This window comes from Bacteroides cellulosilyticus (assembly GCF_020091405.1).
Lineage (GTDB): Bacteria > Bacteroidota > Bacteroidia > Bacteroidales > Bacteroidaceae > Bacteroides.
The window spans coordinates 4,961,723-5,077,065 of record NZ_CP081903.1; the positions used below are offsets into that span (position 1 = coordinate 4,961,723).

87 protein-coding genes, 3 tRNA genes and 2 pseudogenes (2 of these 92 running past the window's edge) are annotated in these 115,343 nt (G+C 42.2%); 52 read left to right on the forward strand and 40 right to left on the reverse strand.

Annotation, left to right across the window (positions count from 1 at the left end; translation table 11 throughout):
- Both K6V21_RS18720 and K6V21_RS18725 read right to left on the reverse strand, forming a co-directional pair.
- A protein-coding gene (locus K6V21_RS18720) for a sensor histidine kinase (protein WP_224319520.1) crosses the window boundary here: on the reverse strand, positions 1-799 show its 5' portion. It extends 569 nt beyond the left edge of the window; the window shows 799 of its 1,368 coding nt (coding positions 1-799); it begins with the start codon at positions 797-799; its stop codon lies beyond the left edge, outside the window.
- Positions 796-2,148, reverse strand: a complete 1,353-nt coding sequence (locus K6V21_RS18725) for a sigma-54-dependent transcriptional regulator (RefSeq protein WP_224319521.1) — start codon at positions 2,146-2,148, stop codon at positions 796-798. Before K6V21_RS18725 ends, K6V21_RS18720 begins: the two co-directional genes overlap by 4 nt.
- 231 nt (positions 2,149-2,379) lie before the next feature.
- Between K6V21_RS18725 and K6V21_RS18730 the strand changes: the two are divergent.
- From K6V21_RS18730 to K6V21_RS18745, 4 genes and pseudogenes are all read left to right on the forward strand, one after another.
- Positions 2,380-2,733: pseudogene (locus K6V21_RS18730) on the forward strand (UDP-2,3-diacylglucosamine diphosphatase); the annotation flags it as partial.
- A 38-nt stretch (positions 2,734-2,771) separates the two neighbouring features.
- Entirely contained in the window at positions 2,772-3,887 is a 1,116-nt protein-coding gene (locus tag K6V21_RS18735) for a glycosyltransferase family protein (protein WP_217713127.1), read from the forward strand.
- A complete protein-coding gene (locus K6V21_RS18740) occupies positions 3,880-5,973 on the forward strand; it encodes an RNA degradosome polyphosphate kinase (RefSeq protein ID WP_217713126.1) in 2,094 nt (697 codons plus the stop codon). The genes K6V21_RS18735 and K6V21_RS18740 overlap by 8 nt, the downstream gene beginning before the upstream one ends.
- A 28-nt stretch (positions 5,974-6,001) precedes the next feature.
- Positions 6,002-6,913, forward strand: coding sequence for a Ppx/GppA family phosphatase (locus tag K6V21_RS18745; protein WP_224319522.1), 912 nt, complete (start codon positions 6,002-6,004; stop codon positions 6,911-6,913).
- Here K6V21_RS18745 and K6V21_RS18750 read toward each other — a convergent pair.
- Positions 6,910-11,577 (reverse strand): translocation/assembly module TamB, encoded by a 4,668-nt coding sequence (locus K6V21_RS18750; RefSeq protein ID WP_224319523.1) that lies wholly within the window; start codon positions 11,575-11,577, stop codon positions 6,910-6,912. The two genes, K6V21_RS18745 and K6V21_RS18750, sit on opposite strands and share 4 nt — an antisense overlap.
- A 32-nt stretch (positions 11,578-11,609) precedes the next feature.
- Here K6V21_RS18750 and tsaD point away from each other — a divergent pair, with 32 nt between their 5' ends.
- The 19 genes from tsaD to K6V21_RS18845 all read left to right on the forward strand — a co-directional run bounded on the left by tsaD (position 11,610) and on the right by K6V21_RS18845 (position 28,695).
- Entirely contained in the window at positions 11,610-12,632 is a 1,023-nt protein-coding gene (tsaD, locus tag K6V21_RS18755; protein WP_217713124.1) for a tRNA (adenosine(37)-N6)-threonylcarbamoyltransferase complex transferase subunit TsaD, read from the forward strand.
- Between the two features lie 173 nt (positions 12,633-12,805).
- Positions 12,806-13,273, forward strand: a complete 468-nt coding sequence (locus K6V21_RS18760) for a CinA family protein (protein WP_224319524.1) — start codon at positions 12,806-12,808, stop codon at positions 13,271-13,273.
- A 121-nt stretch (positions 13,274-13,394) separates the two neighbouring features.
- On the forward strand, positions 13,395-13,655 hold the full coding sequence (rpmB, locus tag K6V21_RS18765; RefSeq protein WP_007214256.1) for a 50S ribosomal protein L28: 261 nt from the start codon (positions 13,395-13,397) through the stop codon (positions 13,653-13,655).
- 21 nt (positions 13,656-13,676) lie between these two features.
- Positions 13,677-13,865 (forward strand): 50S ribosomal protein L33, encoded by a 189-nt coding sequence (rpmG, locus tag K6V21_RS18770; protein WP_002560155.1) that lies wholly within the window; start codon positions 13,677-13,679, stop codon positions 13,863-13,865.
- Between the two features lie 13 nt (positions 13,866-13,878).
- Positions 13,879-14,037, forward strand: a complete 159-nt coding sequence (locus K6V21_RS18775; RefSeq protein WP_007214255.1) for a DUF4295 domain-containing protein — start codon at positions 13,879-13,881, stop codon at positions 14,035-14,037.
- Between the two features lie 139 nt (positions 14,038-14,176).
- Positions 14,177-15,136, forward strand: coding sequence for a signal recognition particle-docking protein FtsY (gene ftsY / locus K6V21_RS18780; RefSeq protein ID WP_007218572.1), 960 nt, complete (start codon positions 14,177-14,179; stop codon positions 15,134-15,136).
- The gene (gene rimO, locus K6V21_RS18785) at positions 15,133-16,431 is read left to right on the forward strand and encodes a 30S ribosomal protein S12 methylthiotransferase RimO (protein ID WP_224319525.1); all 1,299 of its coding nucleotides are present in this window, start codon (positions 15,133-15,135) and stop codon (positions 16,429-16,431) included. The genes ftsY and rimO overlap by 4 nt, the downstream gene beginning before the upstream one ends.
- Before the next feature lie 77 nt (positions 16,432-16,508).
- Positions 16,509-16,781, forward strand: coding sequence for an HU family DNA-binding protein (locus K6V21_RS18790; protein ID WP_007218570.1), 273 nt, complete (start codon positions 16,509-16,511; stop codon positions 16,779-16,781).
- Positions 16,782-16,812: 31 nt separating this feature from the next.
- On the forward strand, positions 16,813-18,114 hold the full coding sequence (locus K6V21_RS18795) for an HU family DNA-binding protein (protein ID WP_224319526.1): 1,302 nt from the start codon (positions 16,813-16,815) through the stop codon (positions 18,112-18,114).
- 263 nt (positions 18,115-18,377) lie between these two features.
- Positions 18,378-19,373 (forward strand): AAA family ATPase, encoded by a 996-nt coding sequence (locus K6V21_RS18800; RefSeq protein WP_224319527.1) that lies wholly within the window; start codon positions 18,378-18,380, stop codon positions 19,371-19,373.
- 129 nt (positions 19,374-19,502) lie between these two features.
- Entirely contained in the window at positions 19,503-20,372 is an 870-nt protein-coding gene (locus K6V21_RS18805; protein WP_007214248.1) for a DUF58 domain-containing protein, read from the forward strand.
- A gap of 8 nt (positions 20,373-20,380) precedes the next feature.
- Positions 20,381-21,460 carry a hypothetical protein gene (locus tag K6V21_RS18810; RefSeq protein WP_217713119.1) on the forward strand — a complete coding sequence of 360 codons (1,080 nt, stop codon included), beginning with the start codon at positions 20,381-20,383 and terminating at the stop codon, positions 21,458-21,460.
- A gap of 58 nt (positions 21,461-21,518) precedes the next feature.
- A complete protein-coding gene (locus tag K6V21_RS18815) occupies positions 21,519-22,502 on the forward strand; it encodes a vWA domain-containing protein (RefSeq protein ID WP_007214246.1) in 984 nt (327 codons plus the stop codon).
- A 42-nt stretch (positions 22,503-22,544) separates the two neighbouring features.
- Positions 22,545-23,591 (forward strand): VWA domain-containing protein, encoded by a 1,047-nt coding sequence (locus K6V21_RS18820; RefSeq protein ID WP_224319528.1) that lies wholly within the window; start codon positions 22,545-22,547, stop codon positions 23,589-23,591.
- Positions 23,575-24,291 (forward strand): tetratricopeptide repeat protein, encoded by a 717-nt coding sequence (locus K6V21_RS18825; RefSeq protein ID WP_007214244.1) that lies wholly within the window; start codon positions 23,575-23,577, stop codon positions 24,289-24,291. Before K6V21_RS18820 ends, K6V21_RS18825 begins: the two co-directional genes overlap by 17 nt.
- Before the next feature lie 22 nt (positions 24,292-24,313).
- Positions 24,314-26,158 (forward strand): BatD family protein, encoded by a 1,845-nt coding sequence (locus tag K6V21_RS18830; protein ID WP_224319529.1) that lies wholly within the window; start codon positions 24,314-24,316, stop codon positions 26,156-26,158.
- A 12-nt stretch (positions 26,159-26,170) separates the two neighbouring features.
- Positions 26,171-27,010, forward strand: coding sequence for a tetratricopeptide repeat protein (locus tag K6V21_RS18835; protein WP_224319530.1), 840 nt, complete (start codon positions 26,171-26,173; stop codon positions 27,008-27,010).
- Positions 27,011-27,208: 198 nt separating this feature from the next.
- Positions 27,209-27,481 (forward strand): hypothetical protein, encoded by a 273-nt coding sequence (locus K6V21_RS18840; protein ID WP_007218563.1) that lies wholly within the window; start codon positions 27,209-27,211, stop codon positions 27,479-27,481.
- A gap of 83 nt (positions 27,482-27,564) precedes the next feature.
- Positions 27,565-28,695, forward strand: coding sequence for a universal stress protein (locus tag K6V21_RS18845; RefSeq protein WP_217713116.1), 1,131 nt, complete (start codon positions 27,565-27,567; stop codon positions 28,693-28,695).
- Positions 28,696-29,002: 307 nt separating this feature from the next.
- Here K6V21_RS18845 and K6V21_RS18850 read toward each other — a convergent pair whose 3' ends face one another.
- Together K6V21_RS18850 and gyrA are read right to left on the reverse strand one after the other, a co-directional pair.
- Positions 29,003-30,262, reverse strand: coding sequence for a tetratricopeptide repeat protein (locus tag K6V21_RS18850; protein ID WP_007214239.1), 1,260 nt, complete (start codon positions 30,260-30,262; stop codon positions 29,003-29,005).
- On the reverse strand, positions 30,246-32,813 hold the full coding sequence (gene gyrA / locus K6V21_RS18855; RefSeq protein ID WP_217713115.1) for a DNA gyrase subunit A: 2,568 nt from the start codon (positions 32,811-32,813) through the stop codon (positions 30,246-30,248). The genes K6V21_RS18850 and gyrA overlap by 17 nt, the downstream gene beginning before the upstream one ends.
- 333 nt (positions 32,814-33,146) lie before the next feature.
- Between gyrA and K6V21_RS18860 the strand changes: the two genes are divergently transcribed.
- The 7 genes and pseudogenes from K6V21_RS18860 to K6V21_RS18885 all read left to right on the forward strand — a co-directional run bounded on the left by K6V21_RS18860 (position 33,147) and on the right by K6V21_RS18885 (position 41,239).
- Complete coding sequence (locus K6V21_RS18860) at positions 33,147-35,669, forward strand: ATP-dependent Clp protease ATP-binding subunit (RefSeq protein ID WP_224319531.1); 2,523 nt, start codon at positions 33,147-33,149, stop codon at positions 35,667-35,669.
- 125 nt (positions 35,670-35,794) lie between these two features.
- Entirely contained in the window at positions 35,795-37,840 is a 2,046-nt protein-coding gene (gene htpG / locus K6V21_RS18865) for a molecular chaperone HtpG (RefSeq protein ID WP_224319532.1), read from the forward strand.
- A 187-nt stretch (positions 37,841-38,027) separates the two neighbouring features.
- The gene (locus K6V21_RS18870) at positions 38,028-40,319 is read left to right on the forward strand and encodes a patatin-like phospholipase family protein (protein ID WP_217713112.1); all 2,292 of its coding nucleotides are present in this window, start codon (positions 38,028-38,030) and stop codon (positions 40,317-40,319) included.
- Positions 40,320-40,394: 75 nt separating this feature from the next.
- Positions 40,395-40,468, forward strand: a tRNA-Arg gene (locus K6V21_RS18875).
- Positions 40,469-40,485: 17 nt separating this feature from the next.
- Positions 40,486-40,559 (forward strand) — tRNA-Arg (locus tag K6V21_RS18880).
- Between the two features lie 85 nt (positions 40,560-40,644).
- Positions 40,645-40,836 (forward strand): annotated as a pseudogene (locus K6V21_RS26785) (transposase family protein); the annotation flags it as partial.
- A 181-nt stretch (positions 40,837-41,017) separates the two neighbouring features.
- Positions 41,018-41,239, forward strand: a complete 222-nt coding sequence (locus K6V21_RS18885) for a hypothetical protein (protein ID WP_254882866.1) — start codon at positions 41,018-41,020, stop codon at positions 41,237-41,239.
- 178 nt (positions 41,240-41,417) lie between these two features.
- Here K6V21_RS18885 and dapA read toward each other — a convergent pair whose 3' ends face one another.
- Entirely contained in the window at positions 41,418-42,311 is an 894-nt protein-coding gene (gene dapA / locus K6V21_RS18890) for a 4-hydroxy-tetrahydrodipicolinate synthase (RefSeq protein ID WP_217713111.1), read from the reverse strand.
- Between the two features lie 104 nt (positions 42,312-42,415).
- Positions 42,416-44,413, reverse strand: coding sequence for an NAD-dependent DNA ligase LigA (gene ligA / locus K6V21_RS18895; RefSeq protein WP_224319533.1), 1,998 nt, complete (start codon positions 44,411-44,413; stop codon positions 42,416-42,418).
- Positions 44,414-44,492: 79 nt separating this feature from the next.
- Here ligA and trmD point away from each other — a divergent pair, with 79 nt between their 5' ends.
- Complete coding sequence (gene trmD / locus K6V21_RS18900; RefSeq protein ID WP_217713109.1) at positions 44,493-45,173, forward strand: tRNA (guanosine(37)-N1)-methyltransferase TrmD; 681 nt, start codon at positions 44,493-44,495, stop codon at positions 45,171-45,173.
- 89 nt (positions 45,174-45,262) lie between these two features.
- Here the strand turns inward: trmD and K6V21_RS18905 are convergent, their stop codons facing one another.
- From K6V21_RS18905 to K6V21_RS18925, 5 genes are all read right to left on the reverse strand, one after another.
- Positions 45,263-46,174, reverse strand: a complete 912-nt coding sequence (locus tag K6V21_RS18905; RefSeq protein WP_217713108.1) for a dihydroorotate dehydrogenase — start codon at positions 46,172-46,174, stop codon at positions 45,263-45,265.
- Positions 46,162-46,938: a dihydroorotate dehydrogenase electron transfer subunit gene (locus K6V21_RS18910; protein WP_224319534.1), complete on the reverse strand. Its 777-nt coding sequence runs from the start codon at positions 46,936-46,938 to the stop codon at positions 46,162-46,164. Before K6V21_RS18910 ends, K6V21_RS18905 begins: the two co-directional genes overlap by 13 nt.
- Positions 46,939-47,090: 152 nt before the next feature.
- Positions 47,091-47,561 carry a helix-turn-helix domain-containing protein gene (locus tag K6V21_RS18915; RefSeq protein WP_217713106.1) on the reverse strand — a complete coding sequence of 157 codons (471 nt, stop codon included), beginning with the start codon at positions 47,559-47,561 and terminating at the stop codon, positions 47,091-47,093.
- A gap of 1,252 nt (positions 47,562-48,813) precedes the next feature.
- Entirely contained in the window at positions 48,814-49,833 is a 1,020-nt protein-coding gene (gene holA / locus K6V21_RS18920) for a DNA polymerase III subunit delta (RefSeq protein WP_022210439.1), read from the reverse strand.
- 8 nt (positions 49,834-49,841) lie between these two features.
- The gene (locus K6V21_RS18925; protein WP_007214225.1) at positions 49,842-50,618 is read right to left on the reverse strand and encodes an AMP nucleosidase; all 777 of its coding nucleotides are present in this window, start codon (positions 50,616-50,618) and stop codon (positions 49,842-49,844) included.
- A gap of 95 nt (positions 50,619-50,713) precedes the next feature.
- Here K6V21_RS18925 and K6V21_RS18930 point away from each other — a divergent pair, with 95 nt between their 5' ends.
- From K6V21_RS18930 to K6V21_RS18940, 3 genes are read left to right on the forward strand one after another with little or no spacing between them, the layout of a single operon-like run.
- Positions 50,714-51,814 carry a sensor histidine kinase gene (locus K6V21_RS18930; protein WP_224319535.1) on the forward strand — a complete coding sequence of 367 codons (1,101 nt, stop codon included), beginning with the start codon at positions 50,714-50,716 and terminating at the stop codon, positions 51,812-51,814.
- Positions 51,811-53,799, forward strand: coding sequence for a sensor histidine kinase (locus K6V21_RS18935; RefSeq protein ID WP_224319536.1), 1,989 nt, complete (start codon positions 51,811-51,813; stop codon positions 53,797-53,799). Before K6V21_RS18930 ends, K6V21_RS18935 begins: the two co-directional genes overlap by 4 nt.
- Positions 53,800-53,803: 4 nt before the next feature.
- A complete protein-coding gene (locus K6V21_RS18940) occupies positions 53,804-54,253 on the forward strand; it encodes a type I restriction enzyme HsdR N-terminal domain-containing protein (protein ID WP_217713103.1) in 450 nt (149 codons plus the stop codon).
- Between the two features lie 65 nt (positions 54,254-54,318).
- Here K6V21_RS18940 and K6V21_RS18945 read toward each other — a convergent pair whose 3' ends face one another.
- The 5 genes from K6V21_RS18945 to K6V21_RS18965 all read right to left on the reverse strand — a co-directional run bounded on the left by K6V21_RS18945 (position 54,319) and on the right by K6V21_RS18965 (position 62,703).
- Complete coding sequence (locus K6V21_RS18945) at positions 54,319-57,453, reverse strand: efflux RND transporter permease subunit (protein ID WP_217713102.1); 3,135 nt, start codon at positions 57,451-57,453, stop codon at positions 54,319-54,321.
- A gap of 38 nt (positions 57,454-57,491) precedes the next feature.
- A complete protein-coding gene (locus tag K6V21_RS18950; RefSeq protein WP_224319537.1) occupies positions 57,492-58,610 on the reverse strand; it encodes an efflux RND transporter periplasmic adaptor subunit in 1,119 nt (372 codons plus the stop codon).
- 27 nt (positions 58,611-58,637) lie between these two features.
- On the reverse strand, positions 58,638-60,110 hold the full coding sequence (locus K6V21_RS18955; protein WP_224319538.1) for an efflux transporter outer membrane subunit: 1,473 nt from the start codon (positions 60,108-60,110) through the stop codon (positions 58,638-58,640).
- 674 nt (positions 60,111-60,784) lie between these two features.
- Positions 60,785-61,603 (reverse strand): zinc ribbon domain-containing protein, encoded by an 819-nt coding sequence (locus tag K6V21_RS18960; RefSeq protein WP_217713099.1) that lies wholly within the window; start codon positions 61,601-61,603, stop codon positions 60,785-60,787.
- A 5-nt stretch (positions 61,604-61,608) separates the two neighbouring features.
- On the reverse strand, positions 61,609-62,703 hold the full coding sequence (locus K6V21_RS18965; RefSeq protein ID WP_217713098.1) for a Nif3-like dinuclear metal center hexameric protein: 1,095 nt from the start codon (positions 62,701-62,703) through the stop codon (positions 61,609-61,611).
- Positions 62,704-62,810: 107 nt separating this feature from the next.
- Between K6V21_RS18965 and K6V21_RS18970 the strand changes: the two genes are divergently transcribed.
- Positions 62,811-63,218: a DUF4891 domain-containing protein gene (locus K6V21_RS18970; protein WP_217713097.1), complete on the forward strand. Its 408-nt coding sequence runs from the start codon at positions 62,811-62,813 to the stop codon at positions 63,216-63,218.
- On the opposite strand, the gene K6V21_RS18975 is transcribed toward K6V21_RS18970, so the two are convergent.
- The gene (locus K6V21_RS18975; protein ID WP_224319539.1) at positions 63,215-64,024 is read right to left on the reverse strand and encodes an ABC transporter permease; all 810 of its coding nucleotides are present in this window, start codon (positions 64,022-64,024) and stop codon (positions 63,215-63,217) included. The genes K6V21_RS18970 and K6V21_RS18975 overlap by 4 nt on opposite strands.
- A 16-nt stretch (positions 64,025-64,040) precedes the next feature.
- A complete protein-coding gene (locus K6V21_RS18980) occupies positions 64,041-64,661 on the reverse strand; it encodes an ATP-binding cassette domain-containing protein (RefSeq protein WP_217713219.1) in 621 nt (206 codons plus the stop codon).
- 185 nt (positions 64,662-64,846) lie between these two features.
- Between K6V21_RS18980 and K6V21_RS18985 the strand changes: the two genes are divergently transcribed.
- From K6V21_RS18985 to K6V21_RS19000, 4 genes are all read left to right on the forward strand, one after another.
- Positions 64,847-65,389 (forward strand): ferredoxin domain-containing protein, encoded by a 543-nt coding sequence (locus K6V21_RS18985; RefSeq protein ID WP_022391572.1) that lies wholly within the window; start codon positions 64,847-64,849, stop codon positions 65,387-65,389.
- Entirely contained in the window at positions 65,386-66,426 is a 1,041-nt protein-coding gene (locus K6V21_RS18990; protein ID WP_224319540.1) for an agmatine deiminase family protein, read from the forward strand. Before K6V21_RS18985 ends, K6V21_RS18990 begins: the two co-directional genes overlap by 4 nt.
- A 52-nt stretch (positions 66,427-66,478) precedes the next feature.
- On the forward strand, positions 66,479-68,596 hold the full coding sequence (locus K6V21_RS18995) for a DUF262 domain-containing protein (protein WP_217713094.1): 2,118 nt from the start codon (positions 66,479-66,481) through the stop codon (positions 68,594-68,596).
- 196 nt (positions 68,597-68,792) lie between these two features.
- A complete protein-coding gene (locus K6V21_RS19000; RefSeq protein WP_117706299.1) occupies positions 68,793-69,677 on the forward strand; it encodes a carbon-nitrogen hydrolase in 885 nt (294 codons plus the stop codon).
- A gap of 55 nt (positions 69,678-69,732) precedes the next feature.
- On the opposite strand, the gene K6V21_RS19005 is transcribed toward K6V21_RS19000, so the two are convergent.
- The 3 genes from K6V21_RS19005 to K6V21_RS19015 all read right to left on the reverse strand — a co-directional run bounded on the left by K6V21_RS19005 (position 69,733) and on the right by K6V21_RS19015 (position 73,035).
- Positions 69,733-70,122: a GtrA family protein gene (locus K6V21_RS19005; protein ID WP_007214210.1), complete on the reverse strand. Its 390-nt coding sequence runs from the start codon at positions 70,120-70,122 to the stop codon at positions 69,733-69,735.
- A 17-nt stretch (positions 70,123-70,139) separates the two neighbouring features.
- A complete protein-coding gene (gene aspS, locus K6V21_RS19010) occupies positions 70,140-71,897 on the reverse strand; it encodes an aspartate--tRNA ligase (protein WP_044272013.1) in 1,758 nt (585 codons plus the stop codon).
- A 106-nt stretch (positions 71,898-72,003) separates the two neighbouring features.
- Positions 72,004-73,035 carry a diacylglycerol/lipid kinase family protein gene (locus K6V21_RS19015; protein ID WP_061438087.1) on the reverse strand — a complete coding sequence of 344 codons (1,032 nt, stop codon included), beginning with the start codon at positions 73,033-73,035 and terminating at the stop codon, positions 72,004-72,006.
- Between the two features lie 210 nt (positions 73,036-73,245).
- Here K6V21_RS19015 and spt point away from each other — a divergent pair, with 210 nt between their 5' ends.
- From spt to K6V21_RS19030, 3 genes are all read left to right on the forward strand, one after another.
- Positions 73,246-74,433 carry a serine palmitoyltransferase gene (gene spt, locus K6V21_RS19020; RefSeq protein WP_007214203.1) on the forward strand — a complete coding sequence of 396 codons (1,188 nt, stop codon included), beginning with the start codon at positions 73,246-73,248 and terminating at the stop codon, positions 74,431-74,433.
- A 115-nt stretch (positions 74,434-74,548) separates the two neighbouring features.
- The gene (locus tag K6V21_RS19025) at positions 74,549-75,112 is read left to right on the forward strand and encodes a Crp/Fnr family transcriptional regulator (protein ID WP_224319541.1); all 564 of its coding nucleotides are present in this window, start codon (positions 74,549-74,551) and stop codon (positions 75,110-75,112) included.
- A gap of 96 nt (positions 75,113-75,208) precedes the next feature.
- Entirely contained in the window at positions 75,209-76,360 is a 1,152-nt protein-coding gene (locus K6V21_RS19030; protein ID WP_224319542.1) for an acyltransferase family protein, read from the forward strand.
- A gap of 369 nt (positions 76,361-76,729) precedes the next feature.
- On the opposite strand, the gene K6V21_RS19035 is transcribed toward K6V21_RS19030, so the two are convergent.
- From K6V21_RS19035 to K6V21_RS19050, 4 genes are all read right to left on the reverse strand, one after another.
- Positions 76,730-77,875, reverse strand: a complete 1,146-nt coding sequence (locus tag K6V21_RS19035; RefSeq protein WP_224319543.1) for an OprO/OprP family phosphate-selective porin — start codon at positions 77,873-77,875, stop codon at positions 76,730-76,732.
- Positions 77,875-78,963 (reverse strand): 2-aminoethylphosphonate--pyruvate transaminase, encoded by a 1,089-nt coding sequence (locus K6V21_RS19040; RefSeq protein ID WP_217713088.1) that lies wholly within the window; start codon positions 78,961-78,963, stop codon positions 77,875-77,877. The genes K6V21_RS19035 and K6V21_RS19040 overlap by 1 nt, the downstream gene beginning before the upstream one ends.
- 22 nt (positions 78,964-78,985) lie before the next feature.
- Positions 78,986-79,783 carry a phosphonoacetaldehyde hydrolase gene (gene phnX, locus K6V21_RS19045; RefSeq protein WP_224319544.1) on the reverse strand — a complete coding sequence of 266 codons (798 nt, stop codon included), beginning with the start codon at positions 79,781-79,783 and terminating at the stop codon, positions 78,986-78,988.
- A gap of 135 nt (positions 79,784-79,918) precedes the next feature.
- A complete protein-coding gene (locus K6V21_RS19050) occupies positions 79,919-81,274 on the reverse strand; it encodes a DUF5690 family protein (protein ID WP_224319545.1) in 1,356 nt (451 codons plus the stop codon).
- 186 nt (positions 81,275-81,460) lie between these two features.
- On the opposite strand from K6V21_RS19050, the gene K6V21_RS19055 reads away from it, so the two are divergent.
- The 4 genes from K6V21_RS19055 (at position 81,461) to K6V21_RS19070 (ending at position 84,789) form a co-directional block, all read left to right on the forward strand.
- Positions 81,461-82,342, forward strand: coding sequence for a hypothetical protein (locus K6V21_RS19055; protein WP_224319546.1), 882 nt, complete (start codon positions 81,461-81,463; stop codon positions 82,340-82,342).
- Between the two features lie 130 nt (positions 82,343-82,472).
- Positions 82,473-83,159 carry a hypothetical protein gene (locus tag K6V21_RS19060; RefSeq protein WP_195425638.1) on the forward strand — a complete coding sequence of 229 codons (687 nt, stop codon included), beginning with the start codon at positions 82,473-82,475 and terminating at the stop codon, positions 83,157-83,159.
- A gap of 42 nt (positions 83,160-83,201) precedes the next feature.
- Positions 83,202-84,206 carry an aminodeoxychorismate synthase component I gene (locus K6V21_RS19065; RefSeq protein ID WP_224319547.1) on the forward strand — a complete coding sequence of 335 codons (1,005 nt, stop codon included), beginning with the start codon at positions 83,202-83,204 and terminating at the stop codon, positions 84,204-84,206.
- Positions 84,190-84,789, forward strand: coding sequence for an aminotransferase class IV family protein (locus K6V21_RS19070; protein ID WP_195652151.1), 600 nt, complete (start codon positions 84,190-84,192; stop codon positions 84,787-84,789). The genes K6V21_RS19065 and K6V21_RS19070 overlap by 17 nt, the downstream gene beginning before the upstream one ends.
- On the opposite strand, the gene K6V21_RS19075 is transcribed toward K6V21_RS19070, so the two are convergent.
- From K6V21_RS19075 to K6V21_RS19130, 12 genes are all read right to left on the reverse strand, one after another.
- A complete protein-coding gene (locus tag K6V21_RS19075) occupies positions 84,776-87,094 on the reverse strand; it encodes an ABC transporter permease (RefSeq protein ID WP_224319548.1) in 2,319 nt (772 codons plus the stop codon). The two genes, K6V21_RS19070 and K6V21_RS19075, sit on opposite strands and share 14 nt — an antisense overlap.
- 176 nt (positions 87,095-87,270) lie before the next feature.
- The gene (locus K6V21_RS19080; RefSeq protein ID WP_009127366.1) at positions 87,271-87,945 is read right to left on the reverse strand and encodes an ABC transporter ATP-binding protein; all 675 of its coding nucleotides are present in this window, start codon (positions 87,943-87,945) and stop codon (positions 87,271-87,273) included.
- A gap of 30 nt (positions 87,946-87,975) precedes the next feature.
- On the reverse strand, positions 87,976-90,261 hold the full coding sequence (locus tag K6V21_RS19085) for an ABC transporter permease (protein ID WP_224319549.1): 2,286 nt from the start codon (positions 90,259-90,261) through the stop codon (positions 87,976-87,978).
- Positions 90,262-90,266: 5 nt separating this feature from the next.
- Positions 90,267-92,663, reverse strand: coding sequence for an ABC transporter permease (locus K6V21_RS19090; protein ID WP_224319550.1), 2,397 nt, complete (start codon positions 92,661-92,663; stop codon positions 90,267-90,269).
- A gap of 18 nt (positions 92,664-92,681) precedes the next feature.
- A complete protein-coding gene (locus K6V21_RS19095; protein ID WP_224319551.1) occupies positions 92,682-95,003 on the reverse strand; it encodes an ABC transporter permease in 2,322 nt (773 codons plus the stop codon).
- A gap of 16 nt (positions 95,004-95,019) precedes the next feature.
- Positions 95,020-97,338, reverse strand: a complete 2,319-nt coding sequence (locus tag K6V21_RS19100; protein WP_224322066.1) for an ABC transporter permease — start codon at positions 97,336-97,338, stop codon at positions 95,020-95,022.
- A gap of 1,021 nt (positions 97,339-98,359) precedes the next feature.
- On the reverse strand, positions 98,360-98,788 hold the full coding sequence (locus K6V21_RS19105; RefSeq protein WP_224319552.1) for an ABC transporter permease: 429 nt from the start codon (positions 98,786-98,788) through the stop codon (positions 98,360-98,362).
- Between the two features lie 194 nt (positions 98,789-98,982).
- On the reverse strand, positions 98,983-100,338 hold the full coding sequence (locus tag K6V21_RS19110; protein ID WP_224319553.1) for an ABC transporter permease: 1,356 nt from the start codon (positions 100,336-100,338) through the stop codon (positions 98,983-98,985).
- Between the two features lie 88 nt (positions 100,339-100,426).
- Positions 100,427-102,829: an ABC transporter permease gene (locus tag K6V21_RS19115; RefSeq protein ID WP_224319554.1), complete on the reverse strand. Its 2,403-nt coding sequence runs from the start codon at positions 102,827-102,829 to the stop codon at positions 100,427-100,429.
- 38 nt (positions 102,830-102,867) lie between these two features.
- Positions 102,868-105,231 (reverse strand): ABC transporter permease, encoded by a 2,364-nt coding sequence (locus tag K6V21_RS19120; RefSeq protein ID WP_217713077.1) that lies wholly within the window; start codon positions 105,229-105,231, stop codon positions 102,868-102,870.
- Positions 105,232-105,300: 69 nt separating this feature from the next.
- The gene (locus tag K6V21_RS19125; protein WP_224319555.1) at positions 105,301-106,551 is read right to left on the reverse strand and encodes an efflux RND transporter periplasmic adaptor subunit; all 1,251 of its coding nucleotides are present in this window, start codon (positions 106,549-106,551) and stop codon (positions 105,301-105,303) included.
- 49 nt (positions 106,552-106,600) lie between these two features.
- On the reverse strand, positions 106,601-108,094 hold the full coding sequence (locus tag K6V21_RS19130; protein WP_224319556.1) for a TolC family protein: 1,494 nt from the start codon (positions 108,092-108,094) through the stop codon (positions 106,601-106,603).
- A gap of 218 nt (positions 108,095-108,312) precedes the next feature.
- Between K6V21_RS19130 and K6V21_RS19135 the strand changes: the two genes are divergently transcribed.
- The 5 genes from K6V21_RS19135 (at position 108,313) to K6V21_RS19155 (ending at position 114,022) form a co-directional block, all read left to right on the forward strand.
- Positions 108,313-109,683: a sigma-54-dependent transcriptional regulator gene (locus tag K6V21_RS19135; protein ID WP_224319557.1), complete on the forward strand. Its 1,371-nt coding sequence runs from the start codon at positions 108,313-108,315 to the stop codon at positions 109,681-109,683.
- Positions 109,684-109,696: 13 nt separating this feature from the next.
- A complete protein-coding gene (locus K6V21_RS19140) occupies positions 109,697-111,001 on the forward strand; it encodes a sensor histidine kinase (protein ID WP_224319558.1) in 1,305 nt (434 codons plus the stop codon).
- 177 nt (positions 111,002-111,178) lie between these two features.
- Complete coding sequence (locus tag K6V21_RS19145; protein WP_224319559.1) at positions 111,179-112,327, forward strand: NEW3 domain-containing protein; 1,149 nt, start codon at positions 111,179-111,181, stop codon at positions 112,325-112,327.
- A gap of 2 nt (positions 112,328-112,329) precedes the next feature.
- On the forward strand, positions 112,330-113,079 hold the full coding sequence (locus K6V21_RS19150; protein ID WP_224319560.1) for an ABC transporter ATP-binding protein: 750 nt from the start codon (positions 112,330-112,332) through the stop codon (positions 113,077-113,079).
- Entirely contained in the window at positions 113,066-114,022 is a 957-nt protein-coding gene (locus K6V21_RS19155) for an ABC transporter permease (RefSeq protein ID WP_224319561.1), read from the forward strand. Before K6V21_RS19150 ends, K6V21_RS19155 begins: the two co-directional genes overlap by 14 nt.
- Before the next feature lie 82 nt (positions 114,023-114,104).
- On the opposite strand, the gene K6V21_RS19160 is transcribed toward K6V21_RS19155, so the two are convergent.
- Complete coding sequence (locus K6V21_RS19160; RefSeq protein WP_022210405.1) at positions 114,105-114,464, reverse strand: lipocalin family protein; 360 nt, start codon at positions 114,462-114,464, stop codon at positions 114,105-114,107.
- A gap of 397 nt (positions 114,465-114,861) precedes the next feature.
- Here K6V21_RS19160 and K6V21_RS19165 point away from each other — a divergent pair.
- A tRNA-Pro gene (locus tag K6V21_RS19165) sits at positions 114,862-114,936 on the forward strand.
- A gap of 81 nt (positions 114,937-115,017) precedes the next feature.
- Here the strand turns inward: K6V21_RS19165 and K6V21_RS19170 are convergent.
- A protein-coding gene (locus tag K6V21_RS19170) for a tRNA1(Val) (adenine(37)-N6)-methyltransferase (protein WP_217714041.1) crosses the window boundary here: on the reverse strand, positions 115,018-115,343 show its 3' end. The gene runs 382 nt beyond the window's last position; 326 of the gene's 708 nt are visible here — the last part of the coding sequence; the start codon falls outside the window, past its right edge; its stop codon occupies positions 115,018-115,020.

The window sequence follows — 115,343 nt, forward strand, 5'->3', positions numbered from 1 at the left end:
TGGATTCACTTTTCGTTTTTAATTCTTCGCTTCCTTGTATCAGTGTCAGCAATGTGTCGCTCAGTGAAGTGATGGGAGTGACGGAATTCATAATTTCATGTGTCAGTACACGGGTCAGGCGTATCCAAGAGTCGATTTCCTTTTCGTCCAGTTCGTTATTGATATCATTCAGGGCAAGGATGCGGAAATGCTCTTGACGGATGGTTATGTCGGAGACGCGGATGGAGAGATTGACTGTGCCGCGTTCGTTGGACAGACGGGTTTGCAACTTATCTCCGGGGCGGCAATGGGTGAAAAGTTCCATAAGGTTTACATCAATACGGCTAAGTTGGCTGACATGGGTGAAGACTTCCAGCCCTAACAGGCGGAGGGCTTCATTATTTTTTTGGTAAACAGCACCTGTATCGTTCAGTACTAGGATACCGGTATTGATGCAGTCGAGAATGAGTTCGTAATACTTTTCCTGTTGTGCCGTTTCACTTTTTACATTATATAATATAGAAGCAACGCGGTTCAGGGCCTGGTTTACAATACGGTTGTCCGGAATATCTTCGTGTTCGGAGAAATGGATGGATGCATCGTTGTTTTCAATGGCATCGAGCAGAAACAGGACTTTCTGCGTATGCCGACGATACAGTTTCCATTGCCAGCACAGACTCGTCAACAGCAGCAAGGAAGAGATGACGATCCATAGAAGGTCTTTATAAATAATGGATACCGTAACAGCTCCCGCCAGCAGGAGAGAGATGACGATACGGAAAAGGTAGCGGTCGGTGATGTATCGGTAGTAATGTTTCATAATCCGAACTTTTTCATTTTGTTATAGAGAGTCTGCCGGGTGATGCCGAGTTGTGCGGCAACAGCGGATAGATTGCCGTTACAGGTATCCAGAGCTTTCTGTATCATTTTCCGTTCCATTTCTTCAAGGGTGGCTGCTTCTGTACCGGCATTGCTTCCGGTGCGTGAGGTTTCGGGACGCTTAGGCAACTGAAACAGTTCCGCCGGCAGTTCGTTACCGTCGCAGATAATGACTGCTTTCTCTATGGCATGCTCCAGTTCGCGGATATTTCCGTACCAGGTGTGTGTGTGCAATTTGGTACAGGCAGCATCGGAAAGCCGTAATAATGCTTTGTCATATTGCTTGCAGAAGCGCGTTATAAAGCGTTCGGCAAGAGGAAGAATGTCTTCCGGCCGTTCGCGCAAAGGCGGAATTTCAAGATGGATAGTATTGATGCGGTAAAGCAAGTCTTCACGGAATTCATTGCGTTGTACCATCTCGTTCAGGTTGCGGTTGGTGGCACAAATCAGACGGATGTCGACAGCAATAGGCTGGTTGCTGCCTACACGGACAATATTGCGGCGTTGCAATACGGTCAGTAGTTTGGCTTGCAGGTGATAGGGTAAATTGCCGATTTCATCGAGAAACAGTGTGCTATGGTCTGCAGTTTCGAACTTACCGGGACGGTCAGCGTATGCATCTGTGAAAGAGCCTTTTGTATGCCCGAAAAGCTCGCTTTCAAAGAGGCTTTCGGTGATGGCTCCCATGTCTACAGCAACCATTTCCTTCGTACGGCGGGAAGAAAGTGCATGAATTTCACGTGCCAGCATCTCTTTTCCCGTACCGTTTTCTCCGGTGATAAGGATATTTGCATTGGTTATGGCGACTTTCTCCACCAGTGAGCGCAGTTGCTGCATGATGGGACTTTCTCCCCAATACATGGCAGGGGTTACGGGCGAGGCATTTTTTCCGTTATTCTTATTATAAATGGCTTGGGCTGCATTCAGTAAGGTTTCCACCAGCTTTTGATTATCCCATGGCTTGACAATAAAGTCTGTAGCCCCTTCTTTAATGCCACGCACGGCAAGATCAATATCTCCATAAGCAGTGAAAAGAACCACAGGCAAGGAGGGACGAAGGCGTTTGATCTCCTGCAACCAGAATAATCCTTCGTTTCCGGTATTGATGCCTGATGTAAAGTTCATGTCAAGTAACACCACCGATGGAGTTTCTTCACGCAACACAGAGGTAAGTGTGACAGGTGAAGTGAGCGTGATGATCTTTTCGAAATGGGGTTTCAACAGCAGTTGCACGGCGGTGAGCACACCGCGGTTATCATCGACAATGAGGATATTTCCAGGCTTTTTCATACGAGAGTTTCTTTTGAGGGAGTAAAGATAATGCAAATTGAAGGTATAACTTTCATGCTTGCATGAAAAAGTTATGCTGAGATGCAGCTTATCTTCTGTAAAGATAAGGAAGTTCAGCGAAAAAAATGAAAGATACTTGTCATATTTTCTACATACCGGTGTAATACGAATAACTGACCTTTGCCTGCAACTAAAAATACAGACACTATGAGATTACGTACTTTTTATTCTACCATTGTGTTATGGCTGAACCGTATTTATAATGTGTATCGTGCCCGGCATGGACAACCTTATTATTCTTTGTCACAAGCGATTAAACAAAAAGTAAAATCCGCTGTTTCTTATATTTCCGATTTTGAGAAGGAACTGGTGAAGTTTGCCCGTACACGTAAATGCGACGGTATCATTTGCAGGCACATTCATCATCCGGCAAATACTTATTATGATGATATACATTATCTTAACTCCGGTGACTGGGTGGAAACTCTTTCAGCACTCGTAGAGGATGAGGGCGAAAATTGGGAAGTGTTACGGTACGAGGATATGCTGATGAAAGAAAAGCCTGAAGAGCGCCTCTGTAGTTAAAATCGTGAGTTGTAAATTACTAAATTATAAATATAAAGATGAAAGTTCTTTTTATTGTTCAAGGAGAAGGCCGCGGTCATCTGACGCAAGCCATCACGCTGGAAGAAATACTACGGCGCAACGGGCACGAGGTAGTAGAAGTATTGGTGGGGAAGAGCAATACCCGTCGCCTGCCGGGTTTCTTCAACCGCAGCATACAGGCACCTGTGAAACGCTTTCTCAGTCCGAACTTTCTGCCTACACCTGCCAATAAGCGGGTCAGCATGTCTCGTAGTATCGCATATAATCTGATGCAGGTTCCTGCTTATCTGCGTAGCATTTGTTATATTCACCGGCGTATCCATGAAACTGATGCGGACCTCGTAATCAACTTTTATGAGTTACTGACGGGCTTGACTTATCTTTTTTTCCGCCCCTCTGTACCGCAGATCAGCGTCGGTCATCAATATCTTTTCCTGCATCATGACTTTGAGTTTCCCCAAAAGAATCCTATGAGCCTGCTGATGCTCCGTTTTTTTACACGACTCACGTGTATCGGAGCCAAAGAGAAGCTGGCTCTCTCATTCCGTCCGATGGAAACGGACGAAGAAGCGCATATACGCGTGGTACCGCCTTTACTGCGGCGCGAAGTGCTTTGTTGTGAAGCTGCTTCCGGAGAGTATGTACACGGTTATATGGTTAATGCCGGATTTGGAGAAAGTATCTCCCAGTGGCATGAGCAGCACCCTGAAGTGCCTTTGCACTTCTTCTGGGACAAACCGGATGAGCCGGAAGTGTGCCGGATGGATGAAACATTGTCATTTCATCAGTTGGATGACGAAAAATTCCTTCGCTATATGTCGGGTTGCCGGGCGTATGCCACTACGGCAGGCTTTGAATCCGTTTGTGAGGCTATGTATCTGGGTAAGCCTTTGTTGATGGTGCCAGCGCACATCGAACAGGATTGTAACGCTTATGATGCGGCACGAGGCGGAGCAGGTATTATTTCCGATAATTTTGAGGTAGACCGTTTGTTGGAGTTCGCCCGGAGTGAGTATCAACCCGAAGAGAATTTCCGTAGCTGGGTGCGTAGTTGTGAGTGGCGGTTGCTGAACTGTATAGAAACAGCGGAAGGAATAGGCTTTATAAATGATTATAAATTGATATATGAATAAGAAAATAGCCTCTGCTCCACATATAGATCGTGATTTAAGCTGGATGTATTTCAACCGTCGCATCTTGCAGGAAGCGATGAAAACGGACGTTCCTTTACTTGAGCGACTTTCCTTTCTTGGAATTTATTCGAATAATCTGGATGAATTTTTCCGTGTACGTATGGCAACCCTCAGTCGCATAGCCGAGTGTGAGGATAGAAGTTTGCGCTCGGAAAGCGAACATGCCAAGCAGCTTATCAAGCAAATCAACAAACTGAATAACAGGTATGCCCAAGAGTATGAACGGGCTATCCACGAAGTGACCGACCGCTTGCGTGAAGAGAACATCTTTCTTTTAAAGGAAACTGAGCTGGACGAAGAACAACAAATTTTTGTCAGTGACTTCTTCCGCCGCCAGCTCAGCGGTTTTGTCAGTCCCGTTTGGCTTTCTGCCGTGAAACAACTGACGGAAGCAACGGATGAGAATATCTATCTTGCCATAAAAATGCAAGTTTCCGAAGCCCGAAAGGTATCCGCTGCACGGAAATTACCGTCTCGTACCGATTATGCTCTGATAGAGCTTCCGGTTCCTGTTTGCGGACGTTTTATTCGTCTGCCCGATCGTGAAGAACGCAGTTATCTGATGTATCTGGATGATGTGATCCGTTTTTGCCTGCCGATGATTTTCTCCGGTATGGAATACGATTGCTTCGAGGCGTATGCTTTCAAGTTTACAAAAGATGCTGAAATGGAGATAGATAATGACCTGCGCAATGGCACGCTTCAGAAGATTTCGAAGGCGGTAAAGAGCCGTAAGAAAGGAGATGCCCTGCGGGTTATCTACGATGCGGAGATGCCAAAGGATTTACTAAAGAGGGTGATGAATCGCCTGAATCTGGATAAGTTGGATACTGTGCTTGGCGGAGGGCGATATCATAATCATAAAGACCTGATGGCTTTTCCCGATTGCGGGCGTTGCGATTTGAAATATCCGCGCTGGCTTCCTATATTGAAGCCGGAACTGAAAGAGAATGTGAGTTTGCTGCGTCTTATTCAGAAGCAGGACAGATATATCCATGTACCTTTCCATAGTTTTGATTACTATATCCGTGTGCTTCAGGAGGCGGCTCTTAGTAAGGATGTCAAGAGTATAAAGACGACTCTTTACCGTCTGGCAAAAGACTCTAAAGTGGTGAAAGCGCTGATTTGTGCTGCACGGAACGGTAAGAAGGTGACTGTAGTAATCGAACTCCTGGCACGTTTTGATGAAGCATCCAATATCGATTGGTCCAAAAAAATGCAGGATGCAGGCATTCATGTGATTTTTGGGGTGGAAGGGCTGAAAGTCCATTCCAAAATAACCCATATCGGAATGAAGACGGGAAGCGATATTGCTTGTATCAGTACAGGGAACTTCCATGAGGGAAATGCACGCATGTATACGGATTATATGCTGATGACGGCATCCCGTTCCGTAGTACGTGATGTAAATTCTGTGTTCACTTTTATAGAGAAGCCTTATTCGCCCGTTCATTTCAAAGAACTACTGGTATCTCCCAATGAAATGAAACTACGCTTTATCCGCCTGATTAATGATGAAATAATGAACCGGCAATCAGGGCGTCCGGCGTATATCCGCGTGAAAGTGAACCATATAACGGATTCTGCTATTGTCAAGAAGCTATATGAAGCTTCGGCTGTCGGAGTACCTGTAGATATGTTAGTGCGTGGAAATTGTTCGCTGGTAACGGGGATTCCCGGAATAAGTGATACTATCCATATCAGTGGTATTATTGACCGGTATCTGGAACATTCACGCATCTTCATCTTTGCTGCCGGTGGTGAGAATAAGACATTTATTGGTTCGGCGGACTGGATGCCCCGCAATCTCGATAATCGTATAGAAGTGATAGCTCCTGTCTACGATGCCCGGATCAAAGAAGACTTGTGGAAGGTAATAGATTTCGGCTTACATGATACTTGCCAGGGAAGTGTTGTAGATGGGACAGGGGAGAATCGTCCCTGGATGGGAGAAGATGGAAGCGGTGCGTCGTTCCGTTCACAAGAAGAATTATATAAATATTATCTTGCAGTAAATGAATTATAGTTTATCTGCATAATTTTAATAAATAGATATGCCAACTACTCATACTTGCTATGCCGCCATTGATATCGGCTCTAATGCCGTGCGGCTTTTAATTAAGAAAGTAAAAGAAGACGAGACTGTATTGAACAAGCGTCTCTCAAAAGTTTTGTTGCTTCGTGTGCCATTACGGCTTGGTTTCGATGTGTTTTCTTTAGGCGAAGTGTCCGAAACGAAGGCTGTAAAGCTACGCCGGTTAATGAAAGCTTTCCGCCAACTGATGAAGATTTATGATGTGACGGATTACCGTGCTTGCGCCACTTCGGCCATGCGGGATGCCCGTAATGGGAAATCCATTATCAAGAAGATATTGAAAGATACCGGTATCTCTATTGAAGTCATTGACGGTCAGGAAGAAGCTAGAATGATCTACAACAACCATATCGAGTGTATGGCCGACCGTACAGGTAATTATATTTATGTAGATGTCGGTGGTGGCAGTACTGAGATCAATCTGCTAGTTGACGGAGAACTGCAACATTCCCTATCTTACAACATTGGTACGGTACGTATGCTTAGTGGCGCGGTCCGCGAGGAGGTGTGGGGACAAATGCATGATGATCTGGAGCGATTGACTGAAGGTTTGGGAGAGGTGAATATCATCGGTTCCGGTGGCAATATCAATAAGCTCTATCGATTGGCGGAGAAGAAAGATAAGAAGAAGCTGCGTTTACCCGTCACTTCGCTGCAAACTCTGTATGATAAACTGGTGCCTTTGACACCTGAACAGCGTATGGATACATTTAGTTTGAAAGCTGACCGTGCAGATGTTATAGTTCCTGCTGCCGAAATCTTTCTGACTATTGCCAAGGTGGTACATTCCGAATATATACATGTTCCGGTGATTGGATTGGCGGATGGTATTATAGATAGTTTGTATGAAAATAAAGAAGGGGAAAATTAACTTCCCCCTCTCTTTTCTTTTGCTTTTGCTGCCGCCTGGGTAGCAGTGGTTTCAGTTTCTTCGGTTTGTTCTTCGGTGTTCTTTTCCGCTTCCTTTTGTTCCATTTCCCGTCTCAGTCTTTTCAACCTCCATTTATTCCAGAACATAAGCTCTTTCCATCGGTTGAAGTCCTTCTTGAAAATGATACCGATGCCTTGCGTTGTCAGATTGGTCCTTGTGTAATAGCGGTCGTTCGTCTCATTATACGCTTTCAGTCGGATATCTCCGCTACGGTTCACAAGCCATTCTGCTTCAAAGTCACCTACAAAGTTTGTATTTGCCATCGGATTGTCGCGGTATCCGAAGTTACCATTGATAAGCAGACGATTGTTCAGTAATTGCCCCGATAGCATTCCTTCGAATTCCATATCCGTCCAGCCTTTTTCTCCAGTGCTGAGGTTGGTACCTATATTCCAGTTGTTACTATTAATAATGTTGGAAAGTGCATTATTTAGTTGTCCCGAAAGGGTGGATGAAAGCACAGAAGTCATCATATTCGAGTTTTGTGTGGCATCTACATTCTCGGGTGTATAGAATTTGCCGATACCTAACAGATAGAGAATCTGCATATTCATTTGTTCGTCCGTTGAAATGTAGTTACGGATAAGGGCTTGCACTTCATCCCGTTCATTAGGCACTTCCAGACTTAATTTGATGTCAGGAGAAGTTAGTTGTCCCGTCAGGTTCATGATACAGTTTACACGGATACTCGTTGGAATTCCGTAGTTGCTTACATTCGGTACCAAGTCATTCAAGGATGCGGAATTCACCATATAACTTGCTTGGATATCCATGGTGGCATCCAACGGAGGACCGTTGAAACTGATAGTACTTCCATCTTTGATGGTAAAGTCCTTGCGTATTACCTCTTGCAGGCTGAATTTATAAACTCCCTGACTGATACGATAATTACCGAACATCTTCACATCGTCAGCCTTGTTATAAAATTCCGTGCGGATATTTCCGGATCCTCGTCCACTGATGTAATCACCGGCGATGGGATCCATCACTATCTTCATGCTTGCATCCGGTGTCGCTTCTACAAGCAGGTTCAGGCGGATATCCGTGTCACTTTCTTCCTCCTGCTGTATCTCCTGTTGCGCCAGTTCATAGTCGGAAATCAGATTGATAGAATCCAGCACAGCCCGGCGCGGTGTCTTGTCCACGAATTTGATGAATTGGTTGCTGGCGGCTGAAGATACATTATCCTTTATATATACGAAGTTGGTATTCCGGTTGGTCGTCATGGCTACATCGATATTGACTCCATCCCTTGCGTTACCTGCTATCAGGGCATTCCCCGTTCCGTATACCGTTCCATAAAAAGGAAAATCCAGTGACTCCTTCGTATTCATTACCAGCATGTTGTTCACTCCAAACTGGAAATGGTATTCCAGGTTCTTGAAGTGCTCATAATGCAGATAACCGTCTACATGTCCTTGATTGCCTTGTGTATCGAATATCCGGTTATCTTGGAAAGTCAGCCCATTCGGTTCTATACGAATACTGTCTTTTATAAAGAAAGTGGTATTCAGTACGTCTACCTTCATGGAAGCATTGCCAAGTACGCGCCCTTCCATGGTGAGCCCTTTGAATTTGCCATAGAAATGTACGTGACCGCTGGCACGTCCGTTAAATTCAGGTGTGATACTGCTCATGTAGTGTTCTATGAACTTTAGATTGGTGTTGTCAGCTTCAATCTGTAAGTCAAGCGCACTTTTAGGTTTTATGGGATATATGTAGCCATATACATGACTTTTGGCTGTATCTTTTTCATGGATATGGGCATCGAGATAGATGCCTTCTACTTCATGATGCCATTCTCCGTGAATGTTGGCATCGCCCAATAAACCGTCATTTAGTCCAAGGCCCCGGATGAAAAGGTCAGTATACATAACAGGCTTCTCCAATACTCCGCTGGCATAGGCAGGACCAGTAGCTTCTCCTTTAAAATTCACTCCAAGGTCGGCAATATCAAATACGTAGCCTATATTGATATCTTTTAAATCCAGGCGTACCGTATCCTGAGGTTGTTTTGAGATAGTTCCGTTGATGCGCAGGTATCGGTCTTTATGGCTGAAATAAAAATCGTCTATATATATCTTTCCGGAGTCGATTACCACTTTTGACGGATGTATTTCCCATAAAGTGTCATTCAGGATAATATCCGTTTTTTGAACATCGACGACAGTTTTCAAAGCCGGAATACTCTTGTTTGAGCGGGAACGCTTTTTGCTCTGATCCTCAGCTTGTGTGCGGATGAAATGTGTAGCAGCAGCTAATTTGCCACTATATGTGACAGCGCTACTGTTTCCCCAATTCAAAGAGGTCTGAATAAGGTCATCTTTGGCTTGTGCATCTAACGATACGTTGATGGAACCTTCCGGTTTGCGATTGCTGAATCGTACACGTGCATGAAATTTATCACCGGGATTCTCACACAAGATCATACCCGATTCAAGGAACTTGTCTCCATAGCGCAGACGCGGGAAATATCCTTCTACTCGCAGGCGCTGTGCTTTGTCATTAAAGTATCCTTTTAGGGTAGAATGTGTATAGACCTTAACCGGAATATTAAAAATGGTGGAGAATAAATCCGTATTAAAGATATTTATGTCGAAATGGAAGTTATTCTCACTTTCTATAGGGGTTTTGTCCGGCAATATTAGAGCAGGAATATATCTTCGCATGATGTTCAGTACACTGGCGGGCAGTGTACGATAGGAATAATCTCCTTCAATACTTGCATTCAGGAAATTAGAGGCTATTTTTAATTGTTTATGCGATTCGTCTTCCCGGGTGGCGGTTATTTTTAAGTTGTCCAGAAAATAGTTTCTATCGGGTGCTGTGAATTGCAGGCTGTCAATATTGATCTCTCCATTCATTTCATCGATGGAACCACCGGTGAAATCAGCCGTTAACTGAATAGAAACTGCCGTATCTTCATATTTAGGTGTCAGGTGAAGCTCGTGGGGGCGTACATTACGGATATCGGCATGGAAATTAAAAGTCGGTACACGGCTGGCTGTATTAATGCTACCATTTAGCAGAACAGAACCGTTTTCGTCATCCAATGCTACCTTTCCGTTGAAACCGCCTTGTTTATATTCTCCGTCGAGTGTGATGTTCTCATAGTTATAATCACTATAGTCGATGGAAGCGATTAATCCCTTCATTATTATGGAAGGATATTGCTTTTCGTAGTGGCTGCCTTCGACTTTGAGATTGAATGTGACCTTTCCTAACTGGTCGTTTGCCAGCATATTGCCTAATTCAAACTCTTCTGTCTTTACTGCACCCGAATAAGAAAAATAACCTTTTTCTTTATTTGAACTTAATTTTAAGTCGGTCTTGATAGAACCTATATCGGTACGCACCAGACCATAAGTTACAATATCTGTGAAATATCCCGAGACTTCCCCATTAAACGAGATGGTGCCTAAGCGTTGCAGTACCGGAGGAACACCTTCGTAGTTCTTACTTAAATTGCGAACGAAAAATGCAATGCCTTCCGGATCAGCATATAAACTGGAAAGGTTGCCGAATACGAATGCATCCTGAGGATGCGACAGGTCTTGCAAAGAAACATCTCCCCTTAAATGAAAATGTTGGTTTCCTGTAATCGACAAATGAGGACAATTCAACTGATTGATAGTACCGTTAGCTTCCAAAGCCACTTGCAAATTTTCCTTGAAAGGGGAAAAGGCCGGAACAAAGGGGGCGAGGTCACAAAGAGTAATGTCCGAAGGCAATATCCGCAAGGAAAAGCGTACATCATTGGTAAAGTTTCTAAAAGCTCCCAAACTGTCATACTCCATACGGATGGTATCCATTGCAAGCGAAGTATTCGGCAAATCAATCGCGAAGTTCTCAATGCTCATCTTCTGATTGTTTGCTACAATCTTGAGACTTAGTTTTTTTAACTCAAAACCGGAATTTTCTTCTTCAATGCTCAGGCGCTTCACTGCTGCATTGACAGAGTCATTTTGGAGCGCTTTCAACGAGATATTGGCGATGATGTTTCGTAGCTGTATATGCTGTGCATTGAATTTTCCGGGCGTCTCTTCTGCCGACAATACGTTATAAGACATCTTACCGCGTCGTATCAGTAACGAGTTGATACGTATGTCCAGATTACTTTCCTTTTTGATGGTATCTTTAGAGGCAAATGCATCGAGTACGAACTGGAAGTTAGGTATGTCTTCCGGTGTCTTTTTTTCCAGGTTGATGTTGAAGCCGAATAACTGTACGTTACTGATCGATACTTTGCCCTTGAACAAGGGAAGTATATCGAATTTTGCAGAAAGGCGGGATACTTTTAGCATTTCCTTGCCTGACTGGTCGTTTAACAATAAATCGTCAATAATAATGCGGTTCAGTAGTCCCATATTGATCCGCCCGATGGTTAGTTGTGTACCCAGTACATTAGCCAGTTCGTTCGCAACGAGCACAGATATTTGTCGCTGAACGTAAGGAATGTTCAACAACAATATAGTCCCGATATACAAACTAAGTATAATACCGAGCACCCAGCGAACTGTCTTCTTTAACTTTCTGATAGGCGGTTTGTTTGAATTAGCCAACAAAAATATGAAATAATACGTTATCAATCCTACTTTTATCACTACTTTTGCAGCGTTTAAACGTAAATAACGATATGAGTACAATAATTTTAGGAATAGAAAGCTCTTGTGACGACACCTCTGCTGCCGTCATCAAAGATGGGTATCTGCTATCGAATGTCGTTTCCAGTCAGGCGGTGCACGAGGCCTATGGCGGTGTGGTTCCCGAATTAGCTTCACGTGCACATCAGCAAAACATCGTTCCAGTGGTTCATGAAGCATTAAAACGTGCCGGAGTAACTAAAGAAGAATTGAGTGCGGTGGCGTTTACAAGAGGACCGGGATTGATGGGTTCTTTGTTGGTAGGCGTGTCGTTTGCCAAAGGCTTTGCCCGTTCCTTAGGTGTCCCAATGATTGATGTTAATCACTTGACTGGTCATGTGTTAGCTCATTTTATTAAAGCAGAAGGTGAGGATGCTATTCAGCCTGAATTTCCTTTCCTTTGCTTGCTTGTATCAGGGGGAAATTCACAGATTATCCTGGTGAAGGCATACAATGACATGGAGATTTTGGGTCAGACAATTGATGATGCTGCAGGGGAAGCTATTGATAAGTGTTCGAAAGTGATGGGGCTTGGGTATCCCGGTGGTCCGATTATCGATAAACTGGCTCGCCAGGGCAATCCGAAGGCTTTTACTTTCAGTAAACCTCATATTCCCGGATTAGATTATAGTTTCAGTGGTTTGAAAACCTCATTTTTGTATTCTTTACGTGATTGGATGAAGGAAGATCCTGATTTCATCGAACATCATAAGGTTGATCTGGCTGCTTCACTCGAAGCTACTGTTGTAGATATTCTGATGGACAAACTTCGTAAGGCTGCAAAGGAATATAAGATTAAGCAAGTAGCCGTGGCTGGTGGGGTTTCTGCTAATAACGGCCTGCGTAATGCTTTCCGTGAACATGCTGAAAAGTATGGATGGAAGATATTTATCCCTAAATTCAGCTATACAACAGATAATGCTGCCATGATTGCCATTACCGGTTATTTTAAATATCAGGATAAGGATTTCTGTTCGATAGATGCGCCGGCTTATTCGCGTGTCACATTGAAGTGAAAGGAGTTTTAGAACATTTCTTTGTCCGCACCGCACTCGGTTCGTGTCTGGGCCGTACCTGCTCCGTATCTGCTCCAAAGCTATAGATACGGAGCAAATACGGTCCGGATACGGGCCTGGTAATATCAGCAGGAAAAATAGAACAAAAATATAAATTATATATAATAAGGTATATGAAACTGGAAGAAGAGGTCGGGGAATTACTAAAATCGAAGAATTTATCCCTTTCCACCGCAGAAAGTTGTACAGGAGGAGGTGTTGCTGCTTTAGTGACTTCTGTTCCGGGAAGTTCGGAATACTTCAATGGGGGAATTGTGGCTTATTCCAATGAGGTAAAGATATCTCTGCTTCATGTTTCTGCTGAAACATTGGAAAGGCATGGAGCCGTCAGTCAGGAAACAGTGATTGAAATGGTGAAAGGTGCGATGAAAGCATTGAAAACGGATTGTGCTGTTGCCACATCCGGGATCGCCGGCCCGGGAGGAGGTACATCTGAAAAACCTGTCGGAACAGTGTGGATTGCGGCTGCCTATAAAAATGAAATTGTAACTTTCAAACAAAAGGGGGATGACGGAAGAGCCAGGAATGTGCAAAATGCTATCCAGAATGCTTTAAAGATGCTCCATATATGCTTAAAATGAAGAAAAAATGCTATCAGACAGTGAATTATTTTATGAAAAACTTGTTTGGTATCGATAAAAGTACTTACTTTGCGCTCTGTTTGAAATAAGTATAGATAAAAACTATAAAAATAAGATAGAAATGTCGAAGATTTGTCAAATTACCGGAAAGAAAGCCATGATTGGCAACAATGTTTCACACTCAAAGAGAAGAACTAAGAGAACCTTTGATTTGAACTTGTTTAACAAGAAGTTCTACTATGTAGAGCAAGATTGCTGGATCAGCCTTAGCATTTGTGCTAACGGTCTGCGTATTATTAATAAGAAAGGACTGGACGCTGCTTTGAACGATGCAGTAGCAAAAGGTTATTGTGATTGGAAAAGCATTAAAGTAATTGGCTAAAAGTAGAGGAGAATACTGATTATGGCAAAGAAAGCAAAAGGTAACAGAGTACAGGTGATTCTGGAATGCACAGAACACAAAGATAGTGGTATGCCGGGAACCTCTCGTTATATCACTACAAAAAACAGAAAGAATACAACTGAAAGATTGGAATTGAAGAAATACAACCCGATCCTGAAGAGAGTAACAGTACATAAAGAAATTAAATAATAAGGTATAACCCATGGCAAAGAAAACTGTAGCAAGTTTGCACGAAGGTTCTAAAGAAGGTCGTGCTTATACAAAGGTTATCAAGATGGTTAAGTCACCCAAAACTGGTGCTTACACTTTTGATGAACAGATGGTATTGAACGAAAAAGTGCAAGACTTTTTCAAGAAATAAGATAGTCCGTCGAAAGACGTTTGAATATAAAATCCTCTTATCGTATTCCGATAAGGGGATTTTTTTTGTACTTTATCCCTGTACTTTCATTACTTTGTTATATCTTTGTGGCATAATGTATTGTATTAATAGATAGAATATGGGATTTTTTAGTTTTTTCTCAAAAGATAAAAAGGAAACATTAGATAAAGGATTATCTAAGACAAAGGAAAGTGTGTTCGGAAAAATTGCCCGTGCTGTGGCAGGAAAGTCGAAAGTGGATGATGAAGTGCTTGATAATCTGGAAGAGGTGTTGATAACATCGGATGTAGGCGTGGAAACGACATTGAATATTATTCAACGTATAGAGAAACGCGCTGCGTTAGAGAAATATATGAATGCGCAAGAATTGAACACCATTTTGCGCGATGAAATCGCTGCCTTATTGACGGAAAATAATTCAGATGATGTGGATGACTTTGAAGCTCCGATTGAGAAGAAACCTTACGTTATTATGGTAGTGGGAGTGAATGGAGTCGGTAAAACGACTACTATTGGTAAATTGGCTTATCAATTTAAAAAAGCTGGTAAAAGTGTTTATCTGGGTGCTGCGGATACTTTCCGTGCGGCAGCTGTCGAACAATTGGATATTTGGGGAAGTCGTGTAGGAGTACCTGTAATCAAACAGAAAATGGGCGCTGATCCAGCTTCTGTGGCTTATGATACTTTGAATTCTGCTGTTGCTAATAATGCCGATGTGGTAATCATTGATACTGCCGGACGTCTTCATAATAAAGTTGGCTTGATGAACGAGTTGACTAAGATTAAGAATGTAATGAAGAAAGTGGTTCCTGATGCTCCTAATGAAGTTTTGCTGGTTTTGGACGGTTCCACCGGACAAAATGCATTTGAGCAGGCTAAACAGTTCACATTGGCTACGGAAGTGACTGCGATGGCTATTACTAAATTAGATGGCACTGCGAAAGGGGGAGTTGTTATTGGCATTTCCGATCAGTTCAAAATACCGGTAAAATACATTGGTCTGGGTGAGGGTATGGAAGATCTGCAGGTGTTCCGTAAGAAAGAATTTGTTGATTCATTGTTTGGAGAGAATGCATGAAGCGGAAAACCATTGATATTATAACGTTAGGATGTTCTAAAAACCTAGTGGACTCGGAACATTTGATGCGGCAATTGGAAGAAGCCGGATATCATGTGACTCATGATACGGAAAAGCCTGAGGGAGAAATTGCAGTGATCAATACTTGTGGTTTCATCGGTGATGCAAAGGAAGAGTCCATCAATATGATTTTGAAATTTGCACAGGCAAAGGAAGAAGGGGATTTAGAAAAATTATATGTAATGGGATGTCTTTCGGAGCGTTATCTGAAAGAATTAGCTATCGAAATTCCACAAGTAGATAAATTTTATGGTAAATTTAACTGGGCGGAGTTGCTGCAGGATCTTGGTAAGGCATATCACGAAGAGCTTCATATAGAACGTACACTTACCACTCCTAAGCACTACGCATATCTGAAAATATCAGAAGGTTGTGATCGGAAGTGTTCGTATTGTGCTATTCCTATTATTACAGGAAGACATGTCTCACGTCCGATGGAAGAGGTCTTGGATGAAGTTCGTTATCTGGTAAGTAAGGGAGTGAAAGAGTTTCAGGTTATTGCTCAGGAATTGACATATTATGGAGTGGATTTATATAAGAAGCAAATGCTCCCCGAATTAATAGAACGTATTTCTGAAGTCCCTGGTGTGGAATGGATTCGGCTGCATTATGCTTATCCGGCACATTTTCCTATGGATTTATTCCGGGTCATGCGTGAGCGTCCTAATGTGTGCAAGTATATGGATATAGCCCTTCAGCATATCAGTAATCCGATGCTGGAGAAGATGCGGCGACATGTGACTCAGGAAGAAACCTATCATCTGATAGAGCAATTCCGTAAAGAAGTACCGGGTATTCATCTGCGCACTACTTTGATGGTAGGATATCCGGGAGAAACGGAAGCTGATTTTGAGGAATTAAAAGAGTTTGTTCGTAAGGCTCGTTTCGATAGAATGGGGGCTTTTACTTATTCCGAAGAAGAAGGTACTTATGCTGCTGCACACTATGAAGATGAAATTCCTCAGGAAGTGAAACAAGCACGCCTGGATGAGTTGATGTCAATTCAGCAAGGGATTTCGGCAGAACAGAGTGCAGCAAAGGTCGGTCAATGCCTTAAAGTAATTATCGATCGTTTGGAAGGAGATTATTATATTGGCCGTACGGAATTTGACTCCCCAGAAGTAGATCCGGAAGTTCTGATAGAACAGGGTAAACAGAAATTGCTTATTGGTAACTTTTACCAGGTAGAGATTATAAATTCCGATGATTTCGACCTTTTTGGACGAGTTATTTAAATAATTTTCCTGAAGAATTTGTGTATGTGCGGAAGTTTTGCTAATATAGCACCGAACTTTATAAAAATAGCTGGATTTTGAATAATAAAGAATTTACTTCAGAATTGTCACGAAGATTGGGTTATACCATAAAGGATACATCCGAATTGATTGCATCTTTGCTGTCGGATATGACGCAACAGTTGCAAGAAGGAAATGCCATTTCTGTACAAAGTTTCGGTACGTTCGAGGTAAAGAAGAAAGCGGAGCGTATCACTATCAATCCTACAACCAAATTACGCATGTTGGTTCCACCTAAATTAGTATTAACATACAGACCCAGCACGGCTCTGAAAGATAAGTTTAAGTAATCCTCTTTTACTCAAGTAATCTTCCATAAATATGAATGAGAAGCTGAATATACAGAATTTAATAGAATTGCTCGCAGAAAAACATGGCATGGATAAGGCGGATGCCGAGAGCTTTGTGAAAGAGTTTTTTCAGTTGATTGAAGAATCGCTGGAGAATGATAAGTATGTAAAGATTAGAGGCTTGGGCACATTTAAACTGATTGATGTAGAGAGCCGTGAGAGCGTAAATATAAATACAGGAGAACGATTTGAAATACAGGGGCATACAAAAGTTTCATTTGCTCCGGAACCTGCCTTGAAGGACTTGATAAACAAGCCTTTTTCTCACTTTGAGACTGTGGTATTGAATGATGAAACCGTGTTAGAAGATGCACCGGTGGAGGATAATTCCGAAGAGGAGGAAAAAGAAGAGGTGTTTGTGGAAGTGGTAGAAGTGCCAACTGAGGTCATTGAGGAAACTGCTGAAATTGTTAAAGAAGAATCTGTAGTAGTAGCTGAGGAACATATTCAGGTAGTTGAAGAAGTAATAGAAACTACAGAACAACCTGTTCGAGAAAAAGAAATTCAGGTTGATCAGACGGAACCCGTCATTCAGATTGAAGAGTCAGAACAGTTTGTAGAGGCACCTGTCGTTCTATCTGGAGAAGTGAAACAGCCTGTAACGGAGGTAATTACTCCGGTGGATGAGTGTGTAGAAGAACCTCTGACAGAACAAAAGGATCAAGAAGATTTGGTGCCTACTTATGAAGTTCCTGAACCTCCATCACCTCCTGTGAATAAAGCAGATAGTTCTACGATGAAGTTTTTCATTGGAATCGTAGTACTTGTTGTATTATTATGTGTAGGTGCTGTTACTTTTATGTATTATCCGGATTTATTTGACAGAATATCTCCACCGCCAACAGAGAAAGTTGCTGATGAAAAGGTGGAGAAGCCGGCCGCTCCGGTCGCTCTGACGGATAGTATTGTTCGGAAAGATACCGCAACTGTGGTTGCGAAGAAAGATACTGTGGCAGAAGTTGTTACTCCTAAAGTTGTTGAAGAACCGAAGCCGGTTGCAAAACAGGAGACTCCTGCTACTGCTCCTAAAAAAGAGACAAAGAAAGCAGCTGCAACTCCTTTTGAGCCAGACTCTGTAAATTATAAGATTGTAGGTACGAAAGCTACCTATACTATCCAGGAAGGAGAAACTCTGACAAAGGTTGCACTTCGCTTTTACGGAACTAAGGCCCTGTGGCCCTATATTGTGAAGTATAATTCGGGTGTTATAAAGAATCCCGATCATGTGCCGTATGGTACTGTAATCAAGATACCGGAGCTCGAAAAGAAATAAAAGAAAATATTGCACCCCTGCAAGTTGATAATACTTCACTTGCAGGGGTGATTTGCTATTTATTCTTGTCTGCGAATTTGAAATTCTTTTCAGAAACTATTGTTAACTACTAAACTCTATGAAAGTAGTTTAATCTAATTGTTTTTTAATAAAAATTAGTTGGTATGGTTAATTTATTCCTGTACTTTTGGGAGCGAAAAAATAATTACCAGTAGCATACTGGAGAAATCAATGGAATTTAAACAATAAAAATAATAGTATTTATGGCTGAAACAATTGATATCCGCGAACTGAACGAGCGGATTGAAAGACAAAGTTCTTTTGTTACCAATCTTACTGCTGGTATGGACCAGATCATCGTAGGACAAAAACATCTGGTAGAGTCATTGTTAATCGGTTTGCTGTCCGATGGACACGTATTATTAGAAGGTGTGCCCGGTTTGGCAAAGACATTGGCGATTAAGACGCTTGCCTCGCTGATCGATGCACAATACAGTCGTGTACAGTTTACTCCCGATTTGCTGCCTGCTGACGTTATCGGTACAATGGTTTACAGTCAGAAAGACGAAACATTTCAAGTAAAGAAAGGACCTATTTTTGCCAATTTTGTTCTGGCAGATGAAATTAACCGTGCTCCGGCCAAGGTGCAGAGTGCTTTGCTGGAAGCTATGCAGGAACGCCAGGTAACTATCGGTAAGGAAACTTTTCCTCTACCCGAACCTTTCCTTGTACTTGCTACACAGAATCCTATTGAGCAGGAAGGTACTTATCCGTTGCCTGAAGCCCAAGTGGACCGTTTCATGCTGAAAGTGGTTATTGACTATCCGAAGATGGAAGAAGAAAAACTGATTATCCGCCAGAATATCAATGGCGATAAATTCGATGTGAAGCCTATTCTGAAAGCTCAGGAGATTATTGAAGCACGTAAAGTTGTTCGTCAGGTATATCTGGATGAGAAGATTGAACGCTACATTGTTGATATTGTATTTGCTACCCGTTATCCGGAGAAATATGATCTGAAGGAACTGAAAGATATGATTGGTTTCGGTGGTTCTCCCCGTGCCTCTATCAATCTGGCACTGGCTGCCCGTACTTATGCTTTCATCAAACGTCGTGGTTATGTGATTCCTGAAGATGTTCGTGCTGTGGCTCATGACGTATTGCGTCATCGTATCGGATTGACTTACGAAGCAGAGGCCAGCAACCTGACTTCTGACGAGATCATCAGCAAAATACTGAATAAGGTTGAAGTACCTTAATTAAGTAAGCATTTTTAAAAAGGTCTCCCGAGACCTGTTAATAAATGATGTGAACGTTTTTAAAGAATCTTGCCAACGTTTTTAAAAAACGTTGCCGGTATTTATTAACGGAATTATTTAACGATATAGATGGAAACAAGTGAACTGTTAAAAAAAGTCCGTCAGATTGAAATCAAGACGCGCGGATTATCCAACAATATCTTTGCCGGTCAGTATCATTCGGCCTTCAAGGGTAGGGGTATGGCATTTTCCGAGGTGCGCGAATATCAGTTTGGCGATGACATACGCGACATTGACTGGAACGTGACCGCTCGCTTCAATAAGCCTTACGTGAAGGTGTTCGAAGAAGAGCGCGAGCTGACCGTTATGTTGCTGGTGGATGTTTCCGGTAGTTTGGAATTCGGTACGGTGAAGCAGATGAAAAAGGATATGGTGACGGAAATAGCTGCAACATTGGCTTTTTCGGCTATACAAAACAACGATAAAATCGGGGTTATCTTTTTCTCTGACCGGATAGAGAAATTCATTCCGCCTAAGAAAGGGCGTAAGCATATCTTATATATTATTCGCGAACTGATTGACTTTAAAGCGGAGAGTCGGAGGACTGATATCCGGCTGGGACTAGAATATCTGACAAACGTAATGAAGCGTCGTTGTACAGCCTTCCTGTTATCCGATTTCATTGATCAGGGGAACTTTAAGAATGCAATGACTATCGCCAACCGGAAACATGATATGGTGGCTATCCAGGTGTATGACCGCAGGGTAGAGGAACTGCCGGCTATCGGTTTGATGAAGATAAAGGATGCTGAGACCGGACATGAGCAGTGGATTGATACTTCGTCGCGTGCTGTTCGTCGTGCTCATCACGACTGGTGGGTGAATAAACAGGTGGAACTGAACGAAACATTCACTAAAAGTAATGTCGATAATGTGTCGGTACGCACCGATCAGGACTATGTCAAAGCATTGATGAATTTGTTTGCGAAACGAAATTAATCGGAAAAATGAAAAGATATCTATTTCTGATAACCCTATTGGGGATGTTGACTGGCAAGGCAGTGGCTCAGTCGGTAACAGTGGATGCTACCATTGACTCTCTGCAAATTTATATCGGTGACCAGGCGAAGATTAAACTTCAGGTAGCCTTAGATGCCGATAAGCGGGCTATTTTCCCTGTTTATATGGATACACTGGTAAGTGGTGTGGAGATTATAGATGTTGCAAAGCCGGATACGCAGTATATAAATGATGATAAGCGAATGTTGATTACGCAGGAGTATACTGTTACATCATTCGACTCGGCATTGTACTATCTGCCACCGATGGAAGTATTGGTGGATAATAAGGCATATCGTTCGAAGGCATTGGCACTGAAGGTATATTCGATGAATGTGCCATTGGATCCTGAGAATCCGGAACAGTTTTTTGGTCCGAAGACAGTAATGCAACCTCCTTTTGTGTGGGAAGACTGGTATGGGATTATCACCTGTGGCATATTGCTTATTCCGATTGCATTATTACTTATCTATCTGATCATGCGTATCTGTGACAATAAACCTATCATCCGTAAGGTAAAGGTTGAACCGAAGTTACCTCCGCATCAACAGGCTATGAAAGAGATAGAGCGCATAAAGGGTGAGAAAGTATGGCAAAAGGGACAACCAAAGGAATATTATACCGAATTGACAGAGACTTTGCGTACGTATATTAAAGAGCGCTTTGGTTTCAATGCTTTGGAAATGACCTCTTCGGAGATTATAGAAAGAATGCTCGAAATGCAAGATAAAGAAGCTATTGCAGATTTACGCTCTCTTTTTGAGACTGCCGATTTGGTGAAGTTCGCTAAACATAATCCGTTGATGAACGAAAATGATGCGAATCTGATCAATGCCATCGAATTTATCAATGAAACCAAGGAGAAGGAAGTGGAGAATGCAAAACCGCAACCCACTGAAATTACCATCATTGAGAAACGTTCATTGCGTACTAAAATATTGTTGGGCATAGGCATCGTAATATTGTCGGTTGCCTTGATTGGTTCGTTCGTTTATATTGGAATGCAGTTATACAATTATTTTGCATGATAGCAGAATTTAAGGGTAACTCCAATCTTAAATTGTAAATTGTTAAATAGTAAATACAATGGTTTTTGCCAATATTGAATATTTGTTTTTGCTGCTGTTGCTTATACCTTATATAGTATGGTATATCATGAAGCGGAGGAATAATGAAGCTACACTTCAGATTTCGGATGCTCGTGTATATGCTCATACGCCGAAGAGTTATAAGAACTATTTGTTGCATGTGCCTTTTATGTTGCGGATTATTGCCTTGGCATTGATTATCGTAGTGTTGGCGCGTCCTCAAACTACTAATAGCTGGCAAAACAGTGAAATTGAAGGTATAGATATTATGATGGCCATCGACGTATCTACCAGTATGCTGGCAGAGGACTTGAAACCGAATCGTCTGGAAGCTGCTAAAGATGTGGCTGCGGAGTTTATCAATGGTCGGCCCAATGATAATATCGGTATAACTTTATTTGCCGGTGAAAGTTTTACGCAATGTCCGTTGACGGTGGATCATGCAGTGCTTTTGAATCTGTTTCAAGGCATTAAGTGTGGTATTATTGAAGATGGAACAGCAGTCGGTATGGGTATTGCTAATGCAGTTACTCGCTTGAAAGATAGTAAAGCGAAGTCTAAAGTAATCATTCTATTGACGGATGGTACAAATAATAAAGGAGATATATCTCCGCTGACTGCGGCAGAAATAGCTAAGAGTTTTGGTATCCGGGTTTATACAATTGGTGTAGGTACAAACGGAATGGCTCCGTATCCTTATCCGGTGGGTAACACTGTGCAGTATGTCAATATGCCAGTGGAGATTGATGAAAAGACACTGACGCAGATTGCGGCTACCACAGAAGGTAATTATTTCCGTGCCACCAGTAATTCTAAGCTGAAAGAGGTATATGAAGAGATCGATAAGTTGGAGAAAACCAAGTTGAATGTGAAGGAATACAGCAAGCGCCAGGAAGAATACCGTTGGTTTGCTTTGGCGGCGTTCTTGTGCGTGTTACTTGAAGTATTGCTTCGTAATTCTATCTTGAAGAAGATACCTTAAAACAATGCATTAATTGTAAATTACTAAATTGTACATAGAAAGATGTTTCGATTTGAAGAACCTACATATTTATACCTGTTGCTCCTGTTGCCTTTCTTGGTGGCTTTCTACCTGTACTCCAATTATCGGAGACGGAAAGCGATCCGCAAGTTTGGCGATCCGGTGCTAATGGCACAGTTGATGCCGGATGTATCTAAATATCGTCCGGATGTGAAGTTTTGGCTGGTGTTTGCTGCAATCGGACTGTTTGCCGTATTGCTGGCACGTCCGCAGTTTGGCTCTAAGCTGGAGACTGTGAAACGTCAGGGGGTAGAGGTAATGATTGCTTTGGATATTTCTAACTCTATGTTGGCACAAGATGTACAACCCAGTCGTCTAGAGAAAGCCAAGAGATTGGTAGCACAGTTGGTTGACAAAATGGAGAATGATAAGGTAGGTATGATTGTGTTTGCCGGTGATGCCTTTACACAGTTGCCTATTACAAGCGATTATATTTCTGCCAAGATGTTTTTGGAATCTATTAATCCGTCGTTGATATCCAAGCAGGGTACGGCTATCGGTGCAGCTATTAATCTGGCTACCCGCAGTTTTACACCCCAGGAAGGAGTAGGGCGTGCCGTCATCGTTATTACTGACGGTGAAAACCATGAAGGCGGAGCTGTGGAGGCTGCCAAGGCTGCTGCAGAAAAAGGTATTCAAGTCAGTGTTCTGGGGGTGGGTATGCCTGATGGTGCACCTATTCCCGTAGAAGGAACCAATGACTTCCGCCGTGACCGTGACGGAAATGTGGTTGTAACCCGCTTGAATGAGCAGATGTGTCAGGAAATAGCTCAGGCAGGAGATGGGATTTATGTGCGTGTAGACAATTCAAATGCTGCGCAAAAGGCAATTGCTCAAGAGATTAATAAAATGGCGAAAGCGGATGTGGAAACACAGGTTTATACAGAGTTCAACGAACAATTCCAGGCTGTTGCATGGATTATATTGTTACTGTTGTTGGCTGAAATGCTGATTTTGGAACGTAAAAACCCGTTATTCCGTAATATCCATCTGTTTAAAAAGGAAGAAAGGTATGATGATGAGAAATAGAACTATCGGAATTATCTTGCTGCTACTGACGGCTATTTCAGTTTCTGCACAGAAAGCGGAACGCGACTATATTCGTAAGGGAAACCGTGCTTATAAAGATAGTACGTATGTAAATGCTGAAGTGAATTATCGGAAAGCTATTGATGTGAATCCGAAGTCAGCGATATCCATGTATAATCTGGGTAATACGCTTATGCAACAGAATAAGTTGCAGGAGGCTATGGAACAGTTTGTTGCTGCCACTAAAATGGAGAAAGATAAGGGTAATCTTGCTCAAATCTATCATAATATGGGAGTAATATTCCACTCCGGTAAGGATTATGCCAAAGCTGTGGAAGCATACAAAGAGTCGCTACGTAATAATCCGAAAGATAACGAGACGCGTTATAACTTGGCTTTGGCTCAGAAAATGCTGAAAGATCAGGAACAGAATCAGCAGAATCAAGATCAAAACCAAGATCAGAATCAGGACAAAAAGGAGCAGGAAAAAGAACAAGATAAAGACAAACAAGACCAAAATCAACAAGATCAGCAGAATCAGGATCAACAGCAGCAACCTCCTCAGCCACAAGAAAATCAGATGTCAAAGGAAAATGCTGAACAACTTTTGAAGTCGGTGATGCAGGATGAGAAAGATGTACAGGATAAGGTGAAGAAACAGCAAGTTATCCAGGGTGGTCGTTTGGAAAAAGATTGGTAAATAATAAAAGATACGATAATATATGAGAAAATTAATTTTCTTATGGATAGCACTGGTAGTAGTCAGTCTGCAAGCTTTGGCTAATGACAAGGTGTCATTTACCGCGTCAGCTCCTGATGCTGTAGCGGTGGGTGACCAGTTCAGACTGGCATATACAGTGACTACACAGAAGGTGAGAGATTTCCGTGCTCCCTCTATTAAGGGATTTGACGTACTGATGGGACCCAGTCGCTCTCAGCAAAGTAGTATGCAAATAGTTAATGGGGTATCGACCTCAACCAGCAGTATTACTTTCACTTATATACTGATGGCTACTTCTGAAGGTAGTTTCACAATTCCGGGAGCTACTATTACGGCTGATGGTAATCAGATGGTTTCTAATTCTGTGCAAATCAAGGTTTTACCAGCGGATCAGGCTGGAGCAGCTTCTTCAGGCGGAGGTAATAGTAGCCAGCAGGGTAATACCAGCCGTGCTTCTTCAGGAACTTCTGTTTCCAATCAGGACCTCTTTATTTTGCCTACTATTAGTAAGACCAATGTGTATGAACAAGAAGCATTCTTGCTGACTTATAAAATTTATACTCTGGTTGACCTTCGCGGTTTTGACAATGTTAAACTTCCTGATTTTAAGGGATTTCATTCACAAGAAGTAGAACTTCCGGGTGATAGAAAATGGAGCTTGGAACATTATAAGGGACGGAATTATCAAACTACCGTTTACCGGCAATTTGTGCTGTTTCCGCAGCAGTCTGGTAATTTGACTATTGATCCGGCACGTTTTGATGCTTCTATTGCTAAAGCTACTCATGTATCTGATCCGTTTGAAGCTTTCTTTAATGGTGGCAGTAACTACATTGAAGTCAAAAAGACATTGATGACACCGAAACTAACTGTAGATGTAAAACCCTTACCAGGCGATAAACCTGCTGATTTTTCCGGTGGAGTGGGAGAGTTTAGCATTTCTTCTTCCATTAATAGTACTAATGTAAAGACAAACGATGCTGTAACTATTAAACTCGTTATTTCCGGTACAGGCAATTTGAAGTTAATAGGTGATCCTGAGGTGAAATTCCCAGATGACTTCGAGGTATATGACCCTAAAGTTGATAATAAATTCAGGCTGACAAGTGCAGGACTTTCGGGTAGTAAGGTTATTGAATATCTGGCTATTCCACGCAATGCCGGAACATTTAAAATACCAGCGGTGAAATTCAGCTATTTTGATATCAAATCCCGTACTTATAAGTTATTGACTACCGAAGAGTATGAATTGCATGTAGAGAAAGGTGAAGGAAATGCAGCGCAAACTATTGCTAACTTTACGAATAAAGAGGATTTGAAAGTCTTGAATGAGGATATTCGCTTCATCAAGCAAAATGATGTAACGCTTTCTCAAAAGGGAGACTTCTTCTTTGACTCTATGTTGTACTGGTTGCTCTATTTAGTACCTGGTGTTGCGTTTATCATTTTCTTTATCATTTACCGTAAGCAGATAGCAGCTAACGCTAACGTTGCGAAAATGCGTACGAAAAAGGCAAATAAGGTTGCTGTTAAACGTATGAAGTTAGCTGGTAAGTTGTTAGCTGAGAATAAAAAAGATGTTTTCTATGACGAAGTATTGAAGGCTCTTTGGGGATATATAAGCGATAAATTGAATATTCCGGTTTCTCGACTTTCAAAAGATAATATTGAAGAGGAACTTCGTAAATATGGAGTGGAGGATACTTTGATTAAAGAATTCCTGGCTGCATTGAATGATTGTGAGTTTGCCCGTTTTGCTCCTGGCGATGATAACCAGGCTATGGATAAAGTCTATTCGGCTTCATTAGCAGTAATAAGTAAAATGGAGAATTCGATTAAACATTAATTAGGAGGCTATATGATGAAAAAAATACTGTTTTTTACTTTTGTTGGCCTGTTAATGGCATTGACCTCTTTTGGACAGACTGCATCGGATACATTACAACAAGCGAATGATTCGGTAACAATAGGTTCACACACTGAATTTTCAGCTGCTGCGCAAGAGAATAGTGTGACAAAAGCAGAAGGAGATAGCGCATATATGAAGAATGATTATGCCTCTGCTATTCAGATATATGAAGCTCTGCTGAAAGAAGGAGAAGCGGCTGAGGTATACTATAACTTAGGAAATAGCTACTATAAGGCTGGTGATATAGCAAAAGCCATTTTAAATTATGAGCGTGCACTTTTAATACAGCCAGGCAATGCTGATATTCGGGCTAATTTGGAGATTGCTCGTGCAAAAACAATTGATAAAGTGATTCCCGTACCCGAGGTTTTCTTTGTATCCTGGACGAAATCGTTGATTAATTGTTTGAGTGTGGATGCTTGGGCAAAGGTAGGCGTTGTTTGTTTCTTTTTGTTGCTTGCATCTCTTTATTTCTTCTTCTTTTCCAAGCAAATCGTGTGGAAGAAAATAGGATTTATTGCAGGGATAGTATTTCTGGTGTTAGTTATATTAGCGAATGTCTTTGCTTTTCAACAGAAAAATGAGCTATTGAATCGTAACAATGCTATCGTACTAACTCCAAGTGTAACAGTACGTAGTACTCCAAGTGAAAGTGGCACCAGTTTGTTTATATTGCATGAGGGACGGAAGGTCGAAATTAAAGATAACTCCATGCGTGAATGGAAAGAAATCCGCTTAGAGGATGGTAAAGTAGGATGGGTACCTGCGTCATCTGTTGAAGTTATCTGATAGATATAATTCTTTCATAATAAGATAGTTAATAATAAAAAGAAGCCTGTTGAAAGGAAAAATATAAATCTCCTTTTGACAGGCTTCTTTATTTTTGTAAAAAAGACACTGAAATAGTTTGTTTTATCTTTTTTTTTCCTTAAGTTTATAGCGTGATAAGTGAAACTCACAGAGTTATTAACCATTAAATTTATAAATATGAGAACAATAACATTTAATGAACTTCGCAGAATTAAAGATTCATTACCTACTGGTAGTATGCATAGAATAGCCGATGAGCTCGGATTGAACGTCGATACAGTTAGAAACTTTTTTGGCGGTCACAATTTCAAAGAGGGTAAGAGTGTTGGGATACATTTAGAGCCTGGTCCGGATGGTGGTTTGGTTATGTTGGATGATACTACCGTCCTTGATAGAGCTCTAAAAATTCTAGATGAAATGAATGCCAGTGCTGAGCCTGTTCGAGCTTAAGAAAAGAAAGTTATAAATGAATCCCAATTGATAGACAAACAATTGGGATTTCTTATTTGTTTATAAAGTAAAAACTGTTGATTATGGAAGACAAGTTAGTAACCTTAGCTATTCTGACTTATGCAAAAGCTCAGATATTGAAGAATGTGCTTGAGAATGAAGGTATTGAAACCTATATTCATAATGTAAATCAAATACAACCTGTAGTGTCTTCAGGTGTGCGCTTACGTATAAAAGAAAGCGATCTACCGCGTGCATTGAAGATAACTGAGAGCTCGGCTTGGCTTTCTGAAGAGGTAGTGGGAGGGAAGTCACCCAAAGTAGAAAAGGAGAGTAACAAGGTCTTAATTCCTGTAGACTTTTCTAATTATTCAATGAAGGCATGTGAGTTTGGTTTTAATTTTGCTCAGAATATGGGAGCGGAAGTTGTGCTGCTTCATGTTTACTTTACACCAATCTATACCACATCATTACCTTATGGAGATGTTTTTAATTATCAGCTTACAGATGATGAAAATGTAAAAAACATATTACAAAAAGTTCATGCAGACTTAAACTCTTTATCTGACAAGGTAAAAGCAAAAGTAGCTTCAGGAGAGTTTCCGAATGTAAAATATAATTGTGTGTTGCGTGAAGGTATTCCAGAAGAGGAAATTCTTCGTTATTCGAAGGAATATCGGCCACGTATTGTTATTATGGGGACTCGTGGTAAAAATCAGAAAGATATAGATTTAATTGGTAGTGTAACTGCTGAGGTAATTGAGCGAAACCGTGTACCAGTTTTAGCCATTCCCGAGAATACTCCATTTAAACAGTTGGCAGAAGCTAAACGTATTGCATTTATCACCAATTTTGATCAACGGGATTTAATCGCATTTGATTCTTTGATTGCTGCTTTAAAGCCATTTCATTTCTCTGTATCTTTGATTCATCTGTCAGATGTTAAGGACACTTGGAATGAAATTAAATTAGGTGGTATTAAGGAATACTTTCAAAAGCAGTATCCGGACCTGGAAATTCATTATGATGTTGTGATGAATGATGATTTCTTGAACAGCTTAGATAATTACATAAAAACTAATCATATTGATATAATTACGTTGACTACTTATAAACGGAATATATTCTCTCGCTTATTTAATCCAGGTATTGCTCGGAAGATGATTTTTCATTCTGATACACCGTTGTTAGTTATTTATGGACGCCCAAGCTAAAGTAAATAGCGCAAGCATTTCGAATTATTATTATCAATATCATGATTATGTTTAATATATAATACTAGTTGCAAAATTAAAGCCAACTTCTTGGGGCTACCCATATCTTGCGATCCTGCCCTGCCCCCGGTGTGTTGGGATTGACGGAGTGACGCATAGCCCTTATTGCAGGTTAAACGTACCCAGCCCTCACTTATACGGCATGTGTACTTAATCATATAAAATAAACCCTAAAAGTTTTTTGTCTAACTTTTAGGGTTCACTTCAAAAAATCTATTTTGAGACAGCTGTTTTTTAAGTTTATACTTTACATCAGCTTTTCAATTTCTTCAAATTCTGGTCCCATATCTAAATTATAATATACTCTGTAAAGACCATTCAACCATAAATCCTTTTGGTCAGGTTTTAATTCTCTTGCTTTTTCATAGCAAGGTTTTGCATTTTCATAGAAAGCTTTCAAAGTAATCTGATCTTCTTTATATTTAGGATCATTAACGTCAGTAGTAGCTTTTTCTGAGAAGTCTTGAGCTTGGAGACAGTAGATCAGTCCTAAATTGGAATAAGCTTCTGCATAAGTAGGATCTACTTCAATTGTCTTTTTGTAGTATTCAATAGCCTTATCATAATCCTTCATATTATGGTAAAGATATCCTTTTACGTACAGATAGAATGTATTATTGGGGTCTTTAGCTAACATTTCATCAGCGAATTGCATAGCTTCATCGTATTTATTGTTATTGCTATAATAATCAATTAAATGACCGAAGAAGAATGAATGTTGAGGGTATTTTTGCAAACCTTCTTTCAATGAAGCAATCCACTTAACAGTATCACCTTGTGCTTTTAAAGCTGTAGAGATGAACTCCATAGCATACTGACCTACTTCTTTGTCGTTCTGTGCATAAGGAGCATATTTCAGAACACTGGGATAATCCTCCATCTTTGCTGCTGCCAAGCTTGCATAATAAGCAATCTGAGCTAAGAGTGTATCTGTCTGCAAGAAATTTTCCTTTTCAAACATCGGATTCTGAGCAATTTCAATATAAGTTCCAAAGAAATCTAATGCTTCTTTGTTCTTCTCTAAGTTATAATATTGAATACCGCCATTGATCAAGTTTGGGCGTTCTGCTACAATAGCAGCAGCATTGGGTTTTCTGTACTTGTTCTTGATTTTTCCCTTTTCATTTGGAACCTGTGCGAGTTCATCGCACTTAAGGTAGTATTTGCACATATTCAATGCGCTATTATATACCTTAAGAGTATCATAAGGTTTTCTTAAATAGGCATTTTCCATCTGTTTTTCATTAATCCTTTTCTGAATAAAACCTGCTACATCCCAAGTATCGGCATTATCCTTTGTTTCAGGATTAGTCAAGGCTTGATTGATGAGCTGCTCGGCCTTATTAAAGTCCGGATTCACTTCATTTGCAATGCTTTTAGCTTCTTTCACAGTCTTTTCTTGAGCGAAAGTGAAGCCTGCAGCGAGCAATAAAATCACTGAAAATAATACTCTTTTCATGATAGTTGTAAAATTAAAATTAATATTATGTCTATTCTTCATCTTCATTATTGACTTTATTATCAGAGTTATAGTTTTCCTCCTCTCCTTCTACCTCATTTATAGTGGGAATCGGAGAATTTTCATCATCAACAGGAATCTCATCTTCCATGCTTTCTGATGTAACTTTACATACTGAACCGATCTCATCGTTTCTCTTTTCAAGATTGATCAGACGAACACCCTGGGTAGCACGACCCATAATACGGACATCAGCAACTTTCAGACGAATGGTGATACCAGATTTATTGATAATCATCAGGTCATTATCATCTGTTACAGACTTGATTGTTACCAATTTACCTGTTTTATCGGTGATATTCATCGTCTTAACACCCTTGCCACCACGATTAGTCTTACGGTAGTCTTCGATATCAGAACGTTTACCATAACCTTGTTCAGAAACGACCATAATGGTTTCTGCTTCAAGATCTTTAATACAAATCATTCCTACGACTTCATCTTGTCCGTCTTCGTCAAGCGTCATACCACGTACACCGGTTGCAGTACGTCCCATAACGCGTACAGCACTTTCGTGGAAGCGAATAGCACGTCCATTACGGTTGGCAATGATGATTTCATTGTCACCATTAGTCATACGTACTTCAATAACGCGGTCGTCCTCACGGATAGTAATAGCGTTTACACCATTCTGGCGAGGGCGGGAATACTGTTCAAGTAATGTCTTCTTAATAACACCATTCTTGGTACAGAATAAGACATAATGACTGTTAATGAAGTCTGTGTCAGAAAGGTTCTTCACACGCAGATATGCATTTACAGCATCATCAGAATCAATATTCAGCAGGTTCTGAATAGCACGTCCCTTGGAATTCTTGGTACCTTCAGGGATTTCATATACTTTAAGCCAATAACACTTACCCTTTTGAGTAAAGAACATCATGGTATTGTGCATGGTTGCCGGATATATGTGTTCAATGAAGTCTGCATCGCGGGTATCTGTACCCTTGGAGCCTACTCCACCACGGTTTTGAGCACGGAACTCACTCAATGGAGTACGTTTAATATAGCCCATATGAGAAATGGTGATAATCATTTCGTCATCTGCATAGAAATCCTCCGGATTGAATTCTTCGGATGAATAAACAATCTCAGAACGACGTTCATCTCCGTATTTTGCTTTTACTTCAATTAATTCATCAGTAATAACTTTGCGGCAAAGTTCGTCATTCGACAGAATTTCTTCGTAATAAGCAATCAGCTTCATTACTTCTTCATATTCAGCGTGGAGCTGATCTTGCATCAGTCCGGTCAATTGGCGCAGACGCATTTCTACGATGGCACGAGACTGAATTTCTGTTAATTGGAAGCGTTCTATCAAGCCGGCAATAGCATCATTAGGTGTCTTTGCGGCACGGATGATACGGATTACTTCATCGATATTATCTGATGCTATGATTAAGCCTTCCAATATATGAGCGCGTTCTTTAGCCTTACGTAAGTCATATTGAGTACGACGGATAACCACCTCATGGCGATGTTCTACGAAGTACTTAATCATGTCTTTCAGATTCAGCAAACGGGGACGTCCGTGTACCAATGCTACGTTGTTCACACTAAAAGAAGTCTGTAACAACGTCATTTTATAGAGCTTATTCAAGACTACGCTGGCGTTGGCATCACGTTTGATATCAATCACGATACGCATACCTTCACGGTCAGACTCGTCATTGGCATTAGAGATACCTTCTATCTTCTTATCATTGGCTAAATCTGCGATATTCTTGATCAGTTCCGCCTTATTGACACCATACGGGATTTCCGTGATGACAATTTTGTCATGTGTAGAACTGGTTTCAATTTCTGCTCTTGCACGCATGATAACGCGACCGCGACCGGTAAGATATGCCTCGCGTACGCCACTCATACCATATATATATCCTCCTGTTGGGAAATCAGGAGCTTTCACATAGTTCATCAACTCCTCTATCTCAATATCGTTGTTCTCGATGTATGCAATGCAAGCATCAATAACCTCTGAAAGGTTGTGGGTCGGCATATTGGTTGCCATACCTACAGCAATACCAGATGCACCGTTTACCAAAAGATTTGGGATACGGGTAGGCATAACGGTAGGTTCCTGCAAAGAATCGTCGAAGTTGCTCTGCATATCAACGGTTTCTTTGTCGAGGTCTTGCATCATATCTTCACCGATCTTGCGCAAGCGACACTCGGTGTAACGCATAGCTGCTGCGCTATCGCCGTCTACCGAACCATAGTTACCCTGGCCATCTACCACCATGTAACGCATTGCCCAAGGCTGTGCCATACGAACTAATGCACCGTAAACGGAAGAGTCACCATGCGGGTGATACTTACCCAATACTTCACCTACAACTCTGGCTGATTTTTTATAAGGTTTATCAGACGTATTTCCCAGTCCCATCATTCCGAAGAGAATTCTACGGTGGACAGGCTTAAAACCATCTCTAACATCCGGAAGGGCACGCGAAACGATGACCGACATGGAGTAGTCAATGTACGATGACTTCATTTCCTCCTCGATGTTAATCTTTATAATTCTGTCTTGTTCAAGCATTTAAAAAGATTATTAATTATACATACTTTGGTTCATGAAAAACCACGCTAAAGTACTGCTTTTTTACGATATACAAAAGTTTTCGCCCATAAACTTTATTTCAGAACCATTCTCTCACCTACTTTGTTCTTATAATATATAAATAAGGTATTAATAAGGAGCTTTTTCCCAAGAATGAAAGTACTTTAGTATGATACTGGTGAACGGATATTAAACTGTGGCACGGGTTTTGTATATAAATAATAAATAAAACGATAGAATACGTACTGGAAATTATAAATGCGTATCTTTGTATTAAGTAACACCTTAGAATAAGGAAGGAGAATATTAAGTATGAATAATCAGTTTTCACAAAGAGTTTCTGACATTATCACTTACAGCAAGGAAGAAGCTAACCGGCTGAAGAATAGATATATCGGTCCGGAGCATCTTCTACTCGGCATGTTGCGAGACGGCGGAGGGAAAGCTATAGAAATATTGCAGAAACTGGATATAGACCTAAACAGAGTTAAGAAACGTCTGGAAGGTTTTTTAAAAGAGATTGAAGATGATAACTTGTTGCCCGATGCAGACATTCCATTGTCTCCTATGGCAGCTAAGATATTGAAAATGTGTATACTCGAGGCTCGTCTGCTGAAGAGTGCCACTGCTGATACTGAACATGTATTGCTGGCTATCTTGAAAGACGGTAATAATTTGGCCGCTACGGTATTGGAAGAAAATAATATAGATTATAAGTCAGTGTTCGAACAGCTTTCTATGAAAGCCAGCCCTAACGCAGGTATGGGATTTACGGAAGATGATGACGAGGAAGAAGATGAAATGAACATGTCTTCACGTTCTTCTCAAAGTGGTAGTTCACAGTCTTCTACGCAAACAGCGTCTAAGAAACCATCCAATGATACTCCGGTATTGGATAACTTTGGTATGGATATGACCCGGGCTGCGGAAGAAGGTAGGCTGGATCCTGTGGTAGGTCGTGAACGTGAAATCGAGCGGTTGGCTCAGATATTGAGCCGTCGTAAGAAGAATAATCCGGTATTGATAGGTGAACCTGGTGTAGGTAAATCAGCTATCGTAGAGGGATTAGCATTACGTATTGTTCAGAAGAAAGTATCCCGTATTTTGTTTGATAAACGTGTGGTAATGCTTGATATGGCTTCTGTAGTAGCTGGAACCAAGTATCGCGGCCAGTTTGAGGAACGTATTCGTTCTATCATTAATGAGTTACAGAAGAATCCGAACGTAATTCTGTTTATTGACGAGATTCACACGATTGTGGGGGCCGGAGCAGCTGCCGGTTCTATGGATGCTGCCAATATGCTGAAACCTGCATTAGCACGTGGTGAAATACAATGTATAGGCGCCACTACCCTTGATGAATACCGGAAGAATATAGAAAAAGACGGTGCTTTGGAACGCCGTTTCCAGAAAGTGATTGTTGAACCGACCACTGCCGAGGAAACGCTCCAGATATTGAAGAATATCAAAGAGAAGTACGAAGACCATCATAATGTGACTTATACGGATGAAGCGCTGGAAGCATGTGTCAAGTTGACAGACCGCTACATTACTGACCGTAATTTCCCGGATAAGGCTATTGATGCTTTGGACGAAGCCGGTTCGCGCGTCCATCTGACAAACATTACTGTTCCAAAAGAGATTGAAGAACAGGAGAAACTGATCGAAGAAGCCCGTCAACAAAAGGCGGATGCGGTGAAATCGCAGAATTTCGAACTTGCTGCCAGTTTCCGTGATCATGAGAAAGAGTTTTCTGTTCGTTTGGAAGAGATGAAGGCTGAATGGGAAGCTCGCTTAAAAGATGACCGTCAGATAGTTGGTGAGGAAGAAATTGCGAATGTGGTTTCTATGATGTCCGGTGTGCCTGTACAGCGTATGGCGCAGGCTGAAGGCATCAAGTTGGCGGGTATGAAAGAAGAGCTGCAAGCTAAAGTCATAGCTCAGGACCCGGCTATTGAAAAGGTGACGAAAGCTATTCTGCGTAGTCGTGTAGGATTGAAAGATCCTAACCGTCCTATCGGAACATTCTTGTTCCTGGGGCCTACGGGTGTAGGTAAAACTCACTTGGCGAAACAGTTGGCGAAATATATGTTTGGTTCTGCCGATGCGCTGATACGTGTGGATATGAGTGAATATATGGAGAAGTTTACCGTTTCTCGCCTTGTTGGTGCACCTCCGGGATATGTAGGATATGAAGAAGGCGGACAGTTGACAGAGAAAGTGCGTCGTAAACCTTACTCTATCGTATTGTTGGACGAGATTGAGAAAGCCCACCCGGATGTATTCAACATCTTGTTACAACTGATGGATGAAGGTCGTCTGACTGACAGTTATGGCAGAACTGTAGACTTCAAGAATACAGTGGTTATCATGACTTCAAATATCGGTACACGTCAATTGAAAGACTTCGGTCGTGGTGTAGGTTTTGCTGCCCAGAATCGTACGGATGATAAAGAATATTCACGTGGCGTGATACAAAAGGCTTTGAATAAGTCGTTTGCCCCTGAGTTTCTGAACCGTGTCGACGAGATTATTACTTTCGACCAGCTTTCGCTGGATGCTATCGAAAAGATTATCGATATCGAGTTGAAAGGCTTGTATGAGCGCATGGAATCTCTTGGATATAAGCTTGTTATTGATGCTAAAGCCAAGACGTTCATGGCATCTAAAGGATATGATGTGCAGTTTGGTGCCCGTCCTTTGAAGCGTGCCATCCAGACTTATCTGGAAGATGGACTTTCGGAATTGATTATTTCTTCCGAATTGCAGACAGGTGATACGATTTCTGTCTCTTTGAACGAAGGAAAAGGAGAACTGGACATCAAGAAAGCATGAAAATGAAGTCTTCTTAGAAGATGATAAACAGTCAAAATGTCAGTCCTTATGGGCTGGCATTTTTTTTGCATTACACTTGCCAAACGATTAAATATATAAACTTAAAAATATAAATCATAAGTAGTATGCAAAAAGGAAATATTGGGGTAACAACCGAAAACATTTTCCCCGTTATCAAAAAGTTCTTGTATAGCGATCATGAAATTTTTCTCCGCGAGTTAGTTTCTAATGCCGTAGATGCTACGCAGAAGTTGAAAACCTTAGCCTCTATTGGCGAGTTTAAAGGTGAGGTTGGCGATTTGACCGTACATGTGTCTTTAGGAAAAGATACAATTACTGTTTCAGACCGTGGTATTGGTTTGACAGCCGAAGAAATCGACAAATATATCAACCAAATTGCTTTTTCAGGTGCCAACGATTTCCTGGAGAAGTATAAGAATGATGCTAATGCAATTATCGGTCACTTCGGTTTAGGCTTTTATTCAGCTTTCATGGTGGCTAAGAAAGTGGAAATTATCACGAAATCCCATAAAGAAGGTGCTCAAGCAGTGAAATGGAGTTGCGATGGCAGTCCGGAGTTCACCATTGAGAACATTGATAAAGCTGACCGTGGTACAGATATAGTACTTTATATTGACGATGAAAGTAAAGAATTCCTGGAAGAGGCCCGTATTTCTTCTCTGCTAAAGAAATATTGTAGTTTCCTTCCCATACCTATTGCTTTTGGTAAGAAGAAAGACTGGAAAGATGGAAAACAGGTTGAAACAGACGAAGATAACATCATCAATGACAGCAATCCGTTGTGGACATTGAAACCCAGCGAACTGAAGGATGAAGATTATAAGAAGTTCTATCGTGACCTGTATCCAATGTCTGATGAACCTTTGTTCTGGATACATCTAAACGTAGATTATCCGTTCCATCTGACAGGTATCCTCTACTTCCCGAAAGTAAAGAGCAATATCGAACTGAATAAGAATAAGATACAGCTTTATAGCAACCAGGTATACGTTACGGATTCAGTAGAAGGTATCGTACCTGACTTTCTGACACTGTTGCATGGTGTGCTCGATTCTCCGGATATTCCGTTGAATGTATCCCGTTCTTATCTGCAGAGCGACTCTAACGTGAAGAAGATTTCGACATATATCACAAAGAAAGTATCTGATCGTCTGCAATCTATCTTTAAAAATGATCGCAAACAGTTCGAGGAAAAGTGGAATGACCTGAAGATTTTCATCAATTATGGAATGCTTACCCAGGAAGACTTCTATGACAGAGTAAAAGATTTTTCCCTTTTCACCGATACGGATGGTAAATGCTATACATTTGAAGAGTATCAGAAGCTGATCAAAGATAATCAAACTGATAAAGATGGCAATTTGATCTATCTGTATGCTAATCATAAAGATGAGCAATTCAGCTATATTGAGGCTGCTAAGAATAAGGGATACAATGTATTGCTGATGGATGGTCAACTGGACATTGCTGTAGTAAGCATGTTGGAGCAAAAGTTTGAGAAATCTCGCTTTACCCGTGTAGATAGTGATGTTATCGATAATCTGATTATCAAAGAAGATAAGAAAGGTGAAACTCTGGAAACAGGCAAACAAGAAGCTCTTTCTGCTGTGTTCAAGAGCCAGTTGCCTAAGCTGGAAAAGGTTGAGTTTAATATCACAGCGCAGGCTTTGGGTGAAAACTCTTCTCCTGTGATGATTACTCAAAGCGAATATATGCGCCGTATGAAAGAAATGGCTAATATTCAGGCGGGTATGAGTTTCTATGGAGAAATGCCCGATATGTTCAACCTGGTGCTGAATTCAGATCATAAATTGGTGAAAGAAGTTCTTGCAGACGAAGAAAAAGAATGCGACTCTGTTGTAGCTCCTATTCAACAAGAAATGAATGACGTAGACAAACGTCGTAATGAGCTGAAGGATAAACAAAAAGGTAAGAAAGACGAAGAAATTTCTACTGCTGAAAAGGACGAAGTGAACGGATTGGATCAGAAGTGGGAAGAACTGAAAACAAAGAAGGACGAAGTATTCGCTGGATATGCAGCTAAAAATAAAGTTGTCCGCCAATTGATTGACCTGGCATTGCTGCAAAATGGCATGCTGAAAGGTGAAGCTTTGAATAACTTTGTGAAGAGAAGCATCGAGCTAATCTAAATACGCCCTTTATTCACAATCTATATGCCGGGAGCATTGCAACTTTTATAAGAGTTGTAATGCTCCTTTTTTCGTATATTTTGTGTGGGAACGCTTGTTTTTTAGCGTTGGATACGTTCAATTTCGAAACAATTGCATATATTTGAGCTTTAATAATAATATATTTTTCAGCTCGGAACTTTGAAGTATGAAAAGAATTCTTTTGCTTTTATCGTTTTGTTTCTTGTTGCTGCCCATGTTGCATGCCCAAAAAGTTGGACTTGTATTGAGTGGTGGTGGTGCGAAAGGTATGACGCATATCGGCATCATTCGGGCTTTGGAAGAAAACAATATCCCTATCGATTATATTACCGGTACATCCATGGGAGCCATTATCGGTTCGTTGTATGCCATGGGATACTCTCCCGATGATATGGAGACTTTGCTGCGTTCAGAAGACTTTAAACGCTGGTATTCTGGAAAAGTAGAGCCTAAATACGCCTATTATTTTAAGAAAAGTATCCCCACGCCGGAATTTTTTAATATCCGCTTTGATTTTAAGGACTCCTTGAATGTCAAACCGCAATTGCCAACCAGTATGGTTAACCCCATCCAGATGAATTTGGTATTTGTGGAGCTGTTTGCCCGTGCTACGGCTGCTTGTGACGGTGATTTTGATAGGCTGTTTGTTCCTTTCCGCTGTATTGCTTCTGATGTATACAATAAACGGCAAATAGTGTTAGGGAAAGGTGACCTGGGAGATGCTGTCCGTGCTTCCATGAGTTTTCCGTTTGTTTTTAAGCCTATTGAGATAGATAGCGTGCTGGCTTATGATGGTGGTATTTACAATAACTTTCCAACGGATGTAATGCGGGATGATTTTCATCCGGATATTATTATTGGTAGTGTGGTGGCCGCTAATCCATCCAAGCCTAAAGAAAATGACCTTATGAGTCAGATTGAGAACATGGTGATGCAGAAGACGGACTATTCTATTCCGGATTCTGTCGGTATCCTCATGACATTCAAGTATGATGATGTGAACTTACTTGATTTTGACCGTCTTCAGGAACTCCATGATATAGGTTACAATCGCACTCTTAGCCTGATGGATTCTATAAAGGGGCGTATTCATCGTAGGGTGAATGCAGATAATGTGCGTTTACGCCGTCTGGTTTATCGCAGTAATCTGCCGCAGCTCTATTTCCAGAAAATTTATATTGATGGAGCTAACCCCCAGCAACAGGCTTATATTCAGAAGGAATTTCACGATGAAGAAGATGAACCATTTACCTACGAAGATTTGAAGCGTGGATATTTCCGTTTACTTGCGGATAACATGATATCGGAAATCATTCCGAAGGCGGTATTTAATGAGGAAACCGATATGTACGATTTGCATCTGAAAGTAAAGATGGAGGATAATTTCTCTGTCCGCTTGGGTGGTAGTGTATCTACGACGAGTTCCAATCAGATATATCTGGGACTGGGCTATCAGAACTTAAATTATTATGCCAAAGAGTTTACGTTTGATGGCCAATTGGGTAAAGTTTATAATAATGCCCAACTGATGGCGCGTATAGATTTGCCTACTCATATTCCTACTTCATATCGGCTTATTGCGTCTATTAGTACTTTTGATTATTACAAGAAAGAGAAACTGTTCTCTAAAAACGATAAACCTTCCTTTAATTCAAAGGATGAACGATTTTTGAAGTTGATTATCGCTTTACCATTCTTAGCGAATAAACGGGCTGAATTTGGCTTTGGTATTGGAAAATTGCAAGATAACTATTTTCAATCCAGTGTGATAAACTTTGAAGAAGACCGTTCGGACAGGAGTTTATACAGGCTTATAGGCGGTTCTATTAGTTTTTATGGAAGTACACTGAATTCTCGTCAATACGCTACAAAAGGATATAACGAGAAATTAATAGCTCAGATTTTTACGGGAAAAGAAAGATATAAGCCTGGAAATCCGGCAGAACAGCCTGTTACACAGGAACGGCAATCATGGTTACAGATTTCTTATATGAAAGAAGCATATCATAGTATGGCGCCTAAATTTGTTTTGGGGTGGATGGCGGAAGCGTTGTATTCATCAAGGAACTTCTCGGAGAATTTTACGGCAACAATGATGCAGGCTGCAGAGTTTTCACCGACTCCGCATAGTAAGTTGATGTATAATGAGGCTTTCCGTGCCAATCAGTTTTTGGCTGCCGGTATCAAGCCTATGTTTATTTTCAATGATATGTTTCATCTGAGAGGAGAATTTTATGGATTTATGCCTATTTTTCCTATCGAGAAGAATACGCAAAACAAAGCATTTTATGGAAAAGCTTTCTCAAAGGTAGAATATATGGGAGAAATTTCTGTTATTTGCCAATTACCTTTTGGAGCGATCTCTGCTTATGTAAATCATTATAGCTCACCGAGAAGGGAGTGGAATGTGGGGCTGAGTATCGGCTGGCAACTGTTTAATTACCGTTTCATCGAATAATTTTCTTCAAAAAAAGTTTGTAGAATACTTGCAGTTTCGGAAAAAGTCCGTATCTTTGCACCCGTTAAACAAAAAGGCCGCGTAGCTCAACTGAATAGAGTAGCTGACTACGGATCAGCCGGTTACAGGTTTGAATCCTGTCGCGGTCACATCTTTTTAACAACAAGGTCGCGTAGCTCAACTGAATAGAGTAGCTGACTACGGATCAGCCGGTTACAGGTTTGAATCCTGTCGCGATCACGAAAAACCTCTGCAAAGTAATTTGCAGAGGTTTTTTGTTTACATCGTAGGGTAACAGTTATATCGGGTCAGTCCGAAAACGATATATGGTTTTACTGATGAGAAAGTGATTCAGGACTTTCCTCTGCGTGGCAAACCTGTTTATCTCCACGTAAGACGTCGTCGCTGGTATGACAAAGCTACCGGGGAAACGTTTTCCTATACCTACGATGATCTTACGGTCGAAGGGACGAAACTCACTCCTGAGTTCGTTGCTTTTTTAAAAGAAGAAGATTGAAACTACTGCGGCTAGCATAAGCTCCATTGCAGATGCTTATGGGGTAAAGGGGAAACAGTTAACTTCACAGTACAAGGAGTTTATCAGCGCATACAGACAGTGGGACCAGTTAGATCATGCCACAGAATATGTCCTGTTCAAACAGAACATAGGTCCTAGCCTTTGTATTGACGAGACTTCTTTGAGCTGCGGAGAATTATATACTGTTGTCACTAACCGTGCGGGACGTGGTGGCAAAGGTACGCTTGTGGCCATGATACGTGGCACGAAGTCTGAAGACGTCATAAAGGTGCTTGAAATGATTCATGTCTCCAAGCGCAAGACAGTCAAAGAGGTCACTTTAGATCTTTCGCCGACCATGATGCGAATGGCGATACCCGTAAGCAGCTGCTGGAAGGGCTAAACATGTACTTGTCAAGCATTTTAGTAAATGGACTGAATCCCAAAGAATACGTGCGGAAATCATATAATTTCTTTCCTGAGATGAATAAATCTGTCTCATGAGACGAAAAAAAACATTCCCTGAGATGAAATAATCTATCTCAGGGGATGTTTTACAAAGAAGTATCTTCGTTTTTTTCTTAGCACTTAATGTTTAACTCATCCAAAATCTTCCGCATGGCTTCAAAAGTAGTAATCCTAGTAGGCACAAGCGGAAGGCGGAGTTTATTCTCAATCATTCCCATAACGTTCAACATTGCTTTTACGCCTGCCGGATTGCCATCCACAAAAAGAAGCTTGAATAACTCGGCAAATTTATGGTGGATAGTCAATGCATTTGCATAATCTCCTTGCAATGCCAGTCTTACCATGCGGCTAAATTCGCGTGGAAATGCATTTCCGATGACTGATATGATTCCAACAGCTCCCAAAGTAATCAAGGGGAAGGTAATACCATCATCCCCCGAAATAACGTCAAAATTGGCCGGTTTATTCTTGATGATATCATCCATTTGAGTGATGTCACCGGAAGCTTCCTTGACAGCAATAACATTTTTGAAGTCACGGGCAATGCGCAGCGTGGTTTCTGCTTTCATATTTACACCGGTACGACCGGGAACATTATAGAGTACAATTGGGAGCTCTGTAGCCTCTGCAATTGCTTTATAATGTTGATAAATACCTTCCTGAGAAGGTTTATTATAATAGGGAACAACAGACAGAATGGCATCTATTCCGGTAAAATCGTCGTTTTGAAGCGTATCCACAATGGCGCGCGTATTATTTCCACCAACACCGAGCAGGATAGGTATCCGACCATTTACGCGTTCGATGACCATTTTCTTGATTTTCTTTTTTTCTTCTTCCGTCAGTGTCGGAGTTTCTGCCGTGGTGCCCAGCACACACAAAAAATCAGTATTGTTTTGAAGTTGATAGTCCACCAAACGTATCAATGCATCGTAATCAACGCTTTCATCCTCTTTAAAAGGAGTAATCAGCGCTACCCCCATTCCTTTCAATTTAGTCTGTATCATGAGTGAAATTTAAGTAATCTCTAATTAAATGACTCGCAAAAGTACGAATATTTTCGATTTCTACAGCAAATATAAGCTATAAAAAAGATTTCACTGGAAAAATGTTACGAAATGAGCGCTAAAAACTCATCTTCGCTCATTATCTGTACACCTAGCTTTTGCGCTTTTTCCAATTTGGCGGGTCCCATATTTTCGCCTGCCAGGATAAAACTGGTCTTGGCAGAAATGCTACCTACATTTTTTCCTCCATTCTTCTCTATCAAATCTTTATATTCGTCTCTGGAGTGATGGGTGAACACACCACTGATTACAATAGACTGTCCGGCAAGCTTATTAGTATAGCCGCTCAGATCTTCTTCCTTCCGGTTAAACTGTAATCCGGCAACTTTCAGTCGCTCTATTAATTCTCTATTCAGAGGATTAGCGAAGTAGGAAATGATGCTTTGCGCTATTTTCTCACCGATTTCATCGATATTTATCAATCTTTCAAGATCTGCATTTTCCAGTTCTTCTATGTCAGTGAAGGACTTAGCTATTTTCTTTGCTACAGTTTCACCGACAAAGCGGATACCCAGGGCGAACAACGCTCGCTCAAAAGGTACTTCCTTACTTTGAGCAATACCCTTGATGATATTTTCCGCCGACTTATCTCCCATACGGTCCAGATTCCTGATATCGTCTACAATCAGCTTGTACAGATCTGCCGTATCCTTAATGAGTCCTAACCGGTAGAACATATCTACAGTTTCCGGGCCTAATCCGTCAATGTTCATAGCCTTCCGGCTGATGAAATGCTCGATCTTTCCTTTTATCTGAGGTGGACAAGCCGTTTCGTTGGGGCAATAATGCGCAGCTTCTCCCTCGTAACGGATTAATTTGCTGCCACATTCAGGGCAATGAGTGATGAACTTCACTTTTTCACCTACCATCATACTTCGGGCATTTTTATCTACTCCGGTAATTTTGGGTATGATTTCGCCACCTTTTTCTACATAAACCATATCGCCGACATGCAAGTCGAGCCCTTCGATGATATCCGCATTATGCAGAGAGGCGCGTTTCACGATAGTACCCGATAATTGTACCGGATCCAGGTTGGCAACAGGGGTTACTGCTCCGGTTCTTCCCACCTGGTAAGTCACCTTGTTTAAGCGGGTCAATGCACGCTCTGCCTGAAACTTGTATGCGATGGCCCAACGAGGAGATTTTGCGGTGAAACCGAGGTTTTTCTGCTGTTTCAGGCTATTAACTTTCAAAACAATGCCATCCGTGGCTACAGGTAAATTTTTCCGTTCCGTATCCCAATAATGGATGTAATCAAACACTTCCTGCAGGCTGTGACACTTCTTCATATGGTCGGAGATTTTGAATCCCCATTGTGCAGCTTTCTGCAGGTTTTCATAATGTCCGTCGCAAGGAAGTTCTTCGCCTAATAAATAATAAAGGTAGGCATCCAGTTTGCGGGAAGCAACTATAGCAGAGTTTTGTAATTTCAAAGTGCCTGATGCGGCATTACGCGGATTAGCGAAAAGAGGTTCTTCGCGTGCCTCTTTTTCGCGGTTTAGTTCCTCAAAGACTTCCCACGGCATTAGTATTTCCCCTCTGATCTCAAATAATTGGGGATAATCACCATGCAAAACAAGGGGGATAGTACGGATTGTCTTCACATTATCCGTTACATCATCGCCTTTTTCACCGTCGCCACGGGTTACGGCACGTATTAATTTACCGTTTTCGTATGTTAGTGAGATGGAAGTACCGTCATATTTAAGTTCGGCACAAATTTCAAAATCTTCGTTCAGGGCTTTTTGAGTGCGATCATAAAAGTCAGATACCTCACCTTCGGAATAGGTATTACCCAACGAAAGCATTGGATATTTGTGTGTCACTTGCGTGAAATTCTTATTCAAATCGCTTCCTACTCGCATGGTTGGTGAATTTTCGTCCTGATATTCAGGATGTTCTCGCTCCATCTCCTGCAATTCCCGCATCATGTCGTCGAACTCTTTGTCGGAGATTTCGGGAGCATTCAACACGTAATAATTGTAGTTGTGCCGATGCAGTTCGGCACGGAGTTGATCTATCTTTTCTTTTGCAGTCATAGCTATTTCAGATTGTTTGAACGCAAAAATACAGGTTTCTCCTCTAATATTTGTACTTTTGCAGAAAATTAAAATTAATATGCGCATTGATATAATAACAGTTCTACCGGAGATGATTGAAGGCTTTTTCAATTGCTCCATAATGAAACGTGCTCAGAATAAAGGGCTTGCAGAAATACATATTCATAATTTACGTGATTATACTGAAGATAAATATCGACGGGTGGATGATTATCCTTTTGGCGGTTTTGCCGGAATGGTGATGAAAATAGAGCCTATAGAGCGCTGTATCAATGCCTTGAAGGCAGAACGGGAGTATGATGAAATCATTTTTACGACTCCTGATGGTGAGCAGTTCAATCAGCCAATGGCCAATACACTTTCACTTACCCAGAACCTCATTATCCTTTGCGGACATTTTAAAGGTATCGATTATCGTATTCGCGAGCATCTGATCACTAAAGAAATCAGTATTGGAGACTATGTGCTGACCGGTGGAGAACTGGCGGCAGCAGTGATGGCGGATGCTATTGTCCGCATCATCCCCGGTGTTATTTCCGATGAGCAATCAGCGTTATCCGACTCATTCCAGGATAATCTTTTGGCTGCTCCGGTCTATACAAGACCTGCCGATTACAATGGTTGGAAAGTTCCGGAAATTTTATTGTCCGGGCATGAGGCTAAGATTAAGGAATGGGAGTTGCAACAGTCTTTGGAACGGACGCGCAGACTCCGCCCGGATTTGCTGGGAGAGGAATAAAACAGTTGTATAAAAATGGAAAAAGGACATTCGTAATGAATGTCCTTTTTTATGTAAAAGAGGTGCGAATGATATTCACTTGTTATTGGTTATACCTCAAGCGCACCGATAATTTCTTTCACGGACTTGTATCCATGTCTATCGAGATAGTCATTTATACCTTCCGCTACTTTAATTGTAACTGCCGGATCGATGAAATTTGCCGTACCGATTTGGATGGCTGAAGCTCCGGCAAGCATAAATTCCACTGCGTCTTTCCAGTTCATGATACCTCCTAAACCGATGACAGGTATTTTTACCGACTGAGCTACTTGCCATACCATGCGGAGTGCGATTGGTTTTACTGCTGCGCCGGACATACCACCTGTTACTGTAGAGAGTATAGGGCGCCTGCGTTCCGCGTCTATAGCCATTCCAAGCAGTGTATTAATTAATGAAACGCTGTCTGCACCGCCATTTTCTACTGCACGGGCTATTTCAGCGATGCTTGTCACGTTGGGAGACAGCTTTACGATAAGTGTCTTTTTGTAAGCTGCACGCACAGCTTTCACCACTTCTTCGGCTCCTTTTGCAGTGACGCCAAAAGCCATTCCACCTTGCTTTACATTGGGACAAGAGATGTTCAATTCAATGGCAGGAATTTTGTCAAGTTCATTAATGGCTTCCGCTGTTTTTACATAATCTTCTATGGCAGAACCCGAAACATTTACAATCATATTGGTTTCGATGTCCTTAATACGCGGATATATCTGTTCAACAAAGTAATTTACTCCCTTATTTTGCAGTCCCACAGCGTTTAACATACCTGACGGAGTCTCTGCCATACGCGGATATGGGTTACCTTCACGTTTGTGAAGAGTCGTGCCCTTTACAATTATACCACCTATTCGCGTAATATCAATGAAATCGGCAAACTCTTCACCATACCCAAATGTGCCGGAAGCCGTCATCACCGGATTCTTCATTTGTAATTCTCCAATATTTACACTTAAATCTGCCATAATAGTTTGTTTATATTAAAAACCGGACCTTCTTTACATACACATAAATGTCCTTCCGTTGTATTTTCCACACAACAGAGGCAAGCGCCTATACCACACGCCATTGTATTTTCCAATGATACTTCACAAGCTATATCTTTACTTTTGGCATATTTAGCCACCGCCATCATCATAGGCTTAGGACCACAAGTGTAAATCTGCTCGAATTGCACCTTATTCAATATGGAATGTTGTGTCACATATCCCTTTTCGCCATGACTACCGTCCTCGGTAGTCGTATATACATCACCATAAGCTGCAAACTGCTCCAGTTGCAACAAGTCCTTATCGCTTCTTGCTCCCAGAAGGAACGTCGGTTTACTGCCGTTTTTAGCTAATTGCTCGCCCAGATAAAGCATGGGAGCTATACCAACACCTCCACCTACTAACAGAAGCTTATCAGAAGCCTTTTCAAGCATTGTGAAGCCATTTCCCAAAGGAAGTACCACGTTGACCGTATCTCCGGCTTTTGCTTCGCCTAATTGCCTGGTTCCGTCTCCAATCAGTTGGATCAGAAACCACACTTCATTGCGTTGCCTATCTACATAATTAATGGAAATGGGGCGGCGCAAGAAAGTAGTTGGAGATCCGTCCACACGTATTTCTGCAAATTGTCCCGGAAGCATATCCGGAAGCGGAGACAGAGACGTCAGTTTCAACAGCACATAATTAGCGTGCAGTCGGACATTCTCAGTCACTGTCAAATCTAAAATGTATTTTTTCATTATCCTATATAAAAGAGGTGAATTTTATCTTTAGGGTACAAAGATAATGCAAATCGAATGCAGAACTTTCATGCTTGCATGAAAAAGTTCTGCATTCGATGCTTATCTTATCCAAAGATATGGGAAATTGTGCAAATAGTCGTTTATGAGCCTTACTTTTCGGGTTTAAACGTCTCGTACGTATTATCGTCGAAGAAAATTCTTATTTCAGTGATTTTTCTGGGAGGCCTTTCTTTATAGATAATCTCTTGTTTTACAATCTCTTTAGTGGCATTTACAGGCGTTTCTAATGCGATTTCCTTGCGATTTTCGGCCGGACCTGTCTCTTTGGACGGATTTACGGAATTCTCAGCGAATAATGGATAGTCGAATCCACTCTCGATAGAAGAGTCAGAATCGGAAGACGTATTACTCATTTCACCTTGTCCAGTAAGTAACCATTCCAAATTTATATCATTATATCTTTGATGTAGGCGAAGAATAACTTCTGTACTTGGATACTTATTACGCGGACCTAAAATATGTGAGATGGTAGCTTGAGCTACACCAATACTTTCGGCAAATGCGCCTGCGGTTAATTTTTCCCGATCCATGATCATTTTGAACCTATCTTTTATGCTCATAATTGTTGCGACATAGGTGATATTTACAATTGTATTAATTTTCTTTTAAATTACAAAAGTAAAAAAATGAAGTTACAAAAGCAAATTTAAAATGTGAATTCTTTCATATTACAATTGTATGTCAATTATTTCAAATGTTATTTATACAAATGTGATGATATATATTACCTAGATTTTTAACCCATATTTTTACTTTAATAAAACTATATATATTATTGGTTATTATGTGTATAAATTGAAGTTTTCTCCGTGATATATTCCATATTACAATTGTTTTCTCATTGATTTCTCTTTCTATAAACTCTTAGATCATATAAATTGTTATATGTATACTGATTATTAATATTTTAATTGTGATTTTATTCCTCGTTAACCCCTCTCCTATTACTTTTGTTATTTCATCATTATCTCATTAAAAACAGCTTTATTACAATTGTATATTATGCCTTTTGATTACGTTTGTTATATATATAATTGTTATATATCCAATTGTAAATATAGTGATATTACGTTTTTAATATTTCATAGTTGAAATAACAACTATTTCCTTTTCTAATTGCATTTATTCTTGATGATAGATTCGATATTGCAGAAAGAATTTGTTACACTAAAATAAGGAGAGTTCAATTGATATGTTCTAAAGTCTTCGTAATTGTAAATCCTTGCTTTATTTCTGTATAAATGATCGTGAACTTGGAATTTCTTAATTCTCAGGAGCTTATTTTAAACATATTTGATTGTAATACAGTGCATTATGCCCTATTTTTTAGTTCTAAAATTCTCTCATTCTAGAAAAATAATCTCTTTTTAAGTGAGAAATGACATAATGATAGTGAAAATAGCATTTTCTTCTCTATTACTGCTGATATAGTTAAAAGTATAATCTCTTCTAAAATAAGAAATAGATGATCTATTTCCATTGATCTGCTGACCACTTTCTAAATATAATTTTCCTTTTTCTAAGAAAAAGTATATTGTTTTCCTATAAAAATATGCCTGCTTTACTCGGGACAGGAGATTATATTATATAAAAACACATGGTCTATTTACATTAAACAGACCATGTGTTTATATCAGATAAATGGTCTGTTCATTGTATATAGACCATCTGTTTCAGCGAATATGTTGTATGTATTTCAGATACCCTTCCACACTCTATTACCTATGAACAGTACGTTTGAGAACAGTGGAAGGGGGTGAAGGAAAAGCTAAATTTCTTGTTTAATGAAGAGTGTATAGAAGAAAAAAGCTGTTAATGCAGAATCTTGAAGACCAGTTCGCGAAGAATATCCCCGTCACTTAAAGATGGATTTCCCACTCCTTTAGATTTTGCATCTGCATATCGTATTTCTCCGATAATTTGCATGGTCTTTACTCCATTATATCGGCGCATAGCTGCGAGATAGTCTTTGGCCTGCCAGGGGGTACGCAGTCCCAACATGTTGGCTATGCCTTGCTCCGATTTTTCAGGGGCATAATAGGCCAACATTAAGTTAGAAAAGAATCCAAAAAGTAAAGATAAAGTCATTTGAATTGGATTTGTCTTTGGATTTTCTTCAAAATATTTTATTATCTTATTAGCTTTCAGGACATCCTTTTCAACGAGGGCACTGCGTAATTCGAAGTTGTTATAATCCTTACTGATACCAATGTTCTTTTCTATCTGTTCGGGGGTAACGCGTGTATGACCTTTTGGAAGTGTAATGATCAGCTTTTCCAATTCTCCCGTGAGGCGACTGAGGTCGGCGCCAACGAAATCGGCCAGCATGGCAGTGGCTTTAGGTTCCACGTCAATACCTTTGCGTTTCATATAAGAAGTGATGAATGCAGGCAGTTGCGCATCCTTCACTTTTTTAGATTCAAACAGGACACCAGTCTTTTCGATTTCGGCAGCCAGCTTCTTCCTTCGATCTAGTACGCCATGTTTATGGCATATTACTAATATGGTAGAAAGCAGCGGTTTTTGGAGGTAATAAGAAAGCTCCTCCATATTACGGATATTCTGCGCTTCCTTTACCACCACCACCTGATGCTCGGACATCATCGGATAACGCTTGGCGGCATTAATAACGGTAGCTATATCCACATCTGCCCCGTAGACAACGGTCAGGTTGAACTCCTTTTCCGTTTCGGTCAGAATATTGTCTGTTATATAGTCGGCAATGAGGTCGATGTAATAGGGTTCCTCGCCCATGAGATAATAGACGGGACGGTATTGCTTCGCTCTCAGTTCCTTTAAGATGTCATCACACGTGATTTCCTGTTTTGCCATATTCGTTTTTACCAGTCGAATTTCAGATGTTTTACGGTTTTCTTCTCGTCGATAATCATACGCAGGGATGCGATGCCGATTTCAACGTGCTCGGTTACGTAATTTTGGGTAACCAGATTATCGCTTTTATCGGTTTTTACTCCTTCAGGAATCATTGGTTGGTCAGAAACCAGTAAGATGGCTCCGGTAGGGATGTGATTGGCAAAACCGCAGCTGAAGAGAGTCGCTGTTTCCATATCAACGGCCATGGCACGGGTTTTCTTCAGATATTCCTTGAATTCCTCATCATGCTCCCAAATACGGCGGTTGGTAGTGTATACGGTACCTGTCCAATAGTCGCGGGCATGGTCGCGAATGGATGAAGAAACGGCACGCTGCAACATAAATGCCGGCAGTGCCGGTACTTCGGGTGGGAAGTAGTCATTAGAAGTTCCTTCGCCACGGATGGCAGCAATGGGAAGGATGAGATCCCCTATTCTGTTTTTCTTATCAATACCACCGCACTTGCCCAAAAACAGGCAGGCTTTGGGCTGTATAGCACTTAGTAAATCCATGATAATTGCAGCGTTAGGGCTTCCCATACCAAAGTTGATGATGGTCATGCCTTCTGCTGAAGCAGACGTCATATTAGCGTCCTTACCAAGAACGGGCACGTTGAACTTCTCCGCAAAAATATCCACATACTTGTTGAAGTTAGTCAACAGAATATACTCTCCAAAGTCCTCAAGCTTACGTTTTGTGTAACGAGGCAGCCAGTTAGCTACGATTTCTTGCTTTGTTTTCATAAGATTTCATTAAATTTGTTCCCTAATACTTTAAGGAGCGATTATTTAACTCACAAAAGTACAATAAAAAAGTAGAATCAGGAAATTAAAACAGGATGAAACAGCATTTATTACTATTGCTATTTGGTTTGTTAAGTAGTGTTGTATGGGCACAGGAACAAGCACAGTGGCAGAATAATGACAGCCTGCGTTGGGAAGTTGCGGCCAGGGAACTGCAAGCGGGACATTATGAGAAAGCATGTAGTCTCTATATGGATGTGAATAGCCACATAATAGCTACTTATCAGGACATCAATTCTCGCAAAGTCGAAGATTTGCGAAACAAATACTCCATAGATGAAGTACAGTTGCAGAGAAATCTTCAGCAGAGTCGTTTGCTGCGTCTGATGTGGATTGCAGGAATCATTCTTATAGCCGTATTTATAGGCTGCGTTTTCTACATAAGAAAGCAAAACAGGCTATTGTCGCGTTCGCGTGAAGAACTGAATCGTGCGAAGACTTTGGCTGAAGAGTCTATCCGTAACAAAAGTCTGTTCCTTTCCAATATGAGCCATGAAATTAAAACGCCGTTGAATGCTCTTTCCGGATTTGCGGAGGTGCTCACGATGCCCGGTATTGATGAAGGGACGCGTGAACAGTGCAATGATATTATCCAGTTGAATTCGGAATTATTGTTGAAGCTGATTAATGATGTGATAGATATTTCGTGTCTGGATGTGGCGAATATGAAGTTCAATATCAAACATTGTGATGCTGTGTCTCTTTGCCGGAATGTGGTGAAGACCTTGAGTGCCATTAAGCAGACTGATGCGGAAATGATGTTTGAGACTGAACTAACTTCGTTGGAATTGCAGACCGATGCAGAACGCTTGCAACAGTTATTGATTAATTTGTTGGTGAATGCTACCAAATTCACGAAGGAAGGCAGTATCACATTGAAGCTGGAGCAGACAGATGATAATAAAGCGCAGTTTTCAGTGACCGATACCGGCTGTGGCATTCCTTTAGAGAAGCAGTCACGCATCTTCGGACGTTTTGAAAAGCTGAACGAGAAGGCGCAAGGAACGGGGCTTGGCTTGTCCATCTGCCAGTTGATAATCAAGCGTTTGAATGGTGACATCCGGATAGATTCAAGCTATACCGGAGGTTCCCGCTTTGTATTTATGCACCCTATAGTACAGGAGGTGCGGTCATGAAAAAGATAGGATTTATCATACTTTGCCTGTTGATGCCGGTGTTGATGCTGAAAGCGGAAGATACGCTGTCCGCCCGTGAGAAACTGGAAACAGAACAGCTCCTCTCCGCCCGGGATAAACAGTTGCGTGACAGCATTTTCTTTATCTATCACTCCATGTCGGGAGATACCGCAAGGCGTGTGAAGTTCATGCGTGACATGTTGCAGAAGAATATTGGTGAGAAATGGTCGGTAGAATTGCTCGATTCAGCATTAGTATTGGCTGTCGACAGCCAATATAGAGAAGAAGAAGTTGGTATTCGTTATGATTACTATCGTCATTATAAGTACCAGGTCGATACGGCACGGATGAACCAAGCGTTCAATACCTTGCGAACCGTCAGCCGGAAATATAAGATTTATGATCTTTATTTCACGGCATGGGGAGATATTCTTCAGTTCAGCACAGTGCGGGGAGATACGGAATATGTTCTTCTGGAGGCAGGACGTATGGAAGAAGAGGCCCGGAAATTGAATAATGTAACGGGCATTTACAACTCTGTGCTGACTACTGCCAGAGCTTTGAGAGCTTCTAAACAAGAGGATGAAGCAGTTAAGAGATACCGGGAAGCGTTGGAAATCCCCTATCTGCCTAAAGTGGATAAGGCAACGGTCTATAACGAAGTGGCCACTATTTATCAACTAAGAGGAGAATATGACAACATGCTTTCCGAGCTGAATATGGAGCGTGACATGATGGAGCAAGTATTGAAAGAATCACCTGAAAAGGCGGACAGTTATAGAGACAAAATGTTGGATATGGAACTATCGTACTGTGCCGTCTATCTGGATAATGCCGATCTTGGCAACCTGTTGAAGCATCTGCAACAAGCCCGGAAGTATTATTCATCAAACACTTTGTTCTCTTATAAGATAAAATACCGCATCATGTGGGGTGGATATTATTGCTTGAATGGAGACTGGGATAAGAGTTTCAATGAGTATGATACTGCTCTGGCTTCATTTGACGGCACGCAGCCATTGTATAAAATGTCGGTGTTTATCATAAAAGGAAACGCCCTTGAGATTGCGGGACGCTATAGGGAAGCTGCTGAGAACTACCTCCGTGGCGCAATCGAAATGGACTCCCTGAACCGGGATGTATTGCGTCTGCACGAAGAAGCGCATCAGGCTAACTACCTCATTCGCCAGGCTTTACTGGAACAGGCAGTGGCGGAGAGACATTATAATCTGCTGTTGGTGGGGTTGATTGTGTTGGTGATTGCACTCTTGGTAACATTGCTGGTTCGTGGCTTGCATGTGAATCGGATGCTGCTCAGTTCGGAAAAAGAAACGCGTGAAGCGTTGGAAACGGTGGAAGCTGCTAATAAAATGAAAGAGGTTTTCTTGCGCAATATCACCTACCAGATACGCGAACCGCTGAATATGGTGGTCGGTTTCTCCGAGGTGCTTTCTACTGAGAAAGGGTTGTCGCAGGAACAGATGGAGGAATACGCTGCTTTGGTGAAGAAGAGTGCCGGGCAGTTGTCTCAACTGATATTTGACGTGCTGGACCTTTCCCGTCTGGAATCCGGTATGATGAAGTTTAGTGTTGCGGAGTGTGATGCGGTGCAATTATGCCGCGATGCCAAGATGATGGTGGAGATGCAGGAAGGGAATGCGGTGCACTTACAATTCGATACAGAACTGGAGGTGTTAATGATACAAGCGGATAGCGGACGTTTCATGAAGCTGCTGTCGTCTGTGCTTTCTGCTTCTGAGGAGTACCAGGGGATAGCTTGGGTGGATTACACTTTAACCCGTGAAGATGAGTTCATGAAACTTGTCGTACATGGCAGCCCACTGCTGAAGGCAACGGAAGAAGAACAGCAACTCTGTCAGATACAGCATGACATCAACCGGCTTTATCTGGAAACTTTCAAGGGAAGTTATCAGATTGAGGTGGAAAATGGTAAGAAAGTAATTGTAATCACTTATCCTATATAATATAATGTTGTCACTAAACCTCCCTGTATTCGATGCCAAAGTGGTGAACCGTGAAGGAAAACCTGTCATTTTCGACGTGATACGCCGCCGTTATGTGGCGCTTACGCCCGAAGAATGGGTGCGCCAGCATTTTGTGCATTTCCTCTTGAATCATAAAGGATACCCGCAGGCATTGATGGCAAATGAAGTGCAGGTGCAGCTGAATGGTACAAAGAAGCGTTGCGACACTGTGCTTTACCGTCGCGACCTGACGGCAAGGATGATTGTGGAGTACAAAGCTCCGGATATAGAAATCACCCAAGCGGTGTTCAATCAGATTACGCGCTATAATATGGTGCTGAAAGTGGATTATCTGGTTGTGAGCAATGGGCTTCAACATTATTGCTGTCGCATGGATTACGAAAAAAATAGTTATACTTTCCTGCCAGATATACCTGATTATCAACTACTATAAGGTTAGCATTATCATGGCTGAAATGAGGTTGTGCCAGCGTTTTGACACAACCTCATCCTGAATTACTACTCTTTTTTCCTGCTGAATCGCTCCTGCAACTTCTGCATTAGCTCATAGAAATTCGGAATGTAGACTGTGGCAAGCAACGTATTCAGTGCCATACCGAATACTACTGCGGCTCCCAGTGCGATACGACTCTCCGCTCCCGCTCCTGAGGCAAAAAGCAATGGCATCACACCGAGTACAAACGCCAGCGATGTCATCAGGATAGGTCGCAAACGGATATGACCTGCTTGGAATGCTGCATCACGGATGGAGTTTCCCTCTGCGCGGAAATCGCGGGCGAACTCTACAATTAGAATACCATTCTTTGCGGACAGTGCCACAAGCAGGATAATACCGATTTGTGTATAGATGCTGACCGGTGTTCCCATTACCAGGCACCCGATCATTGCTCCCAGCAGTGCCACCGGCAGTCCCATAACCGCAGATACCGGACTCGTCCAACTCTCATATTGTGCTGCCAGTACCAGGAATGCAACCAGTAAGGCCATCAACAGTACAGTACTTGTGGTGGTTCCTGCCTGTGTTTCCTGATAGGCAACCGAAGTCCATTCGTAGCCAAATTCATCTCCTAATTGTTCGCGGAAGAGCTCTTCCATTTGCTGAATCGCTTCTCCCGAACTGCTTCCCGGCATCACGTTGCAGGTGATGGATGCGGTGGAGTACATATTGTACCGGTTTATCTGGTCCATCCCCAGTTGCTCTTCCACTTTGGTGAAAGCTGAGAACGGCACCATCTCTCCTGCCGCATTCGGTACGCTCAGTTTCAATACATCATCAATAACCCGCTGTGCATGGTCTCGCGCACCAAGTTTCACTTGATAAATACGTCCGAATTCCACGAAATCATTCACGTAGGCAGCTCCCATATAGTACCCCAATGTGGTGAAAACACTGTTTAACGGAATGCCCATCAACTGTACCTTATCACGGTCGACATTCAAGAAATACTGCGGCACGTTAGCTTGGTATTGGCTGCTGACACTGGCCAATGCAGACTTTGTGTGATATGTTTCCATCAGTGCCTCTACAGCGCGTTGCATCTCTGTCGCACCCAGATTTTTCCGATCTTCCAATTGCAACTGCAATCCTCCTGTGGCACCCAGTCCGGGAATGGCCGGGGGAACCATGGCGAACACTTCCGCCTCCTGTATGCCGTATGCCTGCGCATTGAAACGGTTGACGATAGCCTGTGCGGTGTGTTCTTTGCCTTTGCGTTCATCCCAGTTTTTTAGAATCACGAAATAGGTTCCGGAGTTGCTCTGTTCCCCTCCGCCCATCACGGAGAAGCCGGATATGCCGATGTAGTTTTTCACTTCGGGATAGCTGTTGAGGATTTCATTGATTTCCCGTCCTACGGTTTCCGTCCGTTCCAAACTTGAGGCGGGCGGCAACTGCACAACAGCGAGGAAATATCCGTCATCTTCTTCGGGGATAAATGTACTGGGCCACTTGATGAACAGAATAACTGCCAGAGCCGTAAACACTGCATAAGACAAAAGTGCGGCGCCCGGACGTCGGAGTAACCAGCCTACGGTCCTGTCGTATACTCCCTGTGTCTTGTCGTACACAAAGTTGAATCCCCGGAAAAGTGGAGATTTGGCAGGTTTGGTAGGTTGCAATATCAGAGCACACAGTGCCGGAGTCAGTGTCAGCGAGTTTATGCCACTCAATACGGTACTGGCGGCAATAGTCAGTGCAAATTGCTTGTAAAGTTGTCCCGAAATGCCGCTGATGAGCATTGTGGGGATGAATACGGCAAGCAACACCAGCACCACACCCACAATCGGGCCGGTAATCTCTCCCATCGCCTTGATGACTGCCTCCTGGGCACTGTATTGCCCGGTATCGAGCAATCGGCTCGAATTTTCTACCACCACAATGGCATCGTCCACCACAATGGCTACGGCAAGTATCAGTCCGAAAAGCGTCAGCGTGTTGATGGAGAATCCGAAGAGTGCCATCACTGCCAGAGTACCGATGAGTGATACGGGAATGGTGATACACGGAATGATGACTGCTCGCCAGTTTTGCAGGAAGAGGAAAATAACGAGTACCACAAGTAAGGTCGTTTCCAGGAAAGTCACCAGCACTTCGTCCACCGAAGCATGAATGACATCTGTCGTATCCAGCGTCACACTATAATCTATACCTTGCGGAAAGGATTGCGACAGTTCCTGCATCTTGGCACGCACCCCTTTGGAGACATCCAGTGAGTTGGAACCGGGCTGCTGGTAGATGGCAATGGCGGCAGTTGGCTGTCCGTTCAGGCGTGAAACGACGTTGTAGGATGCCGAGCCGAGGTCGATGTGCGCCACATCTCTCAAGCGAAGCACCCGTCCGCCTGTTTCGGTGCGCAGAATGATATTGCCGAACTCTTCGGGAGAAGAAAGTCGCCCTTTCACCGTAAGAGTGTATTGATAGGCGGGCGAACCACTGTTGCCGGAGGTTCCGGTTGCCGGCAGAGGTTGCCCGACGGTTCCGGCGCTGACTTCCACATTTTGCGCCTGTATGGCTTGGTACACATCGGATGCGGAAAGGTTACGGATACGCAGTGCTGCCGGGTCCAGCCAGATACGCATGGAGTAGTCGCCTGCTCCCATTACATTGACGGCGCCTACACCGGGCACGCGTGTCAACTGGTCGGCCAGGTTCAGTGTGGCATAATTACTGAGGTAAAGTCCGTCGTACTCCTTATTATCTGACGTCATTGTGAGGAACATGACGATGTTCGATGACTGTTTCTGCACCGTCACTCCCTGTACTACCACCGGTGTCGGCAAGGAAGCCTGCGCCACACTGACACGGTTCTGCACCTGTACGGTCGCCATGTCGATATCTGTTCCAACAGCGAAGGTGATGGTCAGCGAATAAGCACCGGATGAAGAAGAATTGGATGACATATAAAGCATGCCGTCTACACCGTTTACCTGCTGTTCGATAGGAATACCTACGGTTTGTGCCACCGTCTGAGCATTGGCTCCCGGATATACGGCGCTGACCTGTACGGTTGGCGGAGTAATTTCTGGATACTGCGCGATAGGCAGTATGCCCAGAGTGACCAATCCTGCCACTACAATCAGTAGCGCCAACACAGTAGCGAAAATGGGGCGGTTTATGAAGAATTTTGAAAACATGAATGTTAGGGTTTAGTTGTTAACTATTTAGTTGTTAATTATTTGCTGATAGGTTTAACCCTCATCCCTTCCCGCACTTTCATCAGCGCTTTAGTCACGTAACGTTCTTTAGGAGAGAGTCCGCCGGTCACTTGCCGGAGAGTGTCATCTATCAGTTGTCCCACCTCGATGTGGCGATAACGAACCATATCGGAGTCATTCACTATGTACACGTATTTTCCTAATTGGTCGGTGCCGATGGAGGCTTCTGAAACGAGTACCGCCTGACTTTCTTTGCCGTATGGCAAAGTGATGCTGACATAGAGTCCGCTTTTCAATAATCCTTTTGGGTTATCCAGCCGGGCACGCAGGTTTAAGGTTCCGGTGTTCAGGTCTACATTGGGTGCAAAGTAATCTAATGTAGCGGGATAAGGCTGTATACCGTTCTCACCAAGGTTGACGGTGACTTGTCCCGGTAGTGTGTCCTTTTGTTGGGATTCTCCTTGTTGCATCAGCATGGCAAGCCATTGATTGTCAGCAATATTAAAGTAGGTATACAACTGGTCATCCTTATAGATCGTGGCAAGCGTGACGGGTTGCACACTGCCACCTACATAACTGCCCACATCGACTTGATTCCGGCTGACAGTTCCGTCAAACGGCGCCCGGACTGTGCAGTAACCCAGATTCGTGCGTGCCGTATTCAGCGCAGCTTCGGCATTGCTGACTGCCGCTTGCGAAGTGGCGACATTCGATTTTGACTGTAACACCTGTATCTGGCTTACAGCATCGCTTTTCACAGCTTCCAGCATACGGGCATAGTTGTTCTGGGCATATTCCAGATTGGCTCGGGCGGTGTTCAGTTCCGCTTCCGCCTGTTCCACATTGTCCTGGTAAATAGTGGGTTCGATGACAAACAACACCTGCCCTTTCCGGACTCTGCTTCCCGGAGCATAGGCGATAGTTTGCAGGGTCCCGTTCACCCGTGCCACCAGGTCAACGGTCTTTTCCGAACTCAGATAGCCCGGATACTCTTTAGTCAGTGTGATGTCTTTCACCACCGGACTGGCTACGCTTATCTCCGGAACGGGCATCGCTCCGCGCGCTGCTTCTTTTTTGTCCCCACACCCCGTCAGCAACGGAATCAGCGTGAGGATGATGTACATTTTATTTTTCATATATGGTTATGGTTTAGGAATTATTACTCAGTTCTCTTTATATCCTCCTCCCAGTGCCTGGTACAATGACACCAGATACAGCAGTGAACTACCCTCCGCCTGCGTCAACTGGTTTTCGTACGTCAGTAGCGAACGGAGTGCATCCAGTACATTCTGGAAAGGGCTAAGTCCCTGTTTATAAAGCTCCAGAGAGAGTTTCAGCGTCTCTTGTCCCTGATTTCGTACTTCCCGGAGGGCGACAATCTGCTTGATGGAATTCCGGTAATTATTCATCGCATTATCCGTTTCCTGTACGGCGGTGAGCACGGTTTCGTTGAAGTTATGCACCGCTTCATCCAGTTGCGCACGTGCCTGTTTGGTAGCATTCACCAGCTTTGTTCCGCTGAACAGTGTCCAACTGAGGGTTGGGGCAATTTCAAACGTCATGCTTTTCCGCCTGGTCAGGTCTTTCAGATCCCGGGCGGCATATCCTACAGATCCTTTCAGGAATACTTGTGGCAGCCAGTCGCTTTTGCTGGCTCCCAATAGTGCAGCTTGTGCGTTAACCAGTCTCTCAGCCTGACGCACATCCGGACGACGGAGCAATAAATCAGCGGGTAATCCTACTCCGACGGGTTCCATGTAGTCGGGCAACTTTCCGATTCTTTCCAATGTAGGGCGTATTTCCTGCGGATAGGTTCCCAGCAGAATAGCCAGTGAGTTGATGTATTGGCTGATTCCGGATTCCAGTTGCGGAACAGATGCTTTAGTGCTGAAATACACCGACTTAGCCTGTGCTACATCTAGTTTCGATACAAGTCCCGTGTTGTAGCGTACTTCGGTGATGTTGAGCACTTCCTCCTGCGTTCGGCAGTTATGCATTACCACTTGCAGTTCCTGCTGTAGCTCCCGCAAGTTGATGTAGGCCGAAGCGACTTGTGCACATAGGGATATCTGTACGGAGATGTACTCTTCACGGCTGGCTTGGAATGTTTCCCGTTGTGCCTTCACCCGTTGCCGGATGCTTCCGAATATATCCAGTTCCCAACTGGCATTGAGCGACGCATCATAATAATGCGTGATGGATTGGGGCAATTCGGTAGTGTTGCCACTGCTTTGCTGGCGGAGCCATCCGCCATTTAAAGTAATAGAAGGGAAAAAATAACTGCGCTCCATCCGTAGGCTGGCACGTGCCTGTTCCATGCGGTCTATAGCTGCAAGTACGGAATAGTTTTCGCCGGATGCCACGCTGATAAGCGAGTCCAGCACCGGGTCGTTGAATGCTTTCCACCACTGGTCGTCTACCGGTAATATTTGTCCGCTGAATAAGTTGTCATTCGCGGATGCCATGGTAGAATTAGCGGTTCCTGCGGAAGTAGGGACCGTTTTAGAGTTCGGAACCACCGTATTCCCCCAGCCTCGGGGCAACGGTTTTTCCAGATAACGGTTGCCATTCTGTGCCGTGACGGCGGAACATAGGCACGATAAGAGCAGCACGCTGCCCCAAGCTTTAATCTTCATAGGTTTAGGTTGTTTTTGTGATACAGGCTTCATAACAACCTGGAACTCTATTTGTTTAGAGAAGATTAGGGAGGTATAATGGGATTCTGGCAGATGAATGTGGGTTGGTGTGGGTGATCTATAATTGAAGAAATGAATTAAAGATTGCTGATAAACTTTTGATAGATTATTGGTAATCAATAGATTGTATTTACCGAGTATTTACTACAGAGTGTAAAAGCATTTACTTCAGGATGTAACGACCTTTACCGCCTATTGTAACGACTTTTACCTCCTATTGTAACGACCTTTACCTCGGCATGTAAATGGAGTTACCGTGCGGGGTTAACAAAGTTACCATTTGGGGTAAACAGAATTTTCATGAAGGGAAACGATTGTGTACTTGTATAGTGTGTCTTTTCCTAATTTAGCTAGACGCTTTTTCTGTTTATAAACGATATCAGTAGACGGTTCTTTAGAATATTGTACTGATCCAGTAGTCACTTCTTCCGAAGTCATGCTGATATAGTATACACAGCAAAGTTCTTTTTTACCAATAGGAGAAAAATAATTTAGTAATAGGCTAATAATAAATTGGAAAATAAATTATCATTTATTTGTATATTGAAAACATAAAAAGCCCCTGCAAATAAAAACTTACAGGGGCAGACATTTCTTTTTGAGTAACTTATGGATTATTCCGCAGTCTTTCTTCTTCTCGTTGTCTTTTCCTTTACCTCTTCCTTGTGTTCGAGGGTTACACCAGCCAATTCCGGGTCAATCATGATACGTCCGCAATATTCGCAAACGATGATTTTCTTACGAGAACGGATATCCAATTGTCTCTGGGGCGGGATTTTGTTGAAGCAACCACCACAAGCGTCACGTTGTACATATACAATACCCAATCCGTTGCGAGAGTTCTTACGAATACGCTTGAAAGATTGGAGCAAGCGCGGTTCGATCTTAGTTTCAAGTTCTTTGGCTTTGTCTCTCAGCTTTTCTTCTTCTTGCTTAGTTTCAGAAATGATTTCGTCCAGTTCGTTCTTCTTAACGTCCAGGTCTTTCTGTCTTTCATCCAACGCTTCTGTGCTCTTTGCAGCTTCAGCAGATTTCTCCTGTTCCTGTGCAGCAAACTCTTTGATTCTCTTATCGCAAAGCTCCATTTCCAGAGTCTGGAATTCGATTTCTTTGCTCAGGAAGTCGTACTCACGGTTGTTGCGTACATTCTCCTGTTGTTCCTTGTATTTTGCGATAGAAGCTTTTGAAGTTTCAATCTCCACTCTCTTGGTAGCGATAGCCGATTTCAGTTCGGCTACTTCTGCCTTAATTCTGTCGATACGAGTGCTCAGACCGGCGATTTCATCTTCCAAGTCCTGTACTTCCAGCGGAAGTTCACCTCTTAAAGTCTTGATTTCATCAATCTTAGACAACATAGTCTGCAACTGGAACAGGGCTTTCAACTTCTGTTCCACGGTCAATTCCTGAGGATCTTTTTTTGCTTCTTTAGCCATTTTACTTATAAATATTTTATGGGGTTGGTATTCACTTTACACTGTTGCAGCGCAAGGTTAGGAAACAACTCCCGGATTATTGTATAGAATATTTCTTTTGTATATTGTTCGCTTTCGTAATGTCCTATCTCTGCCAACAGAATATCCATATCGTGTCCGAAGTAATCGTGATACTTGATTTCTCCGGTGATGAACACGTCTGCGCCGTTGCGTATGGCAAGCGGCATCAGGAATGCTCCGGCTCCTCCACACAGTGCCACGGTCTGTATTTCACGCCCGGTCAGCTTGTTATGCTTCAGACAGCCCACTTCAAAGGTCTTCTTGATGCGTTTCAGGAACTCCAACTCCGTTTCCGGTGTTTCCAGTTCTCCGATAACTCCTGCCCCAGCCTGTGTCCAGCTATTCTGCAAAGGATATAAGTCGAATGCAGGTTCCTCATACGGATGGGCACTCAGTAGAGCTTTGATAACTTCCGATTTCTTGTAGGCAGGTAATACGGTTTCTACCCGCACTTCCTTTTCCGTATGCAACTCTCCGATGCTTCCACAGAACGGGTGGCTACCCTCCTGAGCGCGGAAAGTTCCCTCTCCTTCTACATTGTAGCTGCATGCGTCGTAGTTTCCTATGCAACCGCATCCGGCTGCAAACAAAGCTTTACGAACATCTTCCGCCTGTGCTGTGGGTACAAAAGTCACCAATTTTACCAAAGCATTCTCTTTGGCTTCCAGCACGCGTACATCACTCAATCCTATTTTCTCGGCAATCTTGAAGTTCACACCTCCCGGAGCATTGTCCAGATTGGTATGTGCTGAGTAGATCACGATATCATTCTTGATTGCTTTCATGATACAACGCTCTACATAGTCCCTGCCCGTGATGGATTTATACCCTTTGAATATCAGCGGATGATGGGATATGACAAGATTGTACCCTAACGCAATCGCCTCGTCCAGCACGGCTTCAGTGACGTCAAGACACAACAAAGCCCCTGTTGCTTCCGCTTCTGTCAATCCGATTTGCAGGCCGGCATTATCAAATCCGTCTTGCAATGGCAGAGGCGCGAACCGTTCAAGGGCGCTTACTATCTCCTTAATTCTCATTATGTGAATAGAAAATTTCGGTGCAAATATAGTAAAAATGCACTGAATAACTGTTTGTTTTACTCTTTTTTTATATATTTGTTCGGATAATTGTAAAACTCTATACCATGAAAGCATTACTTTTCCCGTTTTTCGCTTTATTATGCATTCTTTTCTCGTGCCAACCCTCACCCAAAGCCCAGGATGGCGGTGAAGAGGATGCACAAGAGGAATTTGTGGATACTACTCCGAAGGCTACGGCTATCTTTTGGATAGATAAAAATAAGAAACTACCCAGTTATATGTCTGGTAAACCGGTTCCTATACGTACCTTAAAGGCTCAAGTTGAAATAGATACGGTAGGAAGTGTTGAGGTACTTTCTTATGTGAAGTCGCAGACAAAATCTGTAGAAAGGCATGTCAATTGGTGTCTTGAGACGTTTAAAGTAAAGAAAGTACTGATGGATAGTGCTTATATTAAGCCGGGTATACAGTATGTACAGCTTCGTTACACTCCGTCCAAAATGAAAGATTAACGTTTTTTCTTCTTTTCCTTTTTCTCTACCATAACTTCCAACAATTTTCCGTTGGCATCGAACGACTTACGCGATGCCAGCGAGATGGTAATCATCAGCGAAAGCATGGATGCCGTGAAGGTTATCACCATAATCATCATCTGATATTTGATGGCGACATTCGGGCTACTACCTCCCAGGATTTGTCCGATCATTGTGCCGGGCAGTGCCACCAGGCCCATAACGGCAATGTTGGCAATCAACGGGCTAAAGGATTTAATGATAGCCTGTTTGATGAAAGGCGCCTGCGCTTCCGCCCTTGTTGCGCCATTGCCAAGCAGGTAGCGATACAATTGCTGTTCCCGTTTCAATCCGCTGTAATAGGCATTCAGCGCAACGACATTACTGGATAACATGTTTCCCATCAAGATACCGAATATCGGAATAAAATACTGGGCACTGAACACATTTTCCAGCCGTAATACGATGGCAATGAAGTACATGCCGATGCAAACAACGCTACATAAAAAGCCGATGGAGATAGGAATGAACAGTATTTTCCGTTTCAGTTGGGTGCGTGCCAAGGCAGTTTGTGCGGCAACGAATATCATAATAATCACCCACAGAAAGTTGATCCACGGGTTATTCCAAAGAAACAAGTATTTCAGGTAGATGCCGATAAAGAAAAGTTGCACAATCATCCGTGCGATACCAATCACGGTAACCCACAATAGCCCTGTCCTGAACTTCCACAAGTAGAACAGCGGAATAAGCAACAGCAGTAATCCGATGGCTAAACTGGTATATGATATGTCGATAGTTCCCACTTTATTAATCTCTTAGTTATAGCGTTATCATCTGATTGCATCCTTGCGCAAATCCCTGGTCGTGGGAGACGGCGAGGATGGCACTTCCCTCCCTCATTCGTTTCCGGAAGAAAGCAAGTACTCTATCCGTAGAGTCCGAATCCAATGCAGAAGTCGGTTCATCCACGATCAGCAGCGGCTTTTGCATCAGGGTGGCTACGGCAATCATGATACGTTGCCGCTGTCCTCCGGAGATCTCATTCACACGTTTATCGTACAATTCCTCTTCCAGGCCCAATTCATCGAAGCAGGCAAATAGTTTGTCCAGTGAAAAGGGGGTATTCCGGTTAGCTTTCAGATTGAAAGGGAGCTGTACCATTTCCTTCACCCATTCCGATGGAAGCGCCAGTTCTTGCGGTATCCATGCCACTTGCCTGCGAATTTGGTCGATAGTTCCTTTTTCTAGTAAAATGCCGTTAACGGTGATACTCCCTGCTTTGAGGGGTACAAATCCTAAAACTGCATTCAGCAAGGAGGTTTTTCCCCGCCCCGATTGTCCGGAAATGCAGGCGATTTCCCCTTCGTGCAGTTGTAAGCAAAAACCGGAAAAAAGTGTATCAGCTCCGAAAGCGATGCATGCGTTGTCTATTTGAAGTATAGTCCTGGTCTCCATTTGAAAGCAAATATAGAAAGGAATTCTGAGAAAACGACGGATTATTGGCTGAAATCAGTATCTTTAAATAAGATAAGCTGCATTTCGGCATAACTTTTTCATGCAAGCATGAAAGTTCTGCACTCAATTTGCATTATCTTTGCTATCAGTTTTTAATAAAAGTGAGAATTATGATACAGAACGAACGTGCAAGCCGCCACGAACATGTGTTGGACGTGGCAAGGCAGATGATGACTGCTGCCCGTACCGCTCCGAAGGGAAAAGGTGTAGATATAATTGAAATAGCTATGGTCACCGGAGATGATTTAAAAGTATTGTCGGACAAGATGGTTGCCATGGTAGAAGAACACGGAATGAAGTTCTTTTTGCGGGATGCCGCCAACATTTTGCAGGCTGAATGTGTAATTATAATAGGTACGCGCGAGCAGGTGCAAGGATTGAACTGCGGCCATTGTGGTTATCCCACTTGTGCGGGACGCCCTGAAGGTGTGCCTTGTGCCGTGAATTCGGTCGATGTAGGTATAGCTATCGGTTCGGCTTGTGCCACGGCGGCCGATTTGCGTGTGGATACCCGTGTGATGTTCTCTGCCGGACTTGCTGCGCAGCAATTGGAGTGGTTGCCGGGATGCAGATCCGTGTATGCTATTCCGGTCAGTGCTTCGACCAAGAATCCGTTCTTTGACCGCAAGCCGAAAGAAGAAAAGAAAGAATGATAAATATGAGTGATACGTTCAATGCTGTTTTACCTGCCGAATGGGCGCCGCAAAGCGGAATACAGCTGACTTGGCCCCATGCCGGAACTGACTGGGCGCATATGCTTACGGAAGTACAAGCCTGCTTTGCCGCTATCGCACGCGAAATAGCCCAACGGGAATTGCTTCTGATCGTAACTCCCGAACCGGAGGAGGTCAAAAAGCAGATTTCAGCTACCGTCAATATGCAGAATGTCCGTTTCATGGAGTGTGAAACGAATGATACCTGGGCGCGTGATCATGGTGCAATTACCATGCTGGATGCAGAAGGTGCTTTGCTTCTTGATTTCATGTTCAATGGCTGGGGGCTGAAATTCGCTTCAGATAAAGACAATCTGATTACCCGTCAGGCTGTGGAAGCCGGTTTCCTGAATGGGCGGTATGTTAATCGTTTGGGGTTTGTCTTGGAAGGCGGTTCCATTGAGAGCGATGGTTTGGGAACATTGCTCACCACGTCCGAGTGTTTGCTTTCTCCCAATCGTAACGGACAGATGAGCCGCGATGAAATCGAAGAATATCTTTGTTCTGTATTTCATCTGAAACAGGTACTTTGGCTCGATCATGGGTATTTGGCAGGAGATGATACGGATAGTCATGTCGATACGCTCGCTCGTCTTTGCTCACCGGATACTATTGCCTATGTGCAATGCACCGATACGCAGGATGAACATTACGAAGCCCTACATCAAATGGAAGAGCAACTGAAAACCTTCCGTACTTTGAATGGAAAACCCTATCGTCTGTTGGCATTGCCTATGGTGGACAAGATTGATGAAGAGGGCGAACGCCTCCCCGCGACGTATGCCAATTTCTTGATAATGAATGATGCGGTGCTTTATCCTACTTATCGTCAGCCAGAAAATGACCAGCGTGCTAAAGAAGTCTTGCAGGAAGCATTCCCGCATCACGAGATAGTGAGCGTGGATTGCTGTGCATTGATAAAGCAACATGGATCGTTGCATTGCGTGACGATGCAATATCCAGTGGGATTGATGTAAGCGAAAGCTAAGTACCCTAATAATTTAGAATAAGATATAAAAGTACTAACAAATGAGAGACGCAACAAAAATAAACGATTACTTCTATGGCGCAAAGACATTATTTATTATTCCTTTGTACCAGAGGAAATATGCATGGCAACAAAAACACTGCTTGCGACTTTTTGAAGACTTAAAAAAAATTCATCGAGATCATTTGCATAGCCATTTTTTTGGAAGTATTGTTTCAACAAAAGCAAGCGAGACAGAAGATGACTTATTAATTATTGATGGTCAACAACGTATTACGACACTATCCTTATTGATATTGGCAGGTATAAATGCTGTAGTTAATGGAGATATGTTGAAAGGTAACGAAGATTTGGAAGAGGTTAAGAAGAATTACCTCTATGCAATCAGAAGGCGTATAGACCGACAAATAAAACTTCGTCCTATTGAAGATGATATGAAGGCATATGATGCACTTTTTACAAACAACGTTGAAGAATTTATATCTGACTCCGGCGTTACAGCCAACTATCGCCTTTTCTATCAACTTATCAAAGTGAGTGAACTTACCTTTGCTGAGTTGATTGAATCAATAGAACGTCTTACTATCATTGATATCTGTCTAGATTCGAGAGATAATCCTCAGTTAATTTTTGAGTCTCTCAATTCTTGTGGGAAGGATTTGGAAGAAGCTGACAAAGTTAGAAATTACTTGTTGATGTCTTTGACGGCGGAAGAACAAGAAAACTATTATCATACTTATTGGAGTAAGATTGAGAAGTTGACTGATGGAGAACCAACCATGTTTATTCGTGATTATCTTACCGTAAAGAAAAATGAAATTAGCAATATTCAAGAGTTATATTTTGATTTCAAGACTTACGATGAAAGAAGTGGGCTTGAAAGAGAAGCCTTGTTGAGTGATATGCTCAAATTTGCACGTTATTATCGCCAACTTAAAGGTGAGACTGGAAAGCCACGTATAGATAGAAAGTTAAAGCAGATAGTTAATATCGGTACAACAGTACACTTACCGTTTATGTTGGCGTTCTTGAACTATGCGACAGAGAACGACTTTGTGGAGGTTGAAATATATACTGTGCTTGACACAATCGAGAATTATTGGGCAAGACGTATCATTTGTAACTATCCAGCTAATGCTATGCAGAAACTTTTTGCATTGTTGCACTCGGACATTATGAAAATATATAAGCGGCATGAAAATAGAAGAAATGAACTAACAAGTTCTTATTCGCAGATAATGAACTATATTTTGCTAAATAAGCAAGGAACGGCTAAATTTCCATTGGATAATGAAGTAAAAGAATATTTTAGCAAGCGCCAAATTTATAGAATACCAAGTGATTATCGATTTTTCCTTTTTGAGAGAATGGAGAATGAGAATAGTCCGGAAGCAGATGACCAAATTGTTGAAAAAATGAAAGAAGGGCGAATAACCATTGAACATATCATGCCTCAAACATTGACCCCTCAATGGAAACAAGCCTTAGGCGAACAATGGCAGCAAATCTACGATGATTATTTGCATACATTTGCCAATTTGACATTGACCGGATTTAATATTGCTTATAGCAATCATTCATTTCAAGACAAGAAAGATGGATATATTGACAGAAAGGGGAATAAAGTAAATGGATATAAGGATTCTGCTTTCTGTTTGTCTAATTTTCTTAAACAATGTACCCAATGGACATTAACAGAGATAAAGGAAAGAGAGAAATTGCTTCTTTCCAACTTCATGAGATTATGGCCTATGATTACAAGTAATTATGTACCATTGGAAAAAGAGTATGAATTGGTATCTTTTGACGATGATGAATATGAACTGACCGGCCGGACTATCATTGGCTTTAGATATAGGGATGAACGCCATCCTGTCTATACTTGGAAAAATATGCTCATTCAGGTATGCACCCTTATATATAACGAAAATCCATCTGCTATGGCATATTTAGCAACCAAAAATTACTGGATATATGAAGCAGATGGCAAAGAAAGAACCAAAATTGCGGAAGGATGTTATGTACTTAGTTCATCAAGTACCAACACTAAACGCTCTATTCTTAATTTCCTTTTTAAGAGTTGTGAAATACCTTCTGGTGTGCTCGAATTAGAGTTAACCCCACTTGCGGACAAACTAGTAGAGGGAATAGAAGAATAGTAAGAAATGAATCCCATGGGAGTATCTACTTATAAGACTGCTTCGGATATGCCAGAACGATTAAGAAATGCACTACCCGATATAGAGGAACTTAAAAAGTTATTATAAAATGCTCTCTCTTATATGATACTAAAACTGATCTCTTTGTCAAGTTGTCTCTCCAAAAAATGAAAATAAACAAAAAACGAATATGAGTATGAGAAAAATAAAAGTCGGAATTATTCAGCAAGCCAATACAGCAGATCTTCGTACGAACCTGATGAACCTGGCTAAAAGCATAGAAGCCTGTGCTGCGCATGGTGCGCAACTGGTTGTATTACAGGAACTGCACAACTCCCTGTATTTCTGTCAGACTGAAAACACGCAACTGTTTGATCTGGCGGAAACCATTCCCGGTCCTTCCACCGGATTTTATTCCGAACTGGCCGCTGCCAATAAAATCGTATTGGTAACCTCCCTGTTTGAGAAACGTGCCCCGGGACTCTATCATAACACCGCCGTTGTTTTTGATCGTGACGGAAGCATTGCCGGAAAATATCGCAAGATGCATATCCCCGACGATCCGGCCTATTATGAAAAGTTCTACTTCACCCCTGGAGATATAGGTTTCGAACCTATCCAAACCTCTCTCGGAAAGCTGGGTGTACTTGTTTGCTGGGATCAGTGGTACCCCGAAGCTGCCCGCCTGATGGCATTGAAAGGTGCCGAATTATTAATCTACCCCACCGCCATCGGTTGGGAAAGCAGTGACGCCGATGATGAAAAGGCACGCCAGCTCAACGCCTGGATTATCTCCCAGCGTGCCCATGCCGTAGCCAACGGACTTCCTGTTATCTCCGTTAACCGTGTCGGTCACGAACCCGATCCGTCCATGCAGACAAATGGCATCCAATTCTGGGGAAATAGTTTTGTAGCAGGTCCGCAAGGAGAATTCCTTGCACAAGCCGGAAACGACCGTCCGGAAAATATAGTAGTGGAAATAGATATGGAACGCTCGGAAAATGTACGCCGTTGGTGGCCTTTCCTGCGCGACCGTCGTATCGATGAATACGGTGGATTGACGAAACGCTTCCTCGATTAAAATGCAATTCAATAAAAGTGCGATAAAGCGCAGCAAAACGCAGTTTGATAAAGTGTTAACGGAATGTGATTCTCCTGTTCATTATAAAATTCACGCCTCCGTAGATAAATAGTCCTAGGAACTGAGCCAGGTATTCATCACAATTCAGTGCTTCGACCAACACTACCAAGAATAGGAATTGCGCCAGATACGCCATTCCGAAAGCGATAGAAAAGAGCAACACCTGCCTCCAGGTGTTGCTCTTCTTTTCTTTATCATCCAAAGGAAATATCCAGTGCTTGCACCAGATAAAATTATGAGTCTGCGCAATGACGTAAGCAGTTATGTTAGAGAGCATATAGTCGATGTCCAGTTCATCCATCATCAGCCAGATGACTGCTGCTATAATCAGGGCATTCAGCGTACCAATTACCGCAAAACGGAAGATGCGTCTCGACTCTCTCACAACAAACTAACCTACTCTTATTCTTTGATATCTACGATCAGATTCAGTTCGTCCAACTGAGACGGGTCAAGTGCTGCGGGAGCATCCAGCATCACGTCGCGTCCACTGTTATTCTTCGGGAATGCGATGCAGTCACGAATACTATCCAATCCAGCAAAGAGAGATACCCAACGATCAAGACCATATGCCAGACCGCCATGAGGAGGTGCACCGTATTTGAATGCATTCATCAGGAAACCAAATTGTTCTTCTGCTTTTTCGGGAGTGAATCCCAGGATTTCGAACATCTTTGCCTGCAACTTCGGATCGTGGATACGGATTGAACCGCCACCAACTTCCACACCATTGATTACCATATCATAAGCATCGGCACGTACTGCTGCCGGATCAGTATCCAGTAAATCAATGTCCTCGTCTTTCGGATGGGTGAACGGATGGTGCATAGCCATCAAGCGGTTTTCTTGCTCGCTCCATTCAAACATCGGGAAGTCTACCACCCACAGGCATGCGAATGTGTTCTTATCACGTAATCCCAGTTGGCTACCCATTTCCAGACGAAGCTCGCAAAGCTGCTTGCGCGTCTTCATGGTGTCGTCGCCGCTCAAAATCAGAATCAAGTCACCCGGTTTGGCGCCGAAAGCTTCTTTCACCTGTTGCAGTACTTCCTGCGTATAAAATTTGTCAACGCTCGATTTTACATTTCCGTCTTCCTCTACACGGGCGTAAACCATACCTTTTGCACCAATCTGCGGTCTCTTCACGAATTCCGTCAGTGCATCCAGTTGTTTGCGGGTGTAGTGTGCGGCACCTTCGGCACAGATACCACCGATGTATTCGGCACTATCAAATACAGAGAAGCCATGACCTTTCAGTATATCCATCAGCTCCACGAATTTCATACCGAAACGCAAGTCGGGTTTGTCGCTACCATAATATTTCATGGCGTCCGCCCATGCCATGCGCTGGAACTGACCTTCCAATTCCACACCGCGGATTTCTTTGAACAGATATTTCGTCATACCTTCAAACAGGTTGATGATGTCGTCCTGTTCCACGAAAGACATTTCACAGTCTATCTGAGTAAATTCCGGCTGACGGTCGGCGCGAAGGTCCTCGTCACGGAAACACTTGGCAATCTGGAAGTAACGGTCGAAACCGGATACCATCAGCAATTGCTTCAAGGTTTGCGGGCTTTGCGGCAAAGCGTAGAACTGTCCAGGATTCATGCGTGAGGGTACCACGAAGTCACGTGCACCTTCCGGAGTAGAGCCTACCAGTACAGGAGTTTCCACTTCGATGAAACCCTGGCTGTCCAGGTAGCGGCGTACCTCAATGGTCATTCTATGGCGGAGTTCCAGATTTCTGCGTACCGACGGACGGCGCAAATCCAGATAACGGTATTTCATGCGGATATCGTCGCCACCATCCGTATTATCTTCGATGGTGAACGGAGGTGTCAGGGCTGCATTCAGCACATTCAGTTCCGATACGATGATTTCAATATCTCCGGTCGGGATATTGGCATTCTTGCTGAAGCGTTCGTTCACCGTTCCTGTAATCTGAATGACGAATTCGCGTCCCAGGCGGTTGGCGTTCTCGCAAAGTGCGGCATCCACCTCTTCGTTGAAAACTAACTGGGTGATACCGTAACGGTCGCGGAGGTCAATGAATGTCATGCCTCCCATTTTGCGGCTGCGCTGCACCCAACCTGCCAGCGTTACTTGCTTATTGACATCGGAGATACGAAGTTCTCCGCAGGTGTGTGATCTAAACATCTTAATTTACGTTTTACGATTTACATTCTACTATACTCGGCTGCATTGCCAGAATGCATGCACGCTATAAATAGCCTGCAAAAATACAGATTTATTTTATAAAAACTCAGATTTTCGTTAACTTCTTAATCTGCTCTTTACTCTTATCCAATATCATCTTATTCTTATGCACAATCTCCTCATTGATCTGCTTCAGACCATTTATATAATCCTGTGCCCGTTGCAATACATTCGAAGAGTCTTTTTCGGCATACCGGGGGATGATTACCTGCAATCCTTCTTTGATTACCTTCACGTCGATGTTTTCCCCCATCATCATCGGATCCCCGTCAAAGTGCACTACCCCCGGTTTGGTACGGTGGATGCGCAGCGTCTGGCAGCGGAAAGTTTTGATGCGGCTATTTTGGTCTATAGTCTTATTAAACAGTTGGAAAGAAAGGGAGGGCACATCCAGCACCGTGAAAGGTTCAAGGATGGTCACGTCCAGTAATCCGTCCGTCAGCATGGCCTGTGGAGCTATGTACGCATTGTTTCCGTATTGCGAAGCGTTGCCGCAGGCTATCAGGAAAGCTTTATACTTTAAGGTACCGTCTTCCGTTTCCAGTTCGTAAGTTTCGGGCTGATACTTCAGGCTCTCCAGCAGAGTCTTCTCTAAATAGGTAAGAGGGCCTCTCCTGCCCGCCTTTGCAAATTTCAGGCTGACAAAAGCATCAAAACCCACACCACAGGTACAGAAGAAAGGCACTTCATTGATTTTTCCGTAATCGATGACGTCTATAATTCCTTCGTTGATGATTTCTATTGCCTTTTTGGGCTCCATTGAAATTTGCAGGTGGCGTGCGAGTCCGTTTCCCGAACCACACGGAATGATGCCCAATGCAGTTTTTGTATGCACCAGCGAACGGGCTATTTCGTTGATCGTACCGTCACCGCCAATAGCTACTACAGCATGCACATTTTCCTTTGCTTTTTGTGCAGCAATTTCAACAGCATGTCCGGCATATTCGGTATAGATTACCTCTTGGGCATACTTTGCCTTATCCAGCTTTTCATCGAGCAAATGGAGGATTTGCTCTTTGCTCTGCGTGCCGGATTTCGGATTTATAATGAATGATATTTTCTTTTTTTCTTCGTCCATGCAAGGGTTGTTTCACTATGCAATTTTATAAATGGCAAAAGTAATACAAATACTTGAATTTTTAACCATAGAGTGGGCTTTAATCCATAGGCAAATATATTTTTTAGTAAAAAAAGAACAGATAAGCACATATTTTGCTATCTTTGCCCCCTGTTTTCAAAAGGCTTGTAATTAAGAGTTAAATATTTCATATTATATAATAAACATTTCATGGGATTACTACAAGACAAATTGGCGAAATACGACCTGCCACAACAATATATGGCAATGGGCGTATACCCCTATTTCCGCACAATTGACAGCCATCAGGATACTGAGGTGTTGATGGATGGTAAAAAAGTCCTGATGTTCGGTTCGAATGCTTATACGGGACTGACTTACGATAAAAGAATAATAGAAGCCGCAAAAGCTGCCACAGATAAATACGGTACAGGTTGTGCAGGTTCCCGTTTATTAAATGGAACTCTTGATATACATGTAGAGTTGGAAAAAGAACTGGCTGAGTTTGTCGGAAAAGACGATGCACTCTGTTTTTCCACCGGATTTACTGTAAATGAGGGTGTCATTCCGCAATTGACGGGACGTAACGATTACATTATCTGTGACGACCGCGTGCACGCTTCCATCGTAGATGGTCGCCGCCTCTCCTTTTCTACTCAATTAAAGTACAAACATAACGATATGGCCGATCTGGAAAAAGAACTCCAGAAATGCGAGCCGGATGCTATCAAACTGATCGTGGTGGATAGTGTTTTCTCTATGGAAGGCGACCTTGCCAACCTCCCCGAAATCGTACGTTTGAAGAAAAAATACAATGCCAGCATCATGGTGGACGAAGCACACGGATTGGGTGTATTCGGAAAACAGGGACGCGGTGTTTGCGATCATTTCGGTGTGACGGATGATATCGACTTGATTATGGGTACGTTCAGCAAGTCACTGGCTTCTATCGGTGGTTTCGTTGCCGGAGATGCTTCGGTAATCAACTGGTTGCGCCACAATGCCCGTTCTTATATATTCCAGGCAAGTAACACGCCTGCAGCTACGGCTGCTGCCCGTGAAGCTCTTCACATCATTATGAACGAACCGGAACGTCAGCAACGTTTGTGGGACATCACCAACTATGCATTGAAGAAATTCCGTGATGCCGGTTTCGAAATCGGTGAAACTGAATCTCCTATCATTCCATTGTATGTGCGTGATGCGGAAAAGACATTTATCGTAACTAAGATGGCGTTTGATGAAGGCATCTTCATTAATCCGGTTATTCCGCCCGCTTGTGCACCGCAAGATACGCTGGTACGCGTAGCATTGATGGCTACTCACACCAAAGAGCAGGTAGACTATGCTGTTGAGAAGTTGACGAAATGTTTCCGTGAACTCGGAGTGATTGAATAAGGATTTTCCTGAAATCAGATAAAATGAAAAGAGACTGTCTTCAAAAGGCAGTCTCTTTTTTTTAGGAATTGATAAAATTATGTAAGTTTGTAGCAGAATACTGAATTCCTATTCAATGAAAAACATCATTAACAAGATCAGGCAAGTTTATTCGGTTTCCGATGAAGCACTTCAGGCATTGCAGGCAGATATGCAGGTAAGATACTATCCCAAAAATACTTATATAGTGCACTCGGGGGTAACGGACCGTCTGGTTTATTTCATTGAAGAGGGAGTTGCCCGTTCCGTGTTCCACCACAACGGACAGGATACCACCACCTGGTTCAGCCAGGAAGGTGACATTACTTTCGGTATGGATTCGTTGTATTACAAACAGCCGTCAGTAGAGAGCATTGAAGCTCTTTCGGATTGCAAAATCTATGTCATCCATATAGACAAGCTGAATCTTCTTTACGAAACGTACATCGATATAGCCAACTGGGGAAGAATCCTGCATCAGAATGTAAATAAGGAGCTTAGCCACATGTTTGTGGAGCGTCTTCAGCTTTCGCCCAAGGAGCGGTACGAACAGTTTAACCGGCGCTATCCCGGATTGATAAACCGGGTGAAGTTGAAGTATGTGGCTGCTTTTCTGGGTATTTCCATTTATACACTCAGCCGGGTGCGTGCCCAAAAATAAGTATTCGCCAGTCTTTTTTGCTTTTGAGCAAAAAAACTTCAGATGGCAAGCTGTATCTTTGCCATCTGAAAATATTAACTTAATACTAAGAAACAAATGTCTAATACCCCCTCAGCAGCATTTTCGGATACCAAGGCGCATTACGATCTTCTGGACGGACTTCGTGGTGTAGCGGCTCTTATGGTAATATGGTATCATATATTCGAAGGCTATGCTTTTGCAAGCGATACCATGATTACAACGTTCAATCATGGATATTTAGCCGTGGATTTTTTCTTTATCCTTTCAGGTTTCGTTATCGGCTATGCCTATGATGATCGTTGGGATAAGAGTCTTACAATGAAAGATTTCTTTAAGCGTCGTTTGATACGTCTTCATCCTATGGTGATAATGGGGGCTGTTCTGGGTGCTATTACATTCTGTATTCAGGGCTCCGTGCAATGGGATGGAACGCATATCGGCATCTCCATGATAATGCTGTCTCTGCTCTGCACGATATTCTTTATTCCCGCAATGCCGGGCGTAGGTTATGAAGTTCGTGGCAACGGTGAGATGTTTCCGTTGAACGGGCCTTGCTGGTCGTTGTTCTTCGAGTATGTAGGTAATATTCTATATGCCTTGTTTATCCGTCGTTTATCCAATAAGGCGCTGACTGTGCTCGTTGTATTGTTAGGAGTGGCATTGGCGCTATTCGCAGTCTTCGATGTTTCCGGTTATGGAAATATAGGTGTGGGCTGGACGTTGGACGGTGTAAATTTTGGTGGCGGATTATTGAGAATGTTGTTCCCGTTTTCTGTGGGTATGCTTATGTCGCGTAACTTCAAGCCTATGAAGGTGAAAGGCGCGTTCTGGATATGTACCATTGTATTGATTGCTTTGTTCTCAGTACCCTATCTGGAAGGTGCGGAGCCGATTTGCACAAATGGTGCTTATGAAGCATTTTGTATTATCGTAGCTTTCCCCGCCCTTGTATGGATAGGAGCATCGGGAACTACGACGGATAAAAAGTCAACTCAGATATGTAAGTTTCTGGGAGATATCTCTTATCCGATTTATGTGATACATTATCCGTTCATGTATCTGTTCTATGCATGGCTGATTAAAAATCAACTCTTTACTTTGGGAGAGACCTGGCAGGTTGCTTTATGTGTTTATGCCTTGAATATAGTGTTGGCTTACCTGTGCTTGAAACTGTATGATGAGCCTATACGAAAATATTTGGCAAAACGGTTTTTAAAGAAGAAGTGATTACGCCCTTTCAGGGTGCAGACACGAGGTTATATACTTATGTAGGGCGATGGGCCCTACGCTATATAATTTCAGGCTTTCAGCCTTCCTTTTATAGGTCGTGCCATATCTAATTCTTCTTTCTTTATTAAAGAAATGTAAAGGTACGTATTATTTTCCATAGCCTTTCATTTTTGTCAGGTTCTGAATAAAATGGGTACGCGGACGACGCGGATAATACGGATGAACGCGGACTTTAATTTATTAATAGTATAGCGCAGCTTTTTAAATCCGCGTTCATCCGTATTATCCGCGTCGTCCGCGTATCTATTGATTCATTTCTGTGCAGTTATGAGTTAAATTATATAATCTTTAAGAAAGGAAATATTATTATAGTATAAACTGAAATCTTGCCTGCAATACACTAAAATTCTTGTCGCTTATCTCCCGGATATGTTTTCCGGGGATTACATAACTGTAGTTTACTTTAACCCCTATATGCTTGTTTATGTAGTAATTCAATCCCAAAGAAAAATCTTTTTGTGCTCCGCCTAATACTTCCGCAGTCCGGTCGTTCATATCTACGATATTGAAACGTCCGCAGAGTTCGAGTGCACGGCCTACAGGACGGGCAGGACATGCCAGAGCTGTATCATAGGCATAAGTATCTCCTATCAGGAGCCATGAACATTGTGCATATCCACCCTGTCCGGTATAGTCGGCAAGAGCATTCCTGCGTTTCACTTGAGTACGGATATATTCGCTTTGAAGGAAGAATTTTCCGTAATAGATCAACAGTTCAGTACCCAGCTTCACTTGATGGCGGGCATTATCCACTTCCGCATAAATCAGGTTACGATTATCGATAGTACTTACTCCGGCAGATTTATAGACAAAGGTATTCCTGTTATCATCATCCGGCAAAGCACCATCGGGAGTGCGATAGATAGCGGCAATACCGAGATGCAATAGCTTTCCAGCTTCATTTACAGGTCGGTAAACAAAACGTCCGTCTATGGCATAACCTTGCGAGGTATTCTTTAAGTTACTGATATCGTTGTCGGTAAACAATCCTCCGCAAGCATAATAATGCGTAGCATTGTAAGTGTAGGCAACTCCCAGACGCCGACTGTTGGTCATGGCAAGCACAGAACCGGGTGACTGATGGAAACGTAGGTCGAAAGTGCTGCAAAGCATATCCATGGTGAAAGGTTCGTAGAATTGCCCTACCTGGATGATATGCTTACCGGAAGTGTAAGTGGCGAAAGCATCTTTGATAGAAACCTTGCTGCCTACATAGCCTATTTCCACTTTCATGTCCCAGCGCTGGTAAGTGGCCTTCATGCCTATGCGCAGATCATTGAATTCCGTACCGTTACCGAAATGATTGTCATTTCTGAGATAAACACCGCCATCCATAAGCATGCGGCCGATTACTTTATACTGTAATTTGTCGGAGAGAGTTTCCTGTGCTGTGGCGGTCAGAGAAGTGACGACCGCCAGCAGGCACAGGGAGGATTTAGAAAGGTAATTCATTAGTAAGAAGTTTGTTGGACTACTTCTATCAGACGTGCGAAATCTTCAGGATGTACATCTCCGATGTTGCCGATGCGGAAAGTATCTGCCTGGGATATCTTGCCCGGATAGATGACGAAACCTTTTTCTTTCAGTTGGGTGTAGAAAGAGTTGAAATCGAAACCTGCTTTCGGATAAAGGAAAGAGGTGATGATGGGCGACTGGAATTCGTCCGGCAGCAAGGTTTTGAAGCCGAGTGCGCGCATTCCTTCTACCAATATGCGGTGGTTTTCGCAATATCTCTTGTGGCGGGCGGCTACTCCCCCCTCTTCTTCCAATTCGGCAAGTGCCTGCTTGAAGGCTCTTACTACATGGGTAGGTGAAGTAAACCTCCATTTGCCATGTCCTTTTTCCATCGTCTCCCATTGGTCGTAAATATCGAGTGAGAGTGAGCGGGAAACACCTTTGCAGTGTAACAGTTCGGATTGGCGAGCTATGATAAAACCGAAGCCGGGAACACCCTGAATGCATTTGTTGGCACTGCTGATCATGAAGTCGATACCTAATTCATACATATCCAAAGGCACACCGCCGAAGCTGCTCATAGCGTCTACAATCAGCTTTTTGTTGTGAAGCTTCACAATGTGAGCAATCTCTTTGAGAGGATTCAGGATACCGGTAGTGGTTTCGCAATGTACTACGGCTACATGGGTGATATCTGAATTGTTGGACAGGTAATCGTCTACATAGTCAACGGAAACCTGTTCGGTTTCTTCGAAAGCAAGCATATCGTAGTTGATGCCGTGATATTCGGCAATGTGGCCCATACGGTCACCATAAGCGCCATTGCTGAGGATAAGTAGTTTGTGCTTGGGAGTGATAACACTGCCGATAACAGCTTCCACGCAATAAGTGCCGCTTCCCTGCAAGAGTACGGAAGTGTATTCATCGGTGGCTGTGGTGGCAAGGGCTACAAGAGATTTGCGGATTTCTTCTACAATGTGTACGTTATAGTCGGCGTCCCATGTGCACCAATCGGTCATCATGGCTTCTTTTACGGTTTCTGACGTGGTTAATGGGCCGGGAGTTAATAATAAATAGGGTTTCATATTGGTTTGATATTTAAAAGGATTAATGATTCGTATTCAGTTTATGATTGATAAGTTCTATGATTTGGGGAAGCTCTTCGATGCTGTCCACCACATAGTGGGCGCCTGCCAGAAGCATACGCTGTCTGACTTCTGCTTTCCGGGCAGTGAGCGTTGCGGGAGACATTTGCTCTACTTCTTCTTGGGTTAGTCCCAGTTCGTTACTGCCGAGTATGACGCCGACGGTCCAGACTTTAGCATTGATACCCTCTTTGATGTCGGCAATGGTATCACCGTACTTCAGAACACAGTCTGTTGAAGGGATGGCAAGATCGATCATGTTTTGGTAAATCATATAAGGGAAAGGACGTCCGGCAGGCAGGTCGTTGGGAGTGACACACTTGTCGGTGGTGTAACCTTTGCGGGCTGCATTGGGGAGCACTACGTCCATCATGGCTTGGGTGTAGCCGGTGGTGGAACCTATTTTGATGCCTTGTTTTCTCAGTTCATTCAGGGTATCAATGACTCCGGGAATGGGGTCGGTGTAGTTTGCCAGGGAAGCAAAAAGGTATTCCTCGAATTTGGCGCTCATATCTATTACGTCCTGTTCGTTCCAGGGGCGGTGATAGAGTTTCTCAAACTCCTCGCCTACTCCGTCCATCTTGAACAGTTCGCGGATGTGGTCTATCTTGGCCATTCCCATAGGGCGGCGGGCTTGTTCCATCGTGATGTTGATGCCTATTTCATTGAAGGCTTTCAGGAAGGCGGCTACCGGAGCGAAACATCCGTAATCGACTGCAGAGCCTGCCCAGTCCATAATGATACATTCTATTCTTTTCATGTTTACTTGTTATTTTATAATGAGTTGTTATTTACCTGTTTAGATTTTTAAGTGCGGATTACGCACCCGGGAAACTGAATACAACCCGCTAAATTATCATTTATTACAACAAGGTGTTCCATTTTCCTTGTTTTTTTAGCTGGGCATCACAGAAAATGCAGATTGTAGCATTTCCGGTTTCTCTTCTACCGCACGCCCAGTGCGCAGGAGTTCTTCTTTCTTATGTCTCTGCACCAGGTAAACAATAGAACAGCTGAATGCTACGGTACAGATTATTCCTACATAACCGGACATCTGGTTGTAAAAATCGAGCCAATTGATATCTGTATTAAAGAATTCCTTGAACATCAGGACGAGTACGGTACCGGTATATCCGATGAAATCAATCGTCACAATAAAGAATCCTACATTGCCTTTTATCTTGAAACATGCTATGAAGCGGTCGAAAAATATGCTTTGAAAACAAAGGTAGGCAATGTAAAGGCTCAGACTCTGGATGAACAACCAAGTCACGGTGCTGAGTTGAAGCGTATCGTAATTGAGTGATACGAAACTCATGGTAGCCGTTCCGGCAACCACCATACTCAGGAGGATGACCAATACTTTGATATTGCTCTTTACAAAGACCATCATTCCGAAAAGTGCCAGGATGATAAGAGTAACAACACTGTCGATCTGTGCAAACAGCCAGGAAGAATGTCCGCTCATGTCGATAATCTTCACCAGGAAATCTTCTTTAATATCCCGGAGGATAACCAACAGCAGGTTGGCTACGAACAGGAGGATCAATACAGGCATGAAGTTGCGGAACAGTTCTTTGCGTTGTTTTCCGTTGAGAGTGACACGCTGGCTCTTTTCGGCAATGTCCTGTTGGGTGGGTTGCGGCAGGCGATTCAGGGTGTACCCCAGCAAGGCAAGCAATGGCAGGGCAAAGGCGCCGATGAGAGCGGGCATCCAGAACTCTCCTACATGCAGGGTGTTCATAACGAACAGTCCGATAGATTTTGCCACGCCGGAGCTGATGACAATGCTGATACCCAAAAGGCTGGCAAGAATATCGGTGGTGCGTCTGCCCTCGATGAAGCTGAATATCACGCCCCACATGCAACCCAGTGACAAACCGTTGAAGAACATGGCGAAGATATTATAAGGAGCGGGCAAGAGTCCGAAGAGAAACAGGGAGAGTTCCGCTACCAGAATGGAAGCCAGGATGAACTTCATGCGGTGCTCCTTCTTTAATTCGGAGATCAACTTGATACCGACAAACTTGGCGATGAGGTAGCCCAGAATCTGGACGATGGTAACCAGTACTTTATAATCCAATCCGAAGGCATCCAGTCCGTCGAAGGTAGCAGCGGTGAAAGGTTTGCGAAGCGCATATACTAAGGAGTACGAAAGAAGCGCTGCACCTCCTGCCCAAAGTATGAATACAAGATCGGATATTTTCTTGTTTGAAAGTAGTTCCGTTTTAATGTCGGTAATTGTTTTCATTTTATTCTCTTTTGATTTCGAGGGCAAAAGTAGAAGGATGATGTTACAGAAAAAATGAATATTTATTATTAATACATTTAATTATCGGATAGAAAATAAAGTAACGTTAATGTAACATTTATGCAACCGGAATATAACACAAGTGGGTGTTCTTTGCAAATTAAAAACCAAAAACACTTACAAAATATGGAGGAATTATTAGAGATATATAAGCGGATAGAAGATCTGCGTAATAAAGGGGTGAAAATGAAAGATATAGCTGACAAAACGAATATGCCTGCCAGTGTGCTGTCTTCTCTCTATTCAAGTGTGCTGCCCACCTTTGCAAGATCGGTAAAGAAAGGAATGACGGAAGAAGAAGCATTGGACTATGCCCTGTCTCAGGTGAATAATGTTTCGAAGAAACGTTTGCTCGGTAACCTTACTGAAATGAAAGGGCAGTTGCTGGAACTGGAACCCGTGACAACCGGTAACCAGAAGGAAATTCCATTCGTCAGAATGTTGACCGAAGAGATGAATCATTCGGCACAGGAAGTGTATAATTATAGTGGTATATATATAAGTTATAGTCTTTCGTCTTCGAGCGATTGTCTGAAGATGGAACCGTATCTGATTAGTGCCTCCGAAAACAATGACTATGTACAGGTGACTCATATGAGCGCTTACAACACAACGCACCGGGGGATCGGGTTATTAAATAATCATCAGAATGCATATATCATCTTCAACGAAAGGGAGGTTCCGCAGCTTGCATTATTCACCATCTATCTGCAACTGCCCATGTACGACTATCCGTCTATGCTGAAAGGGCTTTACCTGAGTCTGGACTATAACCGGAATCCGATAGCCCGGCGGATTGTTTTCGTGAAATATTCCGATAGCACCAGCATGGATGATTTTATAGAACTGAAAGGCGGACTGCTGACCGAGGAAGAACTGACATCGGAGCAAAAGGTCTATTTTGAATATACATGCCGGGGCGGGGATTATATAAAAACGTGTACGGTGCCCTCCCCTCACCTGAATGGTGACGATCTGGAAAGGGAGAAGAAGATGCTGAAACTGTGATTCTGCTAATAAGAATAGATCGGCGATGTGTCTTTTGTTACAAATTTACAGTTTTTCTTATCATCTTGCTTTGATATTGAAAGTTTTTTAGTATGTTTGCCGCATTATTAATGAAAAACACGTCTTTTCAATGAAAAAGCAAGATTTCCTGTTTATTATTCTGGTGGTGGTAGTCTTTCTACCCTTCTTTTTGAGTGACGCGGTTTATGACTGGTATAAGTCGTTCAATGCTGCACACGGCATGGTGATGAGTTTTCTGAAGTTTGCCATTCTGTCTTCGTTGGGCGAAGTGCTGGGATTACGAATCAGTGCGGGAGTGTACAACCGGAAGGGTTTCGGTATTATTCCGCGCATGGTGGTATGGGGCATACTCGGTATGGGTATCAATGCCGCTATGATTATCTTTTCAAAAGGTGTGCCGCAGTTCATGGAGTATATGGGAATGGCAAATGCTGTCGCAACGTTTACAAGTGAGGCGATGTCTCTCGATAAGGTGCTGGTGGCGCTGGCCATATCGGTAACGATGAACACAATCTTTGCTCCGGTATTCATGACTTTCCATAAAATAACAGATACGCATATCCTGATGTGCGGCGGTTCTATTAAGAGTCTTATCACTCCTATCCCGATGACGAAAATCATCACCGGACTGAACTGGAACGTTCAATGGAACTTCGTTTTTAAGAAGACAATCCCGTTCTTCTGGTATCCTGCACACACCATTACTTTCATGCTTCCGCCGGATATGCGCGTATTGTTTGCGGCATTGCTGGGCATTGTGCTGGGAGTATTGCTGGCAGTGGCGGCACGGAAATAGTTTTTTTATTACCTTTGCTTCCTGCTAAACGAAAATAGATGTATGAAACTATATAGTAAGCAGGAAGCAATCGCACGCATGAATATGCTGGCAGGCTGTTCAAAGTCGTTTGTCTTTCTGATTGATTATTCGCAGGAACAGGTTTATGTGGAAGAGACGGCAGAGGTCTCACCGGAGGAGTTGATATATAACCTGAATGGATTTACGAATGAAGCAGTTGCCGGTTTAACGGATGAATTGCTTCCGGAGAGTTTGCCGGAACAGATAGAATGGATCTCCCAGCCTGTTTCTTTCCGGGAATATAGTCGTGCTTTCGGACATGTGAAAAAGAATATTCTTGCCGGAAACAGCTTTCTTACGAATTTAACTTGCCGGACTCCGGTACAAACCAATCTGACTTTAAAGGATATATATTGCAACTCCCGTGCTTTATATAAAGTATGGGTAAAGAATCGTTTTGTAGTTTTCTCTCCGGAGATTTTTGTTCGGATAAAGAAAGGGATTATCAGCTCTTATCCCATGAAAGGTACGATAGACGCTACCCTGCCCGATGCCGTACAAACCTTGATGAACGACGGGAAAGAAGCGGCGGAACATGCTACGATTGTGGATCTGATCAGGAATGATCTGAGTATTGTGGCATCTCATGTCCGGGTGGAGCGTTATCGCTATATAGATGTGTTGCAGACAAATCGGGGACCGATATTGCAGACCAGTTCGGAGATATGCGGTAAACTTCCAGAAGATTACAAACGGCAGTTAGGTGATATTCTTTTCAGTATGTTGCCTGCCGGTTCTATTACCGGTGCACCCAAAAAGAAGACGATGCAGATTATTCGTGAAGCTGAAGGATATGAACGGGGATTCTATACGGGAATAACCGGATATTTCGATGGAGACAATATGGATAGTGCCGTGATGATACGTTTTGTGGAGCAAGAGGCGGACGGAATGTATTTTAAAAGCGGTGGTGGCATTACTTTCAAGAGTGACGCCCGCAGTGAATATGAAGAAATGAAACAGAAAATATATGTGCCGATTTATTGAAACGATACAAGTACGTGACGGTAAGTTGCAGAACCTTGCCCATCACAACCGTAGGATGAATGAAACGAGACAGGCGGTTTTCGGAATGGCGGATCAACTGGATATTCTGGATTATACAGGGGATTGTCCTGAAAGCGGTTTTTATAAATGCCGGGTAGTTTATGGCAGAGAAGTATGTGAAGTGGCATTTTCCGCTTATACAATGAGGACTGTACGTTCACTCCGGTTGGTCGGTTCGGATACGATTGATTATCGCTACAAAAGTACGGACCGGAAGGAACTGGAAGCATTGTATGCCCTGCGCGGCAATCAGGATGATGTATTGATTGTCAGAAACAATCTTTTGACGGATACTTCCATTGCTAATGTGGCGTTAGAAAAAGAGGGAGTCTGGTATACGCCGAGGACTCCCTTATTGAAAGGCACAAAACGTGCATTGCTGTTGGAACAGGGGGTACTGACGGAATGTGATATTCCGTCAGATGAGATTTCCTCCTATTCACATATCGCTTTATTTAATGCGATGATTGATTTTCAGTCTCTGGTTCTGGAGATTAACCGGGATACGGTTATTCGTATTTGATACTATCTACCGGATTATTTCTTGCTGCCCGATAACTGTTCAGGCATACTGTGAGCAGGGTGATGCAGACAGTGAAGAACAAAGGAAGCAGGAAATGAAGAATACCAATGTGTACATGGTAAGCAAATTGTTGCAGCCAATAATTCATCAGATAGCAGGCCAGGGGTACAATGAGTATAAACGCTATGCCTATGTAGTACAGGAACGGGCGATTGACAAGCCATAATATTTGCCCGAATGATGCACCGTGAATCTTCCGAATTCCTATTTCGCGTATACGTTGCTGGATAGCATAATGGGTGATGCCGAACAACGTGAGGAATAAACTGATTGATGCATACATCAGCAGGATGCGGGAAAAGTCGGTGACTTCCTGATTATTGGAGATCAGTACCTGATAAGGGGCTTCATAATTGAATGGAGTACCGGGGTATTTCTTCTCCCATAATCCGCGAAGATGATTGATAACTGCTGTGCGATCTTGTTCGTCAAACCGTAAGGTCAATGTGGTATAGTTATCTTGTGGCATTTCGTGCAGAATCATTCTCAGTGGAAACACATTGTTTGTGAGCGAATATTTCTTGAAATCTTTCATGACACCGATAATAGTACCTTTCTCACTCTTTTCGGGCACGTATTTAGAGATCGGTTGTCCCACCGGGTCTTCTCCTTCGGGCACAAGATAGCGAATGAAGGACTCGTTGATGATGACCGGCACAGAGGTACGGAGTAATAAATGGAATGTTTGTTTGGCATCCAGCAAGTCGAAATCGTATATATCCAGGAAGTCCGGACAGTTTTCATAAAGTTCAAGCATCAGAAGGTCATTCTTCTCACCATTTTGGCGGGGAACGGCCATACTCATGGTATAAAGACCCGATTGGGACGGTACAACGGCCTTCACTCCGGAGATGGATTTAATGTCTTCTATCCAAGCAGATAAAGGGGATTGCCGGGAGTCACCGATTCCAAACTCAACGATTCCTTTGTAGCGGCTTCCCTCCTGCTCTATCAGGTCCATTTGGCTACGGATTATCATAAAAGCACTTAGCAGTCCGATGGAAATCATGAATTGTAAGGTAACCAGTGCTGCTACAATGCGCTGTTTCTTACGCCCTGTAAAGAAGCTGCGGTAACGGCTTTCGGACAAGGTCTGTATCTTCCGGCTCATGTATTCTGCCGGAACAACGGATAGAATGATGACAAACAGCAAGATAACAGGGAATACCTGAGCGGAGAAAAGATAGGAGAACGACAGATGTGCGGATATGGTTGCATTGAATACAGCTAACAGGTCGCTCATCAACAGAATGGATAACAAGAACGCCGTAATCACCATCAGGAAAGTATCGGCAAAGAGTTGCCAACGGATTTGACGGTGGCTTGCACCTAAAAGGCTTTCAATGTGCAAGGTGCGTATTTGCTTCAATAAGCGTGAAAAACTGAGGTTGATATAGTTGAAGCAACCGATGAACAAGATTAATAAAGCAGATAGCAGTCCGACGCTTAACAGGGCCTTTTGCCGATGCTCGATACACTGGTTGCTATCTTGTGTGATAGTGGTAAAATAGGATTCCTGTAAAGTCTGGGTACGATAATACCCTTTGCCTAATAAAGTAGGAAGCTCGGTTGTCTCGAAGCGTTGGCGAAAGGCGTTGAGATCTGTTCCTTTTTTGAGAAGTATCGAACAGGTGGTTCCTTCGGGACTGTTTAGATGCGTGAGCAAGTCTGCCTGCAACATGCTTTGCGGTGGCAGGCGGAAGACGGCGGCGATACGGTAGGCACTTTCACCGGATTGTGGGATATCCAGCAGCTTGCCGAGACAGTCGGTGGTACCGAAACAACGTTCGGCCAGAGCTTGGCTGATGGCAATGGTTCCCGGGTGAGTCAATGCTTCTTCTACTTTTCCTGCAAGGGTTTCGATGGGGATAAACTTGGGCAATGTGCTGTCTGCCGATAGCAGGTTCAGTTCGGAATATTCTTGGTCGTCCACACGGATTTTTGTGTGAGTGATGGCTTGCGTGCGTAGTGAAGCTTCTATCTCAGGGAATTGTGAGATAATTTCGGGGACAGATTCATGATATACGAATGTTCCCTGCATTTCTTGTTGTGCAAATGGTAGTGTTTGTGTCAGCCGGAGGATGCGGTCACGGTTGGGGTTGTTATACTCGATGTTGTATTCGTATAGGACGAAGGCTGTCAGTAGATTGGTACAGGCGATACCGATAACCAAGCTGACAAGAGAAATAGTGACGAACAATTTATTTCGCCACCAGCTACGCAGGACAAACTTCAGAATGTACATGTTTTTTGATGATAATGTTAGTAGGGTACTTCGGGGTTGTCAAGGTACTACTTTGAGGAGGTCAATGCAGTACTTTGACGTCCCCGAAGTACTACATTGACCTCCTCAAAGTGACTCCTTTTGAAACCTTCTGATGTACAGATAGTTACGGAAAGAGATGTAACTGTCTGTTTTATTTACAAACTCACTTCCGTCACTACCTGTCCGTCGAACAGATTAATGATACGTCCTGCAAAACCGGCATCGTGCTGTGAGTGGGTTACCATGACGATGGTCGTTCCTTCTTTGTTCAGTTCATTCAGCAGTTCCATCACTTCCTTACCGTTCTTAGAGTCCAGATTACCGGTAGGCTCATCGGCAAGGATCAGCTTTGGATTGGCTACTACGGCACGGGCAATGGCTACACGTTGCTGTTGGCCACCGGAGAGTTGTTGCGGAAAGTGTTTGCTCCGGTGTGTAATGGCCATGCGTTCCATTGCTGTCTCTACGCGGCGTTTGCGTTCGGCTGCCGGGATGCCCATGTAGAGCAACGGCAGTTCGATGTTTTCGTATACGTTCAGTTCATCAATCAGGTTGAAGCTTTGGAACACGAAACCGATGACACCTTTACGCAGGCTGGTGCGTTGTGCTTCGGTGTATTTGGATACTTCCTTTCCATTGAGGTAGTATTCTCCGCCCGAAGGGTTATCGAGCAAGCCGAGGATATTCAGCAATGTAGATTTACCGCAACCGGAAGGTCCCATAATTGCGACGAACTCGCCTTCTTTCACTTCGATGTTCACATTGTTCAAAGCCCATGTCTGCACTTCTTCTGTCTTGAAGATTTTTTGCAGGTTTACTGTTTTAATCATAATGCTGATAATTTTAATTAGTAATATTGTTTATTCATTCTTTATTATCTCGGCCGGATTGATATGCATGATCCGGTAAATTTTGTATGCGGTGGTGAGGAATATCATGAAGGCTACGCTGAAGAATAACAGAATCCCCCAATCCCAACCCTGTATACATTTCACTGTACCTTCGCCTATTGATAGCAGCATCAGTCGTACCAAAGGATAAGCAACCGCAAAAGCCAGCAGGAAAATCACCAGATAAGCTTTGCCGAATATACCGGCAATGATCCGTGGGGTAGCTCCGTTGATTTTACGAATGGCTATTTCCTTCTGTCGGCTGACTGTGTCCATGGAGATGGCCGAATAGATGCTCAGTACAACCAATAATATACTTACAACAGCCAGGATTGTCATCGCCACTTGTGTCATATACATCGATCCCATCATCGTTTGTTTATTATCAGATAGGGAGCGGATTTCAAGAGGCAAGGTTGTGGGTACGTAGTTACGACAAATTTCAGTGATGCGCCGGATACTTTTGGTAGCGTTTGCACTCGGTGCCAGCTTGACATAGAAATACCTGAAATGGTTGCTGGGGAAAAAGACTGAACCAATGGTTACTCTTCCCTGAGTTTCTTTATAGAGTTCTTTGAAAGTACCGATGATGCGGTAACTCTGGCCCTCAATCTCTACTCTGTCTTGCACGTTGTCCTTATCCAGTTGCTGTCTGAAGGCCTCGCTGACATAAACGGTACCTTCTGCATCTCCATTCACTTCTTTTCCTTGCAATGGAATGTTCAGGAATTTGAAGTAACCCGGAGCCCCCTCTGCTATGGCAATCATGACCTCCGATTGGTCAGCTTTCTTATAGGTACGCATAAAATGATTTCCACTTTGCAAATCATCTGCCATGGTTAGTGTCTCTATACACTCCGGCAATGCCTGAATATCAGATAATATAGGGTTTATGTGCTGCCACATACGTTGGGTGTTCACTTTCAGGGAAATGATATTTTCTTCTTCTTCGGATGTAAGCGGATTGTATGCCTGACCGAACACTTCGTGCCACACCATATTGACGCCGAGTGTGCTACCCACAAAGAAAATGGCAATGCCTAACTGCAACCACATCATGACCGAACGGAAGATATGACGGCTGCGGTTATTGCTAATTTGGCTGATTATGCTCACTTGCCGTAAACGACGGATAGGAAACCATATTACGAGCATGCAGATCATCAGAAGTGCAATATATATTTGGAACTGTACGACATAGATAGATGACAAGGGTAAATCAGGCATATCATGGCTTGGAATGTATATTTCCGCAAGATTTATCATGAGTTCCGTTAAAAACAAAGATAACAGAAATGCGGTGGACATCATCCAAAATACTTCAGCAAAAAGGAGCAGGAACAGTCCTTTTATCTCGGACCCCATACACTTGCGAAGCGCCACTTCACGCTGACGATTATAGAACATCTGAATGATGAACTTAAGGAAATTAATCAGCCCTGAAACCAGGATAAGTGAGGCTATGAATAGTATCAGATACTGCACCATTGTCAGTTCTTTGTCCTGCCGCATACTGAACGCGGCGTAAGGGTGTACGGTGTCCTCATTCCGTTGCCACGTTATGGACTGTAGACTATTATTTAGCATTTCCATGGTTGCCTTAGGCGATAGATAACCTTTTACACTCAAGGCGTCATAAGTCATGATTTCATAGGAGAAATAACAATCGATTTTGGGGTCTTGCAGGCCGTTATCTTCCACTACATTCACGACTTTAAAGCTCTGTATTGTATTTTCCGCTATACTTTGTGGGTTAGCAAGGCGTATGGTTGTTCCAATGGGATTTGCAGTGCCGTACGCTTTGCTCGCAAATTTATGGGATAATACCACTTCATCAGGTGCTTCGGGAAGTCGGCTGCCATGTAGCAATTTTCTGTTGTTATAGGAGAAAAAGTTACTGTTAACCCCTCTATAGCCTATCAGAAAAGGTAAGTTACGTTGCTCGTTATCAATGACTTCTATTTCCGTAGAATTGTTAAAGGATTGTATGGTCAGGCATTCTAAACCACTGATAGATTGCTCTTCCAGTCGCTTTATTTCACTGGTTCGAAAAAGAGAATTTTGTTTCTGGTTGACTGTTATTCTTATCCGTCGCTCGCTGTCAGGTAAGTTTTCAAGTTTGGCCCATTCCTGCATGAAAAAGCATACAATGGTATAGCATACGATTCCCACTGCCAGGCAAAGGGCGGAAATGAAACTGTGAGTCTTGTACTTCAGCAGATTTCGTAGAGCAACTTTCAAATAATGTAATATCATTGTTCTTATTCGTTTTTAATCACTTCCGCCGGATTGGTTCTTGCTATTCGCAAGATACGGAAAAGTATTGTAAAGCCTGTAATAAAAGTAACAATCAGGAATATACAGAGCCAGAAAAGCAGACCGCAGTCAAAGAATACCGTATACATTTGTTTCCATAACATCAATACAACATATACAAGCGGGAATGCAACGATGGCACTACACAATAACAAGATAATATAAAGACGGGCAAACAACAGGATAATCTGCGGAACATCCGCCCCATTTACTTTACGGATAGCAACTTCTTTCTGACGTCGTTCTGTATCGAGCGTGATACTGGAGTATACACCTAATAGTGTGATAATAATGCTGATAACAGCAAAGAACAAAATGATGTCCTTCAGATTGTACTCAAGAGCTTGCAAAACATGGATATCATCCAGGAATGTTTTAGCCTGATAAGTTATATTTTCAGGAAGCATCTCACGGTAGGCTTTTTCAATCCATCGGGCTACTTCCTTTTGCCGGCCCGGATGACTCTTTATGTAGCAGTGGCCTATGTAGACTGAAGAATCATAAGGCAGGAAAGCATATCCACTACTTCGGTTATATACATTGGCCTGAAAAGGTGCGGATATTCCACAGATTGTGTAATCGGTATTACCGCTATACAAGTTCATACCGATTACATCTTTCTTCTGCATCTCCTGCCAGACATTGTCTACCACAATATCTTTTTCCGTTTGAGGAAGTCTTCCTTGTTCTATGGGAATATTCATGAAAGAGAAGAAATTGGCGGGTACAGCCATGACACTAATATCAATCCAGGAGTTCTCATTTCCCTTTTCGGTCGTTAATCCATTGCCCGACATCCCTTGCATATAACCGACATCTGATAACAGAATTTCTTTCACTCCGGCATGTTGTTTAAAACGCTCTATCAACGCCAACTTTTCCTCATTCTTCATAAAGGGATAGTCCAGGGGAATACTAAGAATCTCCGATTTTTCTTTTTGACTTAGCGTATGGATTAAACTATTGGTCGTTTTCTCTGCTTGCAGATATAAAGCAGCCGTCAGGGATACAAATACCCAGCAAATAAAGAACTGGATACCCAGCATAAGGTTACGCCCCCATTGCTTACCTCTGCGTTTATTGTTTCCATAAATACCTGTTTGCACGGTAATACGACGAATACGAATGGAAACAGACAAACATATAAGGACGCAGAGTATGATAAGAAGAACGATATATTGCAGAGCATGTATTAAAAGCGTTTCAGAGGTAAAGGTCATTGCAAAGCCCGGCAAAGAGAAATTCATGTGATTCCCCAATAATTCTATGCCTGATAATACCAATATGGAGGATATGGATATGACAATCAATGACTGTGTGAATAGTAAACAGAAGAGTTGTTTCCAGTTGCATCCTATCATTTTCATGATACTGTATTCCTTGGTGCGGTTGAAGAAAGAACCGATAAGGAAATGGAAAAAGTTGATCAGCCCTACTAGTAATATCAGTGTACCTACAGTTCCGGTAACTAACCCCAGATAAGAAGCACCCTGTTTTTTCAGTCTGGCTCCCATACTACTGGCAGTGACAGTGTAAGCTTCGCCATACAAAGTATAAGTATAGTCTCTTTTTGAGAATTGCTTTTCTAAATCGGTGCATGTAGTTTGTGGTGATAACAGTGCGTAGGTATTTGCCCCTGTCATGTTATGCCGTTTGGGACTTTGTAGAAGTCCTTCACTATCGTTTACGGTCAGCATATCTATGTTTTGCATAAAATCTAAACTATTGTTCAGAGGGATATCTTTCATTACTGCTTGAATGGTGTAGACGATACCTCCTGTTTTCGGGGTGCTTTCAGGAGAAGTATTGAGCCTTCTCATGAGAGTCATGTGTTTGCCGATAGCACTTTCTGCATTACCGAATATTTTAATGGCCATAGATTGGCTCAGGATAACGGAGTTAAGAGACTGACTTGCCATTTTCCAATGTCCTGCTACCATTTCCGGAGTGAAGATTTTATTGTAGCAAGTATCTATTTCAATCGTTTCAAGTTCATAAGGTAGCGTCTTTTCCGGAGATAACTCTACATAATAAGGACGTTCACGAGGATAGGTTACGGATGAAATGGCTTCCGTTTCTCCCAAAGCCCATGTGCGCAAATCTTCGGCCAGAGGAACCGGAGAACCGGAAAAATATCTGTCTGCCTTGCCGTCATAGAGGTTTAATTCTGCTATGCGATCATGATTAGCAAAACAATGGTCTGTGCTTTCTACAAAGCGACTGCAATATATGCAGACACAGAAGCAGAGCAAACCTACTGCCAATCCGATGATGGAAATGATATTTTGTGTCTTATGCTTACACAAGTTTCTGAATGCTATTTTGAAATAATGGAATATCATGGTATATAATAGTTGTTATTATTCACTCTTTATCACTTCCGCCGGATTTTGCCGTGCAGCCTGCCATACTCGCCAGCCAATGCATAACAGAATAAGTAAAGCTACCCCGCTAAAGATGGCCAGATATATCCATGCACTGATTGCTGTTTGTTCTATATAGCTTTCCAACCATTTTTTCATCAAAGCATATCCTATAGGAAATGCTAGCACTGATGCTGCAACGAGTAATATAAAGTACTCTTTTGCAAACATGGCAAATATTTCTTTTACAGACGCTCCGTTTACTTTGCGGATGGCTATTTCTTTGCGCCGCTGCTCGCAACTTAGCGTAATGAAAGAGAATATTCCGAAAGCGGCAATGAGTACGCAAATAATTGAGGCAAAGCCAAGCAGCTTCAATAATAACGTTTCGGATTTCAGGAACTTAGAATATTCCTCTTCTATATTGAGAAGAGAATGATATTCATTACTGCCAGTTGAGATTTTGGCATATACATCGTCCACTCGCTTTTTAAGATCCTCCCATGTTCCTGCGCGATATTTTATCAAGATATCGCCATAGTTGGCATCAGAATCGGAACCTCCCAGACCTCCTTTATTGCAGAATAAAGTAGGTACTGCCGGGATTGTAGGTGCTGTGATATGGAAGTCTTTGACGATTCCGACAATTGTAACTCCTTGGTGAATATTGATTTTCTTACCTATCGGATTATCTAAACCTAATTTTCTTGCACAAGTCTCGTTGATGATAGCTTTATCTGCATCATCCGGTTTTAGCATTTCACCTTCTATTAGCTTCAGGTTGTAAAAATTGATAAATTCCCTCCCTTCTCTTATGCAGGTGATATCTATTCTATCTTCCTGATCCGTGCTTTTCTTTCCTTCCCAACTGTTTATCCTGTAAGTCAGTGTACTATATCTTGGAAATAAAGGTTCACATCCCTTCAGTGTCTCTACAATACATGGCATCTTATCTATTTCGGCACTGACGGCAGCGTAAGATTCCGGAGAAACATATTGTCTTAATACTGCTGTATTCTTTCTTTCCCAACCAATGTCACCATTTGCCAGATGGTTGAGTTGTTTCATAAGAATGCTTACGCAAAAGATAAATAAAATACATATTATTAATTGGAATACTATACTGCATTTACGGAACAGGAACAGACTGCCGGATTGTCTGTGGTATCGGCGGATAATAAAAGGTGTTAATAGGATATAGGATATGAAAAGGATACCTGTAAAATAGAGGAATGATTCTCCATAAATATCTCCATTAATTTCTGATAGTTCTCTGAATTTCGGAAGTGATAATTCAATGAATGTCATTCCTAAAAGGCCGGATAAAAGCAGTACAAACAAATATTCAGTACCAAAAAGTATGAATAAATTCCGAATGGATGAGCCGCATACTTTTCTTAGTTCAATTTCTCGGTTTCGTGTGCGCATACGGGTGATAAATAAGGAGAGATAATTGAACAATGCGCAAAGTATAATCATTCCGCTTGCTATGGAGAAAAGTACTAAATAATTAAATTTAAGGGATAGTTTTTCATTGATGGCAGAGTAATGATACTGAGTTAATGGAATTATCTTATATTTTTCGAAAGGTTTGGAATACCATTGGTTTCCGGATTCGTAGTTTTTCATTTTTTCTTGAAACGATGTAGCATCTACTCCTTTACGTAACCGGACGTAGGTTTGAAATCTATGTACTCCCCATTCGCTTTTTACTTTTTGAAATTGTGATGACATTGTCCATGCGGCAAAATAGAGATTACTATGTTTCTCTCCATTTTTCAGAATAGCACAGACTGTCTTAGGTGTATCATCTGTCTCTAGCTCCTCCCCCAAAACTTCTGTTGAACCGAATAATGACATAGCAGTCTCCTCTGTTAATGCAATTTTATTATCAGAATAAAGGAATTCCATGTTTCCGGATAATATGGAGGTAGGTTGGAACATCTCTAAAAACGTGGAGTCAGCATACATGCAATTAACTTTTGCCGTTTTTCCCTCCTTGGTTTTCAGTCCTGTTTCTCTTTGGTAAACTGCGCATGCGGCTTCTACTTCCGGAAATTCTTGCCGAAGTGTAGTAGCCAGCATATATGAACTGTATGTGCTGAATGTTGATTCACTAAAAGTGGCTTCTTGATAAAGCAAATGAGTTCGTTCCACACCTTCGTAGAATTTGTCATACGTTATTTCGTAGTGTATCCACAGATTTGAGAGTGCAAAGCAAGTAAATCCTACTGCCAAACCTATAATACTAATAATACTCTGTGTTTTATATTTCAGTATTATATTACGAAACGCTATCTTGCAATAATGCTGTATCATGTCTTTGTTTTTTCTATTATTCACTCTTTATCACTTCTGCCGGATTCTGCCGTGCTGCCTGCCATACCCGCCAGCCGATGCATGCAAAAATAACGATCATTATGCCACCGAATATAGCAAAATATATCCAGGCACTGATAACTGTCTGCTCTACATAGTTTTCAAGCCAACGCTTCATCAGCACATATCCTACAGGGAATGCAATGACACCCGCAATAACCAGCAAAAGCATATATTCTTTCACAAACATAATAAGAATATCCCGGATTGTAGCTCCATTCACTTTGCGTACGGCTATTTCTTTGCGCCTTTGTTCGCAACTTAATGTGATCAGAGAAAAGATACCGAAAGCAGCGATAAGTACACAGACCATGGCTACAAAGCTCAATAACTTTATCAGTGCGTCTTCGGACTTAAGATATCCGGCATATTCTTCTTCTGTGTTGTATAATCTATATCTCACTTCCGGATATTCATAAGTGAACATGCTGTCTATCCGGTTTTTCAGTTCTTTCCATTTACCATCATGAAACTTGATTAAGATTTGCCCTTTTCCTATAGAAAATCCCATGCCTTTAAGAATATCCCTTGCAACTAAAACATAGGGTTGCACCGGTTCTGTCGGTGCTGTGATGTGGAAGTCTTTAATTATGCCTACAATGGTCGATGCTTGAGTTTGCTGATAAAGTTTCTTTCCAATCGGATCGCTCATCCCAAGCGCTTTTACAGCAGATTCATTGATCATTATTTTATTCGTCTCTGTTGACTTCACCATCTCTCCTGCCAACAGTTTCAGATTGTAAAAGGATACTGTCTTTTCACAATTCCACAGACATCGCATATCTATACTTTTCACCGCATCTTCTTTTCCGTCCCAATTAGTGAAGGTTTGTGAGAGGCCTGATGATTGAGGCAATAAGCAACAATGTCCGGATACAACCTCCCTTGTACATGAGAATTGCTTGATCTTATCAGCAATGGCTTCAAAATCATTGTCCGGATATAAAAGATTGATGGAAGCTATATCTTTTCTTTCCCATCCTAAATCTGTATTCGTAAGATAATAGATTTGCTTCATCATCACTATTATGCAGAACGTGACAAGAATCCCTATCATCAATTGGAATGTAATACTTAGTTTACGGAGTGCGTACTTGTTTCCGGTATTCCGGGTGGACGACCGTCTGATGGCGAATGGCACTAACAGAAGTAAAGACAGTAAAAGAATCCCTGCAAAATAAAGAAGTGACTCTCCATAAATGTTTCCGGATATTCCGGACAGTTTCCTAAAGGCGGGCAAGGCCGTCTCAACAAAAGCCATACCCAATACCCCGGATAACAATATGATGTATAGGTACTCCACAGAAAGTAGAATAAATACACCTCCGATGGAGGAACCGCATACTTTACGTAGTGCTATCTCACGCCCACGTATCCTCATGCGAGTGATGAACAGAGAGAGATAATTGAACAGAGAACAAAGAATCACCAAGCCTCCGGCCACAGAGAATAGTATTAGATAATAGAATTGGAAAGATTGGTTCCTGTTAATCGATGAATAATGATACTCGTTGAGTGGCATTAACCGGATTTCCTCAAATACTCTGCGAGGATCTCTCGGATCGGCTTTCGTTTCATTTGCAGCGAGTTTTTTCTGAAAGGCTATCGGATCAGTTCCTTTACGTAACTTGATAATGATTTCGAAACTTCCATTACTCCAATCATTCTGCCAGCGGCGGAAGTATTCTCCCTGTTCCCAGTAGCCGAATGACAGATTACTGTGATCGAGATTTGAGAGAATGGCACAAATCGTCAGTGTATCATCATTGTAGTTTTTAACTTCTTTGCCCAGTACATCCGTAGAACCGAACAAACGCATGGCCATATCTTCTGTTAAAGCTATCTTGTCATTGGAATACATAAAATCCCTGCTTCCTGCTAGAATGGATATATTGAACATCTTCATGAAGCAGGAGTCTGCCTGTATATTATTGGTTTCTACCGTACAATCATTTGCTTTAAGATCTACTTTTTGTACCCATCTGGTATAAGCGCATGCAGCTTCCACTTCCGGGAAATCGTTTTTCAGCAGAGTTGATGCCGGGTATGGCATGGAAGTGGAATAACCGTTTACTCCAAATACACTTTCTTTGCAAAGAATGTACATCCGGTCGGCTCCTTCGTGGTAAGCATCATACGTCATTTCGTAATGTATCCACAGGTTGGCAAGGGCGAAGCAAGTGAAGCCGACTGCCAAACCTAAGATACTGATAATACTTTGTGTTTTATATTTCAGTATATTGCGAAATGCTATTTTGAAATAATGTTGTATCATGGTTTTACATTCTCTCATATCTTATTTACTTTTTGATGGTCCTTACAGAATCTTCCATATTAAGATTTCAAATTTTGTGCCAAAGTTATAACTAACTGCCCATTAGACAAATACGGGGTATGGCAATCTGAAACCAGTGTGCTATACTGCACAAAAATAGTGCATATTCGCACAAGTGTTACATTTAAAATCATAAGGGGTAGTTACAGGCTCTGACTATAACTTCTTAACTTTTGATGAAGTGATAAATTCAGCGCGAACGTATGTTTCGTTTTTTCTTTTGATAATCAGAAAGACAGTTCTTACTTTCTTCTAAAATAGCGTGTAGGAAGTGAGCTCATGGATAAAATGATTCCCTGAATATTGATGTTTGTGTATCAGTATGTTACACCTTGCAAAAAGACAAAAAGTGTAGTTTATTAGGGTCAAAATAGGTTCAGGGTCACTTATACCCCCAATTCCTGCTTAAATGAATAAAGCATTTAAAATAGATGTAAATAAAACATACTCCACATATCACGCACGCTAAATTATCATTTATAGTACGAATTAATTTGGATTGAGTACTTATTCACTCTTTATCACTTCCACTTTATCATTTTATTTTTTTGTATTAAATATTTATCTGTTTTAAGGTTTGTTCGGATTGTAATATTCCAAATCTACTGAAATACGTTTTTTGCAAAAGTCTAAAAAGTCAACTATCTGTATATTAGCATTATATCAACTAATCTAAATAAAAATGACCTATAAATGGGGGTATAAGTGACCCTGAACCTATTTTGACCCCTAATAAGCCTTTTATCAGCCTTGATTTTGTTATACTTTTTCAAGAACAGTCTGCGGGAAAATAATACGGTCCCCCCCATAAGCCTTAAACGGAACATAACAAGCAATGTCATGATGCAAAACTAGCAATCTCGTAATGCGGAATATTGCTAGTTTTGCATCATGACATTGCTTGTTTTAATTATTGGATTTAATTGTTTTATAGCTGATTTTCGCTTCTGATTCTTATTGTTCATTCTGTTTTTACTACTTCTGCCGGATTTACATTTGCAGCTTTATGGATTTGCCAAATAATAATCAGCAAAGAGATGATGGCTGTAATTATGACGGCTATGGCAAATAAATCGAATGTGATGGGAGCTTTGTGCGCAAAGTCTTGCAGGTATAGCGTGATGGCCCCCCATGAAACCGGTATGGATATCAAGGTTGCTATTGCCAGTACCGAAAGATACTTTTTGATGAGCAAGGGATAAATATCCGTTGCTTGCGCCCCATTTACTTTACGCAAACCAATCTCGCGATATCGTTGCCGTATATCGAATAATGAAATTGACAATAACCCCAAAGAAGATATAAAAATGGCGACCCCGGCAAAAAGAGTGTAAATGTTGACCACTTGACGGTCTTCGCGATATATTTTTTCAAGAACATCTTCTATCAAAGTATATTCGAAATCGGTTCTTCCAGTAGACTCCTCATACACGTTGCGTAGAAACTCAATGACTTCAGCCCGGTTCTCGTGCTTATACGAGGCGGTGACAGTATATACTCCACCAATGCTCGTATCGTCATAATAGATAACAACAGGCTGCGTGAGTTGTGAAAGGTGTCTGATATTGAAATCCTTTATGACACCTACAATTTCGCAGGGCGGATTGTAGAAATCCGGTAAGTTATCACGTCATGCGAACGGAAACCGAGGTCAGCGTGAAGCATATATTCCAACTGGCGAACGAAAAACAGAGAAACGGTTATCATAAAGATAGTGATGGCATACTGAAAGCATAGCAACGTCATACGTGACCGTGTTGAGAAGCGTGAAGATGCCAATTCGCGCATGGAGCTGATTGGATTGTTGTGCGTGTATTTCAGGAAAGGATAGCTTGTTGTCAGTAACGGCAATCCCAAAAGTACGATAACAGATACTTTCCAATCAAAACAGGAATCTGCTGTGGTAGGGATATAAAGTTCATGGAAAAAGAACAACTTGGTTATTTCAATTATAGCCCAGCTGACAAGTAATGCAAAGCTCGCCAATAGAATATTCTCAGCATAGATTTGCAGGAAAATTTCTGATCTGCCTGCACCAAACACTTTCTTTATGCCAAACTCTTTTGAACGTTTGGACATGATTACGGTATAGATATTAATGAAATTCAGCAGTCCGATAATACCTACCAGGAAAGCCACTGCCATCAATACCTGGATATAGCTTTTATTACCATATCTGTAGATTTTGTTTTCTTTTCCGTGTTCTTTGTCATAGTACAAGTCTTTCAAAGGCAAGTATTGGTAATGTATAGTCTCATAAGTACTCCATTTATCTCGGGGTTGTTCTTTCCGGTATTTCTTGTTCAGCAGTTTGATGTCTGTATCCGGTGTCATCAGCATGGCATATGTAGGATAATACAGCAAAAAATCGTCCACTTCGTCCGACATAAATATATCAGGCATCCATGATGTCTTGGCATCGGGATCATCTACTATCCCTATAATAACGAATTTAACTCCTTTCGCATTTTTGAAAGTGGCTCCTATGGCATCTCTTCCACCCAATTTCTTCGTCCAGAAAGAACGGGTGATGATAACATCTTTGGGGCGTTTTATTTTTCCACTTCCGGCTATCACCTTATATGGAAATATTTTAAAGAAGGTGCTGTCAATGGAGAAAGCATTGACTCTGACTTCCTGTTCTCCGAATAAGATTGCCATATCCGGAACTTCGTAAACCCCTGTGTATCTTTCTACCGCAGGGTCATTCTCCAATCCCGATTGGTAGCCCCCTAAAAAGTTCTCTCCATTGCTGGGAAATCCTTTAACCAGGCAGATGCGTTCATACTCGGGAAAACACTGATTTACGGTATTTTCCTGATGGATGTATCGGGTAATGGTCAGTACGCAGGCCAAACTACAGGCTAATCCTAATACATTGATAAGTGTGTATGCCTTGAATTTTAACAAGGTGTTTATAACCAGGATAATCTGTTTCATATAGTGCTTCTTAATTTTATTCACTTTTTATCACTTCCGTCGGATTCTGCCGTGCTGTCTGCCATACGCGCCAGCCGATACTTATCTCTTATTCTGCTTTCATGATTGTTGCCGGATTGATGCGGGTTGCTTTATTCACCTGCCAGAACAATGTTCCCAACGAAATGCCTGCCACCACTAATATAGCAATCAGATAGATGAATATACTAACAGGAGCTTTAACAATGAAATCTCTTGTATAAATATATATGAGATAGTAAGATAATGGTACGGTAAGCAACGTTGCCCCTCCTATCACCCATATATATTTTCGGAACAAAATTGAATATAAATTCCGTAGTTGTGCTCCGTTTACTTTGCGGATGGCTATTTCGCGGTAGCGTTGGCGGATGTCGAATAAGGAAAGTCCGAATAATCCCAATGCCGAGACAAAAATAGAGATGGTGGCAAACAGTGTAAACACGGTTGCTACACGGCGATCCTCACGATATAAAGTTTGTATATCCTCATCCAGCCATCGATGATCAAATTCTTCAGTATTAAATATCTCTTGTCTGGCACTTTTCAAATAAGTCATCAGTTCCTTTTCTTTTCCGGGTATGCATGCAATCTGATATTGCGAGCCGGCGCTATTGGGGGTTATCATATATACCACAGGTTTCTTTCCGGCTGTGAGATGACCGGTATAATAATCTTTGATTACAGCTTCTACAGGCATCAGAGATATACCACCTTCTATTATTTTTCCATCCATCCCCATAGCTATCCAAAGTGCCTGTTCTCCTCTTATGAAAGCATCTTCCCGTCGCGTATAACCGAAGGCTTTCATGGCCGATTCATTCATGGCTACCAGATACTGAGTGTACCCTTCTACTTTATCGGGCAATGCACCATCTACTAATTGCAGATTATACAAACTAAAGAAATCAACCGGTACCCACATCAGCATCATGTTTAACTTAACATCCTTGTCATTTATGAGAGTAGAAGAACTTCCACTGCCCAGCACTCCACTGCGTGTAGGGTCTCCGCAGAACCATTTCTTTATGAACGGGCATTCATTCAGTTTCTGCTGAATACTTTGGGAATTCTGCCAGCGTTGTTGTCTCTCTTGTTCGCTTTCGGAGTTCCAGTTTTGAGGAGTCGGAACTAAGTTGGCATACAGTATCCCTTGAGTCCGAAATCCCGGAGGAGTATCTTGCAAAAAGCGAAGGTGACCGCTGAAATACAATGATAGTATAATGAGCAAAAGCGTGATACTGTATTGAATGAATAAAAAAGCCGTACGTGTGGTAACGGATTGACGCGATGATCCGATGGTACGTATGGATATGATAGGTGGTAGGTAATTGTACTTGATATAGGGATAAATAGTGGTGAACAGTGGCAAGAAAAGAAGGACCCCTAATGACAACTGCCAGTCAAATGCCGTATAAGGAATGTCGCTCTCCAATAAGCGGTTGGCATATCCCGAGAATATTTCAATGAAGAACCAGGCTAGCAATAACGCTATGGATATCATGAGTACATTCTCTAACCACAGTTGCAGAAAAAGAGCGCGCCCTTGCACACCAAAGACCTTCTTTATACCATATTCTTTGGAACGTTTCAGCATGAAAACCAAGTATATATTTACAAAGTTCAGGATTCCCGCCAATAGCAACAGCATGCACACACCTGTAAGTATCAGTATATGTGAATGACTACTATAATGCCACATTTCCAAATCATCACCTGCGGCAGCCAGTTCTTTGTTCCAATAGAGTTGGCTGACAGGAAGAAAATTATATCGTATTTTAAATCCATCCGGCACCTGACGGTAAACGTTACTGGCAGCATTGATGGCGTCTACATCGACTCCCGGCATGAAACGTAAAAGTTCCACATACATTCTGCCCCATTCTCTTCGTGATTTGAGATCAATGTTTACTACGATATCAAATGTCAATGATGATTTGCAGGACGGTTCATCCAATATACCGCAAATGGTAAGGTGTCTGCCTCCTGAATATTCCATAGTTTGTCCGATAGGATCTTTCTCTCCAAATACACGCTTGGCAAATTGGCGTGTGATGAGAGCCTCTTCAGGCGCTTTCATTTGTTTGCCTTTCAGGGGATAATGAAAGAAATGAAAGAATGTTGTATCTGCTACTAACATCTGGATTGCATAGGGTCTTTCGTCTATGTTCACATTATCATTGCTCAATGTCATGAAGTAGCTTCGTTCTTTAATGGCTTCAGGCAAAAAATAGACCGTATCTGCACCACTGTCATTACTTACACTACCGGGGAATATATTACTGTCAATGTCACGAATTGGAATATACACATTTTCAGCATCCGTGCAGTGCGTGTTCACTTGCAACTCACGGTGAATGTAGCGTACTAATATGATGGTACATGCCAGGCTGAGTGCCAGGCCGATTACATTAATAATCGTATATGACTTGGAGCGTATCAGGAAGCGCCAGGCGTATTTGAGTGTTTTCATGTTTCAGTCTTTATTATATTTTAGTTATATTCTATTTCTTATTCGCTTTTCATAATTTCTGCCGGATTAATTCGTGCAGCTTTATTCACTTGCCAGAACAATGTGCCTAACGAAATGCCAGAAACTATCAGTATGGCTATGGCATAAATGAATATGCTGACAGGAGCTTTCACTACAAAATCTTGCGTATAGATGTATATCAGGTAATAAGATAAAGGTATGGTAATCAATATGGCAATTCCTATTACCCAAATGTACTTGCGGAACAGAACTGCATACAGATTTCTCAATTGTGCTCCGTTTACTTTGCGGATGGCTATTTCCCGATATCGCTGGCGGATATCAAACAGAGAAATACCGAATAGCCCGAGGCCTACAATTATAATCGCAATACAGGCAAAAACGGAATAAATGATGCTTGTTTGTCTGTCCTGGGCATAGATTGCTTTTACGTCTTCTTCCAGAATACTGTATTCAAAATCTTCACTGCCATAAATCTTTAATTCCGTTTTACGTAGGAACTCAAGCACTTCTTTCTTTTTACCCGGCACACAGGCTATCTGATAGACATCGCCGCTCATCTGATTGCTTACCATATAAACAGTAGGTTTCTTTCCTAAAGTTAAATGTCCGTTGTAGTAATCATCTACCACCGCTACAATGGGTTGGGTTTTGGATTCGTTTCCTCTTTTCAGGGGATTTTCTATGCTGGCACCCTGACAAGTGGTGTAGTTTAAGGCTCTCATAGCTGCCTTATTCATCACCAGAACTCCGAAAAAGCCTTTATCTGATAAATCGGGGAGCTCGCCTTCGATAAATTTAATATCATAGACCTGAAAGAAATGAGGCGTGGCAAGGCGCATATTCAGGTAGATCTTCTTCCCTTGATCGTTTATATAATCACTACCATAATCTCCTTTAAGAATGTCAATATAGCTGGCCTCAAAATCTTCTATATAGGGACAGGAAGAAAGCTCCTTATCCAATGCGTTCACTCGCTCCTGACGTTGTTTCATGCTCTCCTCCGTGTAAGCATCAAAGTCCTTTGATTCGTAAGTCAATTGAGCAATGATAATATCTTTGGTACGAAATCCCGGTTCGGTACTAAGCAACATATTCAGCTGGTTATTGAAATAAAGCGAGACTACCACCAATAAAAAAGTGAGTACGTACTGAATGCCCAAAAATAGGATCCGTGAATGTATTGAACGACTTTCCGAACCTATAGAACGGATGGAGACAATAGGGGGAGTATAATTGTATTTGATGAATGGATAAAGAGAAGTAACTAATGGGAGTACTACCAATATGCCTAATGATAATTGCCAGTCAAATGTCGTATAGCCAAACTGATGATTGAAAAGATTTTTCACCGGCACAGTACTTACTTCTACAAACAACCAAGCTATGAGCATAGCGGCTGATACCAACAAAGCATTCTCTGTCCATATATTAAGAAATAGCTCTTTACCTCTTGCACCGAACACCTTTTTCAATCCGTATTCTTTTCCCCTCCGAAGCATGACAACCAGATAGATATTGATGAAATTTATAATACCTGCTAATAGCACTAATAGGCATACTCCTATCATAATCCACAGATGGGAATAACTGCCGGTAGAGACCATCAATATCTCTTCAGAACTGATGGAGCTATCCCAATAGAATTGCTTGACGGGAATCAAAGAATAAGTATAAGTACGCGTATCACCGCTTTCGGGCGAGTTTATATATCTTGGGATACTACCTGTTTTGTTTAGCTTATTTATATCAGTGCCCGGCATGAATGAAAACAAGTCTATAGCCATGCGTTCCCAACTATCAGATAAAGCTTTAGACAATACTATATCGAACTGCAGGAAAGTCTTGTTTCCGGGATTACCCAATACACCCTCAATAGTTATGTCCTTTCCATTAGAACAACGGATGATTTTACCTACCGGATTCTCCTTACCGAAAAGCTTGTGGGCAAATGCCTCTGTAACTAAAGCGGAGTATGGAGAAGGTAATGTAATGTTTCCCTGCACCACCGGGTAGCGGAATAGCTGAAAAAAGATACTGTCTGTTACGATGATTCGCGAAGGAAACCGATTTGCCCCAATCATTACATAATCTTTCTCCAACGGAATGAAGCTGCTCTGCTTATTGATGTAGCGTTGATCGATAAGGCTGCTATCTCCCCTATTAATAAGCATACTTAAATATTTATTGCCACCCACATCCGCTTTGACACCATAAACCTGTTCCCGGTCAATGCAATGGCTATCCACTGTCAATTCCCTGTGAATATAGCGGAATAGAATGATGCAACATGCCAGACTGAAGGCCAGTCCCAGTAGATTAATAATCGTATATGACTTGGAGCGTATCAGGAAGCGCCAGGCGTATTTGAGTGTTTTCATGTTTCAGTCTTTATTATATTAATCTCTTTCTGTTATTTTGCTATTCTCTGATAATGCTGTATTTGTTCCTTATTTTAATATCAGTTCTTCCGCTTCGCCAAAGTTATCATATCCCGTCGTAATAACCCAATCTCCGGGCTGTAAACCGTCTGTAATCTCGTATTGCTGGGGATTCTGGCGTCCGATACTGAGAGGGACACGAATTGCTTTCGTTTTGGATGCGTTTAGTTTGTAAATCCATTGACCACCGGTAGCCTGATAGAAATTACCACGTGGGATAACGATGGCCTGTTCGGGTTGTCCCAACTCTATCTGTACACGGAAACTTTTACCGACACGTACATTGTCGGGCATCTCTCCGGTAAATACTAAGTCGACATCGAAAGTGCGGTCTTTTACTTCGGGAACTACCTTTGTAATACGGAGTGGATATTTACGTCCCTGATAATTAATTGTAGCCGGAAGTCCTGTCGTGATACGATCTATGTAGTATTCACTGAGCGAAGTGTGTATTTTATATTGGTCTAATACCTTAATTTCAGCAATACCTTGGTTGGATGATACTTGCTGCCCCGGAGTTACTTTCACGAAGCTGAGTTGCCCGGCGACGGGGGCCTTAATTACTAAATTATCCAGTCGTTCGCAAGCACGTTCATACTTTTTACGTTCGCGTTCCCGGTCATTATGGATCAGGTCTTTGCGGATAATGGCAACAACAGAATCCTGACGCAAACTCTCGCGTTGTAACTTTGCTTTCTTTACATTGTAATTATACTCATCTTCGGCAACTTCCAGTTGAGCTTTACTTTTTATCCCCATTTTATATTCTTCTTTATCAAGATTGAAACTTTTTTGAAGACGCGTCAACTCATAGTTTGTTTGCAAAGTTTGTTGCTGGAGGGTCAGGCTCTTTTGTTCCATTTCAATTTCTTTCTCCCGAAAAGAAATCAATTGCTTCTCCAAATCATCACGTTGCTCTTCAATATTGTGTATCAAATCAGGGTTTTCGAGTACAAGGATTGTGTCTCCCTTTTGAAGCAAACTTCCCTCCTCGCCTACAATACGGTCTACACTTCCTGATTCACGGGCATTAACGATAATGGTGAGGATGGGTTGTATAAGTCCTTCCACGTCTACATATTCCATGAATTTATCATTTCTGACTTCAGCAATCTGCACATTCTCCTGGTCGATGCGAAGCTTGCTGGGACCGGCAGAAAGGATGATAACGTAAATAATGAAAGCAAGGAATAGAATTCCTCCTGCCAGATAATAGCGGTAGCGGATGTACCAAGGTTTCTTTTCGAGTTTAATATCCATAATATCTTTATTGTTTTACAATTTATAGTCAAGTTTATAATATGTCCCCTTATTTTCTTATCATCCTGTCCATCACTTCCTCTATTCTTTCTGTTTCTGTCAGCGGTGCATCTACTTCAAAATCATAAAGTGTGATACTGCGGAGGGTGTAATACAAACTCCAGTAGTTATATAGTGCAGTGATGTAATTTCGTCGGGCGGCATCTTTTTCACTGATGGAAGCATTGAGGTCGAGTACGGTAGACTTTCCCAAGATATAAAGTCGCCGGGCTACATCAGCACGTCGTTGAGCCGTTTCATCGGTGCGGGCGGCAATATGTACGCGCTGGGATTGTAAATTGAATTGTTTTACCAGTTTACGGACATTCAGTTCAAAGTCTGTTTTATCCTGCTCTACTTGAGTATAAGTTAAGTCACGATTAGAACGAGCTACCCGGACCTGTCCTTTGCCACGTCCCCAATCCAATATAGGTAGACTAATGCCGAGGGTGACGTATTGTTGGTCCAAAGGATTGTGATAAGCATCTTTCAGTTTATTGCCGGTCTGAGTCAGTCCGAAACGCAAGTAAAGATCGGCTTTCAGGCCGGCATTGGCACGGGCACTGGCTACCCGGCTTTCGCTTTCCAGTTTGCGCCGCTGCATGTCCAGTATATCCGGGCTGTTTTGACGTGCTGTGATTAAAGCTGTGCTTAGATCTATGTGAAGATTGGGGACATGATCGCTGACATCCACTTTGATCAGTATATCCTCCTGGATACCGAGATACGAACGAAGTTCTTGCATGCAATTTTCTACTTCGATATGGGCATTCATACGATTGGTCTCTTCGGTCAGTTTATTAAGTTCCAGTTGTAGCATCTCGTTTTCGGTAATGGTACCTATATTATAGCGCCCTTGTGCATATGTATATAAGGTGTCTGCATTGGCATAGTTGGTAGAAGCTATTTCGTAGTTGCTTTGTGCGGTGGCAAGGGCAAAGAATTTCTGCGTAGCGTTGGCAGCAACGAGCTCCAGGGTTTCCACATAAGTTTTTTTGGCTTCCTGGTAACGCAATGGTTCGATACGACGATTCCATTTCAGACTGTTATATCCAAAAAGAGACTGACTATAGCCGACATTTATGGGTGATGTCTGCCAGGAGGTAGAGTTGTCACTAAATAAATCAAGCCGCTGGGCAGAAGTTTCCACAAACAATGTACCACCTGTCCAAGGAATATTCTGTGTCAGGCTTAAGGTGAGGTCGGTACTTAATAAGTTTTGTTCCACAAATTTCACGCTACCATCGCTCATCGTAATTTTGTTGATAGCACGATTCAGATACGGATCGGAAGTTAATTTCAAGGCGGGCAGATAGTTGGCCCGATAATATTTGTAGTTCCAGTAGGCGGAACGAAAACTGTGTTGGGCTGTTTGCGCATCGGGTGATTGTTGACGGGCACGCTCTATAGTCTGACCTAATGTCAGCTCCATAGTGTGTTCCTGCGCATCAATAGTTATAAGAGTTCCGCAAGCTATTAATAATAAAAGTATTTTTTTGTACATAGTATGTTCCTTTTAGTAGAAGAGATTCAAATCTTATGCCAAAGATGTAATACTTTGTGTTACAATGTTATACTTCTATCTGATGCAAATTGAGCGTGTGCCATACCGCACAAAAATAGTGCGCATACGCACACACAACACATCGATATATTGTTTATCTTTGCGCATCGGATATATTCATATTTGCAAAAAAGATTATCGGATAATAATAGCTTCGTATGGAACAATTAGGAAAAATATTAATAGTAGATGATAATGAGGACGTACTTTTTGCCCTTAACCTTCTGCTGGAACCTTATGCGGAAAAAATAAAAGTAGCAGTAACCCCCGATCGTATCGAACATTTCATGACGACTTTCCAGCCGGACATTACCCTGCTGGATATGAACTTCAGTCGCGACGCCATCAGTGGGCAGGAAGGCTTTGAAAGTCTGGAACAAATCTTGCGTATTGATCCTCAGGCAGTCGTTATTTTTATGACAGCATATGCAGATACAGATAAAGCGGTACGGGCCATTAAAGCGGGTGCTACCGATTTCATCCCGAAACCGTGGGAAAAAGAAAAACTACTTGCTACACTCTCATCCGGTATTAAATTACGCCGTTCCCGCTGTGAAGTTAGTCTGTTAAAAGAACAAGTGGAAGTACTTAGCGGTGCGGGAAGTAGTGTGGAAGAATCTATTATTGGTGAATCTGCCGCGATGCAGGAAGTGTTTGCCACGATAGAGAAGCTGCGTGATACAGATGCTAACATTCTTGTACTTGGTGAAAATGGAACAGGAAAAGATGTGATAGCCCGTTTGTTATACCGTTGTTCGCCACGTTACGGACGGCCATTCGTTACAATTGATCTCGGCAGTATCCCGGAACAATTGTTTGAGAGTGAATTATTCGGCTATGAAAAAGGAGCATTTACTGATGCCCGGAAACCGAAAGCCGGACGGATGGAGGTGGCAACGGGAGGTACATTGTTTTTGGATGAAATAGGAAATCTTTCACTGCCTATGCAAGCAAAACTGCTGACTGCTATTGAAAAACGACAGATCAGTCGTTTGGGTAGTACACAATCTGTATCCATCGACGTACGCTTGATTTGTGCTACAAATGCGGATATCCGCCATCTGGTGGAAGAAGGGAATTTCCGGCAGGATTTACTTTATCGTATCAATACGATTGAACTACATATTCCTCCTTTGAGGGAACGGGGAAATGATATTATTCTTCTGGCAGATTATTTCTTGCAGCGTTATGCCCGGAAATATCAAAAGGAAATGCGGGGCTTGACACGTGAAGCAAAAGCTAAATTGCTGCGTTATTCCTGGCCGGGAAATGTGCGTGAGTTACAGCATACGATGGAGCGTGCCGTGATTTTGGGTGACGGTTCATTGCTTCGCCCCGATAATTTCTTGTTCCAGGCTTCCTCCCCCCGTCTTAAAAAAGAAGAAGAAGTACTTAATCTGGAACAATTGGAACGGCAAGCTGTAGAAAAGGCAATGCGGTTAAGCGAGGGGAATATGACACGTGCTGCGGAGTATTTGGGAATTACGCGCTTTGCATTGTATAGGAAGATTGAGAAATTGGGATTATAAATTAAGAAGTAATATGAAGCAGTATTCCTTGGTTGTTATCTTGCATATCTGTCTGCTGGCAATACTTTCTGTTGGCGTTTATGTGTTATATTGTGCTGATTTATGGTTTAGCATGCTTATAACATTCCTGTTTCTTCTGGGAACAGGAATACACCTTTATTATATACAGATGAAGCAATTGCAGATGATGCGTCGCCTGACGGACAGTTTGCGTTATAATGACATGACACAGGCTTTCCGTCCGCCTTATAAAAATAAACTGATGACAGAAATGTCTGTAGAGCTATCTGAAACCTTGCAGGCATTTCGTGCCCGCCTGTTGGAAGAAGAAATAAAACATCAGTATTACGAAAGTCTGCTGAACAAGGTAGATACTGCTGTATTAGTGACTGATATGTCCGGACGTATTGAGTGGCTGAATCGTGCTGCCACTGCCCAGTTAGGGCAAGATCCGCAATTGCCGGCCGAACTTTTGAGCCTTCCTTCCGGTGAAACGCAGGTCATACGTATTCATCGAAATGGAACCACTTTAGAAATGGCAGTAGCTACCACTCTCTTTGTAGCCCGTGGCATGGAGAGGCGCCTTATCAGTTTGAAGAATATCCATTCTGTACTGGAACGGAATGAGATGGAAGCCTGGCAAAAGCTGATACGTGTACTCACTCATGAAATTATGAACTCCATTACTCCTATCATTTCCCTCTCTGAAACACTTAGTGAGCGCGGAGTACCCGTTACATTAAAAGATGCAGCGGGCGAAAAAGAATATGCTGTAATGCTACAAGCTATGCAAACCATTCATCGACGTAGTAAGGGACTATTAGGTTTTGTAGAAAACTATCGTCGTCTTACCCGTCTTCCCGCTCCTGTCTGTGCTAGTGTGCCGGTTCGGGAACTGTTCACCGATTTACAGAAACTTTTTCCTGATGAAACTATTCATTTCGAGCTTCCACCTTCGGAGAAAACACTGGATGTGGATCGTGCTCAGATAGAACAAGTGCTTATTAATCTGTTGAAAAATGCTCGTGAAGCATCTGCCCGCCGCGAAACGCCCAAGATTGAGGTTAAAGCTGTTTTTGCACCGAAAGTGACTTCTTCTCTTACTGCATGGCGTTGTACTATTACTGTTCGGGATAATGGTGAAGGTATCTTACCTGAAGTGCAGGATAAAATATTTGTTCCGTTCTTCACAACGAAAACTGCCGGTTCGGGTATCGGACTCAGTCTTTGCAAGCAGATCATGAATCAGCATGGAGGAAATATTACCGTTTATTCGGAACCGGGAAAAGGGAGTTGCTTTACTTTACAATTCTGTTAGATAAATACTGCACCTGCAAAAGGTTGTTCTGTGTCTATTAAAAAATATAAATATTATATAATCATAAAATTTCCGTGTCGATATTTTATTGCTTTTAACAGCTACTAATTTTCCCATTATTTATTTTTGCAGCCACATAAATCGATAACTCATATTTAATTAACCATAAAATTCTATATGATTATGCGAACTAATTATTTGCTGCTATTAACCATTTTATTGGGTTTAATACCCGTGAATTACACACACGCCTCTGACTCAATTCCAAGCGTGTTTCTTTATTCTCCTTATACAAAGATTTCTGTTTCTCCGGGAACGAGTATTGATTACAAAATTGATTTAATCAATAATTCGGATATTCCGGTCAATGTAGATCTGTCTGTTACAGGATTACCTGCAAGTTGGAAACGTGAATTGAAATCCGGTGGTTGGAATATTAACAAATTAGCTGTCCTGCCTAGTGAAAAGAAAGACTTTAACCTGAAATTGGAAGTCCCATTAAAAATAAACAAGGGTAGCTACAATTTTGTTGTATCTGCTGGAGACTGTCAACTTCCTTTAACTGTCATCGTAGCTCAGCAAGGTACTTATCAGACTGAATTTACTACTGATCAGCCCAATATGCAGGGCAACTCAAAATCGACATTTACTTTTAATGCCGTACTGAAGAATCAGACGGCTGATCAGCAGTTATATGCATTGATGTCTAATGCGCCCAGAGGATGGAATGTTATTTTTAAACCTAATTATAAGCAGGCAACTTCCGCACAAGTAGAAGCGAATGCCAGCCAGAATGTGTCGATAGACGTCACTCCGCCGGCTAATGTTGAAGCAGGGAATTATAAGATTTCAGTACGTGCAGTAGCCGGTAATACTTCTGCTGATCTGGATCTGGAAGTGGTGGTTACCGGTACATATCAAATGGAACTGACTACTCCACGGGGATTGTTGAGTACTGAAATAACTGCCGGAGATGTGAAGCGTCTGGAGTTGGTTGTCAGAAACACAGGTTCCTCTTTATTAAAGGATATTCAACTCTCATCCGGTAAGCCAAAAGATTGGGAAGTATCTTTTGAACCTGCCAAAATAGAAATATTAAAAGCCGGAGAAACATCTACTGTTACAGCTATAATGAAAGCTTCGAAAAAAGCTTTGCCAGGCGACTATGTAGCAACAATGGAAGCCAGAACCCCCGAAGTAAATGCAACCGCACAATTCAGAATTGCAGTAAAAACACCAATGCTTTGGGGTTGGGTAGGAATATTAGTCATCGTTGTAGCTGTGGGAGGTGTCTATTACCTATTCCGAAAATATGGAAGGAGGTAATTATGGGCGAACAAGTGATTGTACTTACCGATTTAACCAAAAAATACGGTAATTTCACTGCTGTAGACCATATTAGCCTGTCAATCTGCAAAGGAGAGATTTTCGGATTATTGGGTCCGAATGGTGCGGGAAAATCCACAACTATCCTGATGATGCTGGGGTTGACAGAACCAACTTCCGGTAAAGTGGAAATTTGCGGAATAGACTCCACTACAAATCCTATTGAAGTCAAGAGGAAAATTGGTTATCTTCCTGAAGATTTAGGCTTTTACGATGATATGACCGGGTTGGAAAATCTCATCTATACAGCACTTCTGAACGGCTTTTCAAGGAAAGAGGCTGAAGAGAAAGCAAAGGAACTTATGCACCGGGTTGGACTTGCCGAACAGGTGAATAAAAAAACCGGAAAGTATTCCCGCGGTATGAGGCAACGTTTGGGTTTAGCGGATGTATTGATAAAGAATCCGGAAATCATTATTCTGGACGAGCCGACATCCGGTATCGATCCTGCCGGAATCCAGGAATTTATAGAATTGATTCGTAATTTGAGTAGGGTACATTCCCTTACCGTATTGTTTTCCTCACATAATCTGGATCAGGTACAGAAAGCTTGTGATCGTGTGGGCTTATTTAATCACGGAGAATTACTGGCTCAGCTTGATCTTAGAGAAATGGAAGGTAAACAAGTGGAACTTATTGATATCTACAATAATTATATAAAGGAAGGAGGTGAGAAGTATGAACGGAATTGAGCAGCCTTTCTGGGTTATTGTGAATAAAGAGATCCGGGATCATGTGCGTAGTTGGCGCTTTATTATTTTACTTGCCATTATCACGCTCACTTGCTTGGGAGCCTTGTATACATCACTCACCAGTATGCATGAGGCTGTCAAATCAGGTGATGTGGAAGATACTTTTTTCTTCTTGAAATTGTTTACCGTATCCGATGGTACATTGCCTTCTTTTGTTTTGTTCATCAACTTTTTAGGGCCGCTGTTAGGTATTGCCTTAGGATTTGATGCCATGAATTCGGAACTGAACAAAGGGACATTATGCCGTATATTATCACAACCGATACACCGTGATTGTATAATCAATGCCAAATTTGTTGCTGCACTGATTGTGATTACAATTATGCTGTTTGTATTAGGTTTTTTGGTAATGGGAGCTGGGCTGATAGCCATCGGTATTCCACCTACACCGGAAGAATTTGCCCGTATCATTTCCTTTTTGATCCTAAGTGTTTTCTATGTAGGTCTTTGGTTGAATACGGCGATACTGTTCTCGCTCTGCTTCCGGCAGACGGCTACTTCAGCTTTGGCTTCTCTGGCGATATGGTTGTTTTTCAGCGTATTTTATACGATGATTGTCAATTGGATTGCTAAGATGTTCATGCCTTCTGATATGATGTCGCCTTATTATGTTGTCGGTTATCAAAAAATAGTTTGGGGCATAATGTCATTGAATCCGTGCGAATTATTCAATCAGGCAACTTCTGTATTGCTGATGCCATCACTTCGAAGCTTGGGACCGTTAATGATGGAGCAGGTTCAAGGGGCAATACCTAGCCCTCTCCCATTGGGACAGAGTTTACTGGTTATATGGCCACAGCTAACAGGATTGATTGCAGTTACAATTCTCTGTTTTGCACTCTCTTATATCATATTTATGCGTAGAGAAATACGTTCAAGGTAAATTGATTGGTTGGGTTAAGAAGAAATCCCTGACGATATTTAATACTTTAAAGTCGTCAGGGATTTATATATTGCAGTTTGTATTATTTCTGCCTTACATACTCAAGAGTATATCCATAATTGGAACTTAACACTAAAGAATCCGGCGTTAGCTTATCAATCTTCAGTGTATCCACACCTTCAATCTCTATTCCATTACCGATACTTTTTACTGTCAGATAAAGCTGGTCACCTTGTTGTTCCCATTCTTTGTATATCAAAGTGTGCATATTAATGGAAGATGCTTCTCCATTCTCTTCCAGTTTGATTCCTTGCACTTCTCCAGGTTGTCCGTTAATGGGCATTACCCAAGAACCTACCACTGTGACAGGAGTTTTTGTTCCACCGCCACAAGCGGCAAATATGACTGCCATGACAGCCATGCTGAAAATTTGTTTTTTCATGATGTCTTTTATTTTATAGTGTAACGTTGAGATGTACTAATTGTTTGCGGGGATAAAGTTAAACGAAATATATTGTTTTGCCAGATATTATTTCATCTTTTTATTCTGTTAGCTAGTAGGATGCCATTCACAAGTTGGAGGCATATCAACTATATACCAACTCCGTACCAAGTCCGTATCTGCTCCGTAGTATCTCCGTACTCTATAGATACGGACCTGATACGGAGTTGATACGGACTTGGTACGGAGTTAGCACGGAGCAACTACGAGTAACACTATTGTTTTACAGGCTTTTAGAACTTATGGAAAATATTTTTTTTCTAAAAAAACTTCATATTTCTTTGTTTATTACAAAATAGTTTCTACCTTTGCACTCGCTTTTAAGAAATAAGGCACTCGGGGTGTAGCGCAGTCCGGTTAGCGCACCTGCTTTGGGAGCAGGGGGTCGTGGGTTCGAATCCCGCTACCCCGACTAAAAAAAGGTTTAACTTGATAGTTAAACCTTTTTTTAGTATAAAGGAATTTGCTTCCTATACTAGCATTTGCTATCAAACTACATTTTTAAATAAAAATCTTTTGTTAGTGCAATATATTCCGGTGTAAATTGATGGTGTTCCACTTCAATACATAAAGTCTCTTCTATACACTCTTGTTCTTCGTGGCTGAATGAAATAAGTACTCTTCGGCTTGGTTTACCCGGTTTGGTGAAGACATGAAGACGGCGCGAAGGGTACAACATGTATTTCCAGGCTGTGTCAATTACCAACTTTTCTGCTTCGGTAGGAATGATGATACATACCCTCCCTTGCTTTTCAAGGAGATGTGTCGAGCGTCGAAAAAGTAACTCATAATTTAGTTCACAGGTATGACGTGCCATAT

Coding starts and splice junctions, on each gene's coding strand:
- rimO (WP_224319525.1), top strand. CDS start 15,133: ATGAAGCGGAAAACCATTGATATTATAACGTTAGGATGTTCTAAAAAC.
- K6V21_RS18850 (WP_007214239.1), bottom strand. CDS start 30,262: ATGAAGATGAAGAATAGACATAATATTAATTTTAATTTTACAACTATC.
- K6V21_RS18960 (WP_217713099.1), bottom strand. CDS start 61,603: ATGGCTAAAGAAGCAAAAAAAGATCCTCAGGAATTGACCGTGGAACAG.
- K6V21_RS18825 (WP_007214244.1), top strand. CDS start 23,575: ATGATGATGAGAAATAGAACTATCGGAATTATCTTGCTGCTACTGACG.
- K6V21_RS19085 (WP_224319549.1), bottom strand. CDS start 90,261: ATGATATTACATTATTTGAAAGTTGCTCTACGAAATCTGCTGAAGTAC.
- K6V21_RS18905 (WP_217713108.1), bottom strand. CDS start 46,174: ATGGCAGATTTAAGTGTAAATATTGGAGAATTACAAATGAAGAATCCG.
- K6V21_RS18805 (WP_007214248.1), top strand. CDS start 19,503: ATGGAAACAAGTGAACTGTTAAAAAAAGTCCGTCAGATTGAAATCAAG.
- rpmB (WP_007214256.1), top strand. CDS start 13,395: ATGTCGAAGATTTGTCAAATTACCGGAAAGAAAGCCATGATTGGCAAC.
- K6V21_RS18775 (WP_007214255.1), top strand. CDS start 13,879: ATGGCAAAGAAAACTGTAGCAAGTTTGCACGAAGGTTCTAAAGAAGGT.
- K6V21_RS18970 (WP_217713097.1), top strand. CDS start 62,811: ATGAAAGCATTACTTTTCCCGTTTTTCGCTTTATTATGCATTCTTTTC.
- K6V21_RS18800 (WP_224319527.1), top strand. CDS start 18,378: ATGGCTGAAACAATTGATATCCGCGAACTGAACGAGCGGATTGAAAGA.
- K6V21_RS18940 (WP_217713103.1), top strand. CDS start 53,804: ATGTTGTCACTAAACCTCCCTGTATTCGATGCCAAAGTGGTGAACCGT.
- K6V21_RS18925 (WP_007214225.1), bottom strand. CDS start 50,618: ATGAAAACAAAGCAAGAAATCGTAGCTAACTGGCTGCCTCGTTACACA.
- K6V21_RS18915 (WP_217713106.1), bottom strand. CDS start 47,561: ATGAGCATAAAAGATAGGTTCAAAATGATCATGGATCGGGAAAAATTA.
- K6V21_RS19035 (WP_224319543.1), bottom strand. CDS start 77,875: ATGAATTACCTTTCTAAATCCTCCCTGTGCCTGCTGGCGGTCGTCACT.
- K6V21_RS19100 (WP_224322066.1), bottom strand. CDS start 97,338: ATGATACAACATTATTTCAAAATAGCATTTCGCAATATACTGAAATAT.
- K6V21_RS18930 (WP_224319535.1), top strand. CDS start 50,714: ATGAAACAGCATTTATTACTATTGCTATTTGGTTTGTTAAGTAGTGTT.
- rpmG (WP_002560155.1), top strand. CDS start 13,677: ATGGCAAAGAAAGCAAAAGGTAACAGAGTACAGGTGATTCTGGAATGC.
- K6V21_RS18835 (WP_224319530.1), top strand. CDS start 26,171: ATGATGAAAAAAATACTGTTTTTTACTTTTGTTGGCCTGTTAATGGCA.
- gyrA (WP_217713115.1), bottom strand. CDS start 32,813: ATGCTTGAACAAGACAGAATTATAAAGATTAACATCGAGGAGGAAATG.
- K6V21_RS18950 (WP_224319537.1), bottom strand. CDS start 58,610: ATGAAAAATAAAATGTACATCATCCTCACGCTGATTCCGTTGCTGACG.
- K6V21_RS19155 (WP_224319561.1), top strand. CDS start 113,066: ATGAACGGAATTGAGCAGCCTTTCTGGGTTATTGTGAATAAAGAGATC.
- K6V21_RS18745 (WP_224319522.1), top strand. CDS start 6,002: ATGCCAACTACTCATACTTGCTATGCCGCCATTGATATCGGCTCTAAT.
- K6V21_RS18725 (WP_224319521.1), bottom strand. CDS start 2,148: ATGAAAAAGCCTGGAAATATCCTCATTGTCGATGATAACCGCGGTGTG.
- K6V21_RS19115 (WP_224319554.1), bottom strand. CDS start 102,829: ATGAAAACACTCAAATACGCCTGGCGCTTCCTGATACGCTCCAAGTCA.
- K6V21_RS19060 (WP_195425638.1), top strand. CDS start 82,473: ATGAAAAAGCAAGATTTCCTGTTTATTATTCTGGTGGTGGTAGTCTTT.
- K6V21_RS19015 (WP_061438087.1), bottom strand. CDS start 73,035: ATGGACGAAGAAAAAAAGAAAATATCATTCATTATAAATCCGAAATCC.
- K6V21_RS19120 (WP_217713077.1), bottom strand. CDS start 105,231: ATGAAAACACTCAAATACGCCTGGCGCTTCCTGATACGCTCCAAGTCA.
- K6V21_RS18965 (WP_217713098.1), bottom strand. CDS start 62,703: ATGAGAATTAAGGAGATAGTAAGCGCCCTTGAACGGTTCGCGCCTCTG.
- K6V21_RS19080 (WP_009127366.1), bottom strand. CDS start 87,945: ATGATTAAAACAGTAAACCTGCAAAAAATCTTCAAGACAGAAGAAGTG.
- holA (WP_022210439.1), bottom strand. CDS start 49,833: ATGGCAAAACAGGAAATCACGTGTGATGACATCTTAAAGGAACTGAGA.
- K6V21_RS19055 (WP_224319546.1), top strand. CDS start 81,461: ATGGAGGAATTATTAGAGATATATAAGCGGATAGAAGATCTGCGTAAT.
- K6V21_RS18740 (WP_217713126.1), top strand. CDS start 3,880: ATGAATAAGAAAATAGCCTCTGCTCCACATATAGATCGTGATTTAAGC.
- K6V21_RS18760 (WP_224319524.1), top strand. CDS start 12,806: ATGAAACTGGAAGAAGAGGTCGGGGAATTACTAAAATCGAAGAATTTA.
- ftsY (WP_007218572.1), top strand. CDS start 14,177: ATGGGATTTTTTAGTTTTTTCTCAAAAGATAAAAAGGAAACATTAGAT.
- K6V21_RS18820 (WP_224319528.1), top strand. CDS start 22,545: ATGTTTCGATTTGAAGAACCTACATATTTATACCTGTTGCTCCTGTTG.
- K6V21_RS19075 (WP_224319548.1), bottom strand. CDS start 87,094: ATGTACATTCTGAAGTTTGTCCTGCGTAGCTGGTGGCGAAATAAATTG.
- K6V21_RS19040 (WP_217713088.1), bottom strand. CDS start 78,963: ATGAAACCCTATTTATTATTAACTCCCGGCCCATTAACCACGTCAGAA.
- K6V21_RS19095 (WP_224319551.1), bottom strand. CDS start 95,003: ATGATACAGCATTATTGCAAGATAGCGTTTCGTAATATAATACTGAAA.
- K6V21_RS18945 (WP_217713102.1), bottom strand. CDS start 57,453: ATGTTTTCAAAATTCTTCATAAACCGCCCCATTTTCGCTACTGTGTTG.
- K6V21_RS19125 (WP_224319555.1), bottom strand. CDS start 106,551: ATGGATATTAAACTCGAAAAGAAACCTTGGTACATCCGCTACCGCTAT.
- K6V21_RS19065 (WP_224319547.1), top strand. CDS start 83,202: ATGAAACTATATAGTAAGCAGGAAGCAATCGCACGCATGAATATGCTG.
- K6V21_RS19110 (WP_224319553.1), bottom strand. CDS start 100,338: ATGAAACAGATTATCCTGGTTATAAACACCTTGTTAAAATTCAAGGCA.
- K6V21_RS19090 (WP_224319550.1), bottom strand. CDS start 92,663: ATGATATTCCATTATTTCAAAATAGCATTCAGAAACTTGTGTAAGCAT.
- htpG (WP_224319532.1), top strand. CDS start 35,795: ATGCAAAAAGGAAATATTGGGGTAACAACCGAAAACATTTTCCCCGTT.
- K6V21_RS19145 (WP_224319559.1), top strand. CDS start 111,179: ATGATTATGCGAACTAATTATTTGCTGCTATTAACCATTTTATTGGGT.
- ligA (WP_224319533.1), bottom strand. CDS start 44,413: ATGACTGCAAAAGAAAAGATAGATCAACTCCGTGCCGAACTGCATCGG.
- K6V21_RS19030 (WP_224319542.1), top strand. CDS start 75,209: ATGTCTAATACCCCCTCAGCAGCATTTTCGGATACCAAGGCGCATTAC.
- K6V21_RS18990 (WP_224319540.1), top strand. CDS start 65,386: ATGATAAATATGAGTGATACGTTCAATGCTGTTTTACCTGCCGAATGG.
- dapA (WP_217713111.1), bottom strand. CDS start 42,311: ATGATACAGACTAAATTGAAAGGAATGGGGGTAGCGCTGATTACTCCT.
- K6V21_RS19130 (WP_224319556.1), bottom strand. CDS start 108,094: ATGTACAAAAAAATACTTTTATTATTAATAGCTTGCGGAACTCTTATA.
- K6V21_RS18810 (WP_217713119.1), top strand. CDS start 20,381: ATGAAAAGATATCTATTTCTGATAACCCTATTGGGGATGTTGACTGGC.
- K6V21_RS18830 (WP_224319529.1), top strand. CDS start 24,314: ATGAGAAAATTAATTTTCTTATGGATAGCACTGGTAGTAGTCAGTCTG.
- K6V21_RS18815 (WP_007214246.1), top strand. CDS start 21,519: ATGGTTTTTGCCAATATTGAATATTTGTTTTTGCTGCTGTTGCTTATA.
- K6V21_RS19135 (WP_224319557.1), top strand. CDS start 108,313: ATGGAACAATTAGGAAAAATATTAATAGTAGATGATAATGAGGACGTA.
- K6V21_RS19160 (WP_022210405.1), bottom strand. CDS start 114,464: ATGAAAAAACAAATTTTCAGCATGGCTGTCATGGCAGTCATATTTGCC.
- K6V21_RS19050 (WP_224319545.1), bottom strand. CDS start 81,274: ATGAAAACAATTACCGACATTAAAACGGAACTACTTTCAAACAAGAAA.
- spt (WP_007214203.1), top strand. CDS start 73,246: ATGGGATTACTACAAGACAAATTGGCGAAATACGACCTGCCACAACAA.
- K6V21_RS18935 (WP_224319536.1), top strand. CDS start 51,811: ATGAAAAAGATAGGATTTATCATACTTTGCCTGTTGATGCCGGTGTTG.
- K6V21_RS18955 (WP_224319538.1), bottom strand. CDS start 60,110: ATGAAGATTAAAGCTTGGGGCAGCGTGCTGCTCTTATCGTGCCTATGT.
- K6V21_RS19025 (WP_224319541.1), top strand. CDS start 74,549: ATGAAAAACATCATTAACAAGATCAGGCAAGTTTATTCGGTTTCCGAT.
- K6V21_RS19150 (WP_224319560.1), top strand. CDS start 112,330: ATGGGCGAACAAGTGATTGTACTTACCGATTTAACCAAAAAATACGGT.
- K6V21_RS18845 (WP_217713116.1), top strand. CDS start 27,565: ATGGAAGACAAGTTAGTAACCTTAGCTATTCTGACTTATGCAAAAGCT.
- K6V21_RS18910 (WP_224319534.1), bottom strand. CDS start 46,938: ATGAAAAAATACATTTTAGATTTGACAGTGACTGAGAATGTCCGACTG.
- K6V21_RS18735 (WP_217713127.1), top strand. CDS start 2,772: ATGAAAGTTCTTTTTATTGTTCAAGGAGAAGGCCGCGGTCATCTGACG.
- K6V21_RS18795 (WP_224319526.1), top strand. CDS start 16,813: ATGAATGAGAAGCTGAATATACAGAATTTAATAGAATTGCTCGCAGAA.
- K6V21_RS19140 (WP_224319558.1), top strand. CDS start 109,697: ATGAAGCAGTATTCCTTGGTTGTTATCTTGCATATCTGTCTGCTGGCA.
- K6V21_RS19070 (WP_195652151.1), top strand. CDS start 84,190: ATGTGCCGATTTATTGAAACGATACAAGTACGTGACGGTAAGTTGCAG.
- K6V21_RS18995 (WP_217713094.1), top strand. CDS start 66,479: ATGAGAGACGCAACAAAAATAAACGATTACTTCTATGGCGCAAAGACA.
- K6V21_RS18840 (WP_007218563.1), top strand. CDS start 27,209: ATGAGAACAATAACATTTAATGAACTTCGCAGAATTAAAGATTCATTA.
- K6V21_RS18860 (WP_224319531.1), top strand. CDS start 33,147: ATGAATAATCAGTTTTCACAAAGAGTTTCTGACATTATCACTTACAGC.
- aspS (WP_044272013.1), bottom strand. CDS start 71,897: ATGTTTAGATCACACACCTGCGGAGAACTTCGTATCTCCGATGTCAAT.
- trmD (WP_217713109.1), top strand. CDS start 44,493: ATGCGCATTGATATAATAACAGTTCTACCGGAGATGATTGAAGGCTTT.
- K6V21_RS18870 (WP_217713112.1), top strand. CDS start 38,028: ATGAAAAGAATTCTTTTGCTTTTATCGTTTTGTTTCTTGTTGCTGCCC.
- K6V21_RS19000 (WP_117706299.1), top strand. CDS start 68,793: ATGAGAAAAATAAAAGTCGGAATTATTCAGCAAGCCAATACAGCAGAT.
- phnX (WP_224319544.1), bottom strand. CDS start 79,783: ATGAAAAGAATAGAATGTATCATTATGGACTGGGCAGGCTCTGCAGTC.
- K6V21_RS18985 (WP_022391572.1), top strand. CDS start 64,847: ATGATACAGAACGAACGTGCAAGCCGCCACGAACATGTGTTGGACGTG.
- tsaD (WP_217713124.1), top strand. CDS start 11,610: ATGAGTACAATAATTTTAGGAATAGAAAGCTCTTGTGACGACACCTCT.